Annotated in this window: 90 protein-coding genes, 1 tRNA gene, 1 pseudogene and 3 riboswitches; of the genes and pseudogenes, 37 read left to right on the top strand and 55 right to left on the bottom strand. The window is 71.4% G+C overall.

All coding sequences use genetic code 11. From position 1 onward, the window contains the following. The 8 genes and pseudogenes from ACXYMW_RS11210 to ACXYMW_RS11245 all read right to left on the bottom strand — a co-directional run. Nucleotides 1–604 (bottom strand): annotated as a pseudogene (locus tag ACXYMW_RS11210) (hypothetical protein); the annotation flags it as partial. 111 nt (nt 605–715) lie between these two features. After that, on the bottom strand, nt 716–1,873 hold the full coding sequence (locus tag ACXYMW_RS11215; RefSeq protein ID WP_459035409.1) for an NADH-quinone oxidoreductase subunit E: 1,158 nt from the start codon (nt 1,871–1,873) through the stop codon (nt 716–718). A 48-nt stretch (nt 1,874–1,921) separates the two neighbouring features. Further along, nucleotides 1,922–2,254 (bottom strand): hypothetical protein, encoded by a 333-nt coding sequence (locus ACXYMW_RS11220; RefSeq protein ID WP_459035410.1) that lies wholly within the window; start codon nt 2,252–2,254, stop codon nt 1,922–1,924. A gap of 14 nt (nt 2,255–2,268) precedes the next feature. After that, nucleotides 2,269–3,489, bottom strand: a complete 1,221-nt coding sequence (locus ACXYMW_RS11225) for an NADH-quinone oxidoreductase subunit D (protein ID WP_459035411.1) — start codon at nt 3,487–3,489, stop codon at nt 2,269–2,271. Beyond that, nucleotides 3,489–3,683, bottom strand: a complete 195-nt coding sequence (locus tag ACXYMW_RS11230; RefSeq protein ID WP_459035412.1) for a hypothetical protein — start codon at nt 3,681–3,683, stop codon at nt 3,489–3,491. The genes ACXYMW_RS11225 and ACXYMW_RS11230 overlap by 1 nt, the downstream gene beginning before the upstream one ends. A gap of 142 nt (nt 3,684–3,825) precedes the next feature. Beyond that, the gene (locus ACXYMW_RS11235) at nt 3,826–4,437 is read right to left on the bottom strand and encodes an NADH-quinone oxidoreductase subunit C (RefSeq protein ID WP_459035413.1); all 612 of its coding nucleotides are present in this window, start codon (nt 4,435–4,437) and stop codon (nt 3,826–3,828) included. A 10-nt stretch (nt 4,438–4,447) separates the two neighbouring features. Beyond that, nucleotides 4,448–4,972: a NuoB/complex I 20 kDa subunit family protein gene (locus tag ACXYMW_RS11240; RefSeq protein WP_459035497.1), complete on the bottom strand. Its 525-nt coding sequence runs from the start codon at nt 4,970–4,972 to the stop codon at nt 4,448–4,450. Next, the gene (locus ACXYMW_RS11245) at nt 4,972–5,337 is read right to left on the bottom strand and encodes an NADH-quinone oxidoreductase subunit A (RefSeq protein ID WP_459035414.1); all 366 of its coding nucleotides are present in this window, start codon (nt 5,335–5,337) and stop codon (nt 4,972–4,974) included. The genes ACXYMW_RS11240 and ACXYMW_RS11245 overlap by 1 nt, the downstream gene beginning before the upstream one ends. A 210-nt stretch (nt 5,338–5,547) precedes the next feature. Here ACXYMW_RS11245 and ACXYMW_RS11250 point away from each other — a divergent pair, with 210 nt between their 5' ends. The 3 genes from ACXYMW_RS11250 to ACXYMW_RS11260 are packed head-to-tail and all read left to right on the top strand — an operon-like array spanning nt 5,548 to nt 7,669. Further along, the gene (locus ACXYMW_RS11250; RefSeq protein ID WP_459035415.1) at nt 5,548–6,465 is read left to right on the top strand and encodes a sulfite exporter TauE/SafE family protein; all 918 of its coding nucleotides are present in this window, start codon (nt 5,548–5,550) and stop codon (nt 6,463–6,465) included. Beyond that, nucleotides 6,465–7,238 carry a TIGR02186 family protein gene (locus ACXYMW_RS11255; protein WP_459035416.1) on the top strand — a complete coding sequence of 258 codons (774 nt, stop codon included), beginning with the start codon at nt 6,465–6,467 and terminating at the stop codon, nt 7,236–7,238. The genes ACXYMW_RS11250 and ACXYMW_RS11255 overlap by 1 nt, the downstream gene beginning before the upstream one ends. Further along, entirely contained in the window at nt 7,238–7,669 is a 432-nt protein-coding gene (locus tag ACXYMW_RS11260) for an acyl-CoA thioesterase (RefSeq protein WP_459035417.1), read from the top strand. Before ACXYMW_RS11255 ends, ACXYMW_RS11260 begins: the two co-directional genes overlap by 1 nt. On the opposite strand, the gene ACXYMW_RS11265 is transcribed toward ACXYMW_RS11260, so the two are convergent. From ACXYMW_RS11265 to ACXYMW_RS11300, 8 genes are all read right to left on the bottom strand, one after another. Then, the gene (locus tag ACXYMW_RS11265; RefSeq protein ID WP_459035418.1) at nt 7,666–8,541 is read right to left on the bottom strand and encodes a homocysteine S-methyltransferase family protein; all 876 of its coding nucleotides are present in this window, start codon (nt 8,539–8,541) and stop codon (nt 7,666–7,668) included. The genes ACXYMW_RS11260 and ACXYMW_RS11265 overlap by 4 nt on opposite strands. Before the next feature lie 70 nt (nt 8,542–8,611). Next, entirely contained in the window at nt 8,612–8,809 is a 198-nt protein-coding gene (locus ACXYMW_RS11270; RefSeq protein WP_459035419.1) for a hypothetical protein, read from the bottom strand. Between the two features lie 152 nt (nt 8,810–8,961). Continuing rightward, nucleotides 8,962–10,875: an excinuclease ABC subunit UvrC gene (gene uvrC / locus ACXYMW_RS11275; protein WP_459035420.1), complete on the bottom strand. Its 1,914-nt coding sequence runs from the start codon at nt 10,873–10,875 to the stop codon at nt 8,962–8,964. 304 nt (nt 10,876–11,179) lie between these two features. Then, complete coding sequence (locus tag ACXYMW_RS11280; protein ID WP_459035421.1) at nt 11,180–11,971, bottom strand: SDR family oxidoreductase; 792 nt, start codon at nt 11,969–11,971, stop codon at nt 11,180–11,182. Then, nucleotides 11,968–12,936, bottom strand: a complete 969-nt coding sequence (locus ACXYMW_RS11285; RefSeq protein ID WP_459035422.1) for a calcium/sodium antiporter — start codon at nt 12,934–12,936, stop codon at nt 11,968–11,970. The genes ACXYMW_RS11280 and ACXYMW_RS11285 overlap by 4 nt, the downstream gene beginning before the upstream one ends. Before the next feature lies 1 nt (nt 12,937). Next, complete coding sequence (locus ACXYMW_RS11290; RefSeq protein WP_459035423.1) at nt 12,938–13,105, bottom strand: hypothetical protein; 168 nt, start codon at nt 13,103–13,105, stop codon at nt 12,938–12,940. Nucleotide 13,106: 1 nt separating this feature from the next. Further along, the gene (locus ACXYMW_RS11295) at nt 13,107–13,904 is read right to left on the bottom strand and encodes a S49 family peptidase (protein WP_459035424.1); all 798 of its coding nucleotides are present in this window, start codon (nt 13,902–13,904) and stop codon (nt 13,107–13,109) included. 56 nt (nt 13,905–13,960) lie between these two features. Then, a complete protein-coding gene (locus ACXYMW_RS11300) occupies nt 13,961–16,150 on the bottom strand; it encodes a primosomal protein N' (protein WP_459035425.1) in 2,190 nt (729 codons plus the stop codon). Between the two features lie 104 nt (nt 16,151–16,254). On the opposite strand from ACXYMW_RS11300, the gene fsa reads away from it, so the two are divergent. After that, nucleotides 16,255–16,908, top strand: a complete 654-nt coding sequence (gene fsa, locus ACXYMW_RS11305; protein WP_459035426.1) for a fructose-6-phosphate aldolase — start codon at nt 16,255–16,257, stop codon at nt 16,906–16,908. 64 nt (nt 16,909–16,972) lie between these two features. On the opposite strand, the gene ACXYMW_RS11310 is transcribed toward fsa, so the two are convergent. The 4 genes from ACXYMW_RS11310 to petA form a co-directional block, all read right to left on the bottom strand. Further along, nucleotides 16,973–18,433 (bottom strand): tetratricopeptide repeat protein, encoded by a 1,461-nt coding sequence (locus ACXYMW_RS11310; protein ID WP_459035427.1) that lies wholly within the window; start codon nt 18,431–18,433, stop codon nt 16,973–16,975. Nucleotides 18,434–18,713: 280 nt separating this feature from the next. Beyond that, complete coding sequence (locus ACXYMW_RS11315) at nt 18,714–19,508, bottom strand: cytochrome c1 (protein ID WP_459035428.1); 795 nt, start codon at nt 19,506–19,508, stop codon at nt 18,714–18,716. Nucleotides 19,509–19,525: 17 nt separating this feature from the next. After that, on the bottom strand, nt 19,526–20,866 hold the full coding sequence (gene petB / locus ACXYMW_RS11320; RefSeq protein WP_459035429.1) for a cytochrome b: 1,341 nt from the start codon (nt 20,864–20,866) through the stop codon (nt 19,526–19,528). 11 nt (nt 20,867–20,877) lie between these two features. Further along, nucleotides 20,878–21,441 (bottom strand): ubiquinol-cytochrome c reductase iron-sulfur subunit, encoded by a 564-nt coding sequence (gene petA, locus ACXYMW_RS11325; protein WP_459035430.1) that lies wholly within the window; start codon nt 21,439–21,441, stop codon nt 20,878–20,880. A gap of 257 nt (nt 21,442–21,698) precedes the next feature. Between petA and ACXYMW_RS11330 the strand changes: the two genes are divergently transcribed. Continuing rightward, nucleotides 21,699–22,355 (top strand): outer membrane beta-barrel protein, encoded by a 657-nt coding sequence (locus ACXYMW_RS11330; RefSeq protein ID WP_459035431.1) that lies wholly within the window; start codon nt 21,699–21,701, stop codon nt 22,353–22,355. A 61-nt stretch (nt 22,356–22,416) separates the two neighbouring features. Here ACXYMW_RS11330 and ACXYMW_RS11335 read toward each other — a convergent pair whose 3' ends face one another. The 6 genes from ACXYMW_RS11335 to ACXYMW_RS11360 form a co-directional block, all read right to left on the bottom strand. Beyond that, nucleotides 22,417–23,022 (bottom strand): glutathione S-transferase, encoded by a 606-nt coding sequence (locus tag ACXYMW_RS11335; protein ID WP_459035498.1) that lies wholly within the window; start codon nt 23,020–23,022, stop codon nt 22,417–22,419. Nucleotides 23,023–23,100: 78 nt separating this feature from the next. Then, nucleotides 23,101–24,030 carry a tyrosine recombinase XerC gene (locus ACXYMW_RS11340; RefSeq protein ID WP_459035432.1) on the bottom strand — a complete coding sequence of 310 codons (930 nt, stop codon included), beginning with the start codon at nt 24,028–24,030 and terminating at the stop codon, nt 23,101–23,103. After that, a complete protein-coding gene (locus ACXYMW_RS11345) occupies nt 24,027–24,731 on the bottom strand; it encodes a DUF484 family protein (protein WP_459035433.1) in 705 nt (234 codons plus the stop codon). Before ACXYMW_RS11345 ends, ACXYMW_RS11340 begins: the two co-directional genes overlap by 4 nt. 174 nt (nt 24,732–24,905) lie before the next feature. Further along, nucleotides 24,906–25,607, bottom strand: coding sequence for a thiamine ABC transporter ATP-binding protein (locus ACXYMW_RS11350; RefSeq protein ID WP_459035434.1), 702 nt, complete (start codon nt 25,605–25,607; stop codon nt 24,906–24,908). Next, nucleotides 25,594–27,111 (bottom strand): ABC transporter permease family protein, encoded by a 1,518-nt coding sequence (locus ACXYMW_RS11355; RefSeq protein ID WP_459035435.1) that lies wholly within the window; start codon nt 27,109–27,111, stop codon nt 25,594–25,596. Before ACXYMW_RS11355 ends, ACXYMW_RS11350 begins: the two co-directional genes overlap by 14 nt. Next, nucleotides 27,087–28,070 (bottom strand): thiamine ABC transporter substrate-binding protein, encoded by a 984-nt coding sequence (locus ACXYMW_RS11360; protein ID WP_459035436.1) that lies wholly within the window; start codon nt 28,068–28,070, stop codon nt 27,087–27,089. Before ACXYMW_RS11360 ends, ACXYMW_RS11355 begins: the two co-directional genes overlap by 25 nt. A gap of 53 nt (nt 28,071–28,123) precedes the next feature. Then, nucleotides 28,124–28,219: riboswitch (TPP riboswitch) on the bottom strand. 101 nt (nt 28,220–28,320) lie between these two features. Here ACXYMW_RS11360 and aroC point away from each other — a divergent pair. After that, entirely contained in the window at nt 28,321–29,430 is a 1,110-nt protein-coding gene (aroC, locus tag ACXYMW_RS11365) for a chorismate synthase (RefSeq protein WP_459035437.1), read from the top strand. A gap of 99 nt (nt 29,431–29,529) precedes the next feature. Here aroC and ACXYMW_RS11370 read toward each other — a convergent pair whose 3' ends face one another. The 4 genes from ACXYMW_RS11370 to tsaA all read right to left on the bottom strand — a co-directional run bounded on the left by ACXYMW_RS11370 (nt 29,530) and on the right by tsaA (nt 31,911). Next, nucleotides 29,530–29,766, bottom strand: coding sequence for a DUF1127 domain-containing protein (locus tag ACXYMW_RS11370; RefSeq protein WP_459035438.1), 237 nt, complete (start codon nt 29,764–29,766; stop codon nt 29,530–29,532). 114 nt (nt 29,767–29,880) lie between these two features. After that, entirely contained in the window at nt 29,881–30,198 is a 318-nt protein-coding gene (locus tag ACXYMW_RS11375; protein WP_459035439.1) for an antifreeze protein, read from the bottom strand. 138 nt (nt 30,199–30,336) lie between these two features. Further along, nucleotides 30,337–31,203 carry a hypothetical protein gene (locus ACXYMW_RS11380; RefSeq protein WP_459035440.1) on the bottom strand — a complete coding sequence of 289 codons (867 nt, stop codon included), beginning with the start codon at nt 31,201–31,203 and terminating at the stop codon, nt 30,337–30,339. Between the two features lie 219 nt (nt 31,204–31,422). Continuing rightward, a complete protein-coding gene (tsaA, locus tag ACXYMW_RS11385; RefSeq protein WP_459035441.1) occupies nt 31,423–31,911 on the bottom strand; it encodes a tRNA (N6-threonylcarbamoyladenosine(37)-N6)-methyltransferase TrmO in 489 nt (162 codons plus the stop codon). Nucleotides 31,912–32,050: 139 nt separating this feature from the next. Between tsaA and ACXYMW_RS11390 the strand changes: the two genes are divergently transcribed. The 4 genes from ACXYMW_RS11390 to ACXYMW_RS11405 all read left to right on the top strand — a co-directional run bounded on the left by ACXYMW_RS11390 (nt 32,051) and on the right by ACXYMW_RS11405 (nt 35,319). After that, complete coding sequence (locus ACXYMW_RS11390) at nt 32,051–32,758, top strand: ABC transporter permease (protein ID WP_459035442.1); 708 nt, start codon at nt 32,051–32,053, stop codon at nt 32,756–32,758. A 4-nt stretch (nt 32,759–32,762) separates the two neighbouring features. After that, on the top strand, nt 32,763–33,482 hold the full coding sequence (locus tag ACXYMW_RS11395; protein WP_459035443.1) for an ABC transporter ATP-binding protein: 720 nt from the start codon (nt 32,763–32,765) through the stop codon (nt 33,480–33,482). A 29-nt stretch (nt 33,483–33,511) separates the two neighbouring features. Beyond that, nucleotides 33,512–34,354: an ABC transporter substrate-binding protein gene (locus tag ACXYMW_RS11400; RefSeq protein ID WP_459035444.1), complete on the top strand. Its 843-nt coding sequence runs from the start codon at nt 33,512–33,514 to the stop codon at nt 34,352–34,354. Nucleotides 34,355–34,455: 101 nt separating this feature from the next. After that, the gene (locus tag ACXYMW_RS11405) at nt 34,456–35,319 is read left to right on the top strand and encodes a substrate-binding domain-containing protein (protein WP_459035445.1); all 864 of its coding nucleotides are present in this window, start codon (nt 34,456–34,458) and stop codon (nt 35,317–35,319) included. A 45-nt stretch (nt 35,320–35,364) separates the two neighbouring features. On the opposite strand, the gene ACXYMW_RS11410 is transcribed toward ACXYMW_RS11405, so the two are convergent. The 5 genes from ACXYMW_RS11410 to ACXYMW_RS11430 all read right to left on the bottom strand — a co-directional run bounded on the left by ACXYMW_RS11410 (nt 35,365) and on the right by ACXYMW_RS11430 (nt 41,216). Then, the gene (locus ACXYMW_RS11410; RefSeq protein ID WP_459035446.1) at nt 35,365–36,066 is read right to left on the bottom strand and encodes an ABC transporter ATP-binding protein; all 702 of its coding nucleotides are present in this window, start codon (nt 36,064–36,066) and stop codon (nt 35,365–35,367) included. Next, the gene (locus ACXYMW_RS11415; protein WP_459035447.1) at nt 36,059–36,832 is read right to left on the bottom strand and encodes an ABC transporter ATP-binding protein; all 774 of its coding nucleotides are present in this window, start codon (nt 36,830–36,832) and stop codon (nt 36,059–36,061) included. The genes ACXYMW_RS11410 and ACXYMW_RS11415 overlap by 8 nt, the downstream gene beginning before the upstream one ends. Next, nucleotides 36,829–38,691: an ABC transporter permease gene (locus ACXYMW_RS11420; protein ID WP_459035448.1), complete on the bottom strand. Its 1,863-nt coding sequence runs from the start codon at nt 38,689–38,691 to the stop codon at nt 36,829–36,831. Before ACXYMW_RS11420 ends, ACXYMW_RS11415 begins: the two co-directional genes overlap by 4 nt. Before the next feature lie 173 nt (nt 38,692–38,864). Continuing rightward, nucleotides 38,865–40,076 carry an ABC transporter substrate-binding protein gene (locus tag ACXYMW_RS11425; RefSeq protein ID WP_459035449.1) on the bottom strand — a complete coding sequence of 404 codons (1,212 nt, stop codon included), beginning with the start codon at nt 40,074–40,076 and terminating at the stop codon, nt 38,865–38,867. Nucleotides 40,077–40,148: 72 nt separating this feature from the next. After that, nucleotides 40,149–41,216 (bottom strand): aromatic ring-hydroxylating dioxygenase subunit alpha, encoded by a 1,068-nt coding sequence (locus ACXYMW_RS11430; RefSeq protein ID WP_459035450.1) that lies wholly within the window; start codon nt 41,214–41,216, stop codon nt 40,149–40,151. Nucleotides 41,217–41,429: 213 nt separating this feature from the next. On the opposite strand from ACXYMW_RS11430, the gene ACXYMW_RS11435 reads away from it, so the two are divergent. Further along, nucleotides 41,430–41,864: a MarR family winged helix-turn-helix transcriptional regulator gene (locus tag ACXYMW_RS11435; RefSeq protein WP_459035451.1), complete on the top strand. Its 435-nt coding sequence runs from the start codon at nt 41,430–41,432 to the stop codon at nt 41,862–41,864. Between the two features lie 296 nt (nt 41,865–42,160). Here the strand turns inward: ACXYMW_RS11435 and ACXYMW_RS11440 are convergent, their stop codons facing one another. Next, a complete protein-coding gene (locus ACXYMW_RS11440; protein ID WP_459035452.1) occupies nt 42,161–42,862 on the bottom strand; it encodes an ImuA family protein in 702 nt (233 codons plus the stop codon). 150 nt (nt 42,863–43,012) lie between these two features. On the opposite strand from ACXYMW_RS11440, the gene modA reads away from it, so the two are divergent. Genes modA through modC form a run of 3 tightly spaced genes read left to right on the top strand, consistent with a single transcriptional unit; the run spans nt 43,013 to nt 45,642 of the window. Then, entirely contained in the window at nt 43,013–43,843 is an 831-nt protein-coding gene (modA, locus tag ACXYMW_RS11445) for a molybdate ABC transporter substrate-binding protein (RefSeq protein WP_459035453.1), read from the top strand. 15 nt (nt 43,844–43,858) lie between these two features. After that, the gene (modB, locus tag ACXYMW_RS11450) at nt 43,859–44,554 is read left to right on the top strand and encodes a molybdate ABC transporter permease subunit (RefSeq protein WP_459035454.1); all 696 of its coding nucleotides are present in this window, start codon (nt 43,859–43,861) and stop codon (nt 44,552–44,554) included. Next, a complete protein-coding gene (modC, locus tag ACXYMW_RS11455) occupies nt 44,551–45,642 on the top strand; it encodes a molybdenum ABC transporter ATP-binding protein (protein WP_459035455.1) in 1,092 nt (363 codons plus the stop codon). Before modB ends, modC begins: the two co-directional genes overlap by 4 nt. Nucleotides 45,643–46,069: 427 nt before the next feature. On the opposite strand, the gene rimO is transcribed toward modC, so the two are convergent. Both rimO and ACXYMW_RS11465 read right to left on the bottom strand, forming a co-directional pair. Further along, on the bottom strand, nt 46,070–47,440 hold the full coding sequence (gene rimO / locus ACXYMW_RS11460; protein WP_459035456.1) for a 30S ribosomal protein S12 methylthiotransferase RimO: 1,371 nt from the start codon (nt 47,438–47,440) through the stop codon (nt 46,070–46,072). Between the two features lie 90 nt (nt 47,441–47,530). Beyond that, complete coding sequence (locus ACXYMW_RS11465) at nt 47,531–48,796, bottom strand: RsmB/NOP family class I SAM-dependent RNA methyltransferase (protein WP_459035457.1); 1,266 nt, start codon at nt 48,794–48,796, stop codon at nt 47,531–47,533. Nucleotides 48,797–48,879: 83 nt separating this feature from the next. Between ACXYMW_RS11465 and ACXYMW_RS11470 the strand changes: the two genes are divergently transcribed. Beyond that, the gene (locus ACXYMW_RS11470; RefSeq protein ID WP_459035458.1) at nt 48,880–49,074 is read left to right on the top strand and encodes a DUF1674 domain-containing protein; all 195 of its coding nucleotides are present in this window, start codon (nt 48,880–48,882) and stop codon (nt 49,072–49,074) included. A gap of 18 nt (nt 49,075–49,092) precedes the next feature. Here ACXYMW_RS11470 and ACXYMW_RS11475 read toward each other — a convergent pair whose 3' ends face one another. Further along, nucleotides 49,093–49,452: a dihydrodipicolinate reductase gene (locus ACXYMW_RS11475; RefSeq protein WP_459035459.1), complete on the bottom strand. Its 360-nt coding sequence runs from the start codon at nt 49,450–49,452 to the stop codon at nt 49,093–49,095. Between the two features lie 797 nt (nt 49,453–50,249). Beyond that, nucleotides 50,250–51,071, bottom strand: a complete 822-nt coding sequence (dapB, locus tag ACXYMW_RS11480; RefSeq protein ID WP_459035460.1) for a 4-hydroxy-tetrahydrodipicolinate reductase — start codon at nt 51,069–51,071, stop codon at nt 50,250–50,252. Between the two features lie 83 nt (nt 51,072–51,154). Between dapB and rbfA the strand changes: the two genes are divergently transcribed. From rbfA to ACXYMW_RS11495, 3 genes are read left to right on the top strand one after another with little or no spacing between them, the layout of a single operon-like run. Next, the gene (rbfA, locus tag ACXYMW_RS11485; RefSeq protein WP_459035461.1) at nt 51,155–51,544 is read left to right on the top strand and encodes a 30S ribosome-binding factor RbfA; all 390 of its coding nucleotides are present in this window, start codon (nt 51,155–51,157) and stop codon (nt 51,542–51,544) included. 5 nt (nt 51,545–51,549) lie between these two features. Next, entirely contained in the window at nt 51,550–52,299 is a 750-nt protein-coding gene (locus tag ACXYMW_RS11490) for a phosphodiester glycosidase family protein (RefSeq protein ID WP_459035462.1), read from the top strand. Beyond that, nucleotides 52,296–52,985, top strand: coding sequence for a phosphoribosylanthranilate isomerase (locus tag ACXYMW_RS11495; RefSeq protein ID WP_459035463.1), 690 nt, complete (start codon nt 52,296–52,298; stop codon nt 52,983–52,985). Before ACXYMW_RS11490 ends, ACXYMW_RS11495 begins: the two co-directional genes overlap by 4 nt. A 25-nt stretch (nt 52,986–53,010) precedes the next feature. On the opposite strand, the gene ACXYMW_RS11500 is transcribed toward ACXYMW_RS11495, so the two are convergent. Continuing rightward, nucleotides 53,011–54,066 carry a quinone-dependent dihydroorotate dehydrogenase gene (locus ACXYMW_RS11500; protein WP_459035464.1) on the bottom strand — a complete coding sequence of 352 codons (1,056 nt, stop codon included), beginning with the start codon at nt 54,064–54,066 and terminating at the stop codon, nt 53,011–53,013. Next, nucleotides 54,063–54,404 (bottom strand): DUF952 domain-containing protein, encoded by a 342-nt coding sequence (locus ACXYMW_RS11505; protein ID WP_459035465.1) that lies wholly within the window; start codon nt 54,402–54,404, stop codon nt 54,063–54,065. Before ACXYMW_RS11505 ends, ACXYMW_RS11500 begins: the two co-directional genes overlap by 4 nt. Before the next feature lie 131 nt (nt 54,405–54,535). Here ACXYMW_RS11505 and ACXYMW_RS11510 point away from each other — a divergent pair, with 131 nt between their 5' ends. The 3 genes from ACXYMW_RS11510 to ACXYMW_RS11520 all read left to right on the top strand — a co-directional run bounded on the left by ACXYMW_RS11510 (nt 54,536) and on the right by ACXYMW_RS11520 (nt 58,206). Continuing rightward, nucleotides 54,536–56,290 carry a bifunctional metallophosphatase/5'-nucleotidase gene (locus ACXYMW_RS11510; RefSeq protein ID WP_459035466.1) on the top strand — a complete coding sequence of 585 codons (1,755 nt, stop codon included), beginning with the start codon at nt 54,536–54,538 and terminating at the stop codon, nt 56,288–56,290. A gap of 90 nt (nt 56,291–56,380) precedes the next feature. Then, on the top strand, nt 56,381–57,583 hold the full coding sequence (locus ACXYMW_RS11515) for a class I SAM-dependent methyltransferase (protein ID WP_459035467.1): 1,203 nt from the start codon (nt 56,381–56,383) through the stop codon (nt 57,581–57,583). Continuing rightward, nucleotides 57,583–58,206, top strand: coding sequence for an SOS response-associated peptidase (locus tag ACXYMW_RS11520; protein WP_459035468.1), 624 nt, complete (start codon nt 57,583–57,585; stop codon nt 58,204–58,206). The genes ACXYMW_RS11515 and ACXYMW_RS11520 overlap by 1 nt, the downstream gene beginning before the upstream one ends. Before the next feature lie 126 nt (nt 58,207–58,332). Here the strand turns inward: ACXYMW_RS11520 and ACXYMW_RS11525 are convergent, their stop codons facing one another. Beyond that, a complete protein-coding gene (locus ACXYMW_RS11525; protein WP_459035469.1) occupies nt 58,333–58,728 on the bottom strand; it encodes a cupredoxin domain-containing protein in 396 nt (131 codons plus the stop codon). 190 nt (nt 58,729–58,918) lie between these two features. On the opposite strand from ACXYMW_RS11525, the gene ACXYMW_RS11530 reads away from it, so the two are divergent. From ACXYMW_RS11530 to metG, 7 genes are all read left to right on the top strand, one after another. Continuing rightward, a tRNA-Gly gene (locus ACXYMW_RS11530) sits at nt 58,919–58,992 on the top strand. Between the two features lie 188 nt (nt 58,993–59,180). Continuing rightward, nucleotides 59,181–60,977 carry an ABC transporter transmembrane domain-containing protein gene (locus ACXYMW_RS11535; protein ID WP_459035470.1) on the top strand — a complete coding sequence of 599 codons (1,797 nt, stop codon included), beginning with the start codon at nt 59,181–59,183 and terminating at the stop codon, nt 60,975–60,977. Between the two features lie 174 nt (nt 60,978–61,151). Continuing rightward, a complete protein-coding gene (queC, locus tag ACXYMW_RS11540) occupies nt 61,152–61,853 on the top strand; it encodes a 7-cyano-7-deazaguanine synthase QueC (protein ID WP_459035471.1) in 702 nt (233 codons plus the stop codon). Beyond that, complete coding sequence (gene queD, locus ACXYMW_RS11545; RefSeq protein WP_459035472.1) at nt 61,853–62,206, top strand: 6-carboxytetrahydropterin synthase QueD; 354 nt, start codon at nt 61,853–61,855, stop codon at nt 62,204–62,206. The genes queC and queD overlap by 1 nt, the downstream gene beginning before the upstream one ends. After that, nucleotides 62,203–62,946 carry a 7-carboxy-7-deazaguanine synthase QueE gene (gene queE / locus ACXYMW_RS11550; RefSeq protein ID WP_459035473.1) on the top strand — a complete coding sequence of 248 codons (744 nt, stop codon included), beginning with the start codon at nt 62,203–62,205 and terminating at the stop codon, nt 62,944–62,946. Before queD ends, queE begins: the two co-directional genes overlap by 4 nt. A 17-nt stretch (nt 62,947–62,963) precedes the next feature. Next, on the top strand, nt 62,964–63,428 hold the full coding sequence (gene queF, locus ACXYMW_RS11555) for a preQ(1) synthase (protein WP_459035474.1): 465 nt from the start codon (nt 62,964–62,966) through the stop codon (nt 63,426–63,428). 120 nt (nt 63,429–63,548) lie between these two features. Further along, complete coding sequence (gene metG / locus ACXYMW_RS11560; protein ID WP_459035475.1) at nt 63,549–65,258, top strand: methionine--tRNA ligase; 1,710 nt, start codon at nt 63,549–63,551, stop codon at nt 65,256–65,258. 97 nt (nt 65,259–65,355) lie between these two features. On the opposite strand, the gene ACXYMW_RS11565 is transcribed toward metG, so the two are convergent. Next, on the bottom strand, nt 65,356–65,790 hold the full coding sequence (locus tag ACXYMW_RS11565; protein ID WP_459035476.1) for an FKBP-type peptidyl-prolyl cis-trans isomerase: 435 nt from the start codon (nt 65,788–65,790) through the stop codon (nt 65,356–65,358). A gap of 310 nt (nt 65,791–66,100) precedes the next feature. Between ACXYMW_RS11565 and ACXYMW_RS11570 the strand changes: the two genes are divergently transcribed. Together ACXYMW_RS11570 and ACXYMW_RS11575 are read left to right on the top strand one after the other, a co-directional pair. Then, entirely contained in the window at nt 66,101–66,664 is a 564-nt protein-coding gene (locus ACXYMW_RS11570) for a L,D-transpeptidase (RefSeq protein ID WP_459035477.1), read from the top strand. A 124-nt stretch (nt 66,665–66,788) separates the two neighbouring features. Beyond that, nucleotides 66,789–66,995: a hypothetical protein gene (locus tag ACXYMW_RS11575; RefSeq protein ID WP_459035478.1), complete on the top strand. Its 207-nt coding sequence runs from the start codon at nt 66,789–66,791 to the stop codon at nt 66,993–66,995. Between the two features lie 37 nt (nt 66,996–67,032). Here the strand turns inward: ACXYMW_RS11575 and ACXYMW_RS11580 are convergent, their stop codons facing one another. Continuing rightward, entirely contained in the window at nt 67,033–67,728 is a 696-nt protein-coding gene (locus ACXYMW_RS11580) for an arylesterase (protein ID WP_459035479.1), read from the bottom strand. Between the two features lie 16 nt (nt 67,729–67,744). Between ACXYMW_RS11580 and ACXYMW_RS11585 the strand changes: the two genes are divergently transcribed. From ACXYMW_RS11585 to ACXYMW_RS11595, 3 genes are all read left to right on the top strand, one after another. Continuing rightward, nucleotides 67,745–68,440: an ABC transporter ATP-binding protein gene (locus ACXYMW_RS11585; RefSeq protein ID WP_459035480.1), complete on the top strand. Its 696-nt coding sequence runs from the start codon at nt 67,745–67,747 to the stop codon at nt 68,438–68,440. Next, nucleotides 68,437–70,962, top strand: coding sequence for an ABC transporter permease (locus ACXYMW_RS11590; RefSeq protein WP_459035481.1), 2,526 nt, complete (start codon nt 68,437–68,439; stop codon nt 70,960–70,962). Before ACXYMW_RS11585 ends, ACXYMW_RS11590 begins: the two co-directional genes overlap by 4 nt. 86 nt (nt 70,963–71,048) lie before the next feature. Then, nucleotides 71,049–71,918 carry an inositol monophosphatase family protein gene (locus ACXYMW_RS11595; protein WP_459035482.1) on the top strand — a complete coding sequence of 290 codons (870 nt, stop codon included), beginning with the start codon at nt 71,049–71,051 and terminating at the stop codon, nt 71,916–71,918. Between the two features lie 20 nt (nt 71,919–71,938). Here ACXYMW_RS11595 and ACXYMW_RS11600 read toward each other — a convergent pair whose 3' ends face one another. The 5 genes from ACXYMW_RS11600 to ACXYMW_RS11620 all read right to left on the bottom strand — a co-directional run bounded on the left by ACXYMW_RS11600 (nt 71,939) and on the right by ACXYMW_RS11620 (nt 78,373). Beyond that, a complete protein-coding gene (locus ACXYMW_RS11600) occupies nt 71,939–72,733 on the bottom strand; it encodes a hypothetical protein (RefSeq protein WP_459035483.1) in 795 nt (264 codons plus the stop codon). A 207-nt stretch (nt 72,734–72,940) separates the two neighbouring features. Beyond that, nucleotides 72,941–75,790, bottom strand: coding sequence for an aminomethyl-transferring glycine dehydrogenase (gene gcvP / locus ACXYMW_RS11605; RefSeq protein WP_459035484.1), 2,850 nt, complete (start codon nt 75,788–75,790; stop codon nt 72,941–72,943). A gap of 209 nt (nt 75,791–75,999) precedes the next feature. Continuing rightward, on the bottom strand, nt 76,000–76,362 hold the full coding sequence (gcvH, locus tag ACXYMW_RS11610; protein WP_459035485.1) for a glycine cleavage system protein GcvH: 363 nt from the start codon (nt 76,360–76,362) through the stop codon (nt 76,000–76,002). 22 nt (nt 76,363–76,384) lie between these two features. Then, complete coding sequence (gene gcvT / locus ACXYMW_RS11615; RefSeq protein WP_459035486.1) at nt 76,385–77,635, bottom strand: glycine cleavage system aminomethyltransferase GcvT; 1,251 nt, start codon at nt 77,633–77,635, stop codon at nt 76,385–76,387. A gap of 82 nt (nt 77,636–77,717) precedes the next feature. Further along, nucleotides 77,718–77,797: riboswitch (glycine riboswitch) on the bottom strand. Continuing rightward, a riboswitch (glycine riboswitch) is annotated at nt 77,798–77,885 on the bottom strand. Between the two features lie 20 nt (nt 77,886–77,905). Then, nucleotides 77,906–78,373 (bottom strand): RrF2 family transcriptional regulator, encoded by a 468-nt coding sequence (locus ACXYMW_RS11620; protein ID WP_459035487.1) that lies wholly within the window; start codon nt 78,371–78,373, stop codon nt 77,906–77,908. A gap of 107 nt (nt 78,374–78,480) precedes the next feature. Here ACXYMW_RS11620 and ACXYMW_RS11625 point away from each other — a divergent pair, with 107 nt between their 5' ends. Next, nucleotides 78,481–79,050 carry a gamma-glutamylcyclotransferase family protein gene (locus tag ACXYMW_RS11625; protein ID WP_459035488.1) on the top strand — a complete coding sequence of 190 codons (570 nt, stop codon included), beginning with the start codon at nt 78,481–78,483 and terminating at the stop codon, nt 79,048–79,050. 60 nt (nt 79,051–79,110) lie between these two features. Here the strand turns inward: ACXYMW_RS11625 and gltX are convergent, their stop codons facing one another. Then, nucleotides 79,111–80,445, bottom strand: coding sequence for a glutamate--tRNA ligase (gene gltX / locus ACXYMW_RS11630; protein WP_459035489.1), 1,335 nt, complete (start codon nt 80,443–80,445; stop codon nt 79,111–79,113). Between the two features lie 129 nt (nt 80,446–80,574). Here gltX and thpR point away from each other — a divergent pair, with 129 nt between their 5' ends. Beyond that, a complete protein-coding gene (thpR, locus tag ACXYMW_RS11635) occupies nt 80,575–81,123 on the top strand; it encodes an RNA 2',3'-cyclic phosphodiesterase (protein ID WP_459035490.1) in 549 nt (182 codons plus the stop codon). A 16-nt stretch (nt 81,124–81,139) separates the two neighbouring features. Here the strand turns inward: thpR and ACXYMW_RS11640 are convergent, their stop codons facing one another. The 3 genes from ACXYMW_RS11640 to ACXYMW_RS11650 all read right to left on the bottom strand — a co-directional run bounded on the left by ACXYMW_RS11640 (nt 81,140) and on the right by ACXYMW_RS11650 (nt 82,947). Continuing rightward, nucleotides 81,140–81,568, bottom strand: a complete 429-nt coding sequence (locus ACXYMW_RS11640) for a DUF1801 domain-containing protein (protein ID WP_459035491.1) — start codon at nt 81,566–81,568, stop codon at nt 81,140–81,142. 37 nt (nt 81,569–81,605) lie between these two features. After that, on the bottom strand, nt 81,606–82,157 hold the full coding sequence (locus ACXYMW_RS11645; RefSeq protein WP_459035492.1) for a 2OG-Fe(II) oxygenase: 552 nt from the start codon (nt 82,155–82,157) through the stop codon (nt 81,606–81,608). Between the two features lie 199 nt (nt 82,158–82,356). After that, nucleotides 82,357–82,947 (bottom strand): NAD(P)H-dependent oxidoreductase, encoded by a 591-nt coding sequence (locus ACXYMW_RS11650; protein WP_459035493.1) that lies wholly within the window; start codon nt 82,945–82,947, stop codon nt 82,357–82,359. Between the two features lie 131 nt (nt 82,948–83,078). Between ACXYMW_RS11650 and ACXYMW_RS11655 the strand changes: the two genes are divergently transcribed. Together ACXYMW_RS11655 and trpB are read left to right on the top strand one after the other, a co-directional pair. After that, nucleotides 83,079–83,474 (top strand): metallopeptidase family protein, encoded by a 396-nt coding sequence (locus tag ACXYMW_RS11655; protein WP_459035494.1) that lies wholly within the window; start codon nt 83,079–83,081, stop codon nt 83,472–83,474. Between the two features lie 73 nt (nt 83,475–83,547). Beyond that, on the top strand, nt 83,548–84,768 hold the full coding sequence (gene trpB / locus ACXYMW_RS11660) for a tryptophan synthase subunit beta (RefSeq protein WP_459035495.1): 1,221 nt from the start codon (nt 83,548–83,550) through the stop codon (nt 84,766–84,768). Between the two features lie 50 nt (nt 84,769–84,818). On the opposite strand, the gene ACXYMW_RS11665 is transcribed toward trpB, so the two are convergent. Beyond that, on the bottom strand, nt 84,819–85,193 hold the full coding sequence (locus tag ACXYMW_RS11665; protein ID WP_459035496.1) for a DUF2237 family protein: 375 nt from the start codon (nt 85,191–85,193) through the stop codon (nt 84,819–84,821). Between the last annotated feature and the right edge of the window lie 152 nt (nt 85,194–85,345).

An 85,345-nucleotide genomic window follows, 5' to 3' on the forward strand; every position in this document is an offset into this window, starting at 1 on the left:
TGCCGCCGGGCGCGGCGGCGGCGGTGCCCGCCGGCGACGGATCGGGGCCGTCCACCGGGCCTTCGCGCCCGGGCAGGTCGCGGGTCGGCGCCACATGGGCTCCGGCCTCGGCATCGGCATCGGCGCCCGCCGCCTGCGCCACCTCGTCGGTGGCCGACGCCGCCTGCGGCGGACGCGGCGCGGCGTTCTGCGGCTCGGGCGGCATGGTGCCGCGCGGCGCCGTGGTGCCGGTCTCGCCGGCCGGGACCGGCCCGCCCGCGCGCCGCTCCGCCGGCGGCGTGGTGGGCAGCGGTGCGCTGGCTGCGGTGCTCGGCGGCGCCTCGCGATCGGCCTCGGGACGGCGCGCCGCGGCATCGACCGAGGTGGCGTGACCGCCCGCCGCCGGGCCGGACTGGCGCTGCGACGTCGTCTTGGCGCGGGCCGCGCCGGTGCAGCGCGTGGCCACCAGCGCATAGCCGGTGCCGGCGCCCACGATCAGGCCCAGGATCAGCGACAGGCCGAAGCCCGCCCCCAGCACCAGCAGCACGAGGAAGGCCAGCACGCCGGCGCCGGCGCCGATCATCCAGCAGGTCTTCCGGCAGCTCATTTCGGTTTCCGAATTCATCGCGTCTCTCCCTGACCGTACCAGCATCTGAGCCGCGACCGCCCGGGACCCGTCCCCGGCGGCGATCGCGACGGCTTACCGGACAGGACTTTAGCCCTCAGCCGCGGCGCGTCACGCGCCGTGCGGGTCGCCGTCGGCCAGATCCCGCGCCTGCGCCACCCATTCGTCGCGCGTCACCCGGCCCTTGAAGCCTTCGAGGTTGGCGTCGACCCAGGCGACCTCGGCCTCGGACCAGTGGGCGATCTGGTCGTGGTGGTAGACGCCCATGCGGTTCAGCTGCTCCGCCAGCTTCGGGCCGATGCCCTTGATCCGGGTCAGGTCGTCGCCGGTGCCGTCGCGCGGCGCGTCGAGCAGCGGCGGCTGGCTCGCCTCGGGCTCCGCGGTGCCCGCGCTGGCCGAGCGGCGGCCGTCGCCGGTGGCGCTGCCGGTGCCGTCGGAGACCGGCTTGGCGGTGGCCTCGGCGGGCGCCTCGCGGCGGTCGATGCCGGTGCGGTCGGCCGGCCGTCCGGCCGAGACCTCAGGCCCGTGCGGGTCGGCCTCGCCGCTGCCGGGCTGGCCCGAGCGGTCCTGCCACGGCGTGCGCAGCGGCACTTCGGTGCCGTCGATGCGCTTCACCGTGTCGCCGATCTCGGCGGCCAGCGCCACCGAGGCGTTGTGCTCGGGCCGGCCCTCGGCATGGGCGGTGAGCGAGGTCAGCTCGCACTTCGGCTCGGAGGTGTAGCGGCCGTTCTGCGGGCCCGGCAGCGGCACCCGGCCGGCGGCCAGCTCGTCGAGGATCTCGGCCAGCCGCGCGGCGGTCAGGTCCTCGTAGTAATCCTTGCCGATCTGCGCCATCGGCGCGTTGGCGCAGGCGCCGAGGCATTCGACCTCCTCCCAGGAGAAGCGGCCGTCGGCGGAGAGCTGGTGCGCCTTCGGCGCGATCTTCTGCTGGCAGACGCCGATCAGGTCCTCGGCGCCGCAGATCATGCAGGAGGTGGTGCCGCAGACCTGCACATGCGCCACCGACCCCACCGGGGCGAGCTGGAACATGAAGTAGAAGGTCGCGACCTCGAGCGCCCGCATATACGCCATGTCGAGCATCTCGGCCACGTGCTCGATCGCCTTGCGGGTCAGCCAGCCCTCCTGCTCCTGGGCGCGCCACAGCAGCGGGATGATCGCGCTGGCTTGGCGGCCGGCGGGATACTTGGTGATCTGGGCCTCGGCCCAGGCCTGGTTGGCGGGGGTGAAGGCGAAGCTTTCGGGTTGCTCGGGGTGCAGTCGTCTCAGCATGTCGGTTCCTGTGAGCGGATGGCGGCCGGGCCGCTCGGAAGTTGGGCGTCAGGCGGCGTCCGGGAGCGCCGGTGCGGGCTCGGCCGCGGCGGCGCAGGGCCCGGCCACGAGGCGCACCCCGCCGGTGGACAGGCGCACCGCCTCGTCGCGCGCCAGCTTGCGCGCGGTGATGCGCTGCACCTCGGCCCGGGTGAAGCCGGTCTGGAATTCGACCGGCAGGAAGTCGCTTTCGTAGACCAGATCGCAGCCGATCGAGGCCACCGCCCGGTCATAGGCGACGAGATCGGCGCCCGAGGGGAAGGCGGCGCGCTCGACCGCCTGCTGCATCGCCGCCTCGTCGCAGCCGGCGAGCAGCGCGAGCCCGGCCAGCGGCAGCGTCATGCGCAGGGCCGGCCTCACCGGTCGACCTCGCCGAAGACGATGTCCATGGTGCCGATGATCGCCGCCACGTCGGCCAGCTGGTGGCCCTTGGCGACGTGGTCCATGGCCTGCAGGTGCAGGTAGCCCGGCGCCCGCAGCTTGGCGCGGTAGGGCTTGTTGGTGCCGTCGGCCACGAGGTAGACGCCGAACTCGCCCTTCGGCGCCTCGACCGCGGCGTAGATCTCGCCTGCGGGGACGTGGAAGCCCTCGGTGTAGAGCTTGAAGTGGTGGATCAGCGCTTCCATCGAGGTCTTCATGGCGCCGCGCGACGGCGGCGCGATCTTGCCGCGGGCCAGGACCGGGCCGTGGTTCTCGGGCATCCGCAGCTTGTCGATCGCCTGGTGGATGATCGACACCGACTGGCGCATCTCCTCCATGCGGACGAGGTAGCGGTCGTAGCAATCGCCGTTCTTGCCCACCGGGATCTGGAAGTCGAACTCGTCGTAGCACTCGTAGGGCTGGGCGCGACGCAGGTCCCAGGCCAGGCCCGAGCCGCGCACCATGACGCCGGAGAAGCCCCATTCCTCGATCTCCTCGGTGGAGACCACGCCGATGTCGCAATTGCGCTGCTTGAAGATGCGGTTCTCGGTCAGGAGCCCGTCGATGTCGGCGAGCACCGCGGGGAATTCCTTCGCCCAGGTCTCGATGTCGTCGAGCAGCTCGGGCGGCAGGTCCTGGTGCACCCCGCCGGGGCGGAAATAGGCGGCGTGCAGCCGTGCCCCGCAGGCCCGCTCGTAGAAGATCATCAGCTTCTCGCGTTCCTCGAAGCCCCAGAGCGGCGGCGTCAGCGCGCCCACGTCCATGGCCTGCGTGGTGACGTTGAGAAGGTGGTTCAGCACCCGCCCGATCTCGCAGAACAGCACCCGGATGAGCTGCCCGCGGCGCGGCACCACGGTGCCGGTCAGCTTCTCGATGGCGAGGCACCAGGCATGTTCCTGGTTCATCGGCGCGACGTAGTCGAGACGGTCGAAATAGGGCAGGTTCTGCAGGTAGGTGCGGCTCTCCATCAGCTTCTCGGTGCCGCGGTGCAGGAGCCCGATATGCGGGTCGCAGCGCTCCACGATCTCGCCGTCGAGCTCCAGCACAAGGCGCAGCACGCCGTGCGCGGCCGGGTGCTGGGGGCCGAAGTTGATGTTGAAGTTGCGGATCTTCTGCTCGCCCGTCTGGGCGTCGTCGAAGGCTTGAGTGCCGTCCATCACGCGCGTCCTCCATCCTTGAATGCCATGACCCACAGCAGGATCAGCGCCACCAACGGGAAGATGGCAAAGAGCGCTATCCAGGCCGGGAGGCCGAAGCGCGGCAGCAGCTTCCAAAACGGCACCACCACCAGTGCGCCGAGGATCAGCATCCACAGCAGCCCGCCGCCGGCCATCATGCCCCCGTCCATCATGGCGTATCTTTCAGGGAGTCGCAGCAGGTCTGGCGGTTTCGCGCCTGCACCCCGCCGGCCCGGGACGCCTTAGAGCGGTTGGCCAATGTCGGACATCCGATCGCAGTGGCAACCGGAGTACCAATCAGGGTGACGGACCGGCTCACGGCTTGTCCCCCTCGCCCTTCTCGTCCCCGGGCAGCACGTATTGCGCGCCCTCCCAGGGGCTGAGGAAGTCGAACTGGCGGTATTCCTGCACCAGGCTCACCGGCTCGTAGACCACCCGCTTCTGGGCCTCGTCGTAACGCACCTCGGTATAGCCGGTTGTCGGGAAGTCCTTGCGCAGCGGGAAGCCGCGGAAGCCGTAATCGGTCAGGATGCGGCGCAGGTCGGGATGCCCGGTGAACAGGATCCCGAACATGTCGAAGACCTCGCGCTCGAACCAGTTGGCCGAGGGGTGCACCGAGGTGATCGAGGGCACGCTGTCCTCCTCGCGCACCTGGGCGCGCAGGCGGATGCGCTGGTTCTGCCACATCGACAGGAAGTGGTAGACCACGTCGAACCGCTTGGCCCGCTCGGGATGGTCGACGGCGGTGATGTCGACCAGCGTGGAGAACCGGCAGGTCGGCTCGGTCTTCAGGAATTCCACGATGCCGCGCAGGTTGGACGGCGTCACCTCGACGCTCAGCTCGCCATGCGCGACCCCCCAGGAGACGACGCAATCCGGGCGCTTGGTCTCGATCAGGGTGCCGAGTTCTTGCAATGCCTGGCTCATCTCGTTCCCCTCAGCGCGTCAGCGTGCCGGTGCGGCGGATCTTGCGCTGCAGCGCCATGATGCCGTAGAGCAGCGCCTCCGCGGTCGGCGGGCAGCCGGGCACGTAGATGTCGACCGGCACGATGCGGTCGCAGCCGCGCACCACCGAATAGCTGTAATGGTAGTAGCCGCCGCCATTGGCGCAGGAGCCCATGGAGATGACGTAGCGCGGCTCCGGCATCTGGTCGTAGACCTTGCGCAGCGCCGGGGCCATCTTGTTGGTCAGGGTGCCGGCGACGATCATCACGTCGGATTGCCGCGGCGAGGCGCGCGGCGCCACGCCGAAGCGCTCGGCATCGTAGCGCGGCATCGAGGTGTGCATCATCTCGACCGCGCAGCAGGCCAGGCCGAAGGTCATCCAATGCAGCGACCCGGTGCGCGCCCAGTTGATCAGGTCCTCGGTCGAGGTCAGCAGGAAGCCCTTGTCGGTGAGCTCCCGGTTCAGCCCCTGCACCGCCACCTCGCGGTCGGGGCCGGCCGTGTTGGCGCCGGTCATCACTCCCATTCCAGGGCTCCTTTCTTCCATTCATAGGCGAAGCCGATGGTCAGCACCGCGAGGAAGACCATCATCGACCAGAACGCGGTTTCGCTGAGCCCGCCGAAGCCCACGGCCCAGGGGAACAGGAACGCGATCTCGAGATCGAAGATGATGAACAGGATCGACACCAGGTAGAAGCGCACGTCGAACTTCATCCGGGCGTCGTCGAAGGCGTTGAAGCCGCATTCGTAGGCCGAGACCTTCTCGGGATCCGGGTGCCGCACGGCGAGCACCACCGCGGCCAGGACCAGAACCAGCCCGAGCCCGATGGCGACGGCCAGGAATACGAGGATCGGGAGATATTCCCTGAGCAGGTCATCCACTTTGTCGGGCTCCTTTCCTGCGGCGCGCGATCCGGCCGGCGCAGGGGCGCGGCCCGAATGGCGGTTTCGCTCGGCTTCCATCTATCCATGCCGCCCGGGGCGGTCAACCGACGCAGGCCGCTTCACATCGTCCCGCCCCGCCTGCGCCGGACCCGTCCGGCCGCCCGGGGGCCGTTGCCATCCGCCGCGGCGCGACGCACTCTGACGCGCATGCAGATCTACCTCCCGATCGCCGAAGTCTCGGTCAGCCTGTTCCTGCTTCTGGGCCTCGGCGCCGCCGTCGGCATGCTGTCGGGCATGTTCGGGGTCGGTGGCGGCTTTCTGATCACGCCGCTGCTGTTCTTCATGGGCATTCCGCCGGCGGTGGCGGTGGCGACCGGGGCCAACCAGATCGTCGCCAGCTCGATCTCCGGGGTGCTGGCGCATCTGCGGCGGCGCACGGTGGATCTGCGCATGGGCTCGGTGCTGCTCGCCGGGGGGCTGGTGGGCTCGGCCTTCGGGGTCTGGCTGTTCAACTGGCTGAAGGCGATGGGCCAGGTCGATCTGCTGGTACGGCTCTGCTACGTGGTCTTCCTCGGCATCGTCGGCGGGCTGATGCTGGCCGAGAGCCTGCGGGCGCTGCTCAAGGCCCGCAAGGGGGGACCGCCGAAGCGCCGCAGCCATGTCTGGGTGCATGGCTGGCCGCTGAAGATGCGCTTCCGCGCCTCCGGGCTCTACATCTCGGCGATCCCGCCGCTGCTGGTCGGCGCCGCGGTCGGCGTGCTGGCCGCGGTCATGGGCGTCGGCGGCGGCTTCATCATGGTGCCGGCGATGATCTACCTGCTCGGCATGCCGACCAAGGTGGTGATCGGCACCTCGCTCTTCCAGATCATCTTCGTCACCGGCTTCACCACGGTGCTGCACGCCACCACCACGCAGACCGTGGACATCTTTCTGGCGCTGGCGCTGATCGCCGGCGGCGTGGTCGGCGCGCAGCTCGGCGCGGTGGTCGGCGCCCGGCTGCGGGCCGAACAGCTGCGCATCCTGCTGGCGCTCCTGGTGGTGGGGGTCTGCGTCAAGCTCGGCCTGGACCTGGTGTTGCAGCCCGACGATCTCTACGAGATTGCGGCCCAGAGCGGGCCCAAGTGATGCGCCGCGCCGTGTTCCTCGTCTGGGCGCTTCTCGCCGCCGCCGCCGGCTCCGCCGCGGCGCGCGAGGAGGTGGTGCTGGGCCTGAGCCAGGACAGCGTGTCGATCTCGACCGATTTCGACGGCTCTGAGATCCTCGTCTACGGCGCCGTGAAACGCGAGACGGCGATCCAGCAGGAGCCGCCGCTCGAAGTGGTGCTGACCATCGCCGGCCCCTTCGTGCCGGTCACCGTGTGGCGCAAGGCGCGGCGGCTGGGGATCTGGGTCAACACCGATTCGGTGGAGATCGACCTGGCGCCCTCGTTCTACGCCGTGGCGACCTCGGGGCCCTTCCCGCACGTCCTGTCGAATGTCGAGGATCTGCGCCACTCGATCTCGATCCCGCGCGCCATCCGCTCGGTCGGGGCGCCGATGGAGGTCGAGGATTCGCAGGCCTTCACCGACGCGGTGATCCGCCTGCGCAGCGATGACGGCCAGTACCAGCTCCTGGAGGGCGCGGTGGAGATCCGCGAGCAGACGCTGTTCTCGGCCTCGGTGCGGCTGCCCGCCAACCTCACCGAGGGCGCCTATGCCACGCGCATCTTCCTGACCCGCGGCGGCCGCGTCGTGGGCGAGGCCAGCCGCGTCATCGAGGTCCGCAAGGTCGGGCTGGAGCGCTGGCTCTACAACCTGTCGCGTGACCGGCCGTTCCTCTACGGCCTTTTGGCCCTCGCCCTGGCGGTGGCCGCCGGCTGGGGCGCCTCGACCGCCTTCCGCCTGATCCGGAGCAATTGATGGCCCGCACGCCCCCGCCCCGCCGCGACGCCTTCGCGGCCTTCCTGCCGGTCCAGACCCGCTGGGCTGACAACGACGAATACGGGCACATGAACAACGCCACCTATTACGCCATCTTCGACAACGTCATCTCGCTCTGGCAGATGCGGCAGGGGGTGACGATCCGCGGCCCCGGCGCGATCCGCTTCGTGGTGGTCGAGAACGGCTGCACCTATTTCCGCGAGATCGGCTTTCCCGACGAGATCGAGGCCGGGCTGCGGCTCGCCCATCTCGGCGGGTCGTCCTACCGGGTCGAGGTCGGGCTGTTCCGGGCGGGTGAGGCCGAGGCGGCGACCCTGGGCTTCTTCCACAACGTGCTGACCGATGCCGCCGGCCGGCCGCGGCGCATCCCCGAGGATCTGCGCGAGATCCTCGGCCGGCTGGCGCCCTAGCCGTTCAGCCGCCGGGCGAGTTCGGCGATATGCGCCGGCCCGACCTCGCAGCAGCCGCCGATCACCGTGGCGCCGAGTTCGGCCCAGCGTTCGGCGAAGTCGGCATAGCGCGCGGGGCTCAGATCCTCGCGCGCGGCGAGTTCCCGGACCGTGGCGGTGCTCGACCTGAAGGCCTCGGCGATGCCGGTGAAGCCGTTGGCATAGGCGCCGAGCGGCACGCCTTGATGGCGCAGCGCCTCCAGCGCGGTGGTCACCGCCTCGGGCCGGGCGCAATTGACCAGCAGCATCGCGGGCCGGAATTCGTCCACCAGGGCGAGGATCTCGGTCACCGCCTCGCCCGAGCGCAGGCGGCCGCCGTCGCCGTCATCCGGGGTCACCGCCAGCCAGATCGGTTCGGCCGCGCCCGCGAGCCCCATCAGGGCGCCGCGGGCCTGCGCCACGCTGGCCATGGTCTCGGCAAGGAAGAGATCGGCGCGGCCCTCATGCAGCGCGGCGATCTCCGCATAGGCGCGCGCCGCCTCGGCCTCGGGCGGGGCCATGTCGGGGCGGTAGGACCAGCCCAGCGGGCCCAGCGACGCCGCCACCCGGCCCGACCCATGCGCGTCCCGCGAGGCAAGCGCGATGTCGAGCGCCCGGCGGTGCAGCTCCTCGAAGCGCGCGTCGAGCCCCGCCGCAACCAGACGGTCGTGATGCACCGCATAGGTGTTGGCGATGGCGATCTCGGCGCCGGCGGCAAAGAAATCGTCATGCACCCCGCGCAGCAATTCCGGCGCATCCAGCATCGCCTTGGTCGACCAGAGCGGCGTCGGCGGCTCGGGGCTGCGCTTGACCAGCTCCTGCCCGACGCCGCCATCCAGTATGGTGATGTCCATCGCCGCCTCCCCCGCAGCCGCCCCGCGGCAAGGCTGGGGCCCGGACCGGGCGCGCGTCAAGCCCGCGGCGTCACTCGGCGTAGCGCACCATCGGCTGGGTGAAGATCACGTTGCCCTCGCCGCGCACCCCGACCAGCGCGCCGAACGGCTGCCAGCCCTGCTGGATCTTCTCGTTGACCTGGGATTCCAGCCGGTTGTGCAGCACCGCCCGCTCGAGGTTCACGTCGTAGGTCGCCGCCACGACGGTGTAATGCGTGATCTTGCGCACAAGGTCCTCCCTGAGTGGCGCCGGCGCGCCCTCCCCGGCGTGCCCGCGCCATCCGTGGCAGGCCGCCCGGCGCGTGGAAAGCCTGACGGTGCGTCCCGCCCAGATTATGCAAGGGCGGTGATGCAGAAATGCGCCGCTGGGCCGCCCGGGGATCAGCCGCGTTCGTGAAAGAACCCGTAGATGCGCTCGGCCAGCGCCGCCGAGACGCCCTCGACCGCCTTGAGGTCGGCGAGGTTGGCGCGGCTCACCGCCTTGGCGGATCCGAAATGCGCCAGGAGCGCCCGCTTGCGCGCCGCACCGACGCCCGGCACCTCGTCGAGCGGCGTCGCCGACACCGCCTTGGCGCGCTTGGCGCGGTGGGTGCCGATGGCGAAGCGGTGGGCCTCGTCGCGCAGACGCTGGATGAAGTAGAGCACCGGGTCGTTGCGCTGGAGCGCGAAGGGCCGCTGCCCCACCCGGTGGAACTCCTCCTTGCCGTGGTCGCGGTCGACCCCCTTGGCAACGCCCACCATCGGGATGTCGGAGACCCCGTGCTCGGCCATGATCCCGGCCACCGCCGAGACCTGCCCGGCGCCGCCATCGATCAGCAGGAGGTCCGGCCAGAGCCCCTTCTCGCGGTCCGGATCCTCCTTCAGCAGGCGGGTGAACCGGCGCGTCAGAACCTCCTTCATCATGCCGAAATCGTCCCCCGGCACGAGGTCGTCGCCGCGGATGTTGAACTTGCGGTACTGCGACTTCACGAAGCCCTCGGGGCCGGCGACGATCATCGCGCCGACCGCGTTGGTGCCCTGGATGTGGCTGTTGTCGTAGACCTCGACGCGCTCCGGCGCCCGGTCCAGCCCGAAGGCCTCGCCCAGACCCTTGAGCAGCTTGCCCTGGGCCGCGGTCTCGGCCAGCCGCCGGCCGAGGCTCTCGCGCGCGTTGCGCAGCGCCCCCTCGACGATCTCCACCCGCTCGCCGCGCTGCGGCACCACGATCTCGACCTTGCGGCCGCGCTTCTCGCTCAGCGCCTGCGCCATCAGATCGGGATCCTCGATGCCGTGGCTCAGGAGCAGCAGGCGCGGCGGCTCCTTGCTGTCGTAGAACTGGCCGATGAAGGCCTCGAGCACCTCGGCCTCGTCCACGTCGGGGCCGATCCGGGGATAGAAGTCCTTGTTGCCCCAGTTCTGGTTGGCGCGGATGAAGAAGACCTGCACGCAGGCCTGGCCGCCCTCCATGTGCAGGCCGAGCACGTCGGCCTCCGCCACCCCCTTGGGATTGATCCCCTGCACCGACTGCACCTGCGTGAGCGAGCGGATGCGGTCGCGCAGCGCCGCCGCGCGCTCGAACTCCATGGCCTCGGAGGCGGCCTGCATCTGCTTGGCCAGGGTCTCCTGGATCTGGGTGTCGCGGCCGGACAGGAAGCGTTCGGCGTCGCGCACGCTCTCGGCATAGTCCGCCTCGGAGATCTTGCCGACGCAGGGCGCCGAGCAGCGCCGGATCTGGTGCAGCAGGCAGGGCCGGGTGCGGCTCTCGAACACCGAATCGGTGCAGTTGCGCAGCAGGAACACCTTCTGCAGCTGGTTCAGCGTGCGGTTCACAGCGCCGGCGCTGGCGAAGGGGCCGTAATAGCTGCCCTTCTCGATCTTGGCGCCGCGGTGCTTCTTGATCTGCGGAAAGCCGTGATCCTTGGTCACGAGGATGTTCGGGAACGACTTGTCGTCGCGCAGCAGCACGTTGAACTTGGGCTTGAGCTGCTTGATCAGGTTCTGCTCGAGCAGCAGCGCCTCGGTCTCGGTGCGCGTCGTCAGGAACATCATCGACGCGGTCTCGCGAATCATCCGGGCGATCCGCGGCGTGTGGCCGGCGGGCCGGGCATAGCTCGACACCCGCGCCTTCAGGTTGCGCGCCTTGCCGACATAGAGCACCCGGCTCTGGGCATCGAGCATGCGGTAGACGCCGGGCGCCGAGGTCAGGGTCTTCAGGCAGGACTGGATGTAGGCAGGCCCGGTCAGGGCCGGCCCTACGTTCCCGTCGCGGGACGGCTCGGTGGTGCCGTCGGGGGTGGTCTCGGTGTCTCGGGTCATCGCGCCGTGTGAACTCTGGGCAGGCATATGTGATTCCGGCAGACCAAGGCCAAGGGGGCGGCGGATGCAAGGGCGAAGACATCCACGGATCCTGTGGATAAGCCTGCGGGCAGCTTCGGGGTCAGAAGCAATTCTCCTTCTGTTTCAGCGCCTTCACTTGACCTGCCCAAATTTTAGGCACGCCGCTAAGCTTCGGTAATCTCTTGTTAACTTCCCATAGGTCACCCCGGCAGCGGAATGACCTATGCGCATGCAGACGTTTATGTCCGAACGCGGCGCCGGTGCACAACTTCCTGTCGCGGGCTCACTCGGCGGCGCCGATATCGGGCGTGCGCCAGGCCAGGTGCTGGCCGCCATCGACGCAGATCAGCTGCCCGGTCACCGCCGGCGCGTCGATCAGGAAGCCCAGGGCGGCGGTGATGTCGGCGGGATTCGAGCCACGCTCCAGCACCGTGTTGCGGCGCTGGTGATCGAAATGCCCGGCGCTCTGGCGGGCGCCCTGAAGCGTCGGCCCGGGACCGATGGCGTTGACCCGCACGTCCGGCGCCAGGCCCTGCGCGGCGGTGTGCGTCAGGGCCCAGAGACCCATCTTGGCAATCGTATAGGTTGAAAAGTGCGGCGTCAGCTTGCGCACCCGCTGGTCGATCATGTTGACCACCGCGGCCTGGGCCTGCGGCTCTCCGGCCGCATCGGCGCGGGCCCGGGGCGCCTGCCGGGCGAAGGCCTGGGTCAGGACGTAGGGCGCGCGCAGATTGCTCTCCATGTGGCGGTCCCAGTTGGCGCGCGTGGCGGTCTCGATCGTGTCGTAGTCGAAGATCGAGGCGTTGTTGACCAGCAGCGTCAGCGGCCCGCCCAGCGCCTCGGCGGCGCGATCGACCAGCGGCGTCACCTCGTCCTCGCGGGTCAGGTCGGCCTGCAGCGCGGCGGCGCCGACGCCCAGATTCTCGAGCTCCGCCACCGTCTCGGCCGCCGCCTCGGCGCTGCCGTGGTAATGCACCGCCACGTCGTAGCCGCGCCCCCCGAGATAGAGCGCCATGGCCCGGCCGAGGCGCTGCGCCCCGCCGGTCACCAGGGCTCGGCCGCGCGGCGCGGTCATGCCCCGGCCCCGGTCTGCAGCATCAGCACGGAGCCGATATAGACCGCGTAGAGCACGGTCAGCGCGATCCCCAGCCCGCGGCCGAGATTCCAGCGCCAGAACACGAAGGGCACGAGCAGCACGCTGGCCCCCAGCATCACCCAGAGATCGAAGCGCAGGAATTCCGCGTCGACCTCCATCGGCGCGATCAGCGCGGCGATGCCGATGATGGCCAAAAGGTTGAACATGTTCGAGCCGATGACGTTGCCGAGCGCCACGTCGGCCTGGCGCCGCAGCGCCGCCGACACCGTGGTGGCCAGCTCCGGCAGCGAGGTGCCGACGGCGACCAGGGTCAGGCCGATCACGGTGTCGCTGACACCGAAGCGCTCGGCGATCTCGGTGGCGCTGTCGACCAGCAGGTCGGCGCCGATCGGCAGCCCGACGAGGCCGAGGATCAGGAACAGGATGATCTTCCACCACGCCATCTCGGGGTCGGCACCCTCGACGTCCTCGACCTTCTCGACGAGCTGGCCGGCGCGGCGATGGGCCCGCGCCTCGCGGAAGGCGTCCCAGAGGATCAGGGTCAGCGCCGCCAGGAGGACCACGCCGGCGAAGAGGTCGAAGACGCCGCGGAAGGCCAGGGCGATGAACAGGACCGACCCGATCAGCATGGTCACGTAGCTGCGCCGGGTGTCGTGCTCGGCGGTGTGCATCACCGCGATCATCGCCGGCAGGCCCAGCACCAGCAGCACGTTGGCGATGTTCGAACCCACCACGTTGCCGAGCGCGATCCCCGCCACGCCGTCCAGCGCCGCCTTGATCGAGATCAGCAGCTCCGGCGCCGAGGTGCCGAAGGCCACCACGGTGAGGCTGACGATCAGGGCCGGGATGCCCACGCGCAGCGCCAGGTTCACCGCGCCCTTCACCAAGGCGTCGCCCGCCAGAAGCAGGATCACCAGACCGAGCGCTGCCGTCAGCCAGACCATGTCACCCTTTCTCCCTACCGCAGGGGCAGGGTCCTTTGCCAATCCGGTAGCGGCCGCAGCCGCGGCACTTGCGAGCGCCGATCCGGCCCGCCCCGGGGATCCGGAGCTTGCCGAACATTCCCATCACCGCGACCACGACGAGGAAGAGGAGGACGATCTTGACGATCACGTCAGAGGCCGAACCGCGCGAAGCCGGCGCGTTCCTCGAGACCGCCCAGGGCGTCCTGCACGAGGCCCACGCTGAAGCGCCCGAGGAAGGGGCGCTTCTGGGCGTAGCGCCGCATCTTCACCTTGGGGCCGAAGCGGTCCTTGAGCACCGGGGCGAGATGGCCGATGCCGTCGGCGAGGCCCTGCGCCACCGCCGCCTCGCCGATCCAGATCTCGCCGGTGAAGAGCTCCGGATTGTGGGTCAGCTTGCTGCCGCGGCGCGCCTTCACCTCGGCGATGAAGGTCTTGTGCAACTGCTCGAGCCAGCGGTTCAGCCGCGCCACGTCCTCCTCGTCCTCGGGGCGGAACGGGTCGAGCATCGACTTCGAGCGCCCGGCGGTGTGGACCCGCCGCTCAATCCCCTGGCGCTGCAGGAAGACATGCGCCCCGAACCCGGCCGAGATCACCCCGATGGAGCCGAGGATCGACGATCGGTCGGCGAAGATCTCGTCCGCCGCGCAGGCCAGCCAGTAGCCGCCCGAGGCCGCGACGTCCTCGACAAAGGCGTAGACCGGCACGCCCTTCTCCTCCGCGAGCCGGCGGATCCGCGACGCGATCAGCGAGGATTGCGCCGGCGAGCCGCCGGGCGAGTTGATCTCCAGCGCCACCGCCTGCGGCTTGCCGCGGCGGAACGCCTTCTCGATCATCGTGGCGGTGGAGCGGTCGGTGAGGCTGGTGCGCCCGAGCCCCCCGATGGTGCCCTGCAGCCGCACGACGGAGACCACGGGCGCGGTCTTGAGATAGGGGATGGCGCGCATCATGCGAACCCATGTAGAGGCGCCGCTTGCGACAGACAAGCGGGCCGCGCGCTTCGGCGTCACATGAAGCTCTGCGGATCGATGTCGACCGCCAGCCGCAGGTCGCCGCGCAGCTTGAACGGCGCGATCCAGTCCGACACCGCGGCCTGCAGCGCCACGCCCTTCGGCGCCTTGACGAGAAGCCGCACCCGGTGCCGGCCGCGCACCTTGGCGACCGGCGCCGGCGCCGGGCCGAAGACCTGCGCGCCGATGCGGCGCAGCGGCCCGTCCTGGCGCGCCAGCGCGGTGCCGAGGTCGAAGACCCGGGCCTGGTCGCCGCCCGACAGGATGATCCCCGCCATGCGCCCGAAGGGCGGCACCCCGGCGGCGCGGCGCTCCTCGGCCTCGGCGCGCCAGAACCCCTCCTCGTCGCCGGCGAGGATGGCGCGGATCACCGGGTGCTCGGGCTGGTGGGTCTGCAAGAGCGCCACGCCCGGCTTCTCGGCCCGCCCGGCGCGGCCCGCGACCTGCCGCATCAGCTGGAAGGTGCGCTCGGCGGCGCGCAGGTCGGAGCCCTGCAGTCCGAGATCGGCGTCGATCACGCCGACCAGCGTCAGCAGCGGAAAGTTGTGCCCCTTGGCCACGAGCTGGGTGCCGATGACGATGTCGGCGCCGCCCTGGGCGATGGCCTCGATCTCGGCCTTGAGCTGGCGGGCCGAGCCGAAGAGGTCCGACGACAGGACCGCGATGCGGGCCTCGGGAAAGCGCTCCGCCGCCTCCTCGGCCAGCCGCTCGACGCCGGGGCCGACCGCGGCCAGCCGGTCCTCGGCCTCGCAGGACGGGCAGGCCTCGGGCTTCGGCACGCTCTCGCCGCATTGGTGGCAGACCAGCCGCTTCATGAAGCGGTGTTCGACCAGCCGGGCGTCGCAATGCTGGCAGCCGATCTGGTGGCCGCAGGCGCGGCAGACGGTGACCGGCGCGTAGCCGCGGCGGTTGAGGAACAGCAGGACCTGTTCGCCCTTCGCGATGCGGGCCTGCGCGGCGCGCTCCAGCGAGGGCGAGATCCAGCGGCTGCCGGGGAGATCCTCGGCGCGCATGTCCAGCGCCCGCATCTCGGGCAGCACCGCGGTGCCGAAGCGCGAGGCCAGCGTCAGGCGGTCATACTTGCCGGCCTCGGCATTGGCCCAGCTCTCGAGGCTCGGCGTCGCGGAAGCGAGGATCACCCGGGCGCCGGCCAGCGAGGCCCGCAGCACCGCCATGTCGCGGGCATTGTAGAGCACCCCGTCCTCCTGCTTGTAGGAGGTGTCGTGCTCCTCGTCGACGACGATCAGGCCGAGATCGCGGAACGGCAGGAACAGCGCCGAGCGGGCGCCGACGACAAGCTGCGCGCCGCCCTGCCCGACCATCTTCCAGACCCGCCGCCGCTCGGTCTGGGTGACGCCGTGATGCCATTCCGCGGGCCGCGCGCCGAAGCGCGCCTCGACCCGGGTCAGGAACTCCGCCGAAAGCGCGATCTCGGGCAGCAGCACCAGCGCCTGGCGGCCCCGAGCAAGGCATTCCGCCACCGCCTCGAGATAGACCTCGGTCTTGCCCGAGCCGGTGACCCCGCGCAGCAGCGTGGTGCCGTAGCCGCCGGCGCGGAGGCCTGCGCGCAGGCTCTCGGCCGCCGCCGCCTGGTCGCCGGTCAGCGGCTTGCCGGCGCGGTCGGGATCGAGGCGCGGATAGGGCGTGTCGCGCGGCGCCTCCTCCTCGGTCACGGCGCCGGTCTTGACCAGCCCCTTGACCACCGAGGAGGTCACCCCGGCGGCCTCGGCCAGCTCCCCGAGCGTCAGGCCGAGCCCGCCCATCTCGTCCAGCGCGGCAAGCACCCGGCGCCGCGCGTCGGTCTCGCGCGCCGGGCGGCCCTCGCCGCGGCGGTAGACCTTGCGGGTGCCCGGCCCGCTGCCCAGTCCCGGCGCTCGGGTGGCGAGCCGCAGCATCGCCGGCAGCGGCGTCAGGGTGTAGTCCGCGGCGCGGGTCAGGAAGGCGCGCATCTCGGCCCGCATCGGCGCCGCGTCGAGTACCCGGATCACCGGGCGCAGCTTCTCGAGGTCGAAATCGCCCTCGCCCGGGCCCCAGACCACGCCGGCCACCCGGCGCGGCCCCAGCGGCACCTCGACGAAGGCCCCGGCAAAGCAACCGCCCTCGGGCGCACGATAATCCAGCGGCCGTCCCACCGGCTGGCTGGTCAGCACCGCGATCCGGTCGCCTTCGTCGAAGAACCCGTCCATGCCCGTCCTTCCGTCCGCCCCTGCGCGAAGGGGTTTCCGGCCCCCGGGGGCTGGGGTATGTCAGCCGGGACACAATGCCAAGCGACCCCCGAAGGGAGCCTCCCATGAAATTCTTCGTCGACACCGCCGACATCGACGCCATCCGCGAGCTCAACGATCTGGGCATGCTGGACGGCGTCACCACGAACCCGACCCTGATCATGAAGTCGGGCCGCGACATCCACGAGGTGACGCGCGAGATCTGCGACATCGTCGCCGGGCCGGTCTCCGCCGAGGTCGTCGCGCTGACCGCCGACGAGATGATCGCCGAGGGCCGCAAGCTGGCCGAGATCGCCGAGAACATCGCCGTCAAGGTGCCGCTGACCTGGGCCGGGCTGAAGGCCTGCAAGACGCTCACCGACGAGGGCCGGATGGTCAACGTCACGCTGTGCTTCTCGGTCAACCAGGCGCTGCTCGCCGCCAAGGCCGGCGCGACCTTCATCTCGCCCTTCATCGGCCGCCTCGACGACCTGAACCTGGACGGCATGGAGCTGATCGCCGACATCCGTCAGGTCTACGACAATTACGGCTTCGACACGCAGATCCTCGCCGCCTCGATCCGCTCGGCCAACCACATGAGCGAGGCCGCCAAGATCGGCGCCGACGTCGCCACCGCGCCGCCGGCGGTGATCAAGGCGATGGCCAACCACGTGCTGACCGACAAGGGCCTCGACCAGTTCGTCAAGGACGCCAAGCAGGCCGGCATCAAGATCGTCTGACCGCGCGCTCGGCCGGGCGCGATGTTTCGTTGAAGAACCGGGCCCGGACCGCCGGCCGGCGGGCTCAGCCCCCGTGCGCCTCCCAGCGCGCGGCGGCGGCCTTGTCCTTCCGCGCGCCTGCCAGGTCGCCAAGCGCTTCGCGCGCCTGCCCGCGGTTCCAGTAATAGACCCTCAGGGCCGGCGCGACCTCCGCCGCCTTCGTGGGCGCGCCCCGGTCCGGATCGGTCCGGTCGATCAGGTAGGTGTAGTCCTGCCGCACCGTCGCGTAGTGGCCGAGCCGGAGCCCGAGATAGGCGCGGCCCTGCCGGGCTTCGGTGTGATCGGGGATCAGCGCGAGCGCCGCGGCGTAATCCCGGTAGGCCTTCCGCTCCTCGCCGATCGCCTGATGGGCCCGCGCCCGGAGGAACATCCCGCCGGCCTTGCCGGGCCGCGCCCTCACGAAGGACGTGAAATCCTCGACAGCGCCTTGCGGATCGCCGAGCGCGGTGAGGCGGATCTGGCCGCGGGCGAAGCGGGCATCGGGATTGTCGGGATCGAGCTCCAACGCGTAATCGGCAAAGCTCAGGCCCTCCTCGGCGCGTCCGTGGACATGCGCCTGATGCGCCGTGCTGCCGAGCAGCGAGGCCATGCCGGGCGCGTCGATCCAGGTCTCGGCATCGGTCGGCAGGGCCAGCGTCAGCCGCGCCAGCCGGAACGCGCTTTCGGCATCGCGCTCCGCGGACGCCGTCGCGGCGACCAGCTCGAGACCGCGATGGCACCCGTCCGACAGGCCCAGCTCGCAGGCGACGGTCTGGAAGGCGAGGGCCTCCGGACGGTTTCCTTGCGCCGCATAAGCCTTGCCCACCTGAAAGCAGGCGCTTCCGATATCCGTTCGGGCAATCTCCGGGGTCCAGGCGCTTCCGGCCGAGGCATTCAGTTCGATGCTTTGGAGGACGTCCGGCGAGGTCTGTCGCGGACAGGCCGCCTCCGCCAGGCCCATGACGGCCGAAATGTCCCCCTCCAGCGAGGCCTCGCCCACCGCCACGATGGCCCCGAGCAGCTCCATCTCGAACTTGGCGATCTCCCTTTTGCGCTCCTCCTCGCGCCGCGCCTCCTTTAGTTCGCGCACTTTGGCCTGGGCGGCGCGCTTCTGTTGCGCGATATCCCGAGCCTTCGCGTCAGTCTCGCGCAGGCTGTCCTCCAGCGCGCGCTGGTTCTCCTCCAGGCCCGCGATTTCCGCGTCCAGAGCCTGGGCCTTGAGGACATCGGCCAGGAATTCGGCGACAAACGCCTTGCGGGCCTCGGTCGGGCGCGCCTTGGCCTGCATCTCCTCGGCCATCGTGCAGGCGGTGGCATCGCCGCGGATGCACATCGCCTGCGCCGCGGCGGCCGCCAGGTCCACGGGATACAGTTCCTGCATCGCCACCTTCAGGTACAACACGCAGCCCAGGTCCTCCGCGATGCAGACCGACCAGAACTTCTGCGCCGCGCCCATCGGATCCCCGGCCTTCTGCAGCTCCAGCCCCGCCGAAATCATGGCCTTCAACGCAGCCTCCTGGGATCGGGCCGGCGCCGCGAGACTGCAGAGGATCAACAGAAAGACTGAAACGGCGCGCATCGCTGCCCCCGACAATACCTAAAAGAATGCCGCAGCGTATCACGCTGGCCCGCGGACCGGGAAGGCCAGCGGCGCCCGGGCGGTCGCAGCCCATGGCGGCCGGCCGCGCCGCCCCGCCCGTCCGACCCCTCGACCGAGGGCCGCTGGCCCGAAACGAAAAGGGCCCCGCCGATCCGGCGGGGCCCTTCCTGTGTCAGCCTGCAGGCGCTCAGTCCTTGGCGCGGCGCTTGATCGGCGCCCAGATGCGCTTGTTGGTGAGGTAGAGCAGCACCGCCAGCACGGTCAGGAAGACCACCCCGGCAAAGCCCGCCTGCTTGCGCGCCATCATCTTCGGCTCGGCGGTCCACATCAGGAAGGCGGCGACGTCCTTGGCCTCCTGTTCGAGCGTCGGATCGGGCTGGCCTTCGGAATAGGCCACGTCGTCGCCATAGAGCGGCGGCGCCATGGAGATCCAGCCGCCCGGGAAGGCGGTGTTCTCGTAGAGCGTGGTGCCGGCCTGTTCCTGGGTCTCGCCGGTATAGCCGGTGAGCAACGAGGCGATGTATTCCGCCCCGCCCATGCCCTTGACGAACTGGTTGATGCCCAGCCCGTAGGGCCCGTGGAAGCCGGCCCGGGCCTTCGCCATCAGCGACAGGTCGGGGGCGCCCGCGGCGGTGTTGGCGGGGAAGTTGTCGGTCGGCAGGGCCGGGCGGAAATCGTCGAGCTCGGCGTCGAAGACCTCGTAGGTCTGCGATGCGTAGGCGCGGACCTCGGCCTCGGTATAGCCGGGCCCGGATTCCGAGCCCAGCGTGCGCAGCGGCACGTATTGCAGGCCGTGGCAGCCCGAGCAGACCTGGGTGTAGACCTGCAGCCCGCGCTGCAGCTGCGCCTGGTCGTAGGCCCCGAACGGCCCCTCGAAGGAGAAGTCGTAATCGGTGACGTGGGTTTCCCCGCCGGCCGCCAGCGCGCCGGTCGCGGAGAGCGACAGCGCCGTCAATGCGCTGAGTGCGATGCGTTTGATCATCACTATCGGTCCTTGTCTTATTCGGCCGGCGAGACGGCGGTCTTGGTGCCGCCGGTCTTCGACGCGTGCCGGTCGAAATCGGCCTCGATGGTCTCGGGACGCGGCAGCGGCTTCTCGATCACGCCGAGCAGCGGCAGGATCACCAGGAAGTAGGCGAACCAGTAGGCCGAGGCGATCAGCGAGAAGGTGGCGTAGGGCTCCTCGGCCGGCATCGCGCCGAGCCACATCAGGACGAAGAAGTCGACCACGAGCAGCGCGAACCACCACTTGAACATCGGCCGGTAGCGGCCCGAGCGCACCTTGGAGGTGTCGAGCCAGGGCGCCAGTGCCATCACCGCGATGGCGCCGAACATCGCCAGCACGCCGAAGAACTTGGCGTCGATGATGCCGCCGGTGACGAAGGAGGCGATCTGCACCACCCAGACCTCGGAGGTGAAGGCGCGCAGGATGGCGTAGAACGGCAGGAAGTACCATTCCGGGACGATGTGCGCCGGCGTCGCCAGCGGGTTCGCCTCGATGTAGTTGTCGGGGTGGCCGAGATAGTTCGGCATGAAGCCCACGATGGCGAAGAAGATCGCCAGGATCACCGCCAGCGCGAACAGGTCCTTGATCACGTAATAGGGCCAGAACGGCACGGTGTCCTTCTCTGCCTCGGCCTTCGACGCGCGGCGCACCTCGACCCCGGTGGGGTTGTTGTTGCCGGTGGTGTGGAAGGCCCAGATATGCACGATCACCAGGCCCGCGATGATGAACGGGAACAGGTAGTGCAGCGAGAAGAAGCGGGTCAGCGTGTAGTTGTCGACCGCCGGTCCGCCGAGCAGCCAGGTCTGGATCGGCTCGCCGATGAACGGGATGGCGCCGAACAGGCCGGTGATCACGGTGGCGCCCCAGAACGACATCTGGCCCCAGGGCAGCACGTAGCCCATGAAGGCGGTGCCCATCATCAGCAGGTAGATCAGGATGCCGATGATCCAGGTGACTTCGCGCGGGGTCTTGTAGGAGCCGTAATACAGGCCGCGGAAAATGTGGGCGTAGACCGCGACGAAGAACAGCGAGGCGCCGTTCATGTGCAGGTAGCGCAGCGCCCAGCCGCCGTTGACGTCCCGCATGATGTGCTCGACGCTGGCGAAGGCGAGGTCGGCATCCGGGGTGTAATGCATCACCAGGGTGACCCCGGTGGCGATCTGCAGGACCAGCGTGAAGGTCAGCACGATGCCCCAGATCCACATCCAGTTCAGGTTCTTGGGCGTGGGGATCATGATCGTGTCGTAGAGCAGCCCGAGGATCGGCAGCCGCGTGTGCAGCCACTCCTCGCCGCCGGTCCGGGGCTCGTAATGGTCGTGGGGAATGCCCGACATCGTGTTTTCCCTTATCCGAGGACGATCGTGGTTTCGTCGACAAACTCCGCCACCGGAACGGGGAGGTTCTGGGGGGCGGGGCCGCGGCGGATGCGGCCGGACGTGTCGTAATGCGACCCGTGGCAGGGGCAGAACCAGCCGTCGTAATCGCCCGCGCCGTTGCCCAGCGGCACGCAGCCGAGATGGGTGCAGACGCCGATCATCACCAGCCAGCGGCCCTCTTCGTCGAGCGAGCGGTTCTCGTCGGCCGCGGCCGCCTCGCCGGGGATGTTGGCGTTGCGCGCCACCGGGTCGATGAGCTCGGAGACGTCGACGCCGCGGGCCTCCTCGATCTCGGCCGCGCTGCGGTTGCGGATGAAGACCGGCTTGCCCAGCCACTTGACGGTGAGCTGCGAGCCCTCGGCCACGCCCGAGACGTCGACGCGGATCGAGGACAGCGCCCGCACGTCGGCGGACGGGTTCATCTGGTTGACCAGCGGCCAGACCGCGGCACCGGCGGCGACGGTGCCGGCCCCGGCGGTCGCGTAATAGAGGAAATCCCTCCGGGTACCTGCGGTATCGTCTGCGTGGGACACGAGGCGTTCTCCCGATTGCTCGGCCCCGAGGGCCAAATTGCACGTCCAGGGCCCCGAAAAGTTCCGGGGCCGTCATGGTCGCGCCTTTTAGCGCCGAGGGTTTGGACCGTCCAGAACACTTCCGTGCACAAAAACCGAAAGCGCGCATGTGTCGCGGTTGAGGTGCGCCTGCCGGACCTATATCGTCCTTCAAAAGATCCCCGCCCAACAGATCCCCGCCGGCCGCCGCCGGACCGAACCCCGAGAAAGGCCCCCCGATGCGATCGCTCCCCCTCGCCCTGGCCATGCTGCTTGGCGTTCCCGCCGCCGCTGCGGCGCAGGATATCGAGTTCTCGCTCTATTCGGGGTGGCAGACCTCGCCGCACAGCCGGGTCTCGGGCGAGTATCCGGGCACCGGGGCGGATTACGACGCGCTGATCGGCTGGGACGGCAAGTCCTTCGAGATGCCGCCCTATTACGGCCTGCGCGGCACCTGGTGGCGCAGCGAGCAGCTGGGCTTCGGGCTGGAATTCACCCATGCCAAGGTCTACGCGCCCGACGACGAGAAGGCGGCGATCGGCTTCGACGACATGGAGTTCACCGACGGGCTGAACATCCTCACCGCCAACGCCATGTACCGCTGGCCCGGCCAGTGGGGTCCGGTCACCCCCTATGTCGGCGGCGGGCTCGGGATCTCGCTGCCGCATGTCGATGTCGACACCACCACCGGCAGCGACACGTTCGGATTGCAGATCGGCGGTCCGGCGGCGCGGCTGACCGCGGGCGCCAGCTACGACCTGTCCGACCGCGTCGCGGTGTTCGGCGAATACCAGTTCACCTATTCCTCGAACGAGGTCGAACTGGAGGATGACGGCACGCTGGAGACCGACATCAAGACCAACGCGCTGAATTTCGGCCTGACGCTGAAGTTCTGAGGCCCACGGAAGTTCTGAGGCCCGGGGCCGGGCGCGCCCCGCCGGGGCGCGCGGCGCGCGATCAGGCCGCCGGCGCGGTCTCCCGCATCGAGGCGCGCTCCGCGAAGCCCGCATGCCAGGCCGCGAGCCCCGGGCGCCCGGCCCGCCAGTCGCGGTCGCCCAGCCGGAAATCGAGATAGGCCAGCGCGCAGCCCAGCGCGATCTGCGCCATGGTCAGCCGCCCGCCGAGATGCGACAGCCAGCGTTCCTCGAGAACGTCGAGCGCGCGCGTCACCTTGCCCCACTGGCCGTCGATCCAGGGCCCGTGCACCCGGTCCGCCGGGCGGAAGCGGGATTCGTAGACGATCGACACGCCGGCCTCCATGATGCCGTCCGCGGTGGCCTCCAGCGTCAGGATCTCCCAAAGCCGGCTCTCGGGATAGAGCCCGGCCTTGGCGCGGGCGTCGAGATAGCGGCAGATCACCCGGCTGTCGTAGAGCATCGGCCCGTCCGGGCGCGCCAGGGCCGGGATCTTGCCCAGCGGATTGGCCGCGGTCAGCGTCGGGTCGGGGTCGAGCGGGTTGGCGGTTACCGCGATCATCTCGACATCGTCGATCTGCCGGGTCTCGTGCAGCAGCACCAGCACCTTGCGCACGAAGGGCGACGGCCCCGCCTTGTAGAGTTGCATCATGTCCGAAGGCCTCCTCGCGACTCGCCGGTGACGCTAGCGCCCGCCGCGCGGGAGCCAAGCCGGTGCCGGCCCGCCTCAGCCGCGGGCCTTGGGATGGGCGGCGGCGTAAACCTTCATCAGGTGCACCGAATCGACGCCGGTATAGGCCTGGGTGGTGGACAGCGAGGCATGGCCCAGCAATTCCTGGATCGCCCGCAGGTCGCCGCCGGCCGACAGCAGGTGGGTGGCGAAGCTGTGGCGCATCGCGTGCGGCGTCGCGGTGGCCGGCAGGCCGAGCTGCATGCGCGCCTTCTCGGTCACCTTCTGCACCAGCCGCGGGCTCAGCCGGCCGCCGCGGGCGCCGCGGAAGACCGGCAGGTCGGGCCCCGGCTCGAACGGGCAGAGCGCGAGGTAGCGGTCGAGCGCCGCCCGCGCCGCCGGTAGCACCGGCACGATGCGTTCCCGCCCGCCCTTGCCGGCGATGCGCAGCGTCTCGCCCAGCGGCAGGTCGCGCCAGGTCAGGCCCAGCGCCTCGGAGATCCGCAGCCCGCAGCCGTAGAGCAGCGTCACCACCGCGGCGTCGCGGGCGCCGATCCAGGCGGTCGCGGATTGCATCTCCACGGTGTCGATCATCGCCCGCGCCGCATCCTCGGCCAGCGGGCGGGGCAGTTTCTTCTGGAAGCGCGGCGGCCGCGCCGAGAGCACGGCGGTGGGCTCGAAGCCCTCGCGCCTGGCCAGCCAGCGATAGAACGACTTCACCGCCGAGAGCTTGCGCGCCATCGAGCGCGGCGCCGTTCCCTGGCCGTGCAGATGCGCCATCCAGGCGCGCATGTCGGTGACCGAGATCGCGGCGAGCGCGGCAAGCCCGCCGCCCTCGCCCTTGTGCAGGTTCATGAAGGCCACGAATTCCACCGCGTCGCCGCGATAGGCGGTGATCGTGTTCTCGGCCGCGCCGTCCAGGGCCCGCATCGCGGCGAGCCACGCCTCGAGCGCGTCGCGCGCCTGCGGGGACGGCGCCAGGCTCATTCCAGCCAGCGGCGCATGGCGCGCTCGAAGACCCCGCCGAAGAAGCCCAGCAGGTCGGTGCCGTGCTGCGGGGTGAACTGTTCCGGCGAGGTCGCGCCGAGCATCAGCAGGCCGGGCAGCCGCCCCTCGCCGAGATCGAGCCGCAGGCAGGCTTCGGAGCGCACGCGCCGGCCCTCCTCGCCATAGACCCTCGGGTCGCCGGCGCCGACCTGCTGCAGCGTCACCGGGCGCGGCCGGCCGCCGCGGATGGCGCCGAGATAGTCGTCGACGAAGCCCGGCTCGGCCAGCGCCAGAACGCCGCCGAGACGGCGGAAGGCGGGCACCTCGCCGCCCTCGTGGCTTTCGAGGATCAGCCGCACGCAATCGACGCGCAGGATGTCGGCGACCTCGCCGCGCAACTCGCGCAGGAATCCTTCGAATTCCAGCGGGTCGAGCAGGCGCAGCACCGCACGGTGAATCTGGTTGGTGCCGGCGAGGTTCTCGTAGGCCGCGGCAATCACCGAGCGGTGGGTCTCCTCCAGCCGGTCGAGACGGCGTTCCAGACGCTCCATCGCAATGCCCCGCAGATCGACGATGTTGCCGCCCATGCTGCGCTCGTTGGCGCCCACCAGCGCCCGCATCAGATCGGCATCGTCGAGCAGCAGATCGGGGGCGGCGAGCAGGGTCTCGCGCAGGGTCTCGTCGATGGCGGGGTTGGACATGCGGGGGCCTCGCGCGCTTCTGCTCCGTTCCCGGACCGCTGCATATGGATGAATTTTCGCGGCGATCCGAATATATTGTGGCTGTTTGTTAAAGTTTCGCAGAGCTGTCAACGGCGCAAGCCCCCCGGCGCGCGCCCCGGCGGGGGGCGTGACCGGACCGCCACGGGGGCCGGCTCAGCCCCGGCCGAGATAGCGCGCGAGCGCCGGCGGCGGATCGGCGAACAGCGCCTCGGTGTCGCGCGGCGGCGCGGCGTGCCCCTCGGAGACCAGCACCGTCTGGGCGGCGAAGCGGCGGGCATCGGCGGGGTCGTGGGTCACCATGAGGCAGAGCGCGTCCTGGCGCTCCGCCACCTCGGCCACGAGGTCGAGCATCTCGGCCTTGAGCGCCGGGCCCAGCGCCGCGAAGGGCTCGTCGAGCAGCAGCACGGGGCGGTCCTGCAGCACCAGCCGCGCCAGCGCCGCGCGGCTCTGCTGGCCGCCCGACAGCGCGCCCGGCCGGCGTCCGCCCAGCCCGTCGAGCCCGACGCGCGCAAGCGCCGCGGCGATCCTGGCGCGGTCCGCGTCGCCGGGCCTGCCGCCCCGGGGGCGCAGCGCCAGCATCAGGTTCTGCTCGACGCTCAGATGCGGGAACAGGTTCTGGTCCTGGAACAGCATCGCCACCGGCCGCGCGCCGGGCGCCAGATCGGTGATGTCGGCCCCCTGCCAGAGGATGCGCCCGGCCTCCGGGCTCCGGAAGCCCGCCACGGCGTCGAGCAGCGTCGACTTGCCGGCGCCCGAGGGGCCGATCACCGCCACCCGGCCACGCCCCGGCAGGGTCAGGTCGGCGGAGAGCGCGAAGCTGCCGGCGCCGACGCGCAGACCGTCAAGCACGAGCATCGATGCGCCCTCCCCGGTCGAAGCCCCAGAACAGCGCCAGGGACAGGATCAGCAGCAGCAGCGCCGCCCCGGCGGCCTGGTCCATGCGGTAGGCCGACATCAGCCGGTAGACCTGCAGCGGCAGGGTCGCGCGGTCGGGATCGGCGAAGAGCGCGATGACGCCGAGATCGCCCATCGACAGCGCCGCCGCGAGGCCCGCGGCGAAGCCCAGCGGGCGGCGCAGCCGCGGCAGGTAGACGCGGCGCAGCCAGACCGGCCCCGAGAGGCCCAGCGCGGCCGAGAGCCGGCCGTAATCGCGGCGCACCGTCTCGGCCTCGGGGCGCAGGATGCGCAGCGCGAAGGGCAGCGCCATCAGCGCGTTGACCAGGGCGGTCACCGGCAGCGCCAGGCTGAGCGGGTTGGCCACCGGGCGCAGCAGCAGGAACAGCCCGGTGCCCAGGACCAGCGGCGACAGCGCGATGCCCAGAAGGCCCAGCACCTCGCCGCGGCGGCTGGCCAGCGGCAGCGCCCAGGCGAGGCAGAGCGCCGTCGAGCCCAGCGCCACCAGCAGCGAATGGCCGGCGGCCTGCCAGACCCCGGGCCCCAGCGCGAGCAACCCCGGCGCGCCGCGCAGCGCCACCATCAGCAGCGGCAGCAGCAGGAAGCTTGCGGCCAGCGCGATCCAGAGCGTGTCGCCGGTCCGCGACAGCCGCCCGGCGCCGTCCCAGCGCGGCACCACCCGGTCGAGCCCGGCGCCGAAGCCCTGCCCGCCCGAGAGCCGCAGCGCCACCAGCCCGGCTGTCAGCGCCAGCGCCAGCTGCAGCAGCGACAGGAGCGCGGCGCGGCCGAGATCGAAGTCGAGCCGCATCGCCTGGTAGATCGCGAGCTCCACCGTGGTCGCCCGCGGCCCGCCGCCCAGCGTCAGCGCCACGGCGAAGGAGGACAGGCAGATCACGAAGATCACCGCAAAGGCCGAGGGCGCGATGCGGGCCAGCATCGGCGCCTCGATCACCCGCAGCATCTGCCAGGGCGACAGGTCGAGCGCGGCGGCGAGGCGCAGCCGCTCGGCCGGGATCGCCTGCCAGCCCTGCAGGATCATCCGGGTGGCCAGCGGCAGGTTGAAGAAGACATGCGCGATGACCACGCCGTGGCGGCCGTAGATGCTCATCTCGGGCAGGCCGAGCGCGCCCAGCGCCCCGTTGACGAGGCCGCGGCTGCCGAAGACCGCGATCAGCCCCATCACCGCGACGATCACCGGCAGGATGAAGGGCGCCCCCATCAGCGCCACCAGCGCGGCGCGGCCGGGAAAGCGCCGCCGCGCCAGCGCCCGCGCCACCGGGATCGCCAGCGCCACGCTGAAGAGCGCCGACAGCGCGGCCTGCCAGAGCGTGAAGCGCAAGGCCTGGCCGTCGCCCGGGGCCAGCCCGGAGGCCGCGCCGGCGCGCCAGATCACCGCCGCCAGCGGCGCCAGCGTCAGCAGCGCGACGGCGCTGCCGGCGGTTACTGCGAGAGCGCGGCGCGCCATGCCGCGATGGCCTCGTCCTTCAGCGCCGCGGCCTCGTCCTCGTCGTAGAACAGCGCCGTCTCGGGCAGGTCGAGCTGGCGGAAGCCCTCGGGCCAGTCCTCCTGCGGCAGCTGGGCCGGGAAGGACCAGTTGCCGGTGGCGATCATCTCCTGGAAATCGCGCGACAGGATGAAGGCCATGAAGGCGTCGGCCAGCTCGGGATTGTCGGTGCCGGCGACCTTGGCGGCCAGTTCGACCATGAAGTAATGGCCCTCGGGGAAGATCGCCGCCTTCACCGTGTCGTCCTCCTCGGCGATGATGTGGTAGGCCGGCGAGGTGGTGTAGGACAGCACCATGTCGGCCTCGCCCTCGGTGAAGAGCCCGTAGCTCTCCGACCAGCCCTTCGTCACCGTGAGGATCTTCGGCGCCAGCTTCTCCCAGGCCGCCTGCGCTTCGTCGCCGTAGACCGCCTGCACCCAGAGCACCAGCGCCAGCCCCGAGATCGAGCTGCGCGGATCCTGGATCACCAGCTTCAGGTCGTCCGGCGCCGCCAGCAGGGCGTCGAAGCTTGCGGGCGGCTCGGCCACCCGGTCGGTGTCGTAGACGAAGGCGGTGTGGCCCCAATTGTAGGGCAGGAAGATCTCGTCCTGCCACTCGATCGGCAGGGTCAGGCCCGAGACGTCCTGGCCGTGGGGCGCGAAGAGACCCGATTCGCGGGCCTTCCTGGTGACGTCGGTGTTCAGGCCGAACACCACGTCGGCCTCGGTGCGCGCGCCCTCGAGCAGCAGCCGCGGCAGCAGGTCGCCGGGCTTGAACTGCAGGTCGCAGCCGCAGCGGGCCTCGAACAGCTCCTCGATCTTCGGGCCGGGGCCCCATTCCGAGGTGACGTAATCGCCGGCATAGACGGTGAGCACGTTGTCCTGGGCCAGCGCCGCCGGGGCGAAGGCCAGGGCCGCGAGGCAGGTGAGGGACGCTTTCATGGGCCGATCCTCCATGGTTCGCGGGGGACGGTCCGGAGGGCGCTGCGGCCCGGCCTTCCCTCCGCCGGTGTTACCCGGTTCAGGTTCGACGGGTTCGCGGCCGGGGCCGCATCTCAGCCGCGCGCCTGTCGCGCGCCGGCACCCCGAGGTGGCACGAGAGCTAGGCCGCCGGCCCCGCCCCTGCAAGCGAAAAGCCTTGAGAGACCCGCACCCCTCGCCTAACAGCGGGGGCGACAGAGGAGCCTGCGGCATGAGTTTCAACACCTTCGGTCACGTCTTCCGCGTCACCACCTGGGGCGAGAGCCACGGCCCGGCGCTGGGTTGCACCGTCGACGGCTGCCCGCCGGGCGTCGAACTCGACGCGGAGATGATCCAGCACTGGCTCGACCGCCGGAAGCCCGGCCAGTCGAAATACACCACCCAGCGGCGCGAACCCGACGCCGTGCGGATCCTGTCCGGCACTTTCGAGGGCCGGACCACCGGCACGCCGATCCAGCTGATGATCGAGAACACCGACCAGCGCTCCAAGGATTACGGCGAGATCGCCCAGACCTTCCGGCCGGGTCACGCCGACATCACCTACTGGCAGAAATACGGCATCCGCGATCCCCGCGGCGGCGGCCGCTCCTCGGCCCGCGAGACCGCGGCGCGGGTCGCCGCCGGCGGCGTGGCGCGGGCGGCGCTGAAAGCGCTGCTGCCCGACCTCGCGATCACCGGCTACATGGTCCAGATGGGCCCGCACCGGCTGCGCGAGGAGGGCCGCGACCTGGCCGAGATCGAGCGCAACCCGTTCTGGGTGCCCTCGGAAGCGGCGGCGGCGGACTGGGCGGACTACCTCGACGGGCTGCGCAAGGCGGGCAATTCCTGCGGCGCGGTGATCGAGGTGGTGGCGCATGGCCTGCCGGCGGGGCTCGGCGCGCCGGTCTATGCCAAGCTCGACACCGATCTGGCCGCGGCGATGATGTCGATCAACGCCGTCAAGGGCGTGGAGATCGGCGAGGGCATGGGCGCCGCGGCGCTGACCGGCGTCGACAATGCCGACGAGATCCGGCTCGGCCCCGATGGCGGGCCGATCTACGGCTCGAACCGGGCCGGCGGCATCCTCGGCGGCATTTCCACCGGGCAGGACGTGGTGGTGCGCTTCGCGGTCAAGCCGACCTCGTCGATCCTGACGCCGCGGGCCTCGATCACCAAGTCGGGCGAGCCCACCGAGGTCGTCACCAAGGGGCGGCACGATCCCTGCGTGGGCATCCGCGCGGTGCCGGTGGGCGAGGCGATGATGGCCTGCGTGCTGCTCGACCACCTGCTGCTCGACCGGGCGCAGACCGGCGGCCGGCGGGGCGCCATCGGCACCCCCTGACATGCGGCGGCAGGGAGGGGCCCTCCCCCCCCTGGCCCGCGATCGAGGTCCCCCCGGACGGGCCGTCCACAGCGGACGGCGCCTCGGGGTCCCGGCTCCTCAGAGGTAGGAGCGGTCGTGGAAGATGCGCCGGACCATGTCGGCGCGGGTCACGCCGCGCGCGGCAAGCTCGGCCTCGCTCATCATCTGGACCGCGCGGAGCTGCTGGTAGCGCGGGTTGTTCTCCGCCAGGAAGCTCAGCGCGCGGCCAAGCGCGGAAAGGCCCCGGGTCAGAAGTCCCGCGGACGCCGGTGCGGCAGCGGGGGATGCACTCTGTGCCATTTGGATTTCGTCCATTCCATCATCAGGTCGTCCCCTCCCTGCCCGCCAGATAGGCAGTTCGCGAACCGGCGCAAACCGCCAAGGATGGATGGCCGCGATGCGCCTGCCGCATGGCTGCGGCGGGCGCGGTCAGTAGAATTTCGGCCCGCGCTTGGCCAGACGGCGCGAATTGCTCCGGGTCTTGTTGCGCAGCGGCCGGATGGCGGAGAGCATGATCTGGTCGGGCGGAGCGCCGCGCAGGCCCGCCGCCACCGCGCTCATGGCCGAATCGATCAGCGCGCCGGGCTTCTCGTTCACCATCACCGAGTTTTCTGTCCCGGTGACGTTCCACAGGCCCGCCATGCCCCAGAGGCGCATGGCCATCACGGCCTGGGTCTCGACCGCCAGCAGCCCGAGCTGCAGCGACGCGGTCCAGTAATCGACCGGGTTCACTCTGTACGCCTTCATTCGGAAATGCCTCCGTGGCTGGATGGGGGACGGCGCGCTCGCCCCCGGGGATCGGATGTTCAGGCACCGCGGGTCGCGCCGACCGACGGAGGCAGTGAATCGCCGCCCGCGCCGATGCGGCCGGGCGACGAATTGCGGTCAGGAGCGGCTCTTGTCGCCGCGGTTGCCGGCGCCCCCGGACGGGGCGTCCATGGCGGGCGGCGTCGCCGGCTGGCGCCGGGCCCGGCTGCCCGCAGCCTCGCCGCCCTCGTCGCGCGCCGCGGCGCTGCTGCCCTCGCGGATCGACTCCGCGGCCTTTGCCGCCGCGGATCCGAGGTCGGACGGGGCCGCGGCCGGCACCGTGCTGGCGTAATCGGCGGCGTAATCGACCGGCGCCTTGGTCGTGGCCTCGGCGCGCTTCGGAGCGGCGGCGCCGGCCGCCGCCTGCGCCGGGGCGGCGGACGGGGTTGCCTGCGCCGGGGCAGCCGGCTTGCTCTGGCCCGAAGGCTCCGCGGGCTTGGTCTCGGCGGCCGGGGCCGCGGGCTTGGCGGTCTTGGCGGCCTTGGCCGGTTTCGCGGCGGCGCGCTTGCCGGCGGCCTTGCGGCCCGTCGCGCGCCGGCCCGGGGCCGCCGGGCTCTCGGCCCGGCTTGGTGCGGCCTGCGGCTCGGCGGCGCGCGCCGCGGCCTCCGTCGCTTCCGGTGCGGCCTCCGGCGCCGCCTCTGCGGCGGGCTCCGCCGGAGCGGTCGCGGTCACCGCCGGCATCTCCGCCTCTTCCGGCGCGGCATCCCGGCTCTCGGCGCCGCCGGCCAGCGGCACCGTGCCGTCCTGCGGGACGATCTGGCGGGCGCGCCCGGCGAAGGGCGCGCAGATATTGCCCATCAGCGGGGCCTGCAGCTCCGAGGCCAGCCGGAATTGCTGCAGGCCGGCATCGTAGAAGGCCTGGGTCAGCTGCATCTGAGCGGTCCAGAAGCGGTTGCCGAAACCGACCATCGCGGCGGTGAAGGCGAGGGGACTGATCATGTACATCTCTCGATTCCTTTTGCTGCGGCCCGGGACGCATGTCCGACCCACCCGACTCGCGCCGCAAATGCTGCACTGCGGCATCGCCCCAAAAGCCTCATCACGAGAGGGTCGCAAATGCAACACCCGGCGTTCCGGCCGGGTTGCGCGGTCGGGAAAACTTGGCCGTGATCGGCGGCGCTTTGCCGGTGCCGCGGCCGACAAGCGGCCGGAATGACCGGATGTTCAGCGGCGATCCGCAGCCTTGGCGGGCGCCTGCGGCGTGAAGGCGCAGGCCTCCGGCTTGATGTCGAGGAGCGGCGTGCCGTCGATGCAGTCGAGCCCGCGCACCACCAGCGCACAGCCCTCGCGGCGCACCAGCCGCACGCGGGCCAGCCCGATCGGGTTCGGCCGCACCGGCGAGCGCAGCGCGAAGGTGCCGCGGGTGGACCCGTCCGAGCGCGGGCTCTGGGTCACGAGGTCGCGGCGCGCCCGGTCGAGCCAGTAGAGCACGTCGAGACGCTCGAAGGCCTCGACCCCGTCCAGCGCGGCGCCCCAGGCCGGGTCGAGTTCCAGCCGGCATTCCGGCCCGTCCTCGCGGCCCTGGCGCGGGCACTCGGCGCGGCTGGCGAAGGGCGTGCGGATGCGCCCGATGAAGCGCAGCGTCGCATCCTTGGGGTCGGGGAGCGAGATGGAGGTCTCGCCCGCGCGGATCGCGTCGCTGTCGCCGTCCATGCCCGTCCTCCGCAGCCGGCCCCGAAGACCGCCATGATCGCGCGCCCGGGCGGGAAACCGCAAGGCGAATGGCCCTTGCACCGGAGCGCCGGACGGGAAATAAACAGGATGACGGAAATTCTGCAAAATCGGGAGAAGCGTGCAGGATCTTGGCGAAAGCTTTGGGCTGGCCCTGGCGCTGGTGCTGTCCGGCGACGCCGATCTGTGGGAGATCGTCGCGCTGTCGCTCCGCGTCAGCCTGAGCGCCACGCTGATCGCCTGCCTGATCGGCCTGCCGCTCGGCGCGGCGTTGGCGATCTCGCGGTTTCCCGGGCGCCAGGCGGTGCAGATCGCGGTCAACGCCCTGATGGGCCTGCCACCGGTGGTGGTGGGGCTGGTGGTCTACCTGCACCTGTCGCGCGCCGGGCCGCTGGGCTTTCTCGGCTTGCTTTACACGCCCGCAGCGATGATCATCGCCCAGACCATCCTGATCGCCCCGATCGTGGCGGCGCTGTCGCGGCAGGTGCTGGAGGATCTGCACGGCGAATACGACGAGTTCTTCCGCTCGATGGGGCTGAGCCGGCGGGCCAAGATCGCCGCGCTGCTGCGCGACGGGCGCTACGCGCTGCTCACCGTGGCGCTGGCCGGCTTCGGCCGCGCGGTGGCCGAGGTCGGCGCGGTGATGATCGTCGGCGGCAATATCGACCACCTGACACGGGTGATGACCACCGCGATCGCGCTCGAGACCTCGCGCGGCGAACTGGCGCTGGCGCTGGCGCTCGGCATGATGCTGATGGTGCTGGCGCTGGCGGTCAACGCAGCGGTGCACGGCGTGCGGCTAACCGCGGCGCGGGCCGCCCATGCGTGACCTGATGCACCCCGTCCCCGACGCGCTCCAGAGCCCCCCGGGGCCGCGCCTGCCCGAACTCGAGCGGGTCAGCCTGATCCGCGACGGCCGGCCGCTCCTCCATGACCTGTCTCTGCGCCTCTCGGAAGGCGGAATCACCGCGATCATGGGGCCGAACGGCGCCGGCAAGAGCCTGCTGCTGCGGGTCCTGCAGGGCCTCGTCCCGCCGGATTCGGGCCGCGTCGTGTCGCCCGGCCTGTCGCCGCCCGATCAGGCGCTGGTGTTCCAGAAGCCGGTTCTGCTGCGCCGCTCCGTGGCGGCCAACCTGGACTTCGTCCTGCCGCGCGCCGGACGCCGTGCGCGGCGCGCCGAGCTTCTGGCGCGGGTCGGGCTGGCCGGGCGCGAGGCGCAGCCGGCGCGCCGGCTCTCGGGCGGCGAACAGCAGCGCCTGGCCCTGGCCCGGGCGCTGGCCACGGCGCCGCGCCTGCTGCTTCTGGACGAGCCGACCGCCAGCCTCGACCCGGCCTCGGCCCGGCTCATCGAGGCGCTTCTCGGCGATGTCGCGCGGGCCGGCACCAAGATCGTCCTGGTCACCCATGACCGGGCCCAGGCCGAGCGCCTGGCCAGCGAGATCGTGGTGCTGATGCGCGGCCGCCTCGCCGATCAGGGCCCCGCGGCGCGGGTGCTCGGCGCCCCCGCCGGCCGCGATGTCCGCGACTTCCTCGCCGGACGCCTCGTCGTCTGAACCGTTCCCCGCACCTTCACGGAGCCGCCATGCCCCTGCCCCTGCCCCGCCTCCGCGCCTCCCTCGCCGCCGGTGCCGCCACCGCCGCCCTCGCCGGGGCGGCACTCGCCGACACCGGTGAGGCGCCCGCCATCCTCGTGCAATCCACCACCTCGACCGCGAATTCCGGCCTCTACGACACGCTGCTGCCGCAGTTCGAGGAGGCGACGGGGATCGATGTCAACGTCGTCGCGGTGGGCACCGGCCAGGCCATCAAGAACGCCGAGAACTGCGACGGCGACGTGCTTCTGGTGCATGCCCGCGAGGCCGAGGAGGCCTTCGTCGCGGCCGGCCACGGGGTCGAACGCTTCGACGTGATGTACAACGACTTCGTCATCGTCGGGCCGGCCGATGACCCGGCCGGGATCGCCGGCACCGACGATGCCGCCGCGGCGCTGGCCGCGATTGCCGATGCCGGCGCCGCCTTCGCCTCGCGCGGGGACGACAGCGGCACCCACAAGGCCGAGCGCGCGCTCTGGGCGGCGGCCGGGCGCGATCCCGACGCCGGATCGGGCGCCTGGTACCGGGAGACCGGGTCGGGCATGGGCGCGACGCTCAACGTGGCGCTCGGCATGGGGGCCTACGCCCTGACCGACCGCGCCACCTGGATCAGCTTCGCCAACAAGGGCGACATGGCGATCGCGGTGGCCGGCGACGCGGCGCTGTTCAACCAGTACGGCGTGATCCTCGTCGACCCGGAGCGTTGCCCCTCGGTCAACGCCGCGGCCGGGCAGGATTTCATCGACTGGCTGCTGGCGGAGGCCGGCCAGCGCGCCATCGCCGCCTTCGAGGTCGACGGCCAGCAATTGTTCTTCCCGAACGCGGCGAAGTGACGCCCGCCCCGGGGCGGACCGGCGGGCCTGCCGGCTTGTCCCCGGGCGCCCGCCCGGCGCATACTGGCGGCGATGCAAGCCACCGTGACGAGCCCCCCGCGATGCCCGATTTCCTGACCGTCCGGGAGCTCGCGGATCTGTTGCGGATCAAGGAGCGCAAGGTCTACGACCTCGCCTCCTCCGGCGCCGTGCCCTGTTCCAAGGTCACCGGCAAATTGCTGTTTCCCGAACGCGAGATCCGCGCCTGGATCGCCCGCGGCGCGCTGAACGGCGCGGTGGCGCCGGCCGCCGACCGGCCGCCGGTCTTCCTCGGCAGCCACGACCCGCTGCTCGACTGGGCGCTGCGCCAGGCCCAGGCCGGGCTCGCCACGCTGTTCGACGGCTCGCAGGACGGGCTCACCCGCTTCGTGGCCGGCGAGGGCGTGGCCACCGGGCTGCACCTCTATGGCGGCGAGGCCGGCTGGAACGTCGCGGCGGTGGAGGCCGAGGCGGCGGGCACCGGCGCGGTGCTCCTGGGCTTTGCCCGGCGCTGGCGCGGGCTCGTGGTGCGGCCGGGATCGGGCATTGCCGGGCTCGACAACCTGCCGGGCCGGCGGATGGTGCCGCGGCAGGCCGGGTCGGGCACCGAATCGGTCTTCGACCACCTGTTGGCGGAGGCCGGGCTGCGCCGCGCCGCGCTCACCCTGACCGAGGCCGCGCGCAACGAATCCGACGCCGTGCTGGCGGTCCAGCAGGGCGCCGCCGACGCCACCTTCGGGCTGCAGGCGCTGGCCGAGGCGCACGGCCTCGATTTCCGCCCGCTGATCGAGGAGCGCTTCGACATCCTCGTCGACCGCAAGGCCTGGTTCGACCCTGCCCTGCAACGCTTCGCCGCCTTCCTGGCCAGCGCCGCCTTCCGCGACCAGGCGGCGCGGATGCCAGGCTACGACGTGGCCGAGGCCGGCCGGGTGCGCTGGAACGGCTGAGCCGCCCCGGCCGGCGAGCGCCGCGGGACCGGCGCCCGCCCCCGGTCAGACCGAGAGATAGGCGTCGCGCACCTCGGGCTGGGCCTCGAGCTCGGCCAGGGTGCCGGCGAACTTGGCCTCGCCATGCTCGATGATCACCACGCGGTCGGCCACGGCGCGGGCGAAGTGCAGGTTCTGCTCGGAGAGCAGCACCGTCAGCCCCTCGGCCTTCAGCCGCAGGATCGCCTTGGCCATCTGTTCGACGATCACCGGGGCGATGCCCTCGGAGGGCTCGTCGAGCAGCACCAGGCTGGGATTGCCCATCAGCGTCCGGGCGATGGTCAGCATCTGCTGCTCACCCCCCGACAGCGCCTTGCCGCGGTTGCCGGCGCGTTCGCGCAGGTTCGGGAAAAGCTCGAACAGCGCCTCCTCGCTCCACGCCACGGAGCCGTTGCGCGCCGGCTGGCGGCCGACCTCGAGATTCTCCATCACCGTGAGCTGGGTGAAGATGCGGCGCTCCTCGGGCACGTAGCCGAGCCCCGCCTTGGCCACCCGGTGGGACGGCCAGCCGGTGATGTCGCGGCCGTCGAAGCGCACCGTGCCGCGGCGCGGCGGCACCATCTGCATGATCGACTTCATCGTCGTGGTCTTGCCGGCGCCGTTGCGGCCCAGCAGCGCCACCACCTGGCCGCGGCCGACCTCGAAGCTGAGCCCGTTCAGCACCTGCGCCTTGCCGTAGAAGGTCTCGACGTTCCGGACCTCAAGCATGGGCCGTCTCCTGCGCCATCAGCGTGCCGCCGCCGAGATAGACCTCCTGGACCTGCGGATTGGCGCGGATCGCCGCAGCGTCGCCCTCGGCGATCAGCTGCCCGCGATTCAGCACCATGATGCGGTGCGAATGGGCGAAGACCACATCCATGTCATGCTCCGTGAACAGCACCGAGACGCCGCGCTCGGCGACGATGTCGGCGGTCAGACGCATCAGCGCCACGCGCTCGCGCGGCGCCATGCCGGCGGTGGGCTCGTCCATCAGCAGCAGCTTCGGCTCGTGCGCCAGCGCCACCGCCAGTTCCAGCCGCTTCAGGTCGCCATAGGCCAGCACCGCGCAGTGCCGCTCGGCCTGGTCGGCCATGCCGACCGTGTCGAGCAGCGCCAGCGCCTCGGCGCGGTATTGCCGCGCCGCGTGCGACAGGAACGAATAGATCCGGTGGTGATGCGACAGCAGCGCCATCTGCACGTTCTCGATCACCGTCATCGAGGCATAGGTGGCGGTGATCTGGAAGGTGCGCCCGACGCCGCGCCGCCAGACCCGGCGCGGCGCCATGCCGGTGATGTCCTCGCCGTCGAGCGTCACCTGCCCCGAGCTCGGCTTCAGCTGGCCCATCAGCATGTTGAAGCAGGTGGACTTGCCGGCGCCGTTGGGCCCGATCAGCGCCAGCAATTCGCCGCGGTGCAGCTCGAAGCTGACATCGTCCACGGCGCGGATGGCGCCGAAGTTTCGCGACAGGTGGGAGACCTGCAGGATGGCGTTCATCGCGGATCCTCCGCCGTCTTCACGATGCCCAGTTTCTCGCCCAGCTTGCGCAGGCCGCCGACGATGCCCTCGGGCGCCAGGATCACCACCAGGATGATCGTCAGGCCGAGCAGCAGGCGCCAGTATTCGAAGCGGGTCAGCACGTCCTCGAGCCCCTTGAACACCGCGCCGCCGACCCAGCCGCCCGACAGCGTCTTCACGCCGCCGAGGAACACCACGATCAGCGCGTCGAAGCTGCGGGCGATCTCCATCTCATTGGGAAAGACCGATCCCTTGGAGAACACGAAGAGCCCGCCCGCAACGCCCGCCATCATGCCGGCGAAGGCGAAGGCCACCCATTGCACGCGCTTGGTGTGGATGCCGGTGGCCTCGGCCTGCCGGGCGCTGTCGCGCGCCGCGCGCAGCGCGTAGCCGAAGGGCGAGTGGATCACCTGGCGGATCACCAGGATGCCGCCCACCGCCAGCACCAGCGCGAGGTAGAAGAACACGTCGTTGTCGTCGGCCCATTTCGACGGCCAGATGCCCACCAGCCCGTCATCGCCGCCGGTCACGCTGCCCCATTGGTAGACGAGGCTCCACAGAAGCTGCGCGAAGGCCAGGGTCAGCATGGCGAAATAGACCCCGGTGGAGCGCAGGCAGACCCAGCCGATCACCACCGCGGCGAGGCCGGCGCCCAGCGGCGCAAGGATCAGCGCCAGTTCCATCGGGGTGCCGGCATAGGTCACGAAGAGCGCCGCGGCATAGGCGCCGCCGCCGAAAAACGCGGCATGGCCGAAGGAGACCAGCCCGCCCTGCCCCAGCAGGAAGTGCAGCGAGGCCGCGAACAGGCAGAAGATCAGGATGTCGGTGACCAGCACGACCGCGAAATTGTCGCCCCAGAGCGGCACCGTGGCCAGCGCCGCGATCAGCAGCGTCACGATCAGTCGCACCGGCGTGCCGGCGGGCTTGACCGGGCGCTCGGGCTCGCCGACCTGGCCCAGCTCGCCCGCCACCTCCTCGCGGCCGAGCAGGCCGAAGGGGCGCACGATCAGCACCGCGACCATCACCACGTACATCAGCACCAGGGTGGATTGCGGCATGTAGGACACGCCGAAGACCTTGAGCACCGAGATCAGCACCGCCGCCAGCAGCGCCCCGGGCAGCGAGCCCATGCCGCCGATCACCACCACGACGAAGACCTCGGCCAGGATGGTGAAGTCCATCAGCAGATCCGCGCCGCCCTTGGGCAGCTGCAGCGCGCCGCCGAGGCCCGCCAGCGCGCAGCCGAGGAAGAAGGTGCCGGTGAAGAGCCAGGACTGGTTGACGCCGAGCGCGCCGACCATCTCGCGGTCCTGTGTGGCGGCGCGGACCAGCACGCCGACCCGGGTGCGGGCGATCAGGTACCACAGCGCCAGCGCCACGAAGGGGGTGATCGCGATCAACGCCAGATCGTAGAGCGGCACCGGCTCGTCCATGATCCGCACGATGCCCTTCAGCCCCGGCGCTCTGGGCCCCAGAAGGTCGGTCGGCCCCCAGACCATCAGCGCCAGGTCCTGCACCACGAGGATGACCCCGAAGGTCGCGACCAGCTGGAACAGTTCCGGCGCCGAATAGACCGGCCGCAGCACCACCATCTCGACGAAGGCGCCGATCAGGCCGACGGCGATGCCGGCCAGCAGGATGGCGCCCCAGAAGCCCACCGCCCCGGGCAGCACCTGCATCAGCGTGTAGCCGATATAGGCGCCCAGCATGTAGAAGGAGCCATGCGCGAAATTCACGATCCGGGTGACGCCGAAGATCAGCGACAGCCCGGAGGCGACCATGAACAAGGCGGCGGCGTCGGCCAGTCCGGTGAGGAGCTGGGCGAGGATGAGGCCCATGAAGGTCTCCGTCGATATGGGGAAATGAGGGGCGCGCGGTCAGGCCGGGCGGTTCCGGCGGGCCCCCTGGCGGCCGGGCCGGGGGCGCCGGCCGGGCCTGCGGGGGACGAAGGGCCCGGCCCGGCGGACGGAACGGGCCGAATCCCGCGCCGCCCGGGGCCGCGGCCCGCGGCTCATTCGGCCGGGCGCAGCTCCTTCACCTTGTCGTCGTCCGGCAGGTAATCGGCGCCGTCCTTGTATTCCCAGTCCACCATGACGCCGGCGCCGTCCTGCAGCGCGGTCTTGCCGACCCAGGCGCCGAGCGTCGACTGGTTGTCGATCTCGCGGTAGGTGATCGGCCCGGCCGGGGTCTCGACCTCGAGCCCCTCGAAGGCCTGGCGGATGGCGTCGCTCTCGGTCGAGCCGGCCTTTTCCAGCGCCGCGGCGATGGAGAGCGCGGTGGCGTAGCCCACCAGCGAGCCGATCTTCGGCGTCTCGCCCCATTTCTCCTGGTAGGCGGTCACGAACTCGGCGTTGGCGTCGCCCTCGAAATCGTACCAGGGATAGCCGGTGACGGTCCAACCCTCGGGCGCCTCCTCGCCCAGCGGCTCCATGTATTCCGGCTCGCCCGAGAGCAGGCCATAGACCTCGCGGCCCTGGAACAGGCCGCGGGTGTTGCCCTCGCGGACGAACTTGGCGAGGTCGGGGCCGAAGGTGACGTTGTAGATGGCATCGGGCTTGGCGCGCTCGATGGCCTGCACCTCGGCGCCGGCATCGATGCCGAACAGCGCCGGCCATTGCTCGGCGACGAACTCGACCTCGGGCTTGAGCTCGGTCAGCACCTCCTTGAAGGCGGCGACGGCGTCCTTGCCGTAGGCGTAGTTGGGCGCGATCGTGGCATAGGTGGTGGCATCGGTCTCGGCCGCCGCCTCGGCCAGCATCGCCGCCTGCATGTAGGTCGAGGCGCGCAGCCGGAAGGTCCAGGGGTTGCCCTGGGACCAGGTCACCGCATCGGCCAGCGGCTCGGCGGCGAGATAGACCCATTCCTTCTGGTCGGCGAGCGAGGCGATGGCCAGGCCCACATTGGACAGGATCGAGCCGGTGATCATCACCGTGCCCTCGCGGGTCATCAGCTCCTCGGCGATCTTGATCGCCTCGCCGGGTTCGCCCTGGTCGTCGCGGTAGACGAATTCCAGCGGCCGGCCCATCACCCCGCCCTCGGCGTTGATCTCCTCCAGCGCCATGTCGATGCCCTTCTTGTAGGGCTCGGCGAAGGCGGCCATGCGCTTGTAATGGTTGATCTCGCCGACCTTGATCGGCTCGCCCTCCTGCGCCAGGGCCGGCAGGCCCGCGGCGGCGGCGACACTCAACCCGGCCAGTCCGGCGAGAAACGTCTTGCGATGCATGTGGTGGTCCTCTCTGTCGGGATGCCCGATCTTCTTTGCGTATCGGGACGGTATTGTATGTTTTGCCAAGTGTCAGTCGTGATGCACGTAAACCGGCCGCTCCGGCTCGCCGAGATCCTCGGTGGCCTCGGCCTCGACCAGTTCGCGGATGCGCTTGCGGTAGACGTTGGGGCCCTTGTCGATGGCGATGCGGATCGGCTTGCGCTTCTGCGGGCGCTGCTCCTCCTCGTGGATCGCCTCCAGCACCTCCTTGTCCTCGGAGAAGGCGACGCGGAACATCGCGTCCATCTGCGCGGAGGCGGCCTCGTCGCCCTGGGCGGTGTTGCGCAGGTGCATCCAGTGGTCGATCGTGTAGCCCTCGTCGACCGGGGTGACGAAGTGCAGCGCGAAGATCCGCACGCCGCGCTGGCGCTCCTCCTCGGGCAGGGCGAGCGCGGTGTCGGCGGAGCCGAAATCGATCACCGCGGTCGAGGGCAGGTGCAGGTAGTAGTAGTGCCAGCGGTCGACATTGCCGGTGAAGCCGCCGAACTTCTTGAAGAAGCCGATCGGCTCGGAGTCGCGGATCCAGCGCCAGGCGACGATGGCCTCGCCGCTGGTCCGGACATGGACCGGCACGTTCTCGGAGGCGGCATTGCCGAGCGTCGTGGGGTGCACGAAGCTGACATGCGCCGGGTCGACGAGGTTCTCGGCCACGTTGAGGTAGTTCGCCCGGATGTGCAGCCCGTCGCCGTGATGCGCGTGCCAGTCCGGGTCGGACATCTCGGGCAGGTCGAAGATCGTGTCGGGATCGGCAAGGGCGGGGTCGCCCATCCAGATCCAGACGATGCCGTGGCGCTCCTCGACCGGATAGGCGTCGACATAGGCCGAGGCCGGCAGGTTGGCCTGGCCCGGCACGCGCACACATTTGCCGTCCGCGCCGAAGGTCATGCCGTGATAGCCGCACTGGATGGTGTCGCCGATGCGCCGCCCCTTGGACAGCGGCAGGAGCCGGTGCGGGCAGCGGTCCTCGAGCGCCGCGAGGCGGCCGTCGGAGGCGCGGAACAGCACCAGGTTCTGGGCGCAGATGCGGATCGGGGCCAGTTCGTCGGCGAAGTCGCGGGACCAGCCGGCGACGTACCAGGCATTGCGGACGAAGGGCATCGGGAACCTCCCTCTACTTCGGTCGGCGGCGCCGGGCGGGGCCCGTGGCGTGCCCCCATCAGGCCGCAGGATACTGTTAGCTGTCAAACAATTTCTTGAGCCTGTCCGGGAAACCGGCCAGGGTCCGGGCAGCTTGCCACCGGGGCGGGCAGACAGTAAGCCGGAGGCCATTGGCGCGCCCGGTCCAGGCCCGCATCCAGAACGGATTTCGCGATGCAAGACATTGAACAGGATGGCGCCGCGCCGGTCTACCGGCTGGAGCAGCAGATCGGCTTCAAGCTGCGGATCGCCAACCAGAAACACCTCGAGATCTTCTCGCGCCGGATGCCCGAGGTGACGCCGACGCAGTTCGCGGTGCTGGCCAAGCTGCGCGACGAGGGCACGATCAGCCAGAACCAGCTCGGCCGGCTGGTGGGGATGGATGCCGCCACCACCAAGGGCGTGGTGGACCGGCTCAGGGGCAAGGGCTTCGTGCAGAGCGCGCCGTCCCGGACCGACATGCGGCGGCTCGAGATCTCGCTCACCGAGGCCGGCACGGCCTTCACCGACGAGGCGGTGGAGATCGCCGAGCGAATCACCGCCGAGACGCTGTCGCGGCTGACCCGGCGCGAGGCGGAGCGCCTGGTGAAACTGCTCGACAAGCTCTGAGGCGCCCGGCCGCGCGCCGCCCCGCTCGGGGGCGCGCCGCCCTGCTCGGTCGCGCGCCGCCCCGCCCGGTCACGCGCCGTCCTGCCCGGTCACGTGCCGTCCCGCTCGGTCGCGCGCCGTCCCGCCCGGTCACGCGTCGTCACGCTCATCACGCGCCGTCCCGCTCGGGGGCATGATCCGGCGGCCCCGGTCGGGGCCGCGGACGTCTCTGGCGCCGCGATCCTTGCGGATCGGGGCGCGGCGGGCGCCGCTGGCCGGCGACGCGCTCTGCCCGGCGCCGGGGCGCGGCGCCGCGGTCAGCCCGGCGCGGGGCGGTCCGGGCCGGTCTCTGGGCCGGTCTGCGGGACAGTCTGCGGGTCGGTCTCGGGACCGGCCCCGGGACCGGGCGGCGGCACCGGGGCGAGGTCGCGGCCGCCCGGCCCGGCCGCGCTCAGCCACCAGTCGCGCGGCGGCGCCATGCGGGCGCGCAGCCGCACCAGGTGCCAGAGGCTGCGCTCCGGCCGGTGCGCCGGGTCGAGCCGCAGCCGCGTCTCGACCCCCGGCGCGCCGCCCTCCCCCGGGGTCAGGATCAGCCCCAGCGGCCGCTGTCCGGTCTCCGCCGCGCCGGCCTCGGCGGCGAGGTGCAGCCGCCGCACCGGGGTCAGGCCCGGCGGGCCGGCGAGATCGGCCACCACCACCGGCGCCGCGCCCGCGCGCAGCGCCTCCTCCATCGCCCAGAGCAGGTCCTCGCCCCGGCGGGCGGTGACGAAGAGCAGCGCGCCCGGGGGCAGCAGCGCCGCCACCCCGTCGGGGTTGAGCGGATCGGCGCCCCATTCGGGCGCGATCCAGAGCACCGGCCCGCCCGCCGCGGCGGCCCGCGCCGCCAGGTGCAGGGCCAGGGTGCGCCGGGCCGCGCCGCAGATCTCGTGCAGCCGGGCCGTGGGCAGGGCCAGGCCGGGCCAGATCTCGAGCGCCGGGAGCGGCGTGTGGGGCTTGCGGGCGAGCGGCGGGTGCAGCATGCGGCCAGAATAAATCGTTCGCATTTTGTTCTCAAGCCCTTCGCGCCGCCCGCCGCTTCCCGCCCCGGCCATGTCCCGACCCCCGACCCGGCCCGCCCCTTCCCCGGACCGGGACCGCGGGTCGCCTTGCCCCGCCCCGCCGGGCACGGCATGCTCGCCGCCGACGCCACGATCCCGGGAGCCTTCATGCGCCGCCTTGTCCGACTGCCCGTGCTGGCCGCCCTGCTGGCCGCCGCCCTGGCCGCGCCGCTGCCGGCCCTGGCCGGGCAGATCACCGTCTTCGCCGCGGCCAGCCTCGGCGACGCGCTGCGCGAGGCGGCGGAAAGCTGGCAGGCCGAGACCGGGCACCGGGCGGTGATCTCGCCGGCCGGCTCCTCGGCGCTGGCGCGCCAGATCGCCCAAGGCGCGCCGGCCGACCTGTTCCTGTCGGCCAACGCGGACTGGATGGACTGGCTGGCCGAGCGCGACCTGATCCGCCCGGAAACGCGCCGCATCCTGATGCGCAACGCCCTGGTGCTGGTGGCGCCGGCGGCGGCCGAGGCCACCGAGGCGGCGCCCGCGGAGCTCGGCCCCGGGACCGACCTGTCGGCCTGGCTGCCCGCCGACGGCCGGCTCGCCATGGCGCTCGTCGAGGCGGTGCCGGCGGGGATCTACGGCCGCCAAGCCTTGGAAGCGCTGGGGCTGTGGGACGGCGTCGCGGCCCGGGTGGCGCAGACCGACAATGTCCGCGCCGCCCTGCGCCTGGTGGCCCTGGGCGAGGCGGCGCTCGGCGTGGTCTACGCCACCGATGCCGCGGCCGAGCCGCGGGTCCGGGTGGTGGCCGGCATCCCGGCGCGGAGCCACGACCCCATCGTCTATCCCGGCGCGGTGACGCGGGACGCGGCGGCGCCGGAGCTCGCGGCGGCGTTCCTCGACTGGCTCGCCGGCGCCCCCGGCCAGGCGCTGCTCGCCCGCCACGGCTTCCGGCCGGCCGATGGCTGAGGCAGGGGCCGCACCATGATCTCCCTCGGACCGGAAGCCTGGCAGGCGGTGGCGCTGTCGCTGCGCGTCTCCACCCTGGCGACGCTGGCCAGCCTGCCCTTGGGCATCGCCGTGGCGCTGCTGCTGGCGCGCGGGCGGTTCCGCGGCCGGGCGCTGCTGAACGGGCTGGTGCACCTGCCGCTGATCCTGCCGCCGGTGGTCACCGGCTACCTGCTGCTGCTGACCTTTGGCCGGCAGGGCCCGCTGGGGGCGCTGCTCTACGACTGGTTCGGCGTCACCCTGGCCTTCCGCTGGACCGGCGCCGCGCTGGCCGCCGCGATCATGGCCTTTCCGCTGATGGTGCGCGCCATAAGGCTCGCCATCGAGGCGGTGGATCCCCGGCTCGAGGCCGCGGCGGCGACGCTCGGCGCCTCGCGGCTGCAGGTCTTCGCCACCGTCACCCTGCCGCTGGTGGCGCCCGGCATCGTCGCCGGGGCGGTGCTGGCCTTCGCCAAGGCGATGGGCGAGTTCGGCGCCACCATCACCTTCGTCTCCAACATCCCCGGCCAGACCCGCACCGTGCCCTCGGCGATCTACGCCTTTCTGCAGGTGCCCGGCGGCGAGGCCGCGGCGCTGGCGCTGGTCGGCATTTCGGTGGCGATCGCCATGACCGCGCTGGGGCTGTCGGAATGGATGGCGCGGCGGGTCGCGGCGCGGGTGCGCGGAGCATGAGCCTCGCGGTCCGGATGCGCCACCGGATGGGCGCCTTCGCGCTCGACGTGGACATCACCGCGCCGGACGGGGTGACGGTGCTGTTCGGCCGCTCGGGCTCGGGCAAGACCTCGGTGGTGAGCGCGGTGGCGGGGCTCCTGCGCCCCGAGGCCGGGCGCATCCGGCTGGGCGACCGGGTGCTCTACGACTCGGCGCGCGGGCTCGACGTGCCGGTGCATCGCCGCCGCGTCGGCTATGTGTTCCAGGAGGCGCGGCTGTTCCCGCATCTCAGCGTGCGCGACAATCTCGGCTATGCCGCCCGGGTCGCCCGGCGCCCGGCCGCCGGGCTCGGGCGGATCGCCGAGCTGCTGGGCATCGGGCCGCTGCTGGAGCGCCGCCCCGGCGCGCTCTCGGGCGGCGAGGCGCAGCGCGTGGCGATCGGCCGGGCGCTGCTGGCCGAGCCCGAGATCCTGCTGATGGACGAGCCGCTGGCCGCCCTCGACGCCGCCCGCAAGGCCGAGATCCTGCCCTATCTCGAGCGCCTGCGCGCCGAGACCGGGGTGCCGATCCTCTACGTCTCGCACAACCTCGCCGAGGTGGCGCGGCTGGCCACCCATGTGGTGGTGATGGAGGCCGGGCGGGTGCGCCGCGCCGGCCCCGCCGAGGACGTGCTGTCGGATCCGGAGCTGGTGCGCATCCTCGGCCTGCGCGAGGCCGGCGCGGTGCTGCGCGCCCGCGTCCTGCGCCACGCCCCGGACGGCGTCAGCGAGCTCGAGTTTTCCGGCGGCCGGCTTTGCCTGCCCACCGTCGACGCCGCGCCGGGCACCGAGATCCGGGTCCGCATCCTCGCCCAGGACGTGACCCTGGCGCTGGAGCGGCCGCGGGCGATCTCGGCCCTCAACGTGCTGCCGGTGGAGGTCGTGGCGCTGCGCGAGGGCGCCGGCCCCGGCGCCACGGTGCAGCTGCGCTCCGGGCAGGACGTGCTGCTGGCGCGGGTCACAAGGCGCTCGGCCGCGGCGCTCGGCCTGGCGCCGGGCACGGCCTGCTTCGCGATCCTGAAATCGGTCGCCGTGGCGCAGGCCGATATCGGCATCGGCCTGTCGGGCTGAGACGCGCGGGCCGGGGCGCAGGGCGCTGACCGGATGTGGTGCGGCGGTCGTTTGGAAGCCTGGCCAGGAGGGCCGGTCAGGAAGCCGGCGCCCGCACCGGCATCCGCGCCGGCGGCTTCGTCCGGCCTATCGGGCCTGCGCCACCCCCGTCCGCCCAAGGCGCCTCGCGCGGAATCAAGGCCGAAGGCCGCCGCGCATCGCCGGGCCGCCCCCCGGCCCGGCGATCTGGTGGGGCCGGGCGCTCAGCTTCGAGCGTCTTCGGACGTGGCCGGGATAAACCAAGGGATTCCGCAGTCGGGATCGCCGCGTCGCGGCCCGGTGCTGCGCGGCTCCGTTCTGCAACTCCCAAGGCAGGACCCGCCCGTGCGGCCGCCCTGCCTGATACGCAACGGGCGAAGCGCCCGACCCCCGGGGCGTCCACGAACGTTCAGGACACCAGCCGGCCCCAGAGGTCGTATTCGCCAGCCTCATCGACCTCCACGGTGACGATCTCGCCGGGTCTGAGCCCCTCGTGGCCTGCGTCGATGAAGAGGTTGCCGTCGATCTCCGGCGCGTCGGCGCGGGTGCGGCAGGTCGCGGCATCCGCCTCGACCTCGTCGACGATGACCTCCAGCCGCTGGCCGACCTTGGCGGCGAGCTTGGCCTCCGAGATCGCCTGCGCCTTCTCCATGAAGCGCTCCCAGCGCTCCTGCTTGACCTCTTCGGGGACGTGGTCGGGCAGCGCGTTGGAGCGCGCCCCGGCAACGTTCTCGTACTTGAAGCAGCCGACCCGGTCGAGCCGCGCCTCGTCCATCCAATCGAGCAGGGTCTGGAACTCGGCCTCGGTCTCGCCCGGGTAGCCCACGATGAAGGTCGAGCGCAGGGTGATGTCGGGCCGCACCGCGCGCCAGGCGGCGATCTCGTCCAGCGTGCGCTCGGCGGCGGCGGGCCGCGCCATGCGGCGCAGCGTGTCGGGATGGGCGTGCTGGAACGGGATGTCGAGATAGGGCAGGATGCCGGGCCCGGCCTCGGCCATCAGCGGCACCAGCTCGCGGACATGCGGATAGGGATAGATGTAATGCATCCGCACCCAGGCGCCGAGCTGACCCAGCTCGCGCGCCAGATCGAGGATCGGCGCCTTGGACGGCCGCTCGGCCCAGTCGGTGCCGTAGGCCGAGGTGTCCTGGCTGATCACCAGAAGCTCGCGCACCCCGGCCTCGACCAGCTTCTCGGCCTCGCGCAACACCGCCTTCATGGGGCGCGATTGCAGCCGGCCGCGCATGTCGGGAATGATGCAGAACTTGCACTTGTGGTTACAGCCCTCGGCGATCTTGAGGTAGCTGTAATGCCGCGGCGTCAGGCTGACGCCGGAGGCCGGCAGCAGGTCGACGAAGGGATCGGGGCTGGGCGGCACCGCGCGGTGCACCGCGTCGAGCACGCTTTCGTATTGATGCGGGCCAGTCACCGCCAGCACCGTCGGATGGGCGCCGGTGATGTAGTCGGGCTCGGCGCCGAGGCAGCCGGTGACGATCACCCGCCCGTTCTCGTTCAGCGCCTCGCCGATCGCCTCGAGGCTCTCGGCCTTGGCGCTGTCGAGAAAGCCGCAGGTGTTGACGATCACCGCATCGGCGCCGCCGTAATCGGGCGAGATGGCGTAGCCCTCGGCGCGCAGCCGGGTGAGGATGCGCTCGCTGTCGACCAGCGCCTTGGGGCAGCCGAGCGAGACCATGCCGATCTTGGGCTGGCCGGGGCGCGCCTCGTCGGTGAGGCGGGCGCGGGGCGCCAGGTCGGGGCGCAGGTCGGGGGGATTGGTGCTCATGGGCGGGATCTATCCGGTCGCGGGCAAGGGGGGAAGGATCGGGGCGCGGTCAGGCGCGGGTGTCTTACGGCGCGGTCAGGCGCGGATGTGTCAGGGCGCGGTCAGGCGCGCCATGTAGAAGCCGTCGAGGCCGCCGGCCTCGGGCCAATAATCGGGCCGGGTGCGCAGCCCGCCCTCGGGGCTCTGCCAGGCCTCCGGAACGCCCTCCGGCAGAACGGGGGTGACCGTGAGGCCGGGATGGCGCGCCAGCGCCGCGGCGATCTGCGCCTCGCCCTCCTCGGGCAGCAGCGAGCAGGTGCAATAGACCAGCGCGCCGCCGGGGACGAGCAGCCCGAGCGCCCGGTCGATCAGCGCCGCCTGCAGCTCCACCAGCCCCTTCAGCCCCGCCGCCTCCTTGACCAGCGGCAGGTCGGGATGACGGCGGATCGTGCCGGTGGCCGAGCACGGCGCGTCGAGCAGCACCGCGTCGAACGGCCCGCCCTGCCAGTGCAGCGCGTCGGCGGCCACCACCTCGGCGGCGAGCCCAGTGCGGGCGAGGTTCTCCTCCAGCCGCCGCAGGCGCGGCGCCGAGAGGTCGAGCGCGGTGACCCTTGCGCCCGCGGCGGCGAGCTGCAGCGTCTTGCCGCCCGGCGCGGCGCAGAGGTCGAGCACGCGCCGGCCGGCCACGTCGCCCAGCATCCGCGCCGGCAGCGCCGCGGCGGCGTCCTGCACCCAGAACGCGCCCTCGCCGTAGCCCGGCAGCGCCGAGACCTGCCCGGCGGCGTCGCGCCGCACCGACCCGGTCGGCAGGAGCGTGCCGCCCGTGGCCTCGGCCAGCGCCGCGGCGTCGCCCTTCGCGGAAAGGTCCAGCGGCGCGCCGGCCAGGTGCGCCGCCTCCATCGCCCGCGTCGCCGCCTCGCCCCAGGCGCCGGCGATGCGCCCGCGCAGCCAGTTCGGCAGGCGCGGCACCGGGGCGGCCGCCCAGGCGGCGGGCGCGTCCTCCGCCACCCGGCGCAGCACCGCGTTCACGAGCCCGCGGAAGGACGCGGTCTTGCGGCCCTCCGAGGCGAGGTCGACCGCCGCCTTGACCACGCCATGCGCGGCCCCGCCCTGCGCCAGCTCCACCGTGGCGAGGCGCAGCAGCCGCCGCACCGCGGCGGGGGGCGATTTCTTCAGATGCGGCGCCAGCAGCGCATCGGCGCGCTCGCCCCCCCGCAGCGTGGCGAGCGCCAGCCGCTGCGCCGCGGCGCGCGTCTCCGGCGGCAGCGCGGCGAAGGCCGGGTCGGCCAGAACCTCGCTCAGCAGCCGCTTCTCCGCCGCCACCTGCGTCAGCAGGTCGAGCGCCGCGCGCCGTGCCGTGACCGGCCGTCCCCGCATCATGGTGATCCCCGAAAAACCGCCGCGCCCTTGGTTCCGCGCGGCGGCGGGCGTATATCAGCGCGAGACCCCGGAGGAAACCCATGTCCGACGCCACGACCCGCCCCGATCTCCCCCCCGCCGCGCAGCGCGCGCTGGCCGAAGCCGAGGCACGCCGCCGCGCCGAGGAACAGGCGCTGGCCGCCGAGCCGCGCCCGGTCGAGCTGGGCGGGCGCAAGGGCCCGGAGCCGGTGCGCTACGGCGATTGGGAGAAGAAGGGCCTGGCGATCGATTTCTGAGCCCGCCCGGGCCGCGCCCTAGCGGAGCGTGAAGGCCGCCGATTCGCCGGCGCCGCGGTCCGAGATGAAGCGCAGCCGGTTGCCGTCGCGGGTCACCGCCTGGCAATTGTAGCCCAGATCGTCGCCGCCCCAGTTGAGGTCGCGGCAGAAGAAGCCGTCCTGCCAGTCCCAACGCCCGGTCACGTCCCAGCCGGCGCCGTTGCCGCGGATCGCCCCGTCGGGGGTGACGGTCAGCGCCACCAGCGGCCGCGACAGGGTGCGCCCCGAGACCAGGCCGAGAAAGGTCTCGCGGTCGGTGATGCGCTCGGCCGCCGCCGGCAGGGCGTTCAGAAGGGCCAGGCCGAGGGCCGGCGCGAAGATGGTCGGAAGGCGGAACATGCGACTCTCCGGGGTTGCGATGCTGCCTCCAGATACGTAGCGCGGCGCGTGCCCGGTTCAGCGGGTCACGCAAAGGTGAGCCGGCCCGCGCGGCGGTTCAGGTCCGAGCCGCTGCCCGGCCATCCAACGTTTGAGCGGCATATTCCCATCCCGGCCGCTGGGCAGGATGCTTTCCAGCCCGCCATCCCCCGACCCGGTCCCGACGCCGCGCGAGGGGCTGGGATCAGGCGTTATGCACGCCATACGCTGGACGGCGCCCGACCCCAGAGCCCAAGCCGCGCAGCGCCGGGCCGCGGCGCGGCGATCCACCGGGGGGCTACAGCGCTTTATCCCGGCCACATCCGGACGACCTCCGAGCGTTGCGCCCGGCCCATCCAGATCGCCGGGCCCGGGGGCGGCCCGGCGATGCGCGGCGGTCTGCGGCCTCGATTCCGCGCGGGAGCCCCGTTCGAACCCGTGCCGGGCCGGACGCCCAGCTTGGCCCGGCTTGCATGGCCCCTTGCGATTTGCGCAAGATGACACTGCGCCGGCGGGTCAATCTCCCCGCGGCGCACTATCCGAGACGCCCACCACCCGCACCAAGCGCGCAGCCGCGCAGCGTCGGGCCGCGGCGTGGCGATCCACCGGGGGGCTACAGCGCTTTATCCCGGCCTTGTCCGCACGACTTCCGAGCAAAGCACCCGGCCCACCCAGATCGCCGGGCCCGGGGGCGGCCCGGCGATGCGCGGGGGCCTTCGGCCTCTATTCCGCGCCAGGGCCACGCGCGACGGCTCCACCCGACCCGGGATCCCCATGCGTCAGTCGCGCGGCAGCCCCAGCACGTCGAGCATGTCGTATTGCCCGGGCGACCGGTCCTGGCCCCAGAGCGCCGCCTTCAGCGCGCCGCGGGCGAAGATCGCCCGGTCGGTGGCGACGTGGCGCAGCACGATGCGTTCGCCCGCCCCGGCGAAGAGCACGTCGTGCTCGCCGACGATGTCGCCGCCGCGGATCGCGGAGAAGCCGATATGGCCCCGCGCGCGCGCGCCGGTAAGGCCGTCGCGGCCGCGATCGGCATGGCCGTCCAGCGCCACGCCGCGGCCCTCGGCGGCGGCCTCGCCCAGCATCAGCGCGGTGCCCGAGGGCGCATCGACCTTGCGGTTGTGATGCGCCTCGATCACCTCGATATCCCAGTCGGCGTCGAGCGCCCGCGCCACCTGGCGGGTGATCTGGGTCAGCAGGTTGACCCCGAGGCTCATATTGCCGGCGCGGATCTGCACCGTTCCGGCGCCGGCCTCGGCCAGCCGGGCGATCTGGCCGTCGTCGAAACCGGTGGTGCCGATGACGTGCACGGCGCCGGCCCGCGCCGCCTCGGCGGCCAGCGCCAGCGTCGCCTCGGGCGCGGTGAAGTCGATCACCGCCCGGGCGTCGCCAAGCGCCGCCGCGGCATCGTCGGCCACCGTCACGCCGAGATCGGCGCCGCCGCGCAGGGCGCCCAGATCGCGGCCGATCCAGTCGTGGCCCGGCCGTTCCAGCGCCGCCGCCAGGCGCAGGCGGTCCGAGGCCAGCACCTCCTGCACCAGCATCTGTCCCATGCGGCCCGACACGCCCGCGATCGCCACGCCGATCCTGTCCTCGCCCATCTTGCGCTCCTTGTGATCCCTGCCGCCCCTTACCGCGCGTCGGAACGCTTGGCAAAGCCCCGGGGCTCGCCTAGATGGGAGCCATGGCGAAACCCCGACATACCGAAGGCCCCAGCCAGCGCCAGCTCCGCGTCGGCGAGCTGATCAGACGGACCCTGTCCGACGTGCTGATGCGCGGCGACATCCACGACCCGGACCTCAACCGGCTGTCGATCACCGTGGGCGAGGTGCGGGTCTCTCCCGACCTCAAGGTGGCGACCGCCTTCGTGCAGCCGCTGGGCGGCGAGGGCCAGGCCGACGCGATCAAGCTGCTGGCGCGCAACGCGAGCGAGATCCGCCGCGCCGTTTCCAAGGGCCTGACGCTGAAATTCGCGCCCGAGCTGCGCTTCCGGCTCGACGACACCTTCGACCGGCTGGACGAGACCCGGCGCCTGTTCAGCCAGGATGCCGTGCGCCGCGACCTGGACGATTGAGGGCGATGCGGCTTCTATCCTATGCCGCGGCGCTCACGGTGGCCGCCCTGTTCGGACCGACCCCGGCCGCCGCGGTGAGCTGCGCCCCGATGGAGCATGACGGCAGCCGCTACACGATCTGCCGGGTCGACATGGCCGAGGACGACCTGCGGCTGTTCCTGAACGATGCCGAGGGCGCGCCCTACGGACAGTTCACCACCCTCGACGCCACGCTCCGGCGCAGCGGCGAGCGGCTGGTCTTCGCGATGAATGCCGGCATGTATCACGACGACCGCGCGCCGGTCGGGCTCTACATCGAGGAGGGCGCGGAGGCGATGCGCGCCATCGCCCGCCCCGGACCGGGCAATTTCGGCCTGCTGCCGAACGGCATCTTTTGCTTCGGCGACGGCGCGGCACGGGTGATCGAGACCCGGCGCTACATCGCGGAAGCCCCGTCCTGCCGCTTCGCCACCCAGTCCGGCCCGATGCTGGTGATCGACGGCAAGCTGCATCCGCGGTTCCTCGAGGACAGCGATTCGCGCTACATCCGCAACGGCGTCGGCACCAGCGATGACGGGAGCGAGGCGGTCTTCGCGATCTCCGAAAGTCCGGTGACCTTCCACCAGTTCGGCCGGCTGTTCCGCGACGGGCTCGGCCTCGACCAGGCGCTGTTTCTCGACGGCAACATCTCCCGCCTCTACGCGCCGGGCTACGGCCGTGCCGATCTCGGCCGCCAGCTCGGCCCGATCGTCGGCGTGGTGGCGCCGGAAGGATGAGCGGCGGCGCCGCATCCCGCGCGGCCCCGCATCGGGTCGCGGTCAAGATCTGCGGCCTCACCCGGCCCGAGGACGTGGCCGCCGCAGCGGAGGCGGGGGCGGCCTATGCCGGGCTCGTCTTCTTCCCGAAATCGCCCCGCGCCCTCGACATCGAGACCGCCCGCACGCTGGCGCTCGGCGCGCCGCCGGGGCTGGCCAAGGTGGCGCTGCTGGTCGATCCCGACGACGCCCTGCTCGACGCGGTGGTGGCGCGGGTGCCGGTCGACATGCTGCAGCTGCATGGCGGCGAGAGCCCCGAACGGGTGGCGGAACTGCGTACCCGGCACGGCCTGCCGGTGATGAAGGCGGTGGGCATCCGCGAGGCCGAGGACTTGGCGGCGCTCGACGCGCATGCACGGGTGGCCGACCAGATCCTCGTCGATGCCAAGCCGCCGCGCGGCGCCGAGCTGCCGGGCGGCAACGGGCTGGCCTTCGACTGGCGGCTCCTGGCCGGGCGGCGCTGGCCGGTGCCCTGGATGCTGGCCGGCGGCCTCCATGCCGGCAACGTGGCGCGCGCCGTGGCGATGACCGGGGCGCGGCAGGTCGACGTCTCCTCGGGCGTGGAAGCGGCGCCCGGCCGCAAGGATGCCGACCGGATCCGCGCCTTCGTGGCGGCGGCGCAGGCCGCGCCCGCGCCCAAGCTCTAGGCGGCTTGTCCGGCCCGCCGGGGCGCTAGAGCCAGGCGTCGCGGCCGGTGCCGACCGCCGCGGCGACGTTCTCGAAGCCGTCGCGCTCGAGCAGCGCGTCGAGCCCCCGGGCGATCCCGGCGGCGAGTCCCAGGCCCTCGTAGACCAGCGCGGAATAGAGCTGCACCGCGCTCGCGCCGGCGCGGATCTTGGCATAGGCCTGCTCGGCGCTGCCGATGCCGCCGACCCCGATCAGCGGCACTTGGCCGTCGGTGAGCCGCGACAACTGCGCCAGCACCCGGGTCGAACGCTCGAAGAGCGGCTGTCCCGACAGCCCGCCGGCCTCGCCGGCATGGCGCGAGGTCAGGCCGTCGCGGGCCAGCGTGGTGTTGGTGGCGATGATGCCGTCGAGGCCCGCGGCCAGCGCCACCTCGGCGACATCGGCCAGGCCGTCCGCGTCGAGGTCGGGGGCGATCTTGAGGAAGACCGGCACCCGCCGCATCAGCCCGTCGCGCACCTCGAGCACGCCGCCCAGAAGCGCCGCCAGCGCGTCGCGGCCCTGCAGGTCGCGCAGCCGCTCGGTGTTGGGCGAACTCACGTTGACCGTGGCGAAATCGACATGCGGACCGCAAATCCGCAGCACCGTCGCGAAATCCGCCGCGCGGTCGGCGCTGTCCTTGTTGGCGCCGAGATTGAGCCCCACCGGCACCGCGCCGGGATTGTCGTCGAGCCGCCGGGCGATGGCCTCGGCGCCCTGGTTGTTGAAGCCGAAGCGGTTGATCACCGCCCGGTCCTCGCGCAGCCGGAACAGCCGCGGCCGGGGATTGCCGGGCTGCGGCCGGGGCGTCGCGGCGCCGACCTCGAGAAAGCCGAAACCCGCCTGGGCCAGCGGCGCCAGCGCCTCGGCGTTCTTGTCGAAGCCGGCGGCCAGCCCCACCGGGTTGGCCAGCACCATGCCGGCCAGCTCGCAGCGCAGCCGCGCCGAGGAGACCGGCCCGGGTCCCGGCACCAGCCCGGCGCGCAGCGCCCGCAGCGCCAGCCCGTGCGCCGCCTCGGGATCGATCCGGTGCAGCAGCGCCAGGCCCAGCCGTTCCAGCCTCATGCCAAGAGCCCGTCGAAATCGTGCCGCCCGTCGCGGAGCGGCAGCGCCCGGGCCCAGAGCACGTCCTCGGCGCGCAGGACGCGGTAGAGATGGGGAAACAGCGCCCCGCCCCGCGACGGTTCCCAGCGCAGCGCCGGGCCCAGCGCCTCGGCCTCGCAGGCCAGCAGCCAGAGCCCGTCGGCGCCGGCGAAGTGCTTTGCCGCGGTCTCCCGGGCCTGCTCGGCGGTGGAGAAGTGGATGTAGCCGTCGGCCAGATCGACCGGCGCCCCGGCGCTCTCGCCCGCGGCCCGGAAGGCGTCGTATTCGGCGGCCCGGAAGATCTTGTAGATGCGTGTCATGGTCCGCTCTTGCCCCCGCCCGGCGCGGCGGTCAAGCGCCTGACGCTGCGGCAGCAACCTGCGGCTTTGACAGGGTGCGGGTGCCGCGCCACCATCCGCCCTGCACGACCTATCCGACAGAGAGGGATCCGATGTCCATTCGTCTGACGACCGGCGCCGCGGCGCTGGCGCTATTGGCGGGGGGTGTGCAGGCCGAATATGCGCTGACCATCCTGCACACCAACGACTTCCACGCCCGGTTCGAGCCGATCTCGAAATTCGATTCGACCTGCGCGGCGGAGGACAACGAGGCCGGCGAATGCTTCGGCGGCAGCGCCCGCCTGGTCACCGGGATCGAGGAGGCCCGCGGGCGCAACGACAACGTGCTCCTGGTCGATGGCGGCGACCAGTTCCAGGGCACGCTGTTCTACACCCATTACAAGGGCAAGCTCGCCGCCGAGATGATGAACAAGCTCGGCTACGACGCGATGACCGTGGGCAACCACGAATTCGACGACGGCCCGGAAGTGCTGCGCGCCTTCATCGACGCCGTCGACTTCCCGATCCTGATGTCGAATGCCGACATCTCGGGCGAGGAGCTGCTGAAGGACGCGATCCAGAAATCCGTGGTGATCGAGAAGGCGGGCGAGAAGATCGGCCTGATCGGCCTGACCCCGCAGGACACCGACGAGCTGGCGAGCCCGGGGCCGAACGTCGTCTTCGGCGACCCGGTGGAGGCGGTGCAGGCCGAGGTCGATCGGCTGACCGAAGAGGGCGTCAACAAGATCGTCGTGTTGTCGCATTCCGGCTACGGCGTCGACAAGCGCGTCGCCGAGGAGACCACCGGCGTCGACGTCATCGTCGGCGGCCATTCCAACACGCTCCTGGGCGACATGGAGGGCGCCGAGGGCCCCTACCCGACCATGGTGGGCGAGACCGCCATCGTGCAGGCCTATGCCTACGGAAAGTTCCTGGGCGAGCTGACCGTGACCTTCGACGATGACGGCAAGCTGGTCTCGGCCGAGGGCGCGCCGCTGATCATGGATGCCGCGGTGACCGAGGACGAGGCTACGGTGGCGCGGATCAGCGAGGCGGCGCAGCCGCTCGAGGAGATCCGCCAGAAGGTCGTCGCCGAGGCGGCCGAGAAGATCGAGGGCGACCGCTCCGTCTGCCGGGCGATGGAATGCCCGATGGGCGTGCTGGTGGCCGAGGCGATGCTCGACCGGGTCGAGGGCCAGGGCATCGACGTGGCGCTGACCAATGCCGGCGGCCTGCGCGCCTCGATCGACGCCGGCGAGATCACCATGGGCGAGGTGCTGACGGTGCTGCCGTTCCAGAACACGCTCTCGACCTTCAGGGTCTCGGGCGCGGTGCTGAAGGAGGCGCTGGAGAACGGCGTGAGCCAGGTCGAGGAGGGCGCCGGACGCTTCCCGCAGGTCGCCGGCATGGTCTTCAAGGTCGACCTGTCCCAGCCCGCGGGCAGCCGCGTCTCCGACGTCGAGATCGGATCGAGCCCGCTCGAACCCGACCAGATGTACGGCGTGGTGTCGAACAATTACGTGCGCAACGGCGGCGACGGCTATGCCATGTTCGTCGATGCCGAGGACGCCTATGATTACGGCCCCGACCTGGCCGACGTGACGGCCGAGTACCTGGCCGAGATGAGCCCCTACGCCGCCTATACCGACGGCCGCATCACCGTCGAGAACGGCGCCGAGACCCCGGCCTCCGAGGCCGAGGCCGCCGCAGGCGGCGCCACGTCAGAGGCCGCCGAAGGCGGCACCACGGCAGAGCCCGCCGAAGGCGGCGCGGAGGCCGGGGCCGGCGAGGGCGAAGCGGATCCCGAGGCCGGCGCAGGCGACGGCACGGCCGAGGGCGCCGCGGGCGAGACCAAGGCCGCGGAGTGACCGCGCGCCGCGGGGCGCGAGGGCGCCCCGCGGTTTTGCCAATCCTGCCGGCGCGTGGCAGTGTCGCGCCGGCAGGCACGGGAGCGCGGGATGGTCACGGTTCAGGAACAATACGAGGCCTTCCCCTATCCCGAACGCGACCCCGAGGACGAACGTCGGCGGCTGATCACCGGCTCGCCCTCGCACCCGGCGGAGATGGATCACGCGCTCTGGGGCGGACGGCGCGACTGGTCGCGGCCCCTGCGCGTGCTGGTGGCCGGCGGCGGCACCGGCGACGCGCTGATCCAGCTCGCCCAGGTCATGGCCTGGGCCGGCCGCCCCTGCGAGATCACCTATATCGACCTCTCGCGCGCCTCCCGCGCCATCGCCGAGACGCGCGCCGCCATCCGCGGCCTCAGCGGCATCGACTTCCGCACCGGGTCGCTGCTCGACGCCGCCGATCTGGGCCGCTTCGACTACATCGATTGCTGCGGCGTGCTGCACCACCTGCCCGACCCGGCGGCGGGCTTCGCGGCCCTGCGCGCCGCCCTCGCCCCGGGCGGCGGCATGGGCATGATGGTCTACGCGCCGCTCGGCCGGAGCGGCGTCTACCCCCTGCAGGAGGCCTTCGGCGCGCTCTTCGCCGATCTGCCCCCGGCGCGCCGGCTGGCCGCCGCGCGCAGCCTGCTCGCCGGGCTGCCCGAGGGCCACCCGTTCCGGCGCAATCCGAACCTCGTCGATCACGCGGCCTCCGATGCCGGGTTCTACGACCTGCTGCTGCACGGCCAGGACCGCGCCTTCTCGGTCGGTGAGCTCTTCGAGATCTGGCAGGCCACCGGCTGGCGGCTCGCCGCCTTCGCGACGCCGGGCCTCTACGACCTCGCGCGCTACGGCGCCGAGGGCGCGGGTCTGCCAGCCGAGCGGCGCATGGCGCTGGCCGAGCAGCTGAACGGCACGATCAAGACCCACATCGCCTATCTCGTGGCCGACGGGACCGAGCCCGCGCCGGCCACCGGGCGCGACCGGGCGCAGGTGCCGCATCTGCGCGGCGCCGATCCCAAGGCGCTGGCCCGGGCGGTGGCGGCGGGCCGCGCGCTGCCGCTGAGCGCCGGCGGGCTGCGCCGCGAGATCCGCCTGCCCCGGGCCGCGGCGCCGCTGATCGCCGGCGCCACCGGGCGCGCCAGCCTCGCCGAGATCGCCGCCGCGGCGGGCTGCGACCCGCTCGGCTTCGGAGCGCTCTGGGCGCAGGTCGAGGAGGCCTTCGCGCCCTGGGGCATGCTGGTCTATTCCGGCCTCCTGCGGGGGGCGCGCTGATGTGCGGCCGCTTCGCCGTCACGCTGCCGCCCGAGGCCATGGCGCAGCTCTTCCAGGCGGTGCCCGCCAACGACCTGCCGCCGGTGCCGAACCGCGACGTGCGCCCGACCACCCGCATCCACGCGGTGCGCCGCGACGAGGCCGGCACGCGGCGGCTCGAGGGCCTGCGCTGGGGCTTCCTGCCGCATTGGTACAAGACCCCGAAGGACGGCCCGCTGCTGATCAACGCGCGGGCCGAGACGGTGGCCGAGAAGCCGGCCTTCCGCGCCGCCGCGCGGGCGCGGCGCTGCCTGATCCCGGCCTCGGGCTTCTACGAATGGCACACCGCGCCGGACCGCAGCAAGACGCCCTGGTACATCACCCGCGCCGACGGCGAGGCGCTGGTCATGGCCGGTCTCTGGCAGGTCTGGGAGCGCGGCGAGGAGCGTCTGACGACCTGCGCCATCGTCACCTGCACCGCCGAGGGGCGGATGGCCGAGCTGCACCACCGCATGCCGGTGGTGCTCGATCCCGGCGACTGGCCGCTCTGGCTGGGCGAAAGCGGCCACGGCGCGGCGACGCTGATGCGGCCGATGCCCGAGGGCGCGCTGGCCTTCGAGCAGAGGGGCCCGCAGCCTGCCTGAGTGCGGCATCCGCACCGCTCCGCCACATGGGAAGCGCGGCGGCCTGGCACCGCAAGGCGGATCCCGGCTCCGGCGCCGGGCCGGCCCCGCTGCGCCGGCCGCCGCCGGTTCCGGCGGGGCGCGGCGCTACTGCGTGTCGAGCAGCGTCGGCGCCGGCTGGGTGTGGTCGATGACGCCGCTGGCCACCACCGAGGGCACGACGCCGCCCAGCGTCGTCAGCAGGGTCAGGTCGAGCGGCAGGATGCGGTTGTCGTAGGCCCCCGACAGGAGCGGCGTGACCGCAATTTCGGCGGCCTCGCCGGTGGCCAGCGGGCCGGTGGACCAGGTGCCGTCGATCGCGGTGGCGGCCATCGGCACCGCGTGCTTGTTGACGAAGCGCACGGTGTCGCCGGCCACCGGATAGACCGTCCCGGGAAAGTAGCCGGTGCCGAGCATCAGCACCTCGTGCACCTCTGCCAGGGCCGGGCCGGCGGTCCAGGCCGCCAGGCTCATCCCCAGAACCAGTCGCGTCGCGCGCCGCATGTCCTTGCTCCCTCGCTAAGCCTGCCACGTCCGGCCGGCCGGCCGCGTGCCGCGCGGACCAGGCCGGACCGCTCCCGGCCTAGCGCGGAAATCGGGCGGCAAGGCGGCGGCCGGGTGGCAGCTTGCGGGCGCGCGGGCGGTCGCTTGACGTCCCGCCGGGCATGGCCTATCCCCGAGGCACATGCTCCGGGCGGGCATGGTGAAATGGTATCACACGAGCCTTCCAAGCTCTTGGTGCGGGTTCGATTCCCGCTGCCCGCTCCACTTTCCCGACCGCCGCTTTTCCGACCGCCCCGACCGCCGGTCAGCCGCCCCGCAGGGCCCGGTGCGCGGCCTTTGTGATCCCCCGCGACGCGTCTCATGGGATAGAATGCCGCGGCAATGGGCCGCTTGATTCCCCGGCGCAAGCTGGCACAAGGTCGCCAGACCCCGCAGCCGCCCGAGGAGGATCGATGGCCCGCAGCTCCCCCCTTGCCGCCAAGGATGACCGCGCGAAATCCCGGCGGCTCGGCTCGCTGCGGCGGCTGTGGCCGTTCCTCGCCCCCTATCGCGGCCTTCTGGCCGCGGCGATCTGCGCGCTGGTGCTGACCGCCGGGGTGTCGCTGGTCCTGCCGCTGGCGGTGCGCCGGGTGGTGGACAATTTCGAGGGTCCCGAAGCCGCCATCCTCGACCAGTACTTCCTCGCCGCGCTCGGCATCGCGGCGCTGCTGGCCGCCGGCACGGCGCTGCGCTACGCGCTGGTGACCCGGCTCGGCGAACGCGTGGTGGCCGATATCCGCAGCGCCGTCTTCGACCGGGTCATCGGCCTGTCGCCGGCCTTCTACGAGAAGATCATGACCGGCGAGGTGCTGAGCCGGATCACCACCGACACGACGCTGATCCTGTCGGTGATCGGCTCCTCGGTCTCGATCGCGCTGCGCAACGCGCTGATCTTCGCCGGCGGGCTGGTGCTGATGCTGCTGACCTCGGCCAAGCTGACCGCGCTGGTGCTCTTGATCGTGCCGCTGGTGGTGGTGCCGATCCTGGTGCTGGGCCGCCGCCTGCGGGTGCTGTCGCGCGAGAGCCAGGACTGGATCGCCGCCTCCTCGGGCAATGCCTCCGAGGCGCTGCTCGCGGTGCAGACGGTGCAGGCCTTCACCCACGAGGCGATCTCGGGCGCGGCCTTCTCCGACGTCACCGAGAAGAGCTTCGACGCCGCGCGGCGCCGCATCCGCACCCGCGCCGCGATGACCGCCATCGTCATCTTCCTGATCTTCACGGGCATCGTCGGCGTGCTCTGGGTCGGCGCCTCGGACGTGCGCGCCGGGGTGATGAGCGTGGGCTCGCTGGTGCAGTTCCTGATCTATTCGGTGATGGTCGCGGGCGCCGTGGCGGCTTTGTCGGAGATCTGGGGCGAGCTGCAGCGCGCCGCCGGCGCCACCGAGCGGCTGGTCGAGCTGCTCGACGCCGCCGACGCGGTGCACGACCCCGAGACGCCGCGCGCCCTGCCGCAGCCGGTGCGCGGGGCGATCGGCTTTGAGGACGTGCATTTCCGCTATCCCGGCCGCCCCGACGTGGCGGCGCTGGACGGCATCAACCTCGACATCCGCCCCGGCGAGACGGTGGCGCTGGTCGGCCCCTCGGGCGCCGGCAAGACCACCATCATCCAGCTTCTGCTGCGCTTCTACGACCCCGAGACGGGCCGCGTGACGCTCGACGGCGTGCCGCTCGACGAGATGGCGCGCGCCGCCTTCCGCCGCCACATCGCGCTGGTGCCGCAGGACCCGGTGATCTTCGCCGCCTCGGCGCGCGACAACATCCGCTTCGGCCGCCCCGAGGCCAGCGAGGCCGAGGTCGAGGCGGCGGCCCGGGCGGCGGCGGCGCACGACTTCATCACCGCCCTGCCCGACGGCTATGACAGCTGGCTCGGCGAACGCGGCGTGATGCTCTCGGGCGGCCAGCGCCAGCGCATCGCCATCGCCCGGGCGATCCTGCGCGACGCGCCGGTGCTGCTGCTCGACGAGGCGACCTCGGCGCTCGACGCCGAGAGCGAGCGCGCGGTGCAGCGCGCGGTGGACGAACTGGCGCGCAGCCGCACCACGATCATCGTGGCGCACCGGCTGGCCACGGTGAAGAAGGCCGACCGCATCGTGGTGATGCAGGACGGCCGCGTCGTCGCCACCGGCCGGCACGACGCGCTGGTGGCCGAGGGCGGGCTCTATGCACGGCTGGCCCGGCTGCAATTCACCGACGGCATCGCCGCCGAGTAACCGGCCCCGTCCGGCACGGGCACGGGCACGGGCAAAGGCACGGGCCCGGGCACTGGCCCTTCCACCCGCGCCGCCGCGCCGTTCCGGCGGCGCGGCTTGCGCCGGCGTGCCCGGTCCTGTATGGGCCCGCCACCCCGGTCGCAGCCTACCCGGGTACCAAAACAAGGGCCCAACATGAACACTCTCGTCATCTGCTCGGGCGGACTCGATTCCGTGTCGCTCGCCCATATCGTCGCCGCCGAGGGGCGGCTCACCCGCCTCGTCTCCTTCGATTACGGCCAGCGCCACCGCAAGGAACTGGACTTCGCCGCCGCCGCCGCGGCGCGGCTCGGCGTGCCGCATCACCTGATCGACATGACCGGCATCGGCGCCGCGCTGACCGGCTCGGCGCTGACCGACGACATCGCCGTGCCGGACGGCCATTACGCCGAGGAGACCATGAAGATCACCGTGGTCCCCAACCGCAACGCCATCATGCTGGCGATCGGCTTCGGCGTTGCCGCCGCCAACGGCGATGCCGCCGTCGCCACCGCGGTGCATGGCGGCGACCATTTCATCTATCCCGATTGCCGCCCCGGCTTCACCCGCGCCTTCGAGGCGATGCAGCGCGCGGCGCTCGACGGCTATGCCGACGTGGTGCTCGACACGCCCTTCGTGGAGCGCAGCAAGGCCGACATCGTGGCCGCCGGCGCCGCGGCCGGCACGCCCTTCGCCGAGACTTGGTCCTGCTACAAGGGCGGCGCGCGGCATTGCGGCCGCTGCGGCACCTGCGTCGAGCGCCGCGAGGCCTTCCACCTGGCCGGGATCGCGGAGCCGACCGCCTATGCCGACCCGGATTACTGGCAGGCCGCGGTGGCGGCCAAGGCGGTGCGCTGATGTTCCGCATCCGCAAGGAATTCCACTTCTCCGCCTCGCACCGGCTCGACCACCTGCCCGAGGGCCATCAATGCGCCCGCCTGCACGGCCACAACTACGTCGTGGTGGTGGAACTGGCCGCGGCGGAGCTGAACGCCGACGGCTTCGTGCGGGACTATACCGAGCTGAAGCCGTTCAAGGCCTACCTCGACGAGTGCCTCGACCACCGGCACCTCAACGACGTGCTCGACATGCCCTCGACCGCGGAGCACATGGCGCGGCATTTCTACGAATGGTGCCGCGCGCGCTGGCCGGAAACCGCCGCGGTGATGGTCTCGGAGACGCCCAAGACCTGGGCCGAGTACCGGCCATGAGCGCGCCCGCCCCCGACGCCGCGCCGGCGGAGCCGCGGCTGCGCATCGCCGAGATCTTCGGCCCCACGATCCAGGGCGAGGGCGCGCTGATCGGCGAGCCCACGGTCTTCGTGCGCGCCGGCGGCTGCGATTACCGCTGCAGCTGGTGCGACAGCCTGCACGCGGTCGACAGCCGCTACCGTCACGACTGGGCGGCGATGGACAGCGCCGCGATCTGGGCCGAGGTGACGCGGCTCTCGGGCGGGCGGCCGCTGACCGTGTCGCTCTCGGGCGGCAATCCCGCGATCCAGGATTTCGGCCCGCTGATCGCCCTGGGCCGCGCCCGCGGCTACCGCTTCGCCTGCGAGACCCAAGGCTCGGTGGCGCGGCCCTGGTTCGGCGCGCTCGACACGCTGGTGCTGTCGCCGAAGCCCCCCTCGAGCGGCGAGCGCGTCGACTGGGAGGCCTTCGCCGCCTGCGTCGCGGCCGGCCGCGGCGCCCGCCAGACGGTGATGAAGATCGTCGTCTTCGACGCCCAGGATTACGCCTGGGCACGGGCCGCCCATGACCGTCACCCCGACCTGCCGCTCTATCTCCAGCCCGGCAATCCCGAGGTCGATCCCGCCCTGCCGGTGGATCCGCAGGCGCTGGCCGACCGGCTGCACTGGCTGGTCGAGACCACCATGGCGGACGCCTGGTTCGCCCCCCGCATCCTGCCGCAGCTGCATGTCCTGATCTGGGGCAACAAGCGCGGCGTCTGAGCCTTCGGAGCCCTTCCATGACCGACAGCATCTATTCCGGCCTCACGCAGCTTGGCGGCGAGACCCGCATCCCCGCCTCGCCCGAGGCGGCCGAGCTCGAGCGGGTGCCGAACCCGCAGGCCGACGTGGCCTACAACGTGCGCTTCACGGCGCCGGAATTCACCTCGCTCTGCCCGATGACCGGCCAGCCCGACTTCGCGCATCTGGTGATCGACTACGTGCCCGGCCCCTGGCTGGTGGAATCGAAGTCGCTGAAGCTCTATCTCACCGCGTTCCGCAACCACGGCGCCTTCCACGAGGATTGCACCATCTCGATCGCCCGGCGGCTGGCCGCGTTCCTCGCGCCGCAATGGCTGCGCATCGGCGGCTACTGGTATCCCCGCGGCGGCATCCCGATCGACGTCTTCTGGCAGACCGGGCCGCAGCCCGAGGGCGTCTGGATCCCCGACCAGGGCGTGCCGCCCTATCGCGGCCGCGGCTGAACCACCGGCGCCGGGCCGGGGCCGAAACGGGGCCGCAACGGCCCGCCGCCGGCCCCGGTGGCCTTCGGCAGCGCCATCCTCTATGGGACGGACAACCCAGGAATTCAGTCCGGACGTATCATGGCACGCCATCTCATCACCTCCGCGATCCCCTACATCAACGGCATCAAGCATCTCGGAAATCTCGTCGGCAGCCAACTGCCCGCCGATCTCTTCGCGCGCTACCAGCGCGCCCGCGGCCACGAGGTGCTGTTTCTCTGCGCCACCGACGAGCATGGCACCCCGGCGGAACTGGCCGCCGCCAAGGCCGGCCAGCCAGTGGCCGAGTATTGCGCCGAGATGCACGGCGTGCAGTCGCGCATCGCCGAGGGCTTCCGGCTCTCCTTCGACCATTTCGGCCGCTCCTCCTCGCCGCAGAACCACCGCCTGACCCAGCATTTCGCCGCCCGGCTCGACGCGGCGGGGCTGATCCGGGAGGTCTCCGAGACGCAGATGTACTCGCCCGAGGACGGCCGCTTCCTGCCCGACCGCTACATCGAGGGCACCTGCCCCAATTGCGGCTTCGACAGCGCCCGCGGCGACCAGTGCGACAATTGCACCAAGCAGCTCGACCCGGTCGACCTGATCGAGCCGCGCTCGGTGATCTCGGGCGCCCGCAATCTCGAGATGCGCGAGACCAAGCACCTGTTCCTGCGGCAATCGGCGATGAAGGACGACCTCGCCGCCTGGATCGACACCAAGACCGACTGGCCGGTGCTGACCACCTCGATCGCCCGGAAGTGGCTGAACGACGGCGACGGGCTGCAGGACCGCGGCATCACCCGCGACCTCGACTGGGGCATCCCGGTGAAGAAGGGCGACGCGGACTGGCCCGGCATGGAGGGCAAGGTCTTCTACGTCTGGTTCGACGCGCCGATCGAATACATCGCCTGCGCCCAGGAATGGGAAGAGGCCGGCAAGGGCAGCGACTGGGCGCGCTGGTGGCGCACCGACAAGGGCGCCGAGGACGTGCGCTACACCCAGTTCATGGGCAAGGACAACGTGCCGTTCCACACCCTGTCCTTCCCGGCCACCATCCTGGGCTCCGGCGAGCCCTGGAAGCTTGTCGATTACATCAAATCGTTCAACTACCTGAACTACGAGGGCGGCCAGTTCTCGACCTCGCGCGGGCGCGGCGTGTTCATGGATCAGGCGCTGGAGATCCTGCCGGCCGATTACTGGCGCTGGTGGCTGCTGAGCCACGCCCCGGAAAGCTCGGACGCGGAATTCACCTGGGAAAGCTTCCAGTCCGGGGTCAACAAGGACCTGGCCGACGTGCTGGGCAACTTTGCCAGCCGGGTGACCAAGTTCTGCCGCTCCAAGTTCGGCGAGGAAGTGCCCGCGGGCGGCGCCTGGGGGCCGCGCGAGGAGGCGCTGGTCCGCGATTTCGCGGCCCGGATCCGCGACTACGAGACGCATATGGAGGAGATCGAGGTGCGCAAGGCCGCTGCGGCGCTCCGCGGTCTCTGGGTGGCCGGCAACGAATACCTCCAGGAGGCCGCGCCCTGGACCACCTTCAAGACCGAGCCCGAGACCGCGGCGATGCAGATCCGGCTCGGGCTCAACCTGATCCGGCTCTACGCGGTGCTCTCCGCGCCGTTCATCCCGGACGCCTCGGGCCAGCTTCTCGACGCCCTCGGCGCCGAGGAGGCCGGCTGGCCGGGCGATGTCGCGGCGGCGCTCACGGCGCTGCCCGCCGGCCACGCCTTCACCGTGCCCGAGGTGACCTTCCGCAAGATCACCGATGCCGAGCGCGAGGAATGGCAGGCCCGCTTCGCCGGGCAGCGCTGAGCCGGGGCGGCGCGGACACGAAAACGGCGGGTGCCGTCCGGCCCCGCCGCGTTACGTGCCGATGGCCCGGGACGAGCCGACGGCTCCTGCTCTCGGCTCAAGCCGCCTTGATCTCGACCAGTTCGATGTCGAAGGTCAGGTCCTTGCCGGCCAGCGGGTGGTTGGCGTCGAGCGTCACCTCGGTCTCGGAAACCTCGGCCACGGTCACCGGCATGGTCTGGCCGTTCGGGGTCTGGACCTGCAGCTGGGTGCCGACCTCGAGCGGGATGTCCGCCGGGATCTGCTCGCGCGGGACCGCCTGGCGGGCTTCCGGCTGGGCGTCGCCATAGGCCTCGGCCGCCGGCACCTCGACGGATTTCGCATCGCCGACGCTCATGCCCGGCAGGGCCTTGTCGAGCCCGGGGATGATCTGGCCGGAGCCCACGGTGAATTCCAGCGGATCGCGGCCGGCGCTGGAATCGAAGGTGGTGCCGTCGTTGAGCGTGCCGGTATAGTGAATGCGGACGGTGTCACCCGTCTTGACCTGGGTCATATGCTGTCCAATCTGTTGGCTGAGTGGCTTTCGGGCGGCCGTGCGCTGGCATCGCGACACGGGTGCGGCCCGTTGGTTCCCGATAAATTTAGGAAGTTTGGCGCGATTTTGCAAACCCCGGAGCCGCCGCTGCGGCCCGAATGCCGCGTTCGCGCGCGAATTCTCCGCGACAGGACCGCGCGGGCTCGGAGTGCCGGCCCCGCGCGCTATGCTGTGCTGCCAACCCGGTGGCGGCACCGGCCCGGTCGCGCGCGGTTCCGCGCCGACCGCGAATCGCCGCCTCCGGACCAGCGACGGAGGATGACGACAGATGATTTCCCGACGGCAGATGATCGCCCTGGGCGCCGCCGGCGCCCTGATGCCCGCCACCGCCCTGGCGCAGGAGGCGGCGGCCCTCGACCCGGTGCTGCGCCCGCAGCGCGTGGCGATCCGCGGCGATCTCGCCCCGACCCAGATCGTCGTCCTGCCGCGGGCCCATTTCCTCTACTTCGTCGACCAGCCGGGCTCGGCGCTGCGCTACGGCGTGGGCGTCGGCCGGGCGGGGCTGGAATTCACCGGCACCGCAATCATCCAGGTGAAGAAGGAATGGCCGACCTGGCGGCCCACCGACGAGATGATCGAGCGCGATCCCCGCGCCTATGGCCGCTTCGACGGCAACGACTACGTGCAGCCGGGCGGCCCCGAGAACCCGCTGGGCGCGCGGGCGCTCTACCTGTTCCAGAACGGCCGCGACACCTTCTACCGCATCCACGGCACCACCGAGCCGCACACGATCGGGCGGTCGGTCTCCAACGGCTGCATCCGCATGCTGAACGCCCACGTGGTCGACCTCTACCGGCGCGTGCAGCTCGGCACCCGGGTCACGGTGCTCTGAGCCGAAGGACACTGGAAGTTTCACGGCAGCGCCTCATTCGCGCCTTCATTTTTCGTTCAGGTTGGATGATATAGAATGACACACGCATAGCGCGAATTCGCGCAAATTTTTTGAGGGCGTCGCAATGGCCATCGTGTTCTTCATCTTCGGCGGGGTGCTGGGCACCGTGGCCGCCGGCATTCACGCCCTGGCCCTTGGCCCCTCGCTGACGGGCTGCCTGACCGCCTATTTCGGCGTTGCGCTGGCCACCGCGGCGCTCGGCATCGCGGCCTCCCTGGCCGGCGAGGCGCCGCGCCGCGGCCCGGCACGCGGCACGGTCGAAACCGCCTGATCCGCCGCGCGGCGGCGGCCCCCGGGGGCCGGCGCGCCTAGCGCTCCGGCGCCGGCTGCGCCTGACGCTCCGCCACCCGCTCCAGCAGCTTCTCCACCTCCGGCCCCAGATCCGCGACGATGCGCGCCACCCCTTCGGCATTCGGGTGAATGCCGTCGGGCTGCATGAAACGCCTCGACGCGCTGGCCGCGTCGCCCTCGGCGCGCAGCTCGGCGAAGATGTCGGGATAGAGCAGCGTGTCGCGCGCCTCGGCGAGCTCGCCCCACATCGAATCGAAGGCCGTCTGATACTCCCGGCCGTAATTCCCCGGTGCGCCAATGCCGACCAGCAGCACCGGGATCTCCCGCGCCCCCGCCTTGGCGAGGATTTCGTCGATGTTGGCGCGGGTAGTCTCCGGCGCGATGCCGCGCAGCAGGTCGTTGCCGCCCAGCGCCACGATCAACGCGTCGGTCTCCTCGCTCAGCGACCACTCGACGCGGGCCAGCCCGCCGGCGCTGGTATCGCCCGAGACCCCGGCATTGACCAGCGTGACCTCGTGGCCGCGCCCGGCCAGCCAGGCCTCGAGCTGCGGCACCAGCCCGTCGCCCTGCGCCAGGCCGTAGCCCTGGGTCAGCGAATCGCCCAGCGCCACCACCTCCTGCGGTTCGGCCGCGGCGCCGCCGGCCAGCAGCCAAACCAGGCAAGCCGCCTTGAGGCCCCGGGCCGAGGCCCCATATGTCCACGAGCGCAACATGGAGCGTTCCTTTCCGATGCCCGATTCCGTTCTCAGCCTCGAAGATGTCACCCTCAGCCTGCGAGGCAATGCCGGCCCGGTGGAGATCCTGCACGGCATCTCGCTCGAAGTCGGCCGTGGCGAGACGCTGGGCCTTGTCGGGCCGTCGGGGTCGGGCAAATCGTCGCTGCTGATGATCATGGGCGGGCTGGAACGCGCCAGCGGCGGCACCGTGACCGCGCTGGGCCGCGACCTGACGGCGATGGACGAGGACGCGCTGGCGCGCTTCCGCCGCGATCACATGGGCGTGGTGTTCCAGTCCTTCCACCTGATTCCGACCATGACCGCGCTGGAGAACGTCGCGACGCCCCTCGAACTCGCCGGCGATCCCGACGCCTTCGAGAAAGCCCGCGCCGAGCTCGACACGGTGGGTCTCTCGCAGCGCGCCGACCATTACCCGGCGCAGCTTTCGGGCGGCGAGCAGCAGCGCGTGGCGCTGGCCCGCGCCGCCGCGCCGCGGCCGGCGATCCTGCTGGCCGACGAACCCACCGGCAATCTCGACGGGCGGACCGGCGAGGCCATCGTGGAGCTGCTGTTCGGCCTGCGCGACCGCCACGGCGCCACCCTGGTCCTCGTCACCCATGCCCCGCCGCTGGCCGAACGCTGCGACCGCGTTGTGGAACTGGCCGATGGCCGCGTCGCCGCCGACGGCATCCGGGCGGCCGCGGAATGAGCCTGCGCGTCGCCGCCACCTTCGCCCGTCGCGAACTGCGCGGCGGGCTCAAGGGCTTCTACATCTTCCTGGCCTGCCTCGCGCTCGGCGTCGCCGCCATCGCCGGGGTGGGATCGGTGCGCTCGGCGATCCAGGCCGGGCTGCAGGACCAGGGCGCGGTGCTGCTCGGCGGCCATGCCGAGGCGCAGTTCACCTACCGCTTCGCCACCGAGGAGGAGCGCGCCTGGCTGGACGGCATCGCCACCGAGGTCTCGGAGGTCACCGATTTCCGCTCCATGGCCGTGGTGCCGGGCGCGGAGGGCGGCCGGGCCCTGACCGAGGTGAAGTCGGTCGATTCCGCCTATCCGCTTCTGGGCGAGATGGCGCTCGACCCGGCGATGCCGCTGGAGCAGGCCCTCGCGGGGAGCGACGGGCTGCCCGGCGCGGTGATGGCGCCGCTCCTTGCCGACCGGCTCGGGCTCGCGCCCGGCGACGCCTTCCGCCTCGGCGACAAGGCGTTCCGCCTCTCCGCCACCATCCTGCGCGAACCCGACGACGCCGCCGGGGGCTTCGACCTCGGCCCCCGGACCATGGTGCGGACCGCGGATCTCGACGGCACCGGGCTGCTCGCCGCCGGCACCCTCTTCGAGACCGAATACCGCATGCTGCTGCCCGCCGGCACCGATCTCGACGCGGTCAAGGCGGAAGCGGAGCGCCGCTACCGGGAGAGCGGCATCCGCTGGCGCGACGCCCGCAACGGCGCCCCGGGGACCGAGCGCTTCGTCAGCCAGCTCGGCTCCTTCCTCGTTCTCGTCGGCCTCTCCGGTCTCGCCGTGGGCGGCGTCGGCGTCTCCGCCGCGGTGCGGGCCTACCTGGCGCGCAAGACCAGCGTGATCGCCACTTTGCGTACCCTGGGCGCCACCCGATCGACGATCTTTCTGACCTATTTCCTGCAGGTCGGCGCGCTGGCGCTGCTCGGCATTGTGCTCGGCCTGCTGTTGGGCGCGCTGGTGCCGCTGGCCTTCGCGCCGATGATCACCGCGGCGCTGCCGGTGCCGGCGCTGTTCGGCCTGCATCCCGGCCCCTTGGCCGAGGCCGCGCTCTACGGCCTGCTGACCGCGCTGCTCTTCACCCTCTGGCCGCTCGCCCGCACCGAGGAGGTGCGCGCCGCCACGCTGTTCCGCGACGCGCTGGCCTCGGCCCGGGCGCTGCCGGCCCCGCGCTTCGTCGCCGCCACCCTGCTGCTGCTGGCGCTGCTGGTGGGACTCGCCATGCTGTTCTCGGGCGATCCGCAGCTGACGCTCTGGACCGCGGGCGGCATCCTCGGCTCGCTGCTGATCCTCGTCGCCGCCTCCGTCGGGCTGCGCCTCCTGGCCCGCCGCGCGGCACCCCTGGCCCGCGGCCGCCCGGTCTGGCGCTGGGCGCTCGGCGCCATCGGCGGCCCGCGTGAGGAGGCCGGCTCGGTGGTGCTGTCGCTGGGGCTCGGCCTCGCCGTGCTGGCCGCCATCGGCCAGATCGACGGCAACCTGCGCAGCGCCATCCAGCGCGACCTGCCCGAGGTCGCGCCCTCCTACTTCTTCGTCGACATCCAGAAGGACCAGATGCCGGAGTTCCGCGCCCTGCTGGAGCGCGACGCGGCGGTCTCGCGCATCGAGGCGGCGCCGATGATGCGCGGCGTGATCAGCCGCATCAACGGCCGTCCGGCCACCGAGGTCGCGGGCGATCACTGGGTGGTGCGCGGCGACCGCGGCGTCACCTACGCCGCCGCCCGGCCGGCGGACACCCGGATCACCGCCGGCGAATGGTGGCCCGAGGACCATGCCGGGCCGGCCGAGGTCAGCTTCGCCGCCGAGGAGGCGGCCGAACTTGGGCTGAAGCTCGGCGACGAGATCACCGTCAACATCCTCGGCCGCGACATCGACGCCACCATCACCTCGTTCCGCGAGGTCGATTTCTCCTCCGCCGGGATGGGCTTCGTCATGGTGATGAACGAGGCGGCGATCTCGGCCGCGCCGCACACCTTCATCTCCACCGTCTATGCCGAACCGGCCGAGGAGGCCCGCATCCTGCGCGAGATCTCCGACGCCTTCCCGAACGTCACCGCGATCAGCGTGCGCGACGCCATCGGTCGGGTGTCGCAGCTCCTCGAGGGCGTCGCCGCGGCGGTGCGCTGGGGCGCGGCGGCGACGCTGGTCACCGGCTTCTTGGTGCTGATCGGCGCGGCGGCGGCGGGCGAGCAGGCGCGGACCTACGAGGCGGCGCTCTTGAAGACGCTGGGCGCCGGGCGGCGGCGCATCCTGACCAGCTTCGCGCTGCGCTCGGCGCTGCTCGGCCTCGGCGCCGGCGTGGTGGCGATCGTCGCCGGCATCCTCGGCGGCTGGGCGGTGGCGACCTTCCTGATGGAGACCTCCTACGCGGTGATCTGGCCCTCGGTGCTGGGCATCGTCGCGGGCGGCATCCTGGCCACCCTGGCGGCCGGGCTGGCCTTCGCCTGGCGGCCGCTGGCGGCGCGCCCCGCGCAGGTGCTGCGGGCCCGGGAATGAGCCGGCGATGCGGCTTGCACCCCGCCGCGCCCGCGCCTAACCCCGGACCCGACCGCCCGCCGCGACAGCCGCAAAGGAATGCCCGCATGGCCGACAGCCTGCCGATGAGCGTCACCGCGATCTCCCCGGCCCAGAAGATGCAGATCCTCAACCTCGTGCGGCGCGCCGCCCGGGCCGAGATCCTGCCGCGCTTCCGCGATCTGGCCCCGGCCGAGATCGACACCAAGTCCGGCCCGCTCGACGTCGTCACCGAGGCCGACCGCGCCGCCGAGGCGATGATCGGCCGCGGGCTGCTGCGGCTCTTCCCGCACGCGCTGGTGCTGGGCGAGGAGGCGGCCGCCGCCGACCCGGAGATCATCGGCCGGATCGACGACGCCGAGCTTGGCTTCACCATCGACCCCGTCGACGGCACCTGGAACTTCGCCAGCGGCGTGCCGGCCTTCGGGGTGATGGTGGCGGCGACGCGGTTCGGCCGGCCGGTCTTCGGCCTGCTCTACGACCCGGTGATGGACGACGTGATCTGGGCCGATGCCGCGGGCCCGGCGGAACTGCTGCGCCGCGGCCGCCCGCCGCGCCGGCTGGCGGCTTCGCGACCCGGGGCGCCGGAGACGCTGAACGGCTATCTGAACCTGCATTTCCTGCCCCGGGCGGGCCAGGAGGCGCTGGCCGCCACCCTGCCCGGTTTCGCCCGCACCGCCTCGCTGCGCTGCGCCTGCCACGAATTCCGCGCCTTCGCCATGGGAGCGGTGGATTTCGTCCTCGCCACCAAGGTCACGCCCTGGGACCACGCCGCCGCGGTGCTGGTGGCCCAGCGGGCCGGCGGACACGTCGCGTTCCTCGACGGCCGCGACTACAGCGCCGGGACCACGGACGGGGTGCTGCTGGCGGCGGGGGACCGGGCGACCTGGGAGGTTTTAAGGGAGCGGTGGGGGCCGCTATCGGAAAACCCAGCATAAATGTGAGTATTGCTAGCGCCCTAAAGCAAAAGAGCGAGCGCCACCTTAGAAAGGTGTATTGATAAGCTAATGGCTAAATAGAAAAATCCTAGAACTAGGAAGGCCCCCAACATTATAAATGCCGCCCCGATGAAAACGCTCAGAAAGTAAGAGGGGAAACTAATATTTCCATTGATTGTGAATCCACTGGCGTAGCTTATGTTACGCGGTCGCGCGGTGCCATCAATGAAATAGGAACTGCCACCCTCCCGAGAGCCGAGATCACCCAAACATATTATCCAATTCTCTCCTAGCTTCCAATTTCCGTAGACGACGGCTATCACAACGCTTAGCTTGAACACCGAAACGGCGCTCCAGCTAAACTCCACCACGCTAAGAAAAGTCAGAACTACCAATAAGATATGAACCCAGGTCGGCGGCTCAGATATCTCGGTATTGAGACTAATCTGAGTGCTAGAAACAGATATGGATCCTCTATACTTTTCTGCGCCCTTAGTCAAAAAACCGCCTGTCCTAACCAATTCTTCGAATAACTTTCCACGATCCTCCAAACTTAAATTGGTCCAAGCGTCTCCGCACGATAAGATTACGTGCCGAGAGACGAAAAAATGCGCCCCGGACAGGAAAAGCAACCCGTAAATCTCGCTGCCGGGCGGAAACTGAACTCCAGCGAGCGATGCACCCGTCGCACCCAAAAATTTCGAGATACACACAGCGGCCATAAATACAATTGCAAGTATTGCTAAGCGATCCAACCACTCAAAACTCTTTTTCACACCTGCCGCGACTGCATTCTTATTCGGCATATCATCCATATGCTTACTGTTCGCCACGAATTAAGCGAAGAATAAAAGGTGAGTCATTTACGCTATCCGTCAGATGGGTACCTTAAGTTGACAGCGCCGAAAACCGAAAAAATCACTAGGTTAAACGCTACAATTTAAAGCCGCACGGCCATTAATTATCTTGTACAGCCAATTTTTGGATGACCGCGCCCCCTCCCGAGGGCGTGGCCCAATCCCTTACTCCGCCGCCTCCGCATATTCCTCCATGGGAGGACAGGTGCAGACCAGGTTGCGATCGCCGTAGGCGTTGTCCACCCGGTTGACCGGCGGCCAGTACTTGTCGACGCGGAAGGCGCCGGCCGGGAAGCAGCCCTGTTCGCGGCTGTAGGGCCGCTGCCAGTCGCCGACGAGGTCCTCGACGGTGTGGGGGGCGCGCTTCAGGGGGTTGTTCTCGGCATCGGCGCGGCCCTCCTCGATGGCGCGGATCTCCTCGCGGATGCCGAGCATGGCGTCGCAGAAGCGGTCGAGTTCGGCCTTGGTTTCGGATTCGGTGGGCTCGACCATCAGCGTGCCGGCCACCGGCCAGGACATGGTGGGCGCGTGGAAGCCGCAATCGACCAGCCGCTTGGCGATGTCGTCGACGGTGACGCCGGCCGATTTCTCGAACGGGCGGACGTCGAGGATGCATTCATGCGCCACGCGCCCCTTCTCGCCGCGGTAGAGCACGTCAAAGGCGCCGTCGAGCCGCGCCGCGATGTAATTGGCGTTGAGGATCGCCACCCGTGTCGCCTGGGTGAGCCCGGCCCCGCCCATCATCTGGCAATAGGCCCAGGAGATCGGCAGGAGCGACGGCGAGCCGTAGGGCGCCGCCGAGACCGGGCCCGGCCCCTCGGCGGAGAGCGGGTGCGACGGCAGATGCTCGGCCAGATGCGCCTTGACGCCGATCGGGCCCATGCCGGGGCCGCCGCCGCCATGCGGGATGCAGAAGGTCTTGTGCAGGTTCAGGTGGCTGACATCGCCGCCCAGATCGCCCGGCCGCGAGATGCCGACCATGGCGTTGAGGTTGGCGCCGTCGATATAGACCTGCCCGCCATGGTCGTGGATGGTCTTGCAGACCTCCTTCACCGTGCCCTCGAAGACGCCGTGGGTAGAGGGATAGGTGATCATGATGGCGGCGAGGTCGGCCGAGTGCTTCTCGACCTTGGCGTGGAAGTCGTCGAGGTCGATGGAGCCCTTGGCGTCGCATTTCACCGGCACCACCTTCCAGCCGACCATCTGCGCCGAGGCCGGGTTGGTGCCATGGGCGTTGACCGGGATCAGGCAGACATTGCGGTGGCCCTGGCCGTTGGCCTGGTGGTAGGCGGCGATGGTCAGCAGGCCGGCATATTCGCCCTGGGCGCCGGAATTGGGCTGCATCGAGATGGCGTCGTAGCCGGTGATGTCGCAGAGCTTGGCATTCAGCCCCTCGATCAGCTCCTTGTAGCCCGCCGCCTGGTCCTCGGGGCAATAGGGGTGCAGGTTGGCGAACTCGTGCCACGACAGCGGCATCATCTCCGCCGCCGAGTTGAGCTTCATGGTGCAGGAGCCGAGCGGGATCATTGCCCGGTCGAGCGCCAGGTCGCGGTCGGCGAGGCGGCGCATGTAGCGCACCATCTCGGTCTCCGCCCGGTTCATGTGGAAGACCTCGTGGGTGAGGTAGTCGCTTTCGCGCAGCAGCGCCTCGGGCAGGCGGTAGAGCTGCGCCTCGGGCTCGTCGCGGCGCTCGACGCCGAAGGCGCGCCAGGCGGCCTCGATCTTGGCCGGGCGGGTGGTCTCGTCCACCGTCAGGCCGACCTTCGTGTCGCCCACCGCGCGCAGGTTGACGCCCTCGCGCACGCCGGCGGCGATGACGCCCTTCTGGAACAGCCCGACATCGACGGTGATGGTGTCGAAGAAGGCGCCCGGCTCGACCTGGAAGCCCGCCTCCTCGAGCCCGCGCGCCAGCCGCGCGGTCTTGCGGTGGATGCGCTCGGCGATGGCGCGCAGCCCCTGGGGGCCGTGGAACACGGCGTAGAAGCCCGCCATCACGGCGAGCAGCGCCTGCGCGGTGCAGACGTTCGAGGTCGCCTTCTCGCGGCGGATATGCTGTTCGCGGGTCTGCAGGGCGAGCCGGTAGGCGCGGTTGCCGCGGGCATCCCTGGAGACCCCGACGATGCGGCCCGGCAGCGAGCGCTTGAAGGCGTCGCGGCAGGCGATGTAGGCGGCGTGCGGGCCGCCATAGCCCATCGGCACGCCGAAGCGCTGGGTGGTGCCGACGGCAATGTCGGCGCCCATCGCGCCCGGCTCCTTCAGCACGCAGAGCGCCATCGGGTCGGCCGAGACCACGCCGATCGCGCCGGCCTCGTGCAGCGCCTCCATCTGCGCGGTGAAGTCGCGGACATGGCCCAGCGTGCCGGGATACTGGAACAGCGCGCCGAACACCTTGTCGGCCTCGAGCGCGTCGGGATCGCCGACGATGACCTCGATGCCGAGCGGCTTGGCCCGAGTCTTCACCACGTTGATGTTCTGCGGATGGCAGTTCTCGTCGACGAAGAAGGCCCCGGCCTTCGATTTCGCCACCCGCTGCGCCATGGTCATCGCCTCGGCGCAGGCGGTGGCCTCGTCGAGCAGCGAGGCATTGGCGATCTCGAGCCCGGTGAGGTCGGAGATCATCGTCTGGTAGTTCAGCAGCGCCTCCAGCCGGCCCTGGGAGATCTCCGGCTGGTAGGGCGTGTAGGCGGTGTACCAGGCCGGGTTCTCGAGGATGTTGCGCTGGATCGCCGGCGGCGTGATGGTGCCGTGATAGCCCTGCCCCAGCATCGAGGTCAGCACGGTGTTCTTCTTGGCGATCTGGCGCATCCACCACAGCAGCTGACGCTCCGACATCGCCGTGCCACAGTTCAGCGGCTCCGACTGAAGGATGTCTTGCGGCACCGTCTGGGCGATGAGATCGTCGATCCCGTCGACCCCCAGGGTGTCGAACATCTCCGCCATCTCCGACGGCGAGGGGCCGATATGGCGGCGGTTGGCGAAGTCGTAGGGCCGGTATTGCGACGGCTCGAACTGCATGTCTGCACCTCCGTGATGCCTGCCGGGCCCGCTTGCGGCGCCGGCCGATTGGGTTCGCGCGCAGAGCGCGCAGGAAGGGCCGGTCCGCGCCGCGGCCGCGCACCGCCCATCCGATGGCCAAGGCGGGCCTCCCCCCGAGGCGCCCCGGCATGTCGCGGGACCGGTGACCGGTCCCCGCCTGTCCCAGGGCCGCGGCGCGGCCCGTCATCTCAGCCGATGAATTCCTTGTAGGCGGCCTCGTCCATCAGCTCGTCGAGCGCCGACATGTCCTCGACCTGGATCTTGAAGAACCACGCCTCGCCCTCGGGGTCGTCGTTGACCTTCGACGGCTCGTCGACGATGGCCGCGTTGACCTCGACGATCTCGCCATCGACCGGCGCCAGGATGTCCGAGGCGGCCTTGACCGACTCGATGACCACGACCTCGTCGTCCTTCGACACGGTCTTGCCGACATCGGGCAGCTCGACAAAGACCACGTCGCCGAGCTGTTCGGCGGCATGGGCGGTGATGCCCACGGTCACGATGTTGTCGCCCTCGGGCTTCAGCCATTCGTGTTCTTCGGTATATTTCATGCAGGTTTCTCCAGGAATTGGATCAGCGTTTGAAGCGGGCCGGAACGAAGGGCAGCCGCGCCACCGAGACCGGCAGCCGCTTGCCCCGCAATTCGCCCCAGAGGCGGGTGCCCGGCGCCGTCATCGAGGCCGGCACGTAGCCCATCGCCACCGGGCCGCCGGCGCTCGGGCCGAAGCCGCCCGAGGTGATCCGCCCGACCGGCGTCTTGCCGTCCTCGGCGGCGTAGAGATCGACGCCTTCACGCATCGGTGCCCGGCCCTCCGGCTGCAGACCGACACGCATACGCCCCGGCGCCTCGGCCAGTTCCCGCAGCACCCGGTCAGCGCCCGGGAAGCCGCCGGCCCGCGCGCCGTCGGCGCGGCGCACCTTCTGGATCGCCCAGGCCAGCCCCGCCTCGACCGGCGAGGTGGTGGCGTCGATGTCATGGCCGTAGAGGCAGAGCCCGGCCTCGAGGCGCAGCGAATCGCGGGCCCCGAGTCCGATCGGTGCCACCGCCTCATGCGCCAGCAGGCGCCGCGCCAGCGCCTCGGCGGCGGCCTCGGGAACGGAAATCTCGAAGCCGTCCTCGCCGGTATAGCCCGAGCGCGAGACCCAGGCCTCGGCGCGGTCGATCTCCAGCGTGGCGACATCCATGAAGCGCATGTCGCGGACCGCCGGGGCAAGCTCGGCCAGCACCGCCTCGGCCTCGGGGCCCTGCAGCGCCAGGAGCGCCCGGCCCTCGATCTCCTTGACCACCACGTCGGGCTCGAGCCCGGCGCGCAGCAGCGCCAGATCCTCGGCCTTGCGCGCGGCATTGACCACCAGGAACAGGTGGTCGCCGCGATTGGCGATCATCAGGTCGTCCTCGATGCCGCCGGCGTCGTTGGTGAAGACGGCGTAGCGCTGGCGGCCCTGCTTCAGGCCCTGCACGTCGACCGGCACCAGCGCCTCCAGCGCCTCGGCCGGGTCGCGGCGGCGACCGCGCAGAACCACCTGCCCCATATGGCTGACATCGAAGAGACCGGCCCGCGCGCGCGTCCAGTCATGCTCCTTCTTGACCCCGGCGGCGTATTGCACCGGCATCTCGTAGCCCGCGAAGGGCACCATCCTGGCGCCGAGGTCGAGATGCAGCGCGTGGAGCGGCGTGCGCCGCAGCCCGTCGGCGCCGGCCGCATCCTCGGCCGCGGCCTCGGGGTGGTGATGGCTGTGGCCGTCGCCGAGCGGCGCACCGCAGCCGCAGACATCCTCGCGCACCTCGAAGCGCTTCAGATCCTTCTCGTCGGAACCGCCCATGTCGTCCCCCGTCCATCTTGCCCGGGGCCGGCCCCGGGGGGCCGCCTGACGGGCATTCGCGACACGGTCTCCCCGTGCCCGGAACGCCCCCTCTGTCCTTGTGCCTGAGATCGCTATCCCGTCGGCGGACGCGGCCTTGCCCGCGCCTCTCTCCAGAGTCGTCTTCCCGCGGCGGTCCGGTGGCCTGAGAGTTTCCGGGGCGGTTGCTCCTTCGGCACCGGCCGACGGCCGGTTCTCCCGCCGCGACCGATGCCGACGCTAATCCAAGCCCTATGGGGAGGCAACCCGTTCGGTGCGCAGGCCGGCGGTCTCGGAGAACAGCGCCAGAAGCGCCTCGTTGCCGTCGGTGAGCGTGTCGAGCGACAGCGAATCGAGCACCTGGAAGAACGCCTCCCCGGCCTGGGCCAGCGCCGGGCGCAGCCGGCAGGCGCCGATCAGCGGGCAGGTATTGGCGTCCGCGGCGAAGCATTCGGCGATCGGCATGTCCGATTCGAAGTCGCGGAACAGCCGGCCGATGCTGATCTCCTCGGCCGGCCGTCCGAGCGCGATGCCGCCGTAGCGGCCGCGCCAGGTCTCCAGGTAGCCGAGCTGCGCGAGCTGGTTGACGATCTGCCCCAGATGATGCTCGGAGGCGTTGCAGGCCTCGGCAATGTCTGTCTTGGTGATGCGGCTGCCGGGTCGGGCGGCGCAGTACATCAGCACACGGACGGCGATGTTCGCACGTTTGGTAATTCTCATCTAGGACGTCTCAACTCGTTACACGGACACAGGAAACGGTATACGGGGGCGGAAAAAACGTTCATCACCAGAATGGACATATCGCATAACTATCAGGACGACACTGCGTGACCAATTCTTTTTTCTTCGGATACGGATCGCTGGTGAACTGCCGGACCCACAAGCACGCCCCCGCGCACCCGGCGCGGGCCCGCGGCTGGAAGCGCGCCTGGCGCGCGGTGCCGGACCGGCCGCTGGCCTTCCTGACCGCGGTGCCCGACCCCGAGGCGGAGATCGAGGGACTGATCGCGGCGGTGCCGGATGCCGATTGGGCGGCGCTCGACCAGCGGGAGGAATTCTATGATCGGCTGGATGCCAGCGCGGTCGTCAGCCATGCCGCGGAGGGCGCGCTGCGCATCGCCATCTACTCGGTCCCGGAGACCCGTTCGGTGGCGCCGCACCGCGCGGCGCCGGTGCTGCTGAGCTATCTCGACGTGGTGCTGCAGGGCTATCTCGACGTGTTCGGCGCCGAGGGGGCGGAGCGCTTCTTCGCCACCACCGAGGGCTGGGAGGCGCCGGTCCTCGACGACCGGCGGGCGCCGCTCTACCCGCGCGCCCAGACCCTGACCGATGCCGAGCGGGCCTGGGTCGACGACGCCATGGCACGCCACCGCGTCGAGGTCTTCGACACCGTCTGACCCGGCCGCTCTGGCCCGGGCCGGACCGGACCGGGCCAGCCGCCGGCCCGGCCGTCCAGCTCAGCCCGCCAGGTCGCGGGCCGGCACCTTCTGCATCAGCGGCAGCATGTCGGCCATCTCGGGACCGCGCTCCATGCCGGTCAGCGCCCGGCGCAGCGGCATGAAGAGGCCCTTGCCCTTGCGCCCGGTGCGCTCCTTCACCGCGGCGGTGAAGTCCGCCCAGGCCTCGGGGCCGTAGGGCGGCGGCGGCAGCAGCGCCATCGCCTCGGCGACGAAGCCGCGATCCTCCTCGGCGATCACCGGCTCGGCGCCGTCCGAGAACATGCGCCACCAGCCCGCCAGGTCCTTGCGGGTGGTGATGTTCTCGCGCGTGACCTTCCAGAACAGCGGCGCCTTGTCCTCGGGCACGCCGAGGGCGCGGATGTCCTCGGCCACCGCCGCGTAGTCGAGCCCGTGCAGCTTGCGCGCGGTCAGCGGGTAGAGGTCGTTGACGTCGAATTTGGTCGGCGCCGAGCCGAACTGCGACAGCTCGAAGCCCTCGGCGATCTCGTCGAGCGAGGCGCGCAGCTCCACCGGCTGGCTGGAGCCCAGCCGCGCCATCAGCGACAACAGCGCCTCGGGCTCGATGCCGGCCTCGCGCAGATCCTTCAGCGCCAGCGAGCCCAGCCGCTTCGACAGGCCCTCGCCCTGCGGCCCGGTGAGCAGCGAATGATGCGCGAAGGCCGGGTGGTCGTGGCCCAGCGCCGCCATGATCTGGATCTGCGTCGCGGTGTTGGTGACGTGGTCGGAGCCGCGCACCACGTGGGTCACGCCCATCTCCACGTCGTCGACCACCGAGGCCAGCGTGTAGAGCACCTGCCCGTCGCCGCGGATCAGCACCGGGTCCGACACGCTGGCGGCGTCGATCGAGAGCGGGCCGAGGATGCCGTCCTGCCACTCGATGCGGCTCTGGTCGAGCTTGAAGCGCCAATGGCCGTCGCCGCGCTCGGTGCGGAGCCGCGCGCGGTCCTCCTCCGACAGCGCCAGCGCGGCGCGGTCGTAGACCGGGGGCTTGCCCATGTTGAGCTGCTTCTTGCGCTTCAGGTCGAGCTCGGTCGGAGTCTCGAAGGCCTCGTAGAAGCGCCCCATCTCGCGCAGGCGGTCGGCCGCCTCGGCGTAGCGGTCGAGCCGCTCGGACTGCCGCTCGATGCGATCCCAGCCGAGCCCCAGCCAGTCGAGGTCGCGCTTGATGCCGTCGACATATTCCTCCTTCGAGCGCTCGGGATCGGTGTCGTCGATGCGCAGGATGAAGGTGCCGCCCGCCTTCTTCGCGATCAGGTGGTTGAACAGCGCGGTGCGCAGGTTGCCGACATGGATGTGGCCGGTGGGCGACGGGGCGAAACGGGTGACGGTCACGGCAGCAGGCCTCCTCGGGGAACGGGCGCGCCCGCCTTTCCCATGCGGGACGCGCTTTGTCCATATCGCCGCCCCTTGCAGGCCCCGCCCGGGCGCGCGACATCTGGCGCAGACCTGCCCGGAGATGTCATGCGCGCCTTTCTCGCCCTGCCCCTGCCGCTGTCGGATGCCGAGGTGCTGGAAGCCATGGGCGAGCGGCTGGGCGTCGGCCGCACCGTGCCGGCGGAGAACATGCACCTGACGCTGGCCTTCCTGGGCGAGGTGCCCGCGGCGGAGCTGGCCGAGGCGGCGGCCGCGCTCGAGGATCTGGCGCCGCCGCGCTTCAGCTACCGGCTCGCCGGGGTCACCAGCTTCGGCAATGCCCAGCGCGGCCATGCCGTGGCGCTGGCCGCCGAGGGCGGCGCGCCGCTGCGCGACCTGCACGACCGGGTGCGTTCGCGGCTGGCCGGGGCCGGGCTGGCGCTGGAGCGGCGGCGTTTCCGCCCGCACGTGACCTTCGCGCGGATCGGCGGGCGACGCAGCCCGGAGGAGGAGAGCCGGCTCGAGGCCTTCCTCGGCCGCGAGGCCGACATGGCGGTGGGCCCGATCGAGGCGCGCCGCTTCGTGCTCTACGAATCGATCCTGACCAAGGCCGGCGCGGTCTACGAGGAGCTGGCCGAGTTCCCGCTGGCGGGCTAGCCGCGGCCCGGCGCCGTCATTCCGGCAGGACCGGCCAGTGCCGGGCCAGATCGGCGAGCCCGGCCCGGATCAGCCGCGGCAGCACGGCGCGGTCGATGCGGTCGAGCGCGGTGATGTAGACGCAGCCCTTGCCGGCACGGTGCGGGCCCAGCGCCGCGAGGATCTCGCCGTGATCGGCGTAGCCCGGCAGGATGTAGAGGGTCAGCGCCGCCTTGCGCGGCGCGAAACCGGTGGCGAACCACGACCCGCTCCGCCCCGAGGCGTAGCGGTAATCGTAGCGCCCGTAGCCCAGCATGCCGCCGGACCAGACCCTGGGCGCAAAGCCCGTCGCGGCGCGGAACAGCGCGTCGAGCTCCACCGCCTCGGCGCGGCGGCGCTCCGGCGTCACCGCGGCGAGGTACTCCGCCACCGGCTGGTCGGTGGCCTGCGTCTTCAGATCCGCCATCGGCCCCTCCGGGGCTCAGCCTGCCACGCCGCGGCGCTCAGCGGAAGGCCGGGCCATGCGCCCAGACGGTGAGCGAATGCCGCGCGCCGGCGGTCACCGGGGTGACCCGGTGCAGCAGGAAGGCCGGAAACAGCGTCGCGCTGCCGCGGGTCCGCGCGGCCGGCAGCGCCGCGGCACTCGGCATGATCTCGAGCACGCCGCCGGAATAGGATTCCGCGTCGCTCAGCTGCACCACCAGCGTCAGCTTGCGCCGCGCCGCCAGTCGGCCCTCGCCGATATCGGCGTGCCAGTCGAAATGGCCCTCGCGCTCGGCGCCGTAGCGCGCCACCTGCGGGCTCTCGGCGAAATCGCTGAGATCGAAGCCGAAGACGTCGCGGTTGGCCCGGCGCACCAGATCGACGAGGCGGCCCATCACCCATTCCGCCTCCGGCAGGTCGTCGAGCCAGACGAGGTCGGAGCGGCGCAGATTGTGGTCGCGGCCGCCGCGGGCGAGGCCCGCATCCTCGGCCGGCACGGCCTCGGTCAGGGCGATGACGCGGTCGCATTCGGCGGCGGTGAAGGCGTCGGGGATCGAATGGGGGCGGAACACGGAGGAGCGCGGCCTTTGCAGCAGGAGGGTCGGTCGCGTGGTCCTGCCCGGGCGCCGGACGCGGCGCGCGTCCGTTCGCGACATGACGGCGTCGCGAACGGACGCTCTGGCGCGGGCGTGATGGGCCGAAGCGCGGGAGGCTGGCTGCCCCCCGCACCCCCCGAGGATATTTCGGCTCAGAAGAAGCGGCCGTGCCGGGTCAGGCCAGGCGTTCGGTCTTGGCCACGAGGCGGCGGGCCTGGTGGGCGATGGCCTTGCGGCCGGTGTCGTCGAGCTCTCCCGCCTTGACCGAGAAGCCGTAGGGATTGCCGCCGGTCTCGAAGATCACCGGGTCGGTATAGCCCGGCGGCACGATCACCGCGCCCCAATGCATGAAGGTCGTGTAGAGGCTGGTCAGGGTGGTCTCCTGACCGCCATGGGCATTGGCCGCCGAGGTCGTCGCGGTCACCACCTTGTCGGCCAGCTTGCCCTCCTGCCAGAGCGGGCCCAGCGTGTCGATGAAGGCGCGCATCTGGCTCGTCACGGTGCCGTACCGGGTGGGCGAGGAGAAGAAATAGCCGTCGGCCCAGAGCATGTCGTCATGGCTGACCTCGGGGATGTCGGCCATCTTCTCGAGCTGCGCCGTCCAGGCCTCCTGGCCCTCGACGACCTCGCGCGGGGCGGTCTCGGCGATGCGGCGCAGGCGGACCTCGGCGCCCGCCGCCTCGGCGGCGCGGGCGGCCTCGAGGGCGACGCCGTGATTGGTGCCATAGGTGGTGTAGAAGATGACGGCGATCTTGGGCTGGGCCATGAACCTCTCCTGCGATGTGCTTGCCCGCCGGAACCCGGGTCTCGCGGAGCCTGTTCCGCGCCGTGACGCACGGGGCCTGTTCGCCGCTGCGGAGACTTTCCCCCGCGCCGCGGCTCGGGCATAGAGCGCCGATGACCCACCGCGACCCCGATCTCGACGCCATCGAGGCGATGGCGCGCCGCACCCTCGAGACGCTGCCGGCGCCGTTCCGGCCGGGCGCCGCCGGCATCGTGCTGCGGGTCGTCGACTGGCCGGAGGCCGACATGCTGGCCGAGCTCGAGATCGACGATCCGCTGGATCTGACCGGGCTCTATGACGGCGTGCCGATGACCCAGAAGAGCTTTGCCGATCCCGCCCCCTGGCCGGACACGATCTGGCTGTTCCGCGAGCCCATCCTCGCCGAATGGCGCGACCGTGGCGACGTGGAGATCGCGGATCTGGTGGCGCATGTGACGGTGCACGAGCTGGCGCATCATTTCGGCTGGTCCGACGACGACATCGCGACCATCGACCGCTGGTGGGAATGACGCGATTGGCACTGGCCCTCCGAGGCCGGAATCGACTAGGAGAGACGCCGCGACAGGCTCTGGAGGACGCGCGATGAACGATCTGGCCAACAGCTTCATGACCGGGCCCGACGAGAAGGGCCGCTTCGGCGCCTTCGGCGGCCGCTTCGTCTCGGAAACGCTGATGCCGCTGATCCTCGACCTCGAGGCCTGCTACGAGCACGCCAAGACCGATGACAGCTTCTGGGCCGAGATGAACCATCTCTGGACCCATTACGTCGGCCGGCCCTCGCCGCTCTATTTCGCCGAGCGCCTGACCGACCGCCTGGGCGGCGCCAAGATCTACATGAAGCGCGACGAGCTGAACCATACCGGCGCGCACAAGATCAACAACGTGCTGGGCCAGATCCTGCTGGCCCGCCGCATGGGCAAGACCCGCATCATCGCCGAGACCGGCGCCGGCCAGCACGGCGTCGCCACCGCCACGGTCTGCGCCAAGTTCGGGCTGAAATGCGTGGTCTACATGGGCGCCCACGATGTCGAGCGCCAGCAGCCCAACGTCTTCCGCATGCGCCTGCTCGGCGCCGAGGTGGTGCCGGTGACCTCCGGGCGCGGCACCCTGAAGGACGCCATGAACGACGCGCTGCGCGACTGGGTGACCAATGTGCGCGACACCTTCTACTGCATCGGCACGGTGGCCGGCCCGCACCCCTACCCGGCGATGGTGCGCGACTTCCAGTCGATCATCGGCAAGGAGGTGCGCGAGCAGATGATGGCCGCCGAGGGAAGGCTGCCCGACACCCTGGTCGCCGCGATCGGCGGCGGGTCGAACGCCATGGGCCTGTTCTACCCGTTCCTCGACGACCCCGAGGTGGCGATCCTCGGCGTCGAGGCCGGCGGCAAGGGCGTCACCGAGAAGATGGAGCATTGCGCCTCGCTGACCGGCGGGCGCCCCGGCGTGTTGCACGGCAACAAGACCTACCTGCTGCAGGACGCGGACGGCCAGATCCTCGAGGGTTTCTCGATCTCCGCCGGGCTCGATTATCCCGGGATCGGCCCGGAACATGCCTGGCTGCACGAGACCGGCCGCGCCAAATACGTGGCGATCACCGACGACGAGGCGCTCGCCGCCTTCCAGCTCTGCTGCGAGACCGAGGGCATCATCCCGGCGCTCGAGCCGAGCCATGCCCTGGCCCAGGTCACCAAGATCGCGCCCGAATTGCCCGCCGACCACATCATCTGCATGAACATGTGCGGCCGCGGCGACAAGGACATCTTCACCGTCGCCCGCGCCCTCGGCCACGACATGGGCTGAGCTCGCCGGAGGGGCCCGCCCCGGCGGCCCCTCCCCCCGGCGGCGCCGGCTCACGGCTCGAGCGCGTTCTCCCGCAGGGCTTCCAGCGGCACGATCTCCAGCGCCCGGCGATGCGTCGCCTCGAGCGCCACGCGCGGGGCGCAGCCCTCGTCATGGGCCTGCAGGAAGCGCCCGGCGCAGAGACACCAGCGGTCGCCGTCCTTCAGGCCGGCAAAGCGGAATTCCGGCCGCGGCGTCGACAGGTCGTTGCCGACATATTTCGAGAAGGCGAGGAATTCCTCGGTCATCACCGCGCAGACCGTGTGCGATCCGGCATCGGCGGCGCAGGTGTTGCAATGCCCGTCGCGGAAGAACCCGGTCAGCGGGTCGCGCGAACAGGGCTCGAGCGGTCCGCCCAGGACGTTGATCTCGGCATCCTTCTGCATCGCCCCTCTCCTCGGTTCTCGGTTCTCGGTGGCCGGGCCTTGACCTATCCTGCCCGGCGCGGGCTTCAACTGCGGGTCACGACCGGAAGCGGTCGGCCAGGCGCTGCAGCGGCGAGCGGTCGTCGGGCGCCGCCGGCGCGGCGGCGGCCGGG

The sequence above is a fragment of the Roseivivax sp. CAU 1761 genome (assembly GCF_054482755.1).

Coding starts and splice junctions, on each gene's coding strand:
- thpR (WP_459035490.1), top strand. CDS start 80,575: ATGCGCGCCTTTCTCGCCCTGCCCCTGCCGCTGTCGGATGCCGAGGTG.
- ACXYMW_RS11235 (WP_459035413.1), bottom strand. CDS start 4,437: ATGAGCCAGGCATTGCAAGAACTCGGCACCCTGATCGAGACCAAGCGC.
- ACXYMW_RS11440 (WP_459035452.1), bottom strand. CDS start 42,862: ATGCTGCACCCGCCGCTCGCCCGCAAGCCCCACACGCCGCTCCCGGCG.
- ACXYMW_RS11665 (WP_459035496.1), bottom strand. CDS start 85,193: ATGCAGAAGGATGCCGAGATCAACGTCCTGGGCGGACCGCTCGAGCCC.
- modA (WP_459035453.1), top strand. CDS start 43,013: ATGCTCGCCGCCGACGCCACGATCCCGGGAGCCTTCATGCGCCGCCTT.
- metG (WP_459035475.1), top strand. CDS start 63,549: ATGGCACGCCATCTCATCACCTCCGCGATCCCCTACATCAACGGCATC.
- ACXYMW_RS11590 (WP_459035481.1), top strand. CDS start 68,437: ATGAGCCTGCGCGTCGCCGCCACCTTCGCCCGTCGCGAACTGCGCGGC.
- ACXYMW_RS11600 (WP_459035483.1), bottom strand. CDS start 72,733: ATGGATGATATGCCGAATAAGAATGCAGTCGCGGCAGGTGTGAAAAAG.
- ACXYMW_RS11470 (WP_459035458.1), top strand. CDS start 48,880: ATGTCCGACGCCACGACCCGCCCCGATCTCCCCCCCGCCGCGCAGCGC.
- ACXYMW_RS11250 (WP_459035415.1), top strand. CDS start 5,548: ATGCAGATCTACCTCCCGATCGCCGAAGTCTCGGTCAGCCTGTTCCTG.
- ACXYMW_RS11410 (WP_459035446.1), bottom strand. CDS start 36,066: ATGCTTGAGGTCCGGAACGTCGAGACCTTCTACGGCAAGGCGCAGGTG.
- ACXYMW_RS11595 (WP_459035482.1), top strand. CDS start 71,049: ATGGCCGACAGCCTGCCGATGAGCGTCACCGCGATCTCCCCGGCCCAG.
- ACXYMW_RS11240 (WP_459035497.1), bottom strand. CDS start 4,972: ATGACCGGCGCCAACACGGCCGGCCCCGACCGCGAGGTGGCGGTGCAG.
- ACXYMW_RS11505 (WP_459035465.1), bottom strand. CDS start 54,404: ATGACACGCATCTACAAGATCTTCCGGGCCGCCGAATACGACGCCTTC.
- ACXYMW_RS11655 (WP_459035494.1), top strand. CDS start 83,079: ATGACCCACCGCGACCCCGATCTCGACGCCATCGAGGCGATGGCGCGC.
- uvrC (WP_459035420.1), bottom strand. CDS start 10,875: ATGACCCGAGACACCGAGACCACCCCCGACGGCACCACCGAGCCGTCC.
- trpB (WP_459035495.1), top strand. CDS start 83,548: ATGAACGATCTGGCCAACAGCTTCATGACCGGGCCCGACGAGAAGGGC.
- ACXYMW_RS11415 (WP_459035447.1), bottom strand. CDS start 36,832: ATGAACGCCATCCTGCAGGTCTCCCACCTGTCGCGAAACTTCGGCGCC.
- ACXYMW_RS11465 (WP_459035457.1), bottom strand. CDS start 48,796: ATGCGGGGACGGCCGGTCACGGCACGGCGCGCGGCGCTCGACCTGCTG.
- queD (WP_459035472.1), top strand. CDS start 61,853: ATGTTCCGCATCCGCAAGGAATTCCACTTCTCCGCCTCGCACCGGCTC.
- fsa (WP_459035426.1), top strand. CDS start 16,255: ATGAAATTCTTCGTCGACACCGCCGACATCGACGCCATCCGCGAGCTC.
- ACXYMW_RS11265 (WP_459035418.1), bottom strand. CDS start 8,541: ATGGACATCACCATACTGGATGGCGGCGTCGGGCAGGAGCTGGTCAAG.
- ACXYMW_RS11315 (WP_459035428.1), bottom strand. CDS start 19,508: ATGATCAAACGCATCGCACTCAGCGCATTGACGGCGCTGTCGCTCTCC.
- ACXYMW_RS11380 (WP_459035440.1), bottom strand. CDS start 31,203: ATGTACATGATCAGTCCCCTCGCCTTCACCGCCGCGATGGTCGGTTTC.
- ACXYMW_RS11330 (WP_459035431.1), top strand. CDS start 21,699: ATGCGATCGCTCCCCCTCGCCCTGGCCATGCTGCTTGGCGTTCCCGCC.
- gcvP (WP_459035484.1), bottom strand. CDS start 75,790: ATGCAGTTCGAGCCGTCGCAATACCGGCCCTACGACTTCGCCAACCGC.
- gcvH (WP_459035485.1), bottom strand. CDS start 76,362: ATGAAATATACCGAAGAACACGAATGGCTGAAGCCCGAGGGCGACAAC.
- ACXYMW_RS11640 (WP_459035491.1), bottom strand. CDS start 81,568: ATGGCGGATCTGAAGACGCAGGCCACCGACCAGCCGGTGGCGGAGTAC.
- ACXYMW_RS11525 (WP_459035469.1), bottom strand. CDS start 58,728: ATGCGGCGCGCGACGCGACTGGTTCTGGGGATGAGCCTGGCGGCCTGG.
- aroC (WP_459035437.1), top strand. CDS start 28,321: ATGAGTTTCAACACCTTCGGTCACGTCTTCCGCGTCACCACCTGGGGC.
- petB (WP_459035429.1), bottom strand. CDS start 20,866: ATGTCGGGCATTCCCCACGACCATTACGAGCCCCGGACCGGCGGCGAG.
- ACXYMW_RS11400 (WP_459035444.1), top strand. CDS start 33,512: ATGCCCCTGCCCCTGCCCCGCCTCCGCGCCTCCCTCGCCGCCGGTGCC.
- ACXYMW_RS11495 (WP_459035463.1), top strand. CDS start 52,296: ATGAGCGGCGGCGCCGCATCCCGCGCGGCCCCGCATCGGGTCGCGGTC.
- ACXYMW_RS11620 (WP_459035487.1), bottom strand. CDS start 78,373: ATGAGAATTACCAAACGTGCGAACATCGCCGTCCGTGTGCTGATGTAC.
- ACXYMW_RS11520 (WP_459035468.1), top strand. CDS start 57,583: ATGTGCGGCCGCTTCGCCGTCACGCTGCCGCCCGAGGCCATGGCGCAG.
- dapB (WP_459035460.1), bottom strand. CDS start 51,071: ATGGGCGAGGACAGGATCGGCGTGGCGATCGCGGGCGTGTCGGGCCGC.
- modB (WP_459035454.1), top strand. CDS start 43,859: ATGATCTCCCTCGGACCGGAAGCCTGGCAGGCGGTGGCGCTGTCGCTG.
- ACXYMW_RS11395 (WP_459035443.1), top strand. CDS start 32,763: ATGCACCCCGTCCCCGACGCGCTCCAGAGCCCCCCGGGGCCGCGCCTG.
- ACXYMW_RS11565 (WP_459035476.1), bottom strand. CDS start 65,790: ATGACCCAGGTCAAGACGGGTGACACCGTCCGCATTCACTATACCGGC.
- ACXYMW_RS11285 (WP_459035422.1), bottom strand. CDS start 12,936: ATGGTCTGGCTGACGGCAGCGCTCGGTCTGGTGATCCTGCTTCTGGCG.
- ACXYMW_RS11580 (WP_459035479.1), bottom strand. CDS start 67,728: ATGTTGCGCTCGTGGACATATGGGGCCTCGGCCCGGGGCCTCAAGGCG.
- ACXYMW_RS11370 (WP_459035438.1), bottom strand. CDS start 29,766: ATGGACGAAATCCAAATGGCACAGAGTGCATCCCCCGCTGCCGCACCG.
- ACXYMW_RS11335 (WP_459035498.1), bottom strand. CDS start 23,022: ATGCAACTCTACAAGGCGGGGCCGTCGCCCTTCGTGCGCAAGGTGCTG.
- ACXYMW_RS11280 (WP_459035421.1), bottom strand. CDS start 11,971: ATGACCGCGCCGCGCGGCCGAGCCCTGGTGACCGGCGGGGCGCAGCGC.
- ACXYMW_RS11225 (WP_459035411.1), bottom strand. CDS start 3,489: ATGGACGGCACTCAAGCCTTCGACGACGCCCAGACGGGCGAGCAGAAG.
- ACXYMW_RS11350 (WP_459035434.1), bottom strand. CDS start 25,607: ATGCTCGTGCTTGACGGTCTGCGCGTCGGCGCCGGCAGCTTCGCGCTC.
- ACXYMW_RS11515 (WP_459035467.1), top strand. CDS start 56,381: ATGGTCACGGTTCAGGAACAATACGAGGCCTTCCCCTATCCCGAACGC.
- ACXYMW_RS11430 (WP_459035450.1), bottom strand. CDS start 41,216: ATGCCCTTCGTCCGCAATGCCTGGTACGTCGCCGGCTGGTCCCGCGAC.
- ACXYMW_RS11420 (WP_459035448.1), bottom strand. CDS start 38,691: ATGGGCCTCATCCTCGCCCAGCTCCTCACCGGACTGGCCGACGCCGCC.
- rimO (WP_459035456.1), bottom strand. CDS start 47,440: ATGAGCACCAATCCCCCCGACCTGCGCCCCGACCTGGCGCCCCGCGCC.
- ACXYMW_RS11510 (WP_459035466.1), top strand. CDS start 54,536: ATGTCCATTCGTCTGACGACCGGCGCCGCGGCGCTGGCGCTATTGGCG.
- ACXYMW_RS11295 (WP_459035424.1), bottom strand. CDS start 13,904: ATGATGCGCGCCATCCCCTATCTCAAGACCGCGCCCGTGGTCTCCGTC.
- ACXYMW_RS11475 (WP_459035459.1), bottom strand. CDS start 49,452: ATGTTCCGCCTTCCGACCATCTTCGCGCCGGCCCTCGGCCTGGCCCTT.
- ACXYMW_RS11360 (WP_459035436.1), bottom strand. CDS start 28,070: ATGAAAGCGTCCCTCACCTGCCTCGCGGCCCTGGCCTTCGCCCCGGCG.
- ACXYMW_RS11375 (WP_459035439.1), bottom strand. CDS start 30,198: ATGAAGGCGTACAGAGTGAACCCGGTCGATTACTGGACCGCGTCGCTG.
- ACXYMW_RS11215 (WP_459035409.1), bottom strand. CDS start 1,873: ATGCTGAGACGACTGCACCCCGAGCAACCCGAAAGCTTCGCCTTCACC.
- ACXYMW_RS11570 (WP_459035477.1), top strand. CDS start 66,101: ATGATTTCCCGACGGCAGATGATCGCCCTGGGCGCCGCCGGCGCCCTG.
- ACXYMW_RS11300 (WP_459035425.1), bottom strand. CDS start 16,150: ATGGACGGGTTCTTCGACGAAGGCGACCGGATCGCGGTGCTGACCAGC.
- queF (WP_459035474.1), top strand. CDS start 62,964: ATGACCGACAGCATCTATTCCGGCCTCACGCAGCTTGGCGGCGAGACC.
- ACXYMW_RS11405 (WP_459035445.1), top strand. CDS start 34,456: ATGCCCGATTTCCTGACCGTCCGGGAGCTCGCGGATCTGTTGCGGATC.
- ACXYMW_RS11355 (WP_459035435.1), bottom strand. CDS start 27,111: ATGGCGCGCCGCGCTCTCGCAGTAACCGCCGGCAGCGCCGTCGCGCTG.
- ACXYMW_RS11220 (WP_459035410.1), bottom strand. CDS start 2,254: ATGACGCTGCCGCTGGCCGGGCTCGCGCTGCTCGCCGGCTGCGACGAG.
- queE (WP_459035473.1), top strand. CDS start 62,203: ATGAGCGCGCCCGCCCCCGACGCCGCGCCGGCGGAGCCGCGGCTGCGC.
- ACXYMW_RS11345 (WP_459035433.1), bottom strand. CDS start 24,731: ATGTCCAACCCCGCCATCGACGAGACCCTGCGCGAGACCCTGCTCGCC.
- ACXYMW_RS11435 (WP_459035451.1), top strand. CDS start 41,430: ATGCAAGACATTGAACAGGATGGCGCCGCGCCGGTCTACCGGCTGGAG.
- ACXYMW_RS11585 (WP_459035480.1), top strand. CDS start 67,745: ATGCCCGATTCCGTTCTCAGCCTCGAAGATGTCACCCTCAGCCTGCGA.
- tsaA (WP_459035441.1), bottom strand. CDS start 31,911: ATGGACGGCGACAGCGACGCGATCCGCGCGGGCGAGACCTCCATCTCG.
- ACXYMW_RS11575 (WP_459035478.1), top strand. CDS start 66,789: ATGGCCATCGTGTTCTTCATCTTCGGCGGGGTGCTGGGCACCGTGGCC.
- ACXYMW_RS11260 (WP_459035417.1), top strand. CDS start 7,238: ATGGCCCGCACGCCCCCGCCCCGCCGCGACGCCTTCGCGGCCTTCCTG.
- ACXYMW_RS11490 (WP_459035462.1), top strand. CDS start 51,550: ATGCGGCTTCTATCCTATGCCGCGGCGCTCACGGTGGCCGCCCTGTTC.
- ACXYMW_RS11340 (WP_459035432.1), bottom strand. CDS start 24,030: ATGAGCCTGGCGCCGTCCCCGCAGGCGCGCGACGCGCTCGAGGCGTGG.
- ACXYMW_RS11535 (WP_459035470.1), top strand. CDS start 59,181: ATGGCCCGCAGCTCCCCCCTTGCCGCCAAGGATGACCGCGCGAAATCC.
- queC (WP_459035471.1), top strand. CDS start 61,152: ATGAACACTCTCGTCATCTGCTCGGGCGGACTCGATTCCGTGTCGCTC.
- gcvT (WP_459035486.1), bottom strand. CDS start 77,635: ATGGGCGGTTCCGACGAGAAGGATCTGAAGCGCTTCGAGGTGCGCGAG.
- ACXYMW_RS11230 (WP_459035412.1), bottom strand. CDS start 3,683: ATGATGGACGGGGGCATGATGGCCGGCGGCGGGCTGCTGTGGATGCTG.
- ACXYMW_RS11500 (WP_459035464.1), bottom strand. CDS start 54,066: ATGAGGCTGGAACGGCTGGGCCTGGCGCTGCTGCACCGGATCGATCCC.
- rbfA (WP_459035461.1), top strand. CDS start 51,155: ATGGCGAAACCCCGACATACCGAAGGCCCCAGCCAGCGCCAGCTCCGC.
- modC (WP_459035455.1), top strand. CDS start 44,551: ATGAGCCTCGCGGTCCGGATGCGCCACCGGATGGGCGCCTTCGCGCTC.
- ACXYMW_RS11255 (WP_459035416.1), top strand. CDS start 6,465: ATGCGCCGCGCCGTGTTCCTCGTCTGGGCGCTTCTCGCCGCCGCCGCC.
- ACXYMW_RS11425 (WP_459035449.1), bottom strand. CDS start 40,076: ATGCATCGCAAGACGTTTCTCGCCGGACTGGCCGGGTTGAGTGTCGCC.
- ACXYMW_RS11650 (WP_459035493.1), bottom strand. CDS start 82,947: ATGGCCCAGCCCAAGATCGCCGTCATCTTCTACACCACCTATGGCACC.